Origin of the sequence: Ralstonia sp. SET104, assembly GCF_003851545.1 — a bacterium.
In the GTDB taxonomy this organism is placed as follows: domain Bacteria; phylum Pseudomonadota; class Gammaproteobacteria; order Burkholderiales; family Burkholderiaceae; genus Ralstonia.
On sequence record NZ_BHVX01000006.1, the window covers coordinates 171,258 to 286,600 of the forward strand.

Annotated in this window: 96 protein-coding genes, 1 pseudogene and 2 riboswitches (2 of these 99 cut by a window edge); of the genes and pseudogenes, 43 read left to right on the forward strand and 54 right to left on the reverse strand. The window is 62.3% G+C overall.

All coding sequences use genetic code 11. The features are described from left to right. Nucleotides 1-777, forward strand: partial view of an APC family permease gene (locus PSUB009319_RS10035; protein WP_124382081.1) — the 3' portion only. It extends 606 nt beyond the left edge of the window; the window shows 777 of its 1,383 coding nt (coding positions 607-1,383); its start codon lies beyond the left edge, outside the window; the stop codon is at nucleotides 775-777. On the opposite strand, the gene PSUB009319_RS10040 is transcribed toward PSUB009319_RS10035, so the two are convergent. The 13 genes from PSUB009319_RS10040 to PSUB009319_RS10100 all read right to left on the reverse strand — a co-directional run bounded on the left by PSUB009319_RS10040 (nucleotide 760) and on the right by PSUB009319_RS10100 (nucleotide 12,544). Then, nucleotides 760-1,173, reverse strand: a complete 414-nt coding sequence (locus PSUB009319_RS10040) for an Hpt domain-containing protein (RefSeq protein WP_124382082.1) — start codon at nucleotides 1,171-1,173, stop codon at nucleotides 760-762. The genes PSUB009319_RS10035 and PSUB009319_RS10040 overlap by 18 nt on opposite strands. A 154-nt stretch (nucleotides 1,174-1,327) precedes the next feature. Further along, a complete protein-coding gene (locus tag PSUB009319_RS10045) occupies nucleotides 1,328-4,423 on the reverse strand; it encodes an efflux RND transporter permease subunit (protein WP_124382083.1) in 3,096 nt (1,031 codons plus the stop codon). A 2-nt stretch (nucleotides 4,424-4,425) separates the two neighbouring features. Beyond that, on the reverse strand, nucleotides 4,426-5,583 hold the full coding sequence (locus PSUB009319_RS10050) for an efflux RND transporter periplasmic adaptor subunit (RefSeq protein WP_124382084.1): 1,158 nt from the start codon (nucleotides 5,581-5,583) through the stop codon (nucleotides 4,426-4,428). A 4-nt stretch (nucleotides 5,584-5,587) separates the two neighbouring features. Continuing rightward, the gene (locus PSUB009319_RS10055) at nucleotides 5,588-6,964 is read right to left on the reverse strand and encodes a TolC family protein (protein ID WP_185453439.1); all 1,377 of its coding nucleotides are present in this window, start codon (nucleotides 6,962-6,964) and stop codon (nucleotides 5,588-5,590) included. A gap of 169 nt (nucleotides 6,965-7,133) precedes the next feature. After that, nucleotides 7,134-7,385 carry a MerR family DNA-binding protein gene (locus PSUB009319_RS10060; protein ID WP_260392933.1) on the reverse strand — a complete coding sequence of 84 codons (252 nt, stop codon included), beginning with the start codon at nucleotides 7,383-7,385 and terminating at the stop codon, nucleotides 7,134-7,136. A 72-nt stretch (nucleotides 7,386-7,457) separates the two neighbouring features. Beyond that, entirely contained in the window at nucleotides 7,458-7,874 is a 417-nt protein-coding gene (locus tag PSUB009319_RS10065; RefSeq protein WP_124382085.1) for a BON domain-containing protein, read from the reverse strand. 86 nt (nucleotides 7,875-7,960) lie between these two features. Next, on the reverse strand, nucleotides 7,961-8,431 hold the full coding sequence (locus tag PSUB009319_RS10070) for a DoxX family protein (protein ID WP_124382086.1): 471 nt from the start codon (nucleotides 8,429-8,431) through the stop codon (nucleotides 7,961-7,963). Continuing rightward, nucleotides 8,428-9,186, reverse strand: a complete 759-nt coding sequence (locus tag PSUB009319_RS10075; RefSeq protein WP_124382087.1) for a DNA-binding domain-containing protein — start codon at nucleotides 9,184-9,186, stop codon at nucleotides 8,428-8,430. The genes PSUB009319_RS10070 and PSUB009319_RS10075 overlap by 4 nt, the downstream gene beginning before the upstream one ends. Then, on the reverse strand, nucleotides 9,173-10,042 hold the full coding sequence (locus tag PSUB009319_RS10080) for a DUF692 domain-containing protein (RefSeq protein ID WP_124382088.1): 870 nt from the start codon (nucleotides 10,040-10,042) through the stop codon (nucleotides 9,173-9,175). Before PSUB009319_RS10080 ends, PSUB009319_RS10075 begins: the two co-directional genes overlap by 14 nt. A 23-nt stretch (nucleotides 10,043-10,065) precedes the next feature. After that, nucleotides 10,066-10,332, reverse strand: a complete 267-nt coding sequence (locus PSUB009319_RS10085; RefSeq protein WP_124382089.1) for a DUF2282 domain-containing protein — start codon at nucleotides 10,330-10,332, stop codon at nucleotides 10,066-10,068. A gap of 239 nt (nucleotides 10,333-10,571) precedes the next feature. Next, on the reverse strand, nucleotides 10,572-11,090 hold the full coding sequence (locus PSUB009319_RS10090; RefSeq protein WP_124382090.1) for a DNA-binding protein: 519 nt from the start codon (nucleotides 11,088-11,090) through the stop codon (nucleotides 10,572-10,574). Nucleotides 11,091-11,210: 120 nt separating this feature from the next. Next, the gene (locus PSUB009319_RS10095) at nucleotides 11,211-11,480 is read right to left on the reverse strand and encodes an H-NS family nucleoid-associated regulatory protein (RefSeq protein WP_124382091.1); all 270 of its coding nucleotides are present in this window, start codon (nucleotides 11,478-11,480) and stop codon (nucleotides 11,211-11,213) included. Nucleotides 11,481-11,638: 158 nt separating this feature from the next. Continuing rightward, nucleotides 11,639-12,544 carry a DMT family transporter gene (locus tag PSUB009319_RS10100; protein WP_124382185.1) on the reverse strand — a complete coding sequence of 302 codons (906 nt, stop codon included), beginning with the start codon at nucleotides 12,542-12,544 and terminating at the stop codon, nucleotides 11,639-11,641. Between the two features lie 134 nt (nucleotides 12,545-12,678). Between PSUB009319_RS10100 and PSUB009319_RS10105 the strand changes: the two genes are divergently transcribed. Both PSUB009319_RS10105 and ggt read left to right on the forward strand, forming a co-directional pair. Next, complete coding sequence (locus PSUB009319_RS10105) at nucleotides 12,679-13,128, forward strand: Lrp/AsnC family transcriptional regulator (protein ID WP_124382186.1); 450 nt, start codon at nucleotides 12,679-12,681, stop codon at nucleotides 13,126-13,128. Nucleotides 13,129-13,423: 295 nt separating this feature from the next. Further along, nucleotides 13,424-15,154 carry a gamma-glutamyltransferase gene (gene ggt, locus PSUB009319_RS10110; RefSeq protein WP_185453440.1) on the forward strand — a complete coding sequence of 577 codons (1,731 nt, stop codon included), beginning with the start codon at nucleotides 13,424-13,426 and terminating at the stop codon, nucleotides 15,152-15,154. Nucleotides 15,155-15,229: 75 nt separating this feature from the next. Here ggt and PSUB009319_RS10115 read toward each other — a convergent pair whose 3' ends face one another. The 5 genes from PSUB009319_RS10115 to PSUB009319_RS10135 all read right to left on the reverse strand — a co-directional run bounded on the left by PSUB009319_RS10115 (nucleotide 15,230) and on the right by PSUB009319_RS10135 (nucleotide 20,868). Beyond that, complete coding sequence (locus tag PSUB009319_RS10115) at nucleotides 15,230-16,303, reverse strand: 4-hydroxyphenylpyruvate dioxygenase family protein (RefSeq protein ID WP_124382092.1); 1,074 nt, start codon at nucleotides 16,301-16,303, stop codon at nucleotides 15,230-15,232. 81 nt (nucleotides 16,304-16,384) lie between these two features. Then, a complete protein-coding gene (locus PSUB009319_RS10120) occupies nucleotides 16,385-17,575 on the reverse strand; it encodes an MFS transporter (RefSeq protein ID WP_124382093.1) in 1,191 nt (396 codons plus the stop codon). A 4-nt stretch (nucleotides 17,576-17,579) separates the two neighbouring features. Beyond that, nucleotides 17,580-18,413 carry a shikimate dehydrogenase gene (locus tag PSUB009319_RS10125; protein WP_124382094.1) on the reverse strand — a complete coding sequence of 278 codons (834 nt, stop codon included), beginning with the start codon at nucleotides 18,411-18,413 and terminating at the stop codon, nucleotides 17,580-17,582. A 19-nt stretch (nucleotides 18,414-18,432) separates the two neighbouring features. Beyond that, nucleotides 18,433-19,815: an MFS transporter gene (locus tag PSUB009319_RS10130; RefSeq protein ID WP_124382095.1), complete on the reverse strand. Its 1,383-nt coding sequence runs from the start codon at nucleotides 19,813-19,815 to the stop codon at nucleotides 18,433-18,435. A 285-nt stretch (nucleotides 19,816-20,100) separates the two neighbouring features. After that, the gene (locus tag PSUB009319_RS10135) at nucleotides 20,101-20,868 is read right to left on the reverse strand and encodes an IclR family transcriptional regulator C-terminal domain-containing protein (RefSeq protein ID WP_124382096.1); all 768 of its coding nucleotides are present in this window, start codon (nucleotides 20,866-20,868) and stop codon (nucleotides 20,101-20,103) included. A 131-nt stretch (nucleotides 20,869-20,999) separates the two neighbouring features. On the opposite strand from PSUB009319_RS10135, the gene PSUB009319_RS10140 reads away from it, so the two are divergent. Next, nucleotides 21,000-22,883, forward strand: a complete 1,884-nt coding sequence (locus PSUB009319_RS10140) for a bifunctional sugar phosphate isomerase/epimerase/4-hydroxyphenylpyruvate dioxygenase family protein (protein ID WP_124382097.1) — start codon at nucleotides 21,000-21,002, stop codon at nucleotides 22,881-22,883. A 124-nt stretch (nucleotides 22,884-23,007) separates the two neighbouring features. Then, entirely contained in the window at nucleotides 23,008-24,072 is a 1,065-nt protein-coding gene (locus tag PSUB009319_RS10145) for a porin (RefSeq protein ID WP_124382098.1), read from the forward strand. A 70-nt stretch (nucleotides 24,073-24,142) separates the two neighbouring features. Here the strand turns inward: PSUB009319_RS10145 and PSUB009319_RS10150 are convergent, their stop codons facing one another. Continuing rightward, on the reverse strand, nucleotides 24,143-25,396 hold the full coding sequence (locus PSUB009319_RS10150; protein ID WP_124382099.1) for a D-amino acid dehydrogenase: 1,254 nt from the start codon (nucleotides 25,394-25,396) through the stop codon (nucleotides 24,143-24,145). A 146-nt stretch (nucleotides 25,397-25,542) separates the two neighbouring features. Then, nucleotides 25,543-25,646, reverse strand: a riboswitch (glycine riboswitch). A 193-nt stretch (nucleotides 25,647-25,839) separates the two neighbouring features. Here PSUB009319_RS10150 and chrA point away from each other — a divergent pair. Further along, on the forward strand, nucleotides 25,840-27,087 hold the full coding sequence (chrA, locus tag PSUB009319_RS10155) for a chromate efflux transporter (protein WP_124382188.1): 1,248 nt from the start codon (nucleotides 25,840-25,842) through the stop codon (nucleotides 27,085-27,087). Nucleotides 27,088-27,161: 74 nt separating this feature from the next. Beyond that, on the forward strand, nucleotides 27,162-28,943 hold the full coding sequence (locus PSUB009319_RS10160) for a response regulator (RefSeq protein WP_185453441.1): 1,782 nt from the start codon (nucleotides 27,162-27,164) through the stop codon (nucleotides 28,941-28,943). Nucleotides 28,944-28,960: 17 nt separating this feature from the next. Here the strand turns inward: PSUB009319_RS10160 and PSUB009319_RS10165 are convergent, their stop codons facing one another. Both PSUB009319_RS10165 and PSUB009319_RS10170 read right to left on the reverse strand, forming a co-directional pair. Continuing rightward, nucleotides 28,961-30,247, reverse strand: a complete 1,287-nt coding sequence (locus PSUB009319_RS10165) for a tetratricopeptide repeat protein (RefSeq protein WP_124382101.1) — start codon at nucleotides 30,245-30,247, stop codon at nucleotides 28,961-28,963. 123 nt (nucleotides 30,248-30,370) lie between these two features. Next, nucleotides 30,371-31,114 (reverse strand): response regulator transcription factor, encoded by a 744-nt coding sequence (locus PSUB009319_RS10170; protein ID WP_124382102.1) that lies wholly within the window; start codon nucleotides 31,112-31,114, stop codon nucleotides 30,371-30,373. A 556-nt stretch (nucleotides 31,115-31,670) separates the two neighbouring features. On the opposite strand from PSUB009319_RS10170, the gene PSUB009319_RS10175 reads away from it, so the two are divergent. The 7 genes from PSUB009319_RS10175 to PSUB009319_RS10215 all read left to right on the forward strand — a co-directional run bounded on the left by PSUB009319_RS10175 (nucleotide 31,671) and on the right by PSUB009319_RS10215 (nucleotide 46,486). Next, nucleotides 31,671-34,097, forward strand: coding sequence for a type I secretion system permease/ATPase (locus tag PSUB009319_RS10175; RefSeq protein WP_260392934.1), 2,427 nt, complete (start codon nucleotides 31,671-31,673; stop codon nucleotides 34,095-34,097). Further along, nucleotides 34,094-35,341 carry an HlyD family type I secretion periplasmic adaptor subunit gene (locus PSUB009319_RS10180; RefSeq protein ID WP_124382103.1) on the forward strand — a complete coding sequence of 416 codons (1,248 nt, stop codon included), beginning with the start codon at nucleotides 34,094-34,096 and terminating at the stop codon, nucleotides 35,339-35,341. The genes PSUB009319_RS10175 and PSUB009319_RS10180 overlap by 4 nt, the downstream gene beginning before the upstream one ends. 2 nt (nucleotides 35,342-35,343) lie before the next feature. Beyond that, the gene (locus tag PSUB009319_RS23235; RefSeq protein WP_260392935.1) at nucleotides 35,344-37,551 is read left to right on the forward strand and encodes a TolC family protein; all 2,208 of its coding nucleotides are present in this window, start codon (nucleotides 35,344-35,346) and stop codon (nucleotides 37,549-37,551) included. Nucleotides 37,552-37,880: 329 nt separating this feature from the next. Then, nucleotides 37,881-42,875, forward strand: a complete 4,995-nt coding sequence (locus PSUB009319_RS10200) for an Ig-like domain-containing protein (protein WP_185453442.1) — start codon at nucleotides 37,881-37,883, stop codon at nucleotides 42,873-42,875. A 126-nt stretch (nucleotides 42,876-43,001) separates the two neighbouring features. Then, nucleotides 43,002-43,982 (forward strand): OmpA family protein, encoded by a 981-nt coding sequence (locus PSUB009319_RS10205; protein WP_185453443.1) that lies wholly within the window; start codon nucleotides 43,002-43,004, stop codon nucleotides 43,980-43,982. 832 nt (nucleotides 43,983-44,814) lie between these two features. Next, a complete protein-coding gene (locus PSUB009319_RS10210) occupies nucleotides 44,815-45,078 on the forward strand; it encodes a hypothetical protein (protein WP_124382108.1) in 264 nt (87 codons plus the stop codon). A gap of 379 nt (nucleotides 45,079-45,457) precedes the next feature. Next, a complete protein-coding gene (locus PSUB009319_RS10215; RefSeq protein WP_124382109.1) occupies nucleotides 45,458-46,486 on the forward strand; it encodes a TerC/Alx family metal homeostasis membrane protein in 1,029 nt (342 codons plus the stop codon). Between the two features lie 59 nt (nucleotides 46,487-46,545). On the opposite strand, the gene PSUB009319_RS10220 is transcribed toward PSUB009319_RS10215, so the two are convergent. After that, a complete protein-coding gene (locus tag PSUB009319_RS10220; RefSeq protein ID WP_124382110.1) occupies nucleotides 46,546-46,920 on the reverse strand; it encodes a hypothetical protein in 375 nt (124 codons plus the stop codon). A 553-nt stretch (nucleotides 46,921-47,473) separates the two neighbouring features. Between PSUB009319_RS10220 and PSUB009319_RS10225 the strand changes: the two genes are divergently transcribed. From PSUB009319_RS10225 to PSUB009319_RS10255, 7 genes are all read left to right on the forward strand, one after another. After that, nucleotides 47,474-48,460, forward strand: a complete 987-nt coding sequence (locus tag PSUB009319_RS10225) for a MerR family transcriptional regulator (RefSeq protein ID WP_124382111.1) — start codon at nucleotides 47,474-47,476, stop codon at nucleotides 48,458-48,460. Between the two features lie 75 nt (nucleotides 48,461-48,535). Then, nucleotides 48,536-49,264, forward strand: a complete 729-nt coding sequence (gene folE / locus PSUB009319_RS10230; RefSeq protein WP_124382112.1) for a GTP cyclohydrolase I — start codon at nucleotides 48,536-48,538, stop codon at nucleotides 49,262-49,264. A gap of 28 nt (nucleotides 49,265-49,292) precedes the next feature. Next, nucleotides 49,293-50,588 (forward strand): NAD(P)/FAD-dependent oxidoreductase, encoded by a 1,296-nt coding sequence (locus PSUB009319_RS10235; RefSeq protein ID WP_124382113.1) that lies wholly within the window; start codon nucleotides 49,293-49,295, stop codon nucleotides 50,586-50,588. Next, nucleotides 50,585-51,355, forward strand: a complete 771-nt coding sequence (locus tag PSUB009319_RS10240; protein ID WP_124382114.1) for a DUF1365 domain-containing protein — start codon at nucleotides 50,585-50,587, stop codon at nucleotides 51,353-51,355. The genes PSUB009319_RS10235 and PSUB009319_RS10240 overlap by 4 nt, the downstream gene beginning before the upstream one ends. Further along, entirely contained in the window at nucleotides 51,352-52,551 is a 1,200-nt protein-coding gene (locus PSUB009319_RS10245; RefSeq protein WP_124382115.1) for a cyclopropane-fatty-acyl-phospholipid synthase family protein, read from the forward strand. Before PSUB009319_RS10240 ends, PSUB009319_RS10245 begins: the two co-directional genes overlap by 4 nt. Nucleotides 52,552-52,553: 2 nt before the next feature. Beyond that, nucleotides 52,554-53,330: a DUF1295 domain-containing protein gene (locus PSUB009319_RS10250; RefSeq protein ID WP_124382116.1), complete on the forward strand. Its 777-nt coding sequence runs from the start codon at nucleotides 52,554-52,556 to the stop codon at nucleotides 53,328-53,330. A 25-nt stretch (nucleotides 53,331-53,355) separates the two neighbouring features. Beyond that, nucleotides 53,356-54,456, forward strand: a complete 1,101-nt coding sequence (locus PSUB009319_RS10255; protein WP_124382117.1) for a cyclopropane-fatty-acyl-phospholipid synthase family protein — start codon at nucleotides 53,356-53,358, stop codon at nucleotides 54,454-54,456. Nucleotides 54,457-54,460: 4 nt separating this feature from the next. Here the strand turns inward: PSUB009319_RS10255 and PSUB009319_RS10260 are convergent, their stop codons facing one another. Next, nucleotides 54,461-54,991, reverse strand: coding sequence for a DUF2878 domain-containing protein (locus PSUB009319_RS10260; protein WP_124382118.1), 531 nt, complete (start codon nucleotides 54,989-54,991; stop codon nucleotides 54,461-54,463). On the opposite strand from PSUB009319_RS10260, the gene PSUB009319_RS10265 reads away from it, so the two are divergent. Continuing rightward, nucleotides 54,980-55,612, forward strand: a complete 633-nt coding sequence (locus tag PSUB009319_RS10265) for a lipocalin family protein (RefSeq protein WP_260392936.1) — start codon at nucleotides 54,980-54,982, stop codon at nucleotides 55,610-55,612. The two genes, PSUB009319_RS10260 and PSUB009319_RS10265, sit on opposite strands and share 12 nt — an antisense overlap. An 11-nt stretch (nucleotides 55,613-55,623) precedes the next feature. Here the strand turns inward: PSUB009319_RS10265 and PSUB009319_RS10270 are convergent, their stop codons facing one another. Beyond that, entirely contained in the window at nucleotides 55,624-56,160 is a 537-nt protein-coding gene (locus PSUB009319_RS10270; RefSeq protein ID WP_124382120.1) for a chalcone isomerase family protein, read from the reverse strand. Between the two features lie 287 nt (nucleotides 56,161-56,447). Here PSUB009319_RS10270 and PSUB009319_RS10275 point away from each other — a divergent pair, with 287 nt between their 5' ends. The 6 genes from PSUB009319_RS10275 (at nucleotide 56,448) to PSUB009319_RS10300 (ending at nucleotide 61,639) form a co-directional block, all read left to right on the forward strand. Continuing rightward, complete coding sequence (locus PSUB009319_RS10275; RefSeq protein ID WP_124382121.1) at nucleotides 56,448-57,032, forward strand: fasciclin domain-containing protein; 585 nt, start codon at nucleotides 56,448-56,450, stop codon at nucleotides 57,030-57,032. Nucleotides 57,033-57,121: 89 nt separating this feature from the next. Next, a complete protein-coding gene (locus PSUB009319_RS10280) occupies nucleotides 57,122-57,832 on the forward strand; it encodes a sigma-70 family RNA polymerase sigma factor (protein ID WP_124382122.1) in 711 nt (236 codons plus the stop codon). Continuing rightward, a complete protein-coding gene (locus tag PSUB009319_RS10285) occupies nucleotides 57,829-58,551 on the forward strand; it encodes an anti-sigma factor domain-containing protein (protein ID WP_124382123.1) in 723 nt (240 codons plus the stop codon). Before PSUB009319_RS10280 ends, PSUB009319_RS10285 begins: the two co-directional genes overlap by 4 nt. A gap of 432 nt (nucleotides 58,552-58,983) precedes the next feature. Then, nucleotides 58,984-59,844 (forward strand): alpha/beta hydrolase, encoded by an 861-nt coding sequence (locus tag PSUB009319_RS10290; protein ID WP_124382124.1) that lies wholly within the window; start codon nucleotides 58,984-58,986, stop codon nucleotides 59,842-59,844. Nucleotides 59,845-60,206: 362 nt separating this feature from the next. Further along, the gene (locus tag PSUB009319_RS10295; RefSeq protein WP_124382125.1) at nucleotides 60,207-60,851 is read left to right on the forward strand and encodes a DUF1326 domain-containing protein; all 645 of its coding nucleotides are present in this window, start codon (nucleotides 60,207-60,209) and stop codon (nucleotides 60,849-60,851) included. After that, nucleotides 60,848-61,639 (forward strand): DUF2182 domain-containing protein, encoded by a 792-nt coding sequence (locus PSUB009319_RS10300; RefSeq protein ID WP_124382126.1) that lies wholly within the window; start codon nucleotides 60,848-60,850, stop codon nucleotides 61,637-61,639. The genes PSUB009319_RS10295 and PSUB009319_RS10300 overlap by 4 nt, the downstream gene beginning before the upstream one ends. A 199-nt stretch (nucleotides 61,640-61,838) precedes the next feature. Here PSUB009319_RS10300 and PSUB009319_RS10305 read toward each other — a convergent pair whose 3' ends face one another. Both PSUB009319_RS10305 and gstA read right to left on the reverse strand, forming a co-directional pair. Then, a complete protein-coding gene (locus PSUB009319_RS10305; RefSeq protein WP_124382127.1) occupies nucleotides 61,839-62,630 on the reverse strand; it encodes an SDR family oxidoreductase in 792 nt (263 codons plus the stop codon). 31 nt (nucleotides 62,631-62,661) lie between these two features. After that, nucleotides 62,662-63,273, reverse strand: coding sequence for a glutathione transferase GstA (gene gstA / locus PSUB009319_RS10310; protein WP_124382128.1), 612 nt, complete (start codon nucleotides 63,271-63,273; stop codon nucleotides 62,662-62,664). A gap of 219 nt (nucleotides 63,274-63,492) precedes the next feature. Between gstA and PSUB009319_RS10315 the strand changes: the two genes are divergently transcribed. Both PSUB009319_RS10315 and PSUB009319_RS10320 read left to right on the forward strand, forming a co-directional pair. After that, nucleotides 63,493-64,362, forward strand: coding sequence for an SDR family oxidoreductase (locus PSUB009319_RS10315; protein WP_124382129.1), 870 nt, complete (start codon nucleotides 63,493-63,495; stop codon nucleotides 64,360-64,362). Between the two features lie 14 nt (nucleotides 64,363-64,376). Further along, nucleotides 64,377-65,456, forward strand: a complete 1,080-nt coding sequence (locus tag PSUB009319_RS10320; protein WP_124382130.1) for an RNA polymerase subunit sigma-70 — start codon at nucleotides 64,377-64,379, stop codon at nucleotides 65,454-65,456. Nucleotides 65,457-65,570: 114 nt separating this feature from the next. Here the strand turns inward: PSUB009319_RS10320 and PSUB009319_RS10325 are convergent, their stop codons facing one another. Both PSUB009319_RS10325 and PSUB009319_RS10330 read right to left on the reverse strand, forming a co-directional pair. Further along, nucleotides 65,571-66,269 carry an AraC family transcriptional regulator gene (locus tag PSUB009319_RS10325; protein ID WP_124382131.1) on the reverse strand — a complete coding sequence of 233 codons (699 nt, stop codon included), beginning with the start codon at nucleotides 66,267-66,269 and terminating at the stop codon, nucleotides 65,571-65,573. A gap of 95 nt (nucleotides 66,270-66,364) precedes the next feature. Further along, a complete protein-coding gene (locus PSUB009319_RS10330; protein ID WP_124382132.1) occupies nucleotides 66,365-67,063 on the reverse strand; it encodes a Crp/Fnr family transcriptional regulator in 699 nt (232 codons plus the stop codon). A 198-nt stretch (nucleotides 67,064-67,261) separates the two neighbouring features. Between PSUB009319_RS10330 and PSUB009319_RS10335 the strand changes: the two genes are divergently transcribed. Further along, nucleotides 67,262-68,896, forward strand: a complete 1,635-nt coding sequence (locus PSUB009319_RS10335; RefSeq protein WP_124382133.1) for an acyl-CoA synthetase — start codon at nucleotides 67,262-67,264, stop codon at nucleotides 68,894-68,896. A 267-nt stretch (nucleotides 68,897-69,163) separates the two neighbouring features. On the opposite strand, the pseudogene PSUB009319_RS10340 reads toward PSUB009319_RS10335, so the two are convergent. Further along, a pseudogene (locus PSUB009319_RS10340) lies at nucleotides 69,164-69,355 on the reverse strand (IS3 family transposase); the annotation flags it as partial. 611 nt (nucleotides 69,356-69,966) lie between these two features. Between PSUB009319_RS10340 and PSUB009319_RS10345 the strand changes: the two are divergent. The 3 genes from PSUB009319_RS10345 to PSUB009319_RS10355 all read left to right on the forward strand — a co-directional run bounded on the left by PSUB009319_RS10345 (nucleotide 69,967) and on the right by PSUB009319_RS10355 (nucleotide 73,627). Beyond that, nucleotides 69,967-70,608 (forward strand): hypothetical protein, encoded by a 642-nt coding sequence (locus PSUB009319_RS10345; RefSeq protein ID WP_124382134.1) that lies wholly within the window; start codon nucleotides 69,967-69,969, stop codon nucleotides 70,606-70,608. A 353-nt stretch (nucleotides 70,609-70,961) separates the two neighbouring features. Beyond that, on the forward strand, nucleotides 70,962-72,599 hold the full coding sequence (locus tag PSUB009319_RS10350) for a hypothetical protein (protein WP_124382135.1): 1,638 nt from the start codon (nucleotides 70,962-70,964) through the stop codon (nucleotides 72,597-72,599). Further along, nucleotides 72,596-73,627, forward strand: coding sequence for a hypothetical protein (locus tag PSUB009319_RS10355; protein WP_124382136.1), 1,032 nt, complete (start codon nucleotides 72,596-72,598; stop codon nucleotides 73,625-73,627). Before PSUB009319_RS10350 ends, PSUB009319_RS10355 begins: the two co-directional genes overlap by 4 nt. Before the next feature lie 1,292 nt (nucleotides 73,628-74,919). Here PSUB009319_RS10355 and bluB read toward each other — a convergent pair. Genes bluB through PSUB009319_RS10440 form a run of 16 tightly spaced genes read right to left on the reverse strand, consistent with a single transcriptional unit; the run spans nucleotide 74,920 to nucleotide 94,123 of the window. Then, a complete protein-coding gene (bluB, locus tag PSUB009319_RS10365) occupies nucleotides 74,920-75,582 on the reverse strand; it encodes a 5,6-dimethylbenzimidazole synthase (protein ID WP_124382138.1) in 663 nt (220 codons plus the stop codon). Then, the gene (locus tag PSUB009319_RS10370; protein WP_124382139.1) at nucleotides 75,579-76,883 is read right to left on the reverse strand and encodes a cobyrinate a,c-diamide synthase; all 1,305 of its coding nucleotides are present in this window, start codon (nucleotides 76,881-76,883) and stop codon (nucleotides 75,579-75,581) included. The genes bluB and PSUB009319_RS10370 overlap by 4 nt, the downstream gene beginning before the upstream one ends. 3 nt (nucleotides 76,884-76,886) lie before the next feature. Beyond that, complete coding sequence (gene cobO / locus PSUB009319_RS10375; protein WP_124382140.1) at nucleotides 76,887-77,489, reverse strand: cob(I)yrinic acid a,c-diamide adenosyltransferase; 603 nt, start codon at nucleotides 77,487-77,489, stop codon at nucleotides 76,887-76,889. 26 nt (nucleotides 77,490-77,515) lie between these two features. Further along, nucleotides 77,516-78,628, reverse strand: coding sequence for a GTP-binding protein (locus PSUB009319_RS10380; RefSeq protein WP_124382141.1), 1,113 nt, complete (start codon nucleotides 78,626-78,628; stop codon nucleotides 77,516-77,518). After that, a complete protein-coding gene (cobJ, locus tag PSUB009319_RS10385; RefSeq protein ID WP_124382142.1) occupies nucleotides 78,625-80,175 on the reverse strand; it encodes a precorrin-3B C(17)-methyltransferase in 1,551 nt (516 codons plus the stop codon). Before cobJ ends, PSUB009319_RS10380 begins: the two co-directional genes overlap by 4 nt. A gap of 7 nt (nucleotides 80,176-80,182) precedes the next feature. Further along, nucleotides 80,183-80,953: a cobalamin biosynthesis protein gene (locus tag PSUB009319_RS10390; RefSeq protein WP_124382143.1), complete on the reverse strand. Its 771-nt coding sequence runs from the start codon at nucleotides 80,951-80,953 to the stop codon at nucleotides 80,183-80,185. Next, nucleotides 80,950-81,759: a precorrin-4 C(11)-methyltransferase gene (cobM, locus tag PSUB009319_RS10395; RefSeq protein WP_124382144.1), complete on the reverse strand. Its 810-nt coding sequence runs from the start codon at nucleotides 81,757-81,759 to the stop codon at nucleotides 80,950-80,952. Before cobM ends, PSUB009319_RS10390 begins: the two co-directional genes overlap by 4 nt. Next, nucleotides 81,756-82,487 (reverse strand): precorrin-2 C(20)-methyltransferase, encoded by a 732-nt coding sequence (gene cobI, locus PSUB009319_RS10400; RefSeq protein ID WP_124382145.1) that lies wholly within the window; start codon nucleotides 82,485-82,487, stop codon nucleotides 81,756-81,758. Before cobI ends, cobM begins: the two co-directional genes overlap by 4 nt. Then, entirely contained in the window at nucleotides 82,484-83,623 is a 1,140-nt protein-coding gene (cbiD, locus tag PSUB009319_RS10405; RefSeq protein WP_260392937.1) for a cobalt-precorrin-5B (C(1))-methyltransferase CbiD, read from the reverse strand. The genes cobI and cbiD overlap by 4 nt, the downstream gene beginning before the upstream one ends. After that, entirely contained in the window at nucleotides 83,620-85,200 is a 1,581-nt protein-coding gene (locus PSUB009319_RS10410; RefSeq protein WP_124382147.1) for a precorrin-8X methylmutase, read from the reverse strand. Before PSUB009319_RS10410 ends, cbiD begins: the two co-directional genes overlap by 4 nt. Further along, on the reverse strand, nucleotides 85,197-85,904 hold the full coding sequence (locus PSUB009319_RS10415) for a cobalt-precorrin-7 (C(5))-methyltransferase (protein WP_124382148.1): 708 nt from the start codon (nucleotides 85,902-85,904) through the stop codon (nucleotides 85,197-85,199). The genes PSUB009319_RS10410 and PSUB009319_RS10415 overlap by 4 nt, the downstream gene beginning before the upstream one ends. Nucleotides 85,905-85,913: 9 nt before the next feature. Then, on the reverse strand, nucleotides 85,914-86,669 hold the full coding sequence (gene cobA, locus PSUB009319_RS10420) for a uroporphyrinogen-III C-methyltransferase (RefSeq protein WP_124382149.1): 756 nt from the start codon (nucleotides 86,667-86,669) through the stop codon (nucleotides 85,914-85,916). Beyond that, nucleotides 86,666-88,615 carry a putative cobaltochelatase gene (locus tag PSUB009319_RS10425; protein WP_124382150.1) on the reverse strand — a complete coding sequence of 650 codons (1,950 nt, stop codon included), beginning with the start codon at nucleotides 88,613-88,615 and terminating at the stop codon, nucleotides 86,666-86,668. Before PSUB009319_RS10425 ends, cobA begins: the two co-directional genes overlap by 4 nt. Continuing rightward, nucleotides 88,612-92,739, reverse strand: a complete 4,128-nt coding sequence (locus PSUB009319_RS10430; protein WP_124382151.1) for a cobaltochelatase subunit CobN — start codon at nucleotides 92,737-92,739, stop codon at nucleotides 88,612-88,614. The genes PSUB009319_RS10425 and PSUB009319_RS10430 overlap by 4 nt, the downstream gene beginning before the upstream one ends. Continuing rightward, nucleotides 92,736-93,065 (reverse strand): ferredoxin, encoded by a 330-nt coding sequence (locus PSUB009319_RS10435; protein WP_124382152.1) that lies wholly within the window; start codon nucleotides 93,063-93,065, stop codon nucleotides 92,736-92,738. The genes PSUB009319_RS10430 and PSUB009319_RS10435 overlap by 4 nt, the downstream gene beginning before the upstream one ends. Beyond that, nucleotides 93,062-94,123: a HoxN/HupN/NixA family nickel/cobalt transporter gene (locus tag PSUB009319_RS10440; protein ID WP_124382153.1), complete on the reverse strand. Its 1,062-nt coding sequence runs from the start codon at nucleotides 94,121-94,123 to the stop codon at nucleotides 93,062-93,064. The genes PSUB009319_RS10435 and PSUB009319_RS10440 overlap by 4 nt, the downstream gene beginning before the upstream one ends. A gap of 96 nt (nucleotides 94,124-94,219) precedes the next feature. After that, a riboswitch (cobalamin riboswitch) is annotated at nucleotides 94,220-94,401 on the reverse strand. A gap of 379 nt (nucleotides 94,402-94,780) precedes the next feature. Here PSUB009319_RS10440 and PSUB009319_RS10445 point away from each other — a divergent pair. Together PSUB009319_RS10445 and PSUB009319_RS22880 are read left to right on the forward strand one after the other, a co-directional pair. Continuing rightward, nucleotides 94,781-95,953 (forward strand): DUF4382 domain-containing protein, encoded by a 1,173-nt coding sequence (locus PSUB009319_RS10445; RefSeq protein WP_124382154.1) that lies wholly within the window; start codon nucleotides 94,781-94,783, stop codon nucleotides 95,951-95,953. A 30-nt stretch (nucleotides 95,954-95,983) separates the two neighbouring features. Beyond that, on the forward strand, nucleotides 95,984-96,136 hold the full coding sequence (locus PSUB009319_RS22880) for a hypothetical protein (protein WP_185453444.1): 153 nt from the start codon (nucleotides 95,984-95,986) through the stop codon (nucleotides 96,134-96,136). Nucleotides 96,137-96,209: 73 nt separating this feature from the next. On the opposite strand, the gene PSUB009319_RS10450 is transcribed toward PSUB009319_RS22880, so the two are convergent. After that, nucleotides 96,210-96,452 carry a hypothetical protein gene (locus PSUB009319_RS10450; RefSeq protein ID WP_124382155.1) on the reverse strand — a complete coding sequence of 81 codons (243 nt, stop codon included), beginning with the start codon at nucleotides 96,450-96,452 and terminating at the stop codon, nucleotides 96,210-96,212. 209 nt (nucleotides 96,453-96,661) lie between these two features. Between PSUB009319_RS10450 and mprA the strand changes: the two genes are divergently transcribed. The 4 genes from mprA to PSUB009319_RS10470 all read left to right on the forward strand — a co-directional run bounded on the left by mprA (nucleotide 96,662) and on the right by PSUB009319_RS10470 (nucleotide 103,922). After that, complete coding sequence (gene mprA, locus PSUB009319_RS10455) at nucleotides 96,662-98,602, forward strand: MprA protease, GlyGly-CTERM protein-sorting domain-containing form (protein WP_124382156.1); 1,941 nt, start codon at nucleotides 96,662-96,664, stop codon at nucleotides 98,600-98,602. Between the two features lie 402 nt (nucleotides 98,603-99,004). After that, complete coding sequence (locus PSUB009319_RS10460; protein ID WP_124382157.1) at nucleotides 99,005-100,705, forward strand: phage integrase family protein; 1,701 nt, start codon at nucleotides 99,005-99,007, stop codon at nucleotides 100,703-100,705. Between the two features lie 177 nt (nucleotides 100,706-100,882). Beyond that, nucleotides 100,883-103,234 (forward strand): P-loop ATPase, Sll1717 family, encoded by a 2,352-nt coding sequence (locus PSUB009319_RS10465; RefSeq protein ID WP_124382158.1) that lies wholly within the window; start codon nucleotides 100,883-100,885, stop codon nucleotides 103,232-103,234. Between the two features lie 214 nt (nucleotides 103,235-103,448). Further along, nucleotides 103,449-103,922 (forward strand): hypothetical protein, encoded by a 474-nt coding sequence (locus PSUB009319_RS10470; protein ID WP_124382159.1) that lies wholly within the window; start codon nucleotides 103,449-103,451, stop codon nucleotides 103,920-103,922. 780 nt (nucleotides 103,923-104,702) lie between these two features. Here PSUB009319_RS10470 and PSUB009319_RS10480 read toward each other — a convergent pair. Beyond that, a complete protein-coding gene (locus PSUB009319_RS10480) occupies nucleotides 104,703-104,927 on the reverse strand; it encodes a hypothetical protein (RefSeq protein WP_124382161.1) in 225 nt (74 codons plus the stop codon). A gap of 996 nt (nucleotides 104,928-105,923) precedes the next feature. On the opposite strand from PSUB009319_RS10480, the gene PSUB009319_RS10485 reads away from it, so the two are divergent. Continuing rightward, nucleotides 105,924-106,583 (forward strand): carbonic anhydrase, encoded by a 660-nt coding sequence (locus PSUB009319_RS10485; RefSeq protein WP_124382162.1) that lies wholly within the window; start codon nucleotides 105,924-105,926, stop codon nucleotides 106,581-106,583. On the opposite strand, the gene PSUB009319_RS10490 is transcribed toward PSUB009319_RS10485, so the two are convergent. The 7 genes from PSUB009319_RS10490 to PSUB009319_RS10520 form a co-directional block, all read right to left on the reverse strand. Beyond that, nucleotides 106,555-107,502, reverse strand: a complete 948-nt coding sequence (locus PSUB009319_RS10490) for a TIGR01777 family oxidoreductase (RefSeq protein ID WP_124382163.1) — start codon at nucleotides 107,500-107,502, stop codon at nucleotides 106,555-106,557. The genes PSUB009319_RS10485 and PSUB009319_RS10490 overlap by 29 nt on opposite strands. Nucleotides 107,503-107,598: 96 nt before the next feature. Beyond that, the gene (locus PSUB009319_RS10495; RefSeq protein WP_124382164.1) at nucleotides 107,599-109,140 is read right to left on the reverse strand and encodes a cryptochrome/photolyase family protein; all 1,542 of its coding nucleotides are present in this window, start codon (nucleotides 109,138-109,140) and stop codon (nucleotides 107,599-107,601) included. Continuing rightward, nucleotides 109,137-110,438, reverse strand: coding sequence for a DASH family cryptochrome (locus tag PSUB009319_RS10500; RefSeq protein WP_124382165.1), 1,302 nt, complete (start codon nucleotides 110,436-110,438; stop codon nucleotides 109,137-109,139). Before PSUB009319_RS10500 ends, PSUB009319_RS10495 begins: the two co-directional genes overlap by 4 nt. Continuing rightward, a complete protein-coding gene (locus PSUB009319_RS23470) occupies nucleotides 110,435-110,596 on the reverse strand; it encodes a DUF2256 domain-containing protein (RefSeq protein WP_124382166.1) in 162 nt (53 codons plus the stop codon). Before PSUB009319_RS23470 ends, PSUB009319_RS10500 begins: the two co-directional genes overlap by 4 nt. A gap of 8 nt (nucleotides 110,597-110,604) precedes the next feature. Then, nucleotides 110,605-112,155, reverse strand: coding sequence for a cryptochrome/deoxyribodipyrimidine photo-lyase family protein (locus tag PSUB009319_RS10510; RefSeq protein ID WP_124382167.1), 1,551 nt, complete (start codon nucleotides 112,153-112,155; stop codon nucleotides 110,605-110,607). A 13-nt stretch (nucleotides 112,156-112,168) separates the two neighbouring features. Then, on the reverse strand, nucleotides 112,169-112,756 hold the full coding sequence (locus tag PSUB009319_RS10515; RefSeq protein ID WP_260392944.1) for a lipocalin family protein: 588 nt from the start codon (nucleotides 112,754-112,756) through the stop codon (nucleotides 112,169-112,171). Between the two features lie 104 nt (nucleotides 112,757-112,860). Further along, entirely contained in the window at nucleotides 112,861-113,952 is a 1,092-nt protein-coding gene (locus PSUB009319_RS10520; protein ID WP_124382169.1) for an NAD(P)/FAD-dependent oxidoreductase, read from the reverse strand. A gap of 184 nt (nucleotides 113,953-114,136) precedes the next feature. Here PSUB009319_RS10520 and PSUB009319_RS10525 point away from each other — a divergent pair, with 184 nt between their 5' ends. Continuing rightward, nucleotides 114,137-115,111, forward strand: coding sequence for a MerR family transcriptional regulator (locus PSUB009319_RS10525; RefSeq protein WP_260392938.1), 975 nt, complete (start codon nucleotides 114,137-114,139; stop codon nucleotides 115,109-115,111). A 73-nt stretch (nucleotides 115,112-115,184) separates the two neighbouring features. After that, nucleotides 115,185-115,343 carry the start of an SDR family NAD(P)-dependent oxidoreductase gene (locus PSUB009319_RS10530; protein WP_124382170.1) on the forward strand. 594 nt of this gene lie beyond the right edge of the window, so only the first 159 of its 753 coding nucleotides appear in the window; the start codon lies at nucleotides 115,185-115,187; its stop codon lies beyond the right edge, outside the window.

Here is a 115,343-nt window from a genome sequence, read left to right on the forward strand (position 1 = left end):
GCCACGGGCGCGCTCACGGCGCTGTTTTTCTTCTGGGGCTGGGACGTGACCGTGAACCTGACGGAAGAAACACGCGACGCCAATCACGCACCGGGCCGTGGCGCACTGTGGGCCATGGTGATCGTGCTGGCGCTGTTCATGGGCTTTGCCGCCGTGATTCTGCTTGTGCTGAGCGACGCTGAGATCGAGCAGTCCAGCACCAACGTCATCTTTGCAGTGGCCGAAAAGCTGCTGCCGCGCCCGTGGAGCTACGTGGCCGTGGTGGCCGTCATGCTGAGTACGATCGGCACGCTTGAAACCTCCATCCTGCAATTCACCCGCACGCTCTACGCCAAGGGGCGCGATGGCATGCTGCACACGCGCTACGCCAAGTTGCATCCAAGATGGCGCACGCCGTGGGTGGCCACGGTCGTCATCTCAGCGATTGGGTTGGTGCTGCTTTTTGGCGCGTCGTTTTTTCCGAGCATCAACGCCATCATCAAGGTTTCGGTCAATGCGATCGGGTTTCAGGTGGCGTTCTACTACGGCCTGGCTGGCTTTGCCTGCGCGTGGCACTACCGGCATGAAGCGCTGCGCTCTGTGTTCAACGCGGTGTTTCTGGCGGGCTGGCCGTTGGGCAGCGCACTGTTCTTGTGGTTTATCGCGGCGTACAGCGTGCCGACCTTTGATATGACGACAAACCTGGTAGGGCTGGGCGGCATCGCCGTGGGTGTGGTGCCGCTGCTGCTCAATCGCTGGTCTGCGCAGCGGGTCGCCCGGTTAGCCCGCAACCGTTGAGTCTGGCCACGGGAGCGCGCGGGCCAGTTGGCGAAACTCGTCAGCAAGGGCGCGCAGGCAGGTGATGGAGGATTGCATCTCCGCCGCGCGTTCGTGATAGGGCCGTGCGCTGTGCGCGGAGCGCTCGATGATGCGGGCGGTATCGCCGATCGGCTGATGCCCCAGCATGCGCGCTGAGCCGACAATGCGGTGCGCGGCTTCGACGATCTGTACGACTTCACTGCCACGGATGGCTTTCTCAAGGCTGACGAGATCCTGTTCCACCGTCTCGGAAAACAGGTCAATGATGAAGCGCCATTGTTGGAGGTCGTCGCCAAACAGTTCGGCAAGCGTGGCGACCACTTGCGCGGGGAACTGCGCGGTGATGTTGGCGTATACGTTGGACGTGGAGTGCATGATGGCGCGCGTGCGATGAAGAGCTGATAGGCACTTTGCACGCCGTGCGCGCACGCAACCATGAGATTGGTCCGATTCTGGCGCTGGCCAACATGAAACGGGCGCACCGCTCTTGCAGGCGGTGCGCCCGATGTCCTTCCTGTGCAGACACGCCTCAGGGCAGCATCGCCGCAGTCGGGCTAACGTCCGAATCGCGTGACGGCGGGCGGCGATGGCGGTGCGCCCACGTAAACACCACCGGCAGCACCAGCAGCGTGAGGATGGTGGTGGTGACCATGCCGCCGACGATCACCAGCGCCAGCGGGCGCTGCGCTTCCGAGCCGATGCTGTGCGACAGTGCCGCAGGCAACAGGCCCAGGCCCGCCAGCATGGCCGTCATGATCACTGGCCGCAGGCGTAGCGCGGCGCCATCCACCGTGGCTTCGCGCAGGTTTTCAGATTGCGCCAGACGATTCACATACGAGATCAGGATGACCCCGTCCTGGATGGCGATGCCAAACAGCGACAGGAAGCCGATGCCCGCCGAGATCGACAGCGTCTCGTGCGCGATATGCAGCGCCAGCAACCCGCCAATGGCCGCAAACGGCACGTTCAGTACCACCATCAGCGCGTCCTTGAAGTTGCCGAACGTGCTGTACAGCAGGAGGAAGATGACGAGGATCGTCAACGGCACGATCACCATCAGCTTGCCCTGCGCGACCTTCATCTCGTTGAACTGCCCGTCCCACTTGACGGTGTAGCCCTCGGGCAGCTTCACGCTGTTGCCCACCACGCGCTGCGCCTCGTCCACCGCGCCGCCCAGGTCACGCTCACGCACGCCAAACTTGATGGCGATGTAGCGCTTGCCTTCTTCGCGGTAGATGAAGAACGGGCCGTCAGTCATTTCCACCTTGGCGATCATCGATAGCGGAATGTGCTGACCGTCAGGCGTGTCGATCAGCAACTCGCGAATCGCGTCGTACGACGCACGCGCCTGCTGATTCAGGCGCACGGCCAGCCCGAACGATTTCTCGCCTTCCAGAATCTGCGTGACTGGCGCGCCGCCAATGGCGTATTGCACGAGGCTCTGCACATCGCTCACGTTGATGTTGAAGCGCGCGGCGGCCTGGCGGTCGATGGATACGTTCAGCGTTGGCTGGCCCAGCTCGCGGAAGATGCCCACATCCACCAGCCCTTGCACCTTCTTGAGCTGCGCCTGGATTTCATTGGCCTTGGCTTCCAGCACGTTGAGATCGTTGCCGAACAGCTTGACGGAGTTCTCGCCCTTCACGCCCGAGAGTGCTTCGTCCACGTTGTCCTGGATGTACTGCGAGAAGTTGTATTCGATGCCCGGAATTTTCTCCAGATGCTTGGACAGACGCTCGACCAGTTGCGCCTTGGTCATGCCCTTGGCCCATTGATCAGGCGGGGCGAAGTACAGGCCGTATTCCTGGTTGAACACGCCGGTGGAATCGGTGCCGTCATCCGGGCGGCCGATCTGTACCGAGACCTTCTGGATCTCGGGCTGCTTGGTGAAGTACGTGCGCAGGTCGTTGGCCACCGACGCCGAGTAGTCCAGGTCCACCGTATTGGGCAACGTAATGCGCAGCCACAGGTTGTTCTCTTCCAGCGTTGGCAAGAACTCCGTGCCGAGGAATGTCGCGCTGTACAGCGTGAGCACGAGCGCGGTGATGGCGGTGGCAAACACGGCCATCGGTCGCGCAATCAACTTGCGCAGCAACGGCTTGTACCAGCGCAGAATGGCCGTGATGAACGCCGGCGAATGCGGATGCAGTGACTTGCCGAACACGAAGGACGTGGTGGCCGGCACGAAGGTCAGGCTCAGCACGATCGAGGCCATCAGCGCGAAGCCCATCGTGAAGGCCATCGGCTTGAAGATGATGCCTTCCACACCGCCGATGAAGAACAGCGGCGAGTACGCCACGATGATGATGCCTGTGGAGAAGATCATCGCGCGCTGCACTTCGCTGGTGGCCTTGATGATGGCGTCGTCCAGCTTTTCGGCGCCTTCTTCCAGGTGCCGCATGATGTTCTCCATCACGATCACGGCCGCATCGACAATCACCCCAAAGTCGATCGCCCCGAGCGAGATCAAATTGGCCGGCACATGGAAGTGCTCCATGCTGATGAACGAGACGCACAGCGCCAGCGGAATCACCGCGGCCACCACAGCGGCCGCGCGCAGGTTGCCCAGGAAGACGAACAACACCGCCAGCACCAGCGAGATACCGACCACCAGCGTGTGTTCGACCGTGCCCATGGTGATGTCAAGCAGCACCTGGCGATCATAGAATGGCTTGACCTGGATCGACTTGGGCAGGATGCCGTCGTTCAGCTCGGCAACCTTCTCGCGCACCTTGGCCAGCACTTCGGTGGCGTTGGCGTCGCGCTTGAGCAGCACGATGCCTTCCACCACGTCGGGCTGGTCGTTGTATTGCACCTGGCCCAGGCGCTGCACGTTTCCGACTTCTACCTCGGCAATATCGCGCACGCGTACCGGTACGCCGTTGTTGGCGTTGACCACCACGTTGCGGATGTCTTCCACCGTTTGCAGCAAGCCCACGCCGCGCACCACGAATTGCTGTTCGCCGTCGCGCAGCAGGTTGCCGCCGGTATTGTTATTGGCATTGCCAATGGCTGTGATGAGCTGAGACAGCGTGATGCCGTACGACTGCAGCTTCGCCGGCGACGGCACGATGTGGTACTCCTTCACCTTGCCGCCGAAGGAGCTGACATCCGCCACACCCTGCACGTGCTTGAGCTCTTTGGTGATGTCGTAGGCCTGGTAACTCTTGAGCGTGGTGAGATCCACGCCATCCCCCACGAGGCGGAAGCGCATGATCTCGCCCGTGGCATCTGAGTCCGGGCTCAGCGAGGATTGCACCCCGGTCGGCAGATTGGCCGACGCCAGATACTGCGAGAAGTTCTGCCGCGCCTTGAAGCTGTCGGTGCCCTCCTTGAACTTGAGCGTCACCACCGACAGGCCAAACAGTGATACCGAACGGAATGACTGCACATCTGGCACGCCGGCCAGCGCGTTTTCAATCGGGATGGTGATCTGCTGTTCGACTTCGGTCGTGCTGCGGCCGGGCCACTGCGTGATGGCCTGCACCGACAGCGGCGCCACACCCGGATACGCCTGCAGCGGCAACTCCCGGAACGACAGCACGCCCGCCGCCAGCAGCGCAACCGCCAGGAAGACAATCAGCAGACGCCGCTTGAGAATGCCCGCGATGGGGTTGAAGCCCATACCTACGCTCCCGCCTTCACGATCATTTCGTTAAGCAGAGCGGCCCCGCGCACCACCACTTGCGACGAGGCGTTGAGCCCGGCCGTGACGGCAAAATTGCCATCGGCGCCCGTGTCCTTGCCGCGCACTTCGACGCGCTTGAAGTGCGTGGCGTCGCTTTGCACGATCACGTAGTAGCTGCCGTGGTCTTTCACCAGGGCGGACTTCGGCACCACGGTGGCTTCACCGCTGCCGGTCTGGATGCGCGCCGTGGCGTACATCTCGGGGCGCAGCAGGCCGTCGGGGTTGGGCACGTCACAGCGCACGGTGAGCGTGTGCGTGGCCGGATCGATGTTCGGCGCAATAAAGCTCACGCGGCCCGTGAACTCGCGCTGCGGATACGACGACGTATGCAGCGAGATCGGCTGGCCGATGCGCACGCTGGCGATGTCGTTCTCATACACATTGCCCGTGAACCACAGCACACGCGTATCGACGATGCTCATGAACGAGTCGCCCACGTTCAGGAAGGCGCCCGGGTCCATGTTGCGGCGGACGATGGTGCCCGAGATGGGCGCGCGCAGCGTCAGGTGCTCAGCCGGCGTGCCGCGCTTGGCGATCTGCGCGACATCGGCGTCGGACATGCCCAGTACGTGCAGGCGGCCGGCGGCGGATTGCACGGTGGCGTCTGCGTCTTCCTGCAGATCCTTCATGTTGGAACTCTTGAGCTGGCGGGCGGTATTGAGTGCCAGCAGGTATTCCTTCTGCGCGGAGATGAAGTCTGGCGCATACAGCTCGGCAATCGGCTGCCCTTCGCGCACCAGTGCACCTTCGAACTGGAGGATGTGATCCAGCCGGCCAGCCACGCGTGCCGAAGCCAGCTTGGTGCGCTCAGCGTTGTAGGCGAGCTTGCCCGGCGCGGACAGCTCTACCGGCACCGCAAGCTGGCTGACTTGCGCAACCTGCACCTGCTGCGGGTCGAAGCCGCCGGCGGGAATCTCAACGGAATCAGGTTTCGGGCGGGCCGGGGCAGTGGCCGCAACGGCAGAGGCGGCCGCCGGTTTGGCTGCCTCAGCCGGGGCAGCGGCAGGCCACTTGCGGCCGACCACCACGCCAACAGCAACAGCCGCCGCCAAGGCGATCACCGAAGTTACGGTGGCGATAGGAGAGAACTTCTTCATGGTTTTATTGAGCTTGAACCGGCGAGCGGCCGGTGGCCGCGAGCAGCGCGTGATAGGCCTGCAAGGCCGTGGCCTGTGCCTGGGCGACCGACAGTTCGGCGTTCTTGAGCGCGCCCTGGGCGGTCAGCAGGTCGTTGAAGTCGGCGTTGTTGCTGGCGTAGTTGGTCATCGTCACGCGATAGGCCGCCAGCGCCTGCGGCAGTTGCCGCTGCTTGTTGAAGTCGAGCTGCGCGAGCGTCTGGCGCAGCGTGTTGTAGGCGGTATCCACGGCCAGCAGCGTCTGCTGACGCACTGACACATCGTTGGCTTCCATAGCGATCTGGCTTTCCACTGCCTGGTTCACGCCGTACTTCTCTTTGAACAAGAACCAGAACGGGATGATCACGTCCAGCTCGATCTGGTAGCTGTTCGGGTGTACGCCATACGGCGGGTTTTCCGTTGTGACGGTGGCAATGACCTGGAAGTCGGGCAGGTAAGCCTTGCGCGCCAGCGTCACGCTCTTGCGTGCGGCGTCCATCAGCTCGGCCGATGCCTTGATCGACGGGTGCTCACGCAGTGCCTGGTTTTCCAGCTCGGGCAGGGGCTCGGACGGCAGGTGCACCGCTTCGTCATCGGCGCGCAGTTCCAGCGGGAAGCTCGGCGCTTTGCCGATGAGTGTGTTGAGCGTCTGCAGCGTACTGTCGTACTGGCGCTGCGCGGCAAACAGGTCGTTCTGCGCGCTGCTTTGCATGACCTGCGCGTTGAGGAAGTCGGCGTAGGCAGCGGCGTTGTTGGCGTAGCGCACACGCGTGATCTGCTTGACCTGCTCCAGGCGCGTGATGGTCAGCTTTTGTACGTCGATCTGTTTTTGCAGCGCGACCGCCTGGTAGTAGGTGGTGGAAAGCTGCGCGTAGAGCTGCAGATACAGCGCGTCGTTCTGCGAATTGAGTGATTCAGCCTGCCGGTCTGCAATTTCCGCCGCCAGCGCCTTCTTGCCCGGAAACGGAATCTGCTGCGTCAGGTTGTACTGGCTGCCGACAGCGCGGTTGACCGCCAGCGGGAACCCCTTGGGGATGTTGTTCCAGATGTAGCCGATCTGCGGGTTATTGGGCGCGGCAAGCTGCGGTGGTATCGACTTGGCCGACAGATAGGCGTGCCGCCCTTGAATGAGCTGCGGGTTGTTGCTTTTCAGCTCCTGCAGCAATTCGACCAGATTAAAGCCGGGCCCGGTGACGCCCGGCACGGACGTCTTGACGGGCGGCATGGTTGCCACCGGCAGACTGGCCGCAGCCGTGGCCGGCGTTGGCGCCGGTGTGGCTGCCCAGGCAGCGGAAAATGGCAGGCAGGCCACCGCGCAAAGCACGGCCCTCGCCCGTGGATGAAATGCACCCCGATGTTTCACTGCTGCAGACTCCCCTTGAGACGGGAGCGTTTTTACCGGCGCGAACTTTCAAGCGCCTTTCACGACTCAGCAAGCCGTCAGCAAGCCGTCTGGGCGTTGGAAAAACGCGCAAAAACCGCCCCCACGGCGGCAGTCTGCGACAGTTATATGACAAGATATGGCGAGTGTCTCAGGCCGTTGCAAGCGGGCATGGCATGCTGACGCGGGCGGCAAGTGCGTCGCGCATGGCTTGCAAACTGGCGATGCGCGCATCGATGGTGGCCAATTTTTCCCGCAGCAGCGCGGTGACGTCGGCGTCGGTGTCGGGTTGCTGCCACACCTGCGTCATACCTTCGCCTATCTCGGCCAGCGTAAAACCCAGTTGCTGTGCCCCTCTCTTTCGAAACCGCAGTGTTGCGTAATTGGCTTCGGGCTGCTGCAATTGGCGCCTGTGGCCTGCGGGCCAGCGCGAACGGGCACGCAGGCGGCTTAAGCGCTTAAGTGCCTAAGCGATTTAGCGTGCGGCTGGGGCGCTGGCCGGCGCGGCGGGCGGCAAGCCAGCCGGGATGAGGGGGCCGCCGCCCAGCACCTGCATGCGCGAGAGCACGCGCAACTGGTTGTCGAGCTTGGCGGGGTCAACAAAGCGTTTGACGTCCTCGCCGGCGCGGCGGGCCATTTCAGGGGTATCGACCCAGCCCGTCAGCGTAACGTTGCCGTCAGGGGTAGAGCGGATGCGGATCTGGCGCGTGTTGAGTGCCGTGTCCTGATCCAGCGCTGCCTTGACCTGATATGACAGCAACGAGTCGTCGATCATGCGAGCGCCGACGGTGTTCGGGCTTTCGCCCCACGCGCAGGCTGTGAGGAGCGCTGCGGCACCGATTGCCGCCAACACACCGGCCGGGGCTGCGAAGGACAACTGAGGGAAGCGCATCGATGCTCCTGAATAGAGGGCTGACGAGGGGGCTGACAAGAAGAGCTGCAACTCCACATCATAAGCCCGCTGCGCTCGCAATCGGCTTAACGCGCGCGGCGTTGCCACATGGTCTGCAACGCCAGCCAACCCGGCCCCACCGTCGCCACAAGCGCAATCAGCACGCCCCACACAAAATGGAACTCGATGGCCGACGCCGACAGGTTGGCCCAGTACGACAGCGCCGCGACTACGTTGACGAAGAACAGCCCCGCCGCAGCCAGCCGCGGCACGATGCCAGCCAGCATCAGCGAGGGGAAGATCAGCTCGCCAAACGTGCCGAGCCCCGCCGCCAGCGCTGGAGGCAGTAGCGGCACTTTGTATTCCTCGGTAAAAAGCAGCAAGGTTGTGTTCCAGTCGTGCAGCTTGGTCAGGCCCGAACGGAAGAACACGTAGAAGAGATACGCGCGTGCGATCAGCAGGATGAGCGAGCAGAGGGCACTCTGCGGGCCGGCAAGCCGGTCAAGCGATGCGCGGATGCGCGTGAGCGGGGCAACGGTTGTGGTGAGGGCGTTCATGGCATGTCTCCGGTAGACGTTGCTGTTGGGCAGGCGGACAGCGCGAGCAGCCCCGCGCGATAAAGGCCAGACAGGCATGTGGTGAGATCAAAATCCGCCCGCTCCGCCAACGTGGTTTCGAGCGCGGCCTGGAGCGACGGCGTGGCGGCGCAAGCCGCAAGGAACGTGGCAGTGGCGGCATCAACATCGAGCACAGCAACGCGATTCCCACGCGCCGTGATTGCCGCCGCTTCGCCCACACCCAGGTCAATCTCATTGAGCGGGATGCCCGCGTCAGGCTGATGCGCGCGCCAGATCGAAACCACTGGCCACTGTGAGGCCACCCACCGAACGCCGTTCGCAAGCTCTGCGCGAATGGTGTCCGCCGGCCGCGCGAGCAAGGTGACATCCACCGCCTTCTCATGCGCATCCGGCGCGTAGTACGCCCAGTGCACGCACCACTCCAGCCGTGCCACATCAGCCAGATACGGCACGCTGCCGGCCAACGGCGATTGCGCGATGACGTTTGGCAACGCATCTCCATAGCGATGCAGATTCGGCGATGCGCATGCCTGCGCGGCCAGCGTGTCGCGCACGAGCGCATCAAAACACTCGTTGCCAACGAGTGCGCGACAGACCGGGTATGCCCCTGCGAGCGCGTTGCGCAGAATCGCCAAGCGCGCGTTGCGGTAGATGGCTACGCCACGCGTTTCTTCGTTGCTTGCGCGGTTGGTGAGCACGCCGATCAGGTGAGACTCCCACTCAGGCAATCGCATGGTTTGCCTCCCGCATCGGTGCGTTGGCATGACGATCGAGCACCGCTTGCGCGCGTGCTGCCTCCTCCAGCAGCACCTGCACCGGCGGAAGATCGGCATCCCATTCAATGAGCGTTGGGCGTGCCCCGTGTTTGGCGATCCACGCGTCATACAGCGCCCAGACGGGGGCATGCACCGGCGCGCTGTGGGTGTCGATCAGCATGCCGTCTTCCACGCTGAAACCCGCCAGGTGAATCTCGCCGACGAGCGCAGGGTCAATATCGGCAAGCACCGATTCCACGGTCACACCATGGTTGACGCTGTTCACGTACAGATTGTTCAGGTCCAGCAGGATGCCGCAGCCGGTGCGCCGCGCGAGGTCAGTCAGGAATGCGCCCTCAGAGATGGCCTCGTCGGCATCGACCAGGGCACGGCAGTCGATATATGCCGCGATGTTCTCGACCAGCAGCGACCGCTTGAGGATGTCCTGCGCCCGCATGACGTTGGCGCAGACAATATCCAGCGATTCGCGGGAATAGGGCAGGGGCAGCAGATCGTTGACGACCTGCGCGCCGCTGCGGTTGAAGCACAGGTGCTCGGAGATGGCGGCGGGGGCAACGGCGTCGGTCAATGCTGCGATGGCGTGCATGTGTTCGATGTCGAGCCCTTCTGCATTGCCGAGCCCCATGCCCACGCCGTGCAGGCTCACGGGCTGGTGTTCTCGCGCGGCCAGCAGCGCGGCGCGGGCGGGGCCGCCATACAGATAGTTCTCGCTGTGCACCTCCACCCACGGGAAGTGGGCCACCCCCCGGAGCAAGGCGGGAAAGTGCGGTGCGCGCAGGCCTGCGCCGGCGCAGGTTGGCAGAGCGGTCTGCATGGCGGTCACCCGGCTGGCCTGCGTTACTTGGCCGGTGCCTGCATCGTGCCGCCCATCTGCGCGCAGGTGCCGGCGGGCACGTACTTCCACGACATCGGGTCTTTATCGATCTTCGACTGGCCGGCGCAGGCGTGGGCGCTGCCCGGGCTGGCGCAATCGTTCTGGCCAGCCTTGGCCACGCCGTAGCACTTTTCCTTGGCCATTGCGTCGGCGGCCTGCACCGGCGTCGACAGTGCGCCCAGCGCGAGCAGGCTACCCAGAGCGGCGGCAATCATGGCGTGTTGTTTCATTTGCGTTCTCCTTGAATGAGCAGGTGTCGTTCAACGGCAGACAGGGCGGAATCCCTTGCCGTACGGTGCACTGCGGCATCGCGCAGATGTGTTCCGTGCACCTTTGTCGACACAGGCGCGCGTTCCTGACACGGAGAACAGAAATTTTTTGGATTTTTTTTTGAGAGCCAAACCGGCAATGAAAAAAGGCGACCCGGATGGGCCGCCGTTCTAGGCAACTTCGGCTGAGCAGGAAAGATTTACCTGACGTGCGCAGCGCGGGTGCGTGCCGCCTTCTTGGCAGCCGCGGATCTGCCAGCCGCGCCCTTGGTGGCCGCGCCCTTCTTGGCCGCCGCCGAGCGCTCGCTGCTCGAACGCTTGGAGGCCGCGCTATGCGCCTGCTTGGATAGCGACGATTTGGAAGCCGCCGAATGATCTTCTTTCTTCAGCGTGCGGGTTGTGGTCTTGCTGCGCTTGGCGGTGGATTCCTTGCTGGCACTGGCGTGGCTGCTCTTCTTGCTGCCAGCTTTGACGTCGTGTTCCGCCTTCTTGCGCGTGGCTGCCGACGCCCTGCCTTCCCCCGGTGGCTTGACGGCAACGCCTGCGCGGCGAGCCTTGGACAGCCCGATCGCGATGGCTTGCTTGGTGTTTTTCGCACCGTGCTTGCCCTCGCGGATGTGATCCATCTCTTCCTTCACGAAGTTGCCCGCCTGGGTCGAGGCGGCCTTGCCGTGGCGCTTGTCGGCGCGCGCACGTTCTACGGTTTTGCGTTCCGGCATGATGACGTCCTCCGTTGGGTTAGGGCGCTGGCCGGCAATGCGATGAATCAGATCACCGATCCACCACCGGCAGCGCTTGCCCCACAACCACGCAACCGGCGTACCTGCGCGGCGCCGGACTCAACCCACGCGGAAATGCTCGATGCTCTGTCCAGCATTGACGGCGCGTTGCAGCCAGTCGGGCATGTCGCCCAGGCCGTCCCAGTGTTGGCCGTCGGCGCTCATGTAAACCGGGCCGATAGGTGTTGGGGGGGGCGGTGGAGGCGGCGGCGCGTCAAAGCAGCCGTGCGCCTGCAAATCTTCGACAGACAGATCGTAGGTTTGCATTTGTTCCAGGATCCAGGCGACCGCGGTTTCGCGGCCCGGCTCCGGCGGGTGACCTTCCTTCATCTTGTACGTAGGTTTGGAGTTTCTGTCCGCCGGCTGCCTACCCGAGAGAGAAGCGGGGAGAGGGCAGGCGCAGGGCGCGCCGGGCGCCAGCGGAAAACGCACAAGAATACCAGCAGTTGAGCCGCCGATTCGTGTTGCAAATGCGGCAACCTATTGTGTTATCTGGCGGCAGGCGAATCGGGCCGTGCCCGCCGCCACCGATATGGCGACCACCCCAGGTTCATGCCCGCCGCCGCCAGCAGGATCGCTCCGGCGCCCAAGAACTGCGCAAACTGCAGCCGATGCCCGAACGCAACGATGTCTACCACGATGGCGACGATCGGATAAATGAAAGACAACGACCCCGTCAGATGCGTCGGCAGCCGTTGGATGGCGCCATAGAGCAGGATGTACACCAACCCCGTATGCGCCACGCCCAGCGTGATCAGTATTCCCCACGTGTGCGCATCGGCCGGCAGATGCTGCAGGTTGGCCAGCGGCGCCAGCATCAGCACCCCCACGCATACCTGGATGAGGGCAATCAGATGCGGCGGCGTGCCGGCCAGCTTTTTGATGAGGAAGGCTGCCACGGCATAGGCAAACGCCGCGCCCAGCGCCATGGCAATGCCCGTCAGGTAATCGGTGCCCGTGCCGCTGGCTGCCGGCCCCACCTGCACGATCAGCACGACGCCAATAAAGGCGAGGGCCAGCCATGTGAGTTTGGCGGCGGTCAGCTTTTCCGACAAAAACAGCGCGCCCAGCCCGACCAACATGAAAGGCTGCGTGTTGTAGACCGCCGTGGCAATCGAGATGGACGCCCGCGGATACGCCGCAAACAGCAGCAGCCAGTTGATGACAATGGCAACGCCGCCCAGCGCCGCAATGCCGGCGCGCTGCCACGTGATCGCGCCGCGCAGCAGCCCCAGGCCCGCGCATACCGCCAGCAGCGTCAGCGCGCCGAACACGCAGCGCCAGAACACCACGTCGGTCACGGGCTGGCCGGAGCGAATGACGAACCAACCGATCGTCCCGGAAATCATCATGGCGGTGGTCATCTCGACCGTGCCGCGCGTCTTGTCGTTCATGTGAACCACCTTGAGCGTTGAATGCAAGAAGGATCGCATGCGGATCGGCTGACTTCCATCGCTTTTCTGAGGCAAAATGCGCGCTCTTTCTAATGAAGTAAGGCGAAATGCCAGAACGGCAGCTCGGAGGCATGATGAGCACGATTGACGCGCTGGACCAACGGATTCTGGATGTCCTGCTGACCGATTCCCGCATCTCGCTCAAACAACTGGCCGAGCAGGTGGGGCTGTCGTCCCCCAGCGTGTCGGAGCGCCTGCGCCGTCTGGAAGCGCGCGGCGTGATCCGCCATTACACCGTTGATATCGATCCCAAGGCGCTGGGCTACGCGCTGCAGGCCATCGTGCGGGTGCGGCCCATGCCGGGCAAGCTGCATATCGTGCAGAAGCTGATCGAGGAGATTCCGCAGATTGGCGAATGCGACAAGGTCACGGGCGAGGACTGCTTCATTGCGCGGCTGTACGTGCGCTCGATTGACCAGCTCGACCACATTCTCGACCGCCTGGCCGATCACGCCGAAACCAATACCGCCATCGTCAAGACGCAGCCCGTGAAGCGGCGTGCGCCGCCGTTTGCAGACAGTTGAGCACGTGCTGGTCATCGTCGAGGTGCAGGCCGGGCGCACCAATATTGCGGCATTGGCTGCGCTCAAAGCAGCAACGACAACATCAAGTGCTACCGCACGTCGGTGGCGCTCAGCTGCTTGACGGGTGGGGCTCGAAGTGCGGGTGGGCAGGCGTTGCGCGCTCTTCCACTGGCGGCGCAATGCGTCAATACGGGGATGAGGCTATAGTGCCCCGGCGCACCGCCTGATAAGGTTCGCGCGCCATAACACGTACGCTGGCACGACCGGCGTCCATGAGGGTATCAAAGGAGCTCCTATGCAGAATCCAAGAACAGGCATGCGGTGGATCGCCGCTGCAATCGCATCGATCAGCATCACGACCGTCGCACACGCGGCATCCGTCGCACCCGTGGCCGCAGAGAACGGCATGGTCGTCGCGGCACAGCATCTTGCAGCCAAGGTTGGTGTAGACGTGCTCAAGCGCGGCGGCAATGCGGTGGACGCTGCAGTGGCCGTGGGCTACGCGCTGGCGGTGGTTTATCCGGCTGCCGGCAACCTGGGCGGCGGCGGTTTCATGACCATCCAATTGGCCGATGGCCGCAAGACCTTCCTCGACTTCCGTGAAGTCGCGCCGAAGGGTGCCACCGCCAACATGTATCTCGACAAGGACGGCAACGTCATCAAGGGCGCGTCCACCAAGGGCCATCTGGCCGTGGGCGTGCCGGGCACCGTGTCGGGCATGGAATATGCGCGCCAGAAATACGGCACCATGCAACGCGCTGCGTTGATCGCGCCCGCCATCACGCTGGCCGACAAGGGCTTCGTGCTCGACCAGGGCGATGTCGACATGCTGCACACCTCCACCAAGGATTTCCAGGAAGACGCTGCCTCGGGCGCGGTCTTCCTCAACAAAGGCCAGCCGTTCCAGGTGGGTGAGAAGCTGGTGCAGCACGATCTGGCCAAGACGCTGCGCGAGATCAGCAACAAGGGCACCGACGGCTTCTACAAGGGCTGGGTCGGGCAGGCCATTGCTGCATCCAGCAAGGCCGGTGGTGGCCTGATTACGCAGGAAGACCTGGTCGGCTACAAGACGCGCGAGCTGGCGCCGGTCGAGTGTGATTACCGCGGCTACCACGTGGTTTCTGCACCGCCCCCGAGTTCGGGCGGCGTGATCATCTGCGAAATGCTCAACATCCTGGAGGGCTATCCGCTCAAGGAGCTGGGCTGGCATTCCGCGCAGGCCACGCACTATCAGATCGAAGCCATGCGCCACGCCTATGTGGACCGCAACAGCTACCTGGGCGACCCGGACTTCGTGAAGAACCCGCTGGACCGCCTGCTGAGCAAAGACTACGCGGCCAAGATCCGCGCCGTGATCGACCCGAAGAAAGCCGGTGTGTCGAAAGACATCAAGCCCGGCGTCGAGCCGCATGAAGGCAGCAACACGACGCACTACTCGATTGCTGACAAGTTCGGCAACGCGGTGTCTGTCACGTACACGCTTAACGACTGGTTTGGTGCGAAGGTCACGGCCGCCAAGACGGGCGTGATCCTGAACGATGAGATGGATGACTTCACCGCCAAGGTTGGCGTGCCCAACCTGTACGGTCTGGTGCAGGGCGAGGCCAATTCGATCGCCCCGGGCAAGCGTCCGTTGTCGTCGATGAGCCCGACCATCGTCACCAAGGACGGCAAGCCCGTTATGGTGGTGGGCACGCCGGGTGGCAGCCGCATCATCACGGCCGTCATGCTGACCATGATCAACGCCATCGATTACGGCATGAACGTGCAGGAAGCCGTCGACATGCCGCGCTTCCACCAGCAATGGCTGCCGGACGTGACCAACGTCGAGCCGTATGCGTTGTCGGAAGATACGCGCAAGATCCTGACGTCGATGGGCCACAACCTGGGTGCGCCGCAGCCGGCCAACCACCTGGCAGCCATCATCGTTGGTGCGCCGTCGCTGGGCGGCAAGCCGATCGGCAACAACCGCTTCTACGGCGCGAATGATCCGCGTCGGAACACGGGCCTGGCAGCTGGCTATTGATTGACATTGAAGCACCCGCTGTATGAAAAAACCCGCCGAGTTTCGGCGGGTTTTTTCTTGGTGACGTTTTGCGGGTTAGGCCGCCGCCGTCAATACCGGCAGATTGCCCTCGCCGAAGCCGTGGTGCCCGCGCCGCTGCACGATCTCGAAAAAGATCTCGCCTGGGTGCCGCTTGACGAAGGTTTGCAGGAACAGCTTGGGCACGCCGTTGACGATCTCGCCGTCGATCAGGATGCCGTACTGGCGCAATGCGCCCAGATCCAATCCGTGACCGGGCAGGCGTGCGTCGACGGTGTCGTAGTAGTGTGCCGGGGGCTCGACAAAGGTGAGGCCGTTGGCGGCCAATGCGGCGGCTGTGCGCAGGATGTCGTCGGTGGCCAGCGCGATGTGCTGCACGCCTTCGCCGGGATGGTCGGGCAGATAAGCGTGCATCAGGTGGGCGCGGTGCGTGCCTTCTTCATACAGCGGAATGCGGATCATGCCGCACGAAGACACCATCACGCGGGAATCCCCTGCGACGTGCCAGTTGGCGTGCAGCTCATGGATTTCGCTAAAGCCGAGCTGGTTGCGGTAGAAATCGATCCAGTCTTGCAGGCGGCCGGGGCCGACGGTCTGCGTCAGGTGATCAACCCGCGCCAGCCCGACGCCGGTGTGGTGCCAGTCTTCGTGCGCGGTGGCGGCGTCCAGCGGGCGGAAGTCGATGTCGTAGATAGAGATGTCGCCCAAGCCGCCTTTGGCGCCGTGCTTGCCGCGCCAGCGGTCGACAAAGTACAGGTGCGTATCGCCCACGCCCTGAATGGCGGGAATTACCAGTTCTGCCGGCCCGATCGGCTCGGCTTCGGCCGGCCAGGCGCCCAGCTCGACGGCGCGGTCGTAAGCGCGCTGGGCATCGTCGACGCGGATGCCGATGGCGCAGATACCCACGCCATATTCCTCGGCCCAGCGGTGCGCGAACGAGTCCGCTTCAGCATTGACGAGGAAGTTCATGTCGCCTTGCCGGTACAGCGTGACATCTTTGCTCACGTGCCGCGCGATGGCCTTGAACCCGAGCGATGCGAACACCTGGCCGAGCGCGGCTGGCGCTTGTGTGGCGAACTCGATGAACTCCAAGCCGGCGGTCTTGAATGGCAGGTCGGCGTTGCGGCTCATGGTGAAACTCCTGTGGCGGAAGCAAAGAATGAGGACTCCGCATTGTGTACCACGCGCGTGGCAATGCGTAGCCAACAGTCGCTATGCGGCAGCGCCTTGCGGATTCGCCTGATTCTGCAACTTCGGCAGCCAGAGGAAGGCGATGGACGCCAGTACTGCGCCGGCCATCATCATCGGCACCACCATGGGCCAGGCGCCGAGGCTGTGCGATGCGTCATCGAAGGCGGCCGCAGTCTGCCCCAGGCAGAAGGCGGCCAGCATCATGATGAAGCCCGACCATGACACCGCGCGCCCTGCAAGATGCGGTAACTCGCCCACCGCACCCGCCTGGCCACAGGGCTGATGAATGCCGTGGCCCATGCAATAGACGCCGTGCCCGAGCAGCAGCGGCCATGCTTGACCAGGAAGAAGCCAGCAGCCCAGCCCCTGGATGCTGGCGCCGAGCAGGCTGAGCGTTGCACCTTGCTGGACCGTCCGTACGAGGCTTTGGCGACGCAGCAGGCGCCTGCAGCCAGTCGTGCTCACGATGTAGACGAGCGAACCGCCGGCCGGGATCCAGCCATAAAGCTCCGGCGACAGGCCAAGGTAAGCGATATAGACCATCGGCGAGAGCAGCAGGAAGCAGAAGATGCCCGCGTAGGTCGTGGCCGCCAGCAGCCCCCAGACGCGAAAATCCGCGCTGGCAAAAATTTCACGCACGCCGCCTGCCTGGGCGTGCGTTTCCTGGCGGGTCTCGGCAAATCCGTACCAGCACATCGCCCATAGCACGAGCGCATAGAAGCTCATGCCGGCGAGCACCCAGCGCCAACCGGCATGTTGCGCGACAAAGGCGCCAAGAATCGGCGCCATCAACGCTACGAAGCCAAGGCCCGTGAGGCCGCGCGCCATGACGTGTGGGCCGTCGCGCGCAGGGTGCAGATCGCGCACGGCAGCACGTGCGCACACCAGGATGGCGGCCATCGAGAAACCCTGCAGGGCGCGCGCTGCCGTCAGCATGGGGGCCGTCGCCGCCAGGGCACCGGCCAGCGCCGCAATGGCATAGCACGCCAGCCCGATCAGCAGCACCTGCCGGCGGCCAAAGCGATCGGCCAGGCTGCCCATCGGCAGTTGCCCAATGCCAAAGGCCAGCGCGAAGACCGTGAGGCTCGTGCTGGCCGAGCCCAACGCTTGGGCAATGGCAGGCAGAGCGGGAAGGTAGCTGTCAGTCGCAACCGGTTGGGCCGATAGCAACAGCGGCAGCAGCAGGGCAAAGCTCAGTGGGCGACGTGTCATCGGCTCAATACGCGATGGCTGCGCTGCGCCGCAGTTCGTCTGCGGTGGCGGTGCCAAAGCCGAAGAACTCCAGATACGCAGGAATCATTTCGAACAGCATGTCGGTGCCGACCTGGACGCCGCAGCCCTTGTCGAGCGCCGCGCGCAGCAGCGGCGTGTACTCGGCTTTCATGACCACCTCGCCAACGAAGCAGCCGGGCGCGATGCGAGCCACGTCAAAGGGCAGCGGATCGTCTTCTTTCATACCCACCGGCGTGGCGTTGACGACCACATCAAAGCCGTCCGGATCATTCGAGCCGGTGCGCACCACCAACGTTGGATAGTGCTCCCGCAGGCGCTGGGCCAGCGACTCTGCCGATGCCGCGCGGGTGTCGTACAGCGCCAGTTCACCCACGCCAGCCGCCGCCAGCGACGCTGCGATGGCCGAGCCGACACCGCCGGCACCCGAGAGCAGCACGCGCGCGCCCTCAAGCTGACGCCCCTTGCGCAGCACGCCGCGCACGAAGCCGGCACCGTCAAACTGGTCGCCAAGCAACGTGCCGTCTTCGCGCTTGAGCACCGCATTGCACGCACCGGCAATACGCACGGCGGGCGTCACCTCGTCCACCAAGTCCACCGTCGTGACCTTGTGCGGCATGGTGATCAGCGCGCCGCGCAGGTTGGTGAAGCGCAAGATCGATTCGAAGCTCTGCGCGTAGTCCTCCGCCTTGACCCCCATGGGCACCACAACGGCGTCGATGCCTTTTTTCTCGAACCAGGGGTTGTAGATCATCGGCGACTTGAACGTCTCGGTGGGGTAGCCGATGTGGGCGATGAGGGTGGTTTTTCCAGAAATCATGGTTCAGCAGATACGTGTTTCAGGCGGCCAAGGCTCCGGCCCGCTGGCGGGCATATTCGACCTTGTCGACGGGTTGGGCGGCGGGCTGGCCCAGGTCGTCCATGTGGATGCGGTAGGTCTCGCGGGCGCTCATGGCTGCCACGGCGGCAACGATGGTCACACCGAAGGCGATGGCGCCCACGGTCAGCCAGATGTTGGCGGCACCTGGGGGCGCCACGGCGGTGAAGAGTGCCGGCAGCATGGCGGTGATGGCGGTGCCGACGTTTTGCGAGATCGCCATCGCCGAGACACGGGTGCGCGTCGGGAACAGCTCCGGATAGAAACTCGGGAACACCGCGTTGTAGCCCTGATAGACCACGCCCCACATCAGGATCGACATGGCGAACGCAAGCGGCACGTTTTTGATGCTGATGGCGTACAGGTAGGCAAACGCAAGCACCCCAGCGAGCAGCGAGCCGAGCACGATCGGCGGCTTGCGGCCAATGCGGTCAGACAGATCGCCGACATACGGAATCACCAGCACCGCGACGATGTTGCCCACCACCGGAATCCACAGGTAGATGTCTTTGGCAAAGCCGATGCCGTAAGCCGGCTGCACCGCGTAGGCCGCGCCAAAGATGGTCGCTACCACGGGAATCACGTTCATCAGCGCCATGCAGACCACGCGCAGCATGTCGGGCGTGCTGTACTTAAAGGCATCGATGACTGGTGAGCGGGGGCGGCCCTGTTGTTGCTCAGCGGTAAATGCGGGCGTCTCATGCACCTCGCGGCGGATGACATAGCCCGCGATGATGACAACGAAGCTCAGCAGGAACGGAATGCGCCAGCCCCAGGCGTTGAACTGGTCAGCAGGCATGTAGTGCGCGAGCGGCAGAAACACGGCGGCCGCCAGAATCTGCCCCGCCTGCACGCCTTGCAGCGTAAAGCTCGCGTAGAAGCCGCGCCGGCCAAACGGTGCGTGCTCCAGGATCATCGAACTGGCGCCGGAAATTTCACCGGCCACGGCAAAGCCCTGGATCAGACGCATGATGACCAGCAGCGTCGGCGCCCACAGGCCAACCTGGTCGTAAGTCGGCAGCAGGCCCACGCCGATGGTCGAAAAGCCCATCAGGAACATGCACCACAGCAGTACGTTCTTGCGCCCGTGCGTGTCGCCAAGGTGGCCCAGCACGAAGGCGCCAATCGGCCGCGCCACATAGCCCACGCCGTAGGTGGCCAGCGAAGCGATGATGGCCGTCTTCGGATCGCCCTTGGGAAAGAAGATTTGCGGGAAGATCAGCGCCGCTGCGGTGGCGTAGATGAAGAAGTCGTAGTACTCGAGCGCCGAGCCGATCCAGCCGCTGGCGGCGGCTTTCTTCGACTGGTGCTTGCCCAGGGGCTCGTGGGCAGGGGCTGCTGTCATGGTGGTCTCCGGTTTTATCTGTGCGGCCCGTCTTCCGATGAAAGGCCGTCTCTACACGCACCGCAGCGTAGTCCGCTGTAGCGGTGGGGCACAAGCGAAGAACGCCTGAGAATGATCGATGATCGCACGGACTTGTGCGAAAAACGCACGGCACAAGGGTTTTTCCGGGGGCGCTGTCCTGGCGGCGCGGCTACAACGGTCTGGGTGCTATGCGCCTGCTGCTTCACCATCATCGTGGGCCTGATGGCGCTGCGCCTGCCTCGCCGTAAATTCAATGCGCGGTGTCTACAGCACCCGCATGATCGACAGCGCGGTGTCCTGCAAGACCTGCAACACGCGCTGCAGCGCACGTTCGGTGGTCTCTTCACCCACCTGCATGTTCACGCTCAGCGCGGCAATAACGTTGCCATGGCGATCGCGCAGCGGCACCGCCACGCCGCGCACACCGATCTGCAATTGCTGCTCGACCACGGCATAGTCCTGCCGGCTGGCCATGCGGATTTCATCGAGCAGCCGTTCGCGCTGCAGAATCGTGTAAGGCGTATAGGGCGTCAGCACGCAGGTTTCCAGCCATGCCTGGACAGTCTGCTCGGGCAGCGCAGCCAGCATCATCACCCCTGCTGATGCGAGCGGCGCCGGCACGCGCGCACCGAGCACGAAACCCGTGCTCATGACGCGGCTCGTGCTGGTGCGCGAGATGAATACCAGTTCCCACTTGTCGAGCACGCTGAGGTAGGCCACTTCGCCAACGGCGGCCGTCACCTGTTGCAGGAACGGCTGCACCGTGCGCGGCAGGCGCGCCGAATCGAAGTACGACCAGCCCACCTTCAGCACGCGCGGCGTCAGGCTGAACAGCGTGCCTTCGCTGCTGAGGTAGCCGAGGTGCTCCAGCGTCAGCAGGTAGCGGCGCGCGGCTGTGCGGGTGAGGCCGGTCAGCTCTGCCGCCTGCGTGGGGGTCAGCCGCGGGTGGTCATGGTCGAACGCCTCCAGGATGGCGAGCCCTTTCTCCAGCCCGGCAATCCAATCGCGCCGGTCGAGCGGTTCTTTCTTCATGGCGATAACCCTAAAAACGAGCGATATGTGCGCGCGATTGTACGATCATCGCACGCTGTTGCGCGAATGACGCTTGTGGATGCATGGCTTGCGCACCTACGCTGCGAGCATCGTCAGATCAACGCATCGCCATGAATTCGCTCCGCGCAGGGCGCCGTCCCAAATGCATTGCCACCGTGTGCCTGTCCGGCACGCTGCCTGAAAAGCTGGAAGCGGCGGCCGCTGCCGGTTTTGACGGCATTGAGATTTTCGAAAACGACCTGCTGAACTTTGACGGCTCGCCGGCCCGTGTGCGCCAGATGGCGGCGGACCTTGGGCTGGCGATCATGCTGTACCAGCCGTTCCGCGATTTCGAGGCAATGCCGCACGAACTGTTTGCGCGAAACCTGGCGCGCGCCGAGCGCAAGTTCGACGTGATGGCCGAGTTGGGCGTAGAGACGGTGCTGGTATGCAGCAACGTGCAAGACATCGCCGTCGACGACCCGGCGCGTGCGGCAGGCGATCTGCGTCTGATGGCAGAAGCAGCGGCCCGGCGCGGGCTGCGCGTGGGCTATGAAGCGCTGGCCTGGGGCCGGCACACGCGGACCTGGCGCCAGGCGTGGCAGATCGTGCAACAGGCCGACCATCCGGCGTTCGGGCTGATTCTCGACAGTTTCCATACGCTGTCGCTGGGCGACACGCTGGATGGCATCCGCGACGTGCCAGCAGACAAGCTCTTCTTCGTGCAGTTTGCGGATGCGCCCAAGCTGTCGATGGATGTGCTGTCTTGGAGCCGGCATCATCGTAACTTCCCAGGGCAGGGGGATCTGCCGGTGACGGACTTTGCGCGCGAGTTGCTTGCCGCTGGCTATGCCGGGCCGTTGTCACTGGAGGTCTTTAACGACGAATTCCGTTCCGCTCCCGCGCGGTTGACCGCGCTCGACGGCATGCGTTCGCTGCTCTGGCTGGAGTCGGAAGCCGGTGGCGCTGAACTACCGGCGCCGGCGCAATTTGAAGGCGTGGATTTCCTTGAGTTTGCGGTGGATGCCGTAGCAGGGCGAGAGCTGCAAACGCGCCTGCGCGCGCTGGGTTTTGCCTTTGCGGGGCACCACCGTTCCAAGGCTGTCGATTTGTATCGGCAGGGCCGCGTCAACGTGATCCTGAACATGGAGCAAGACAGCGCGGCGTCTGAACATTTTGAATTGCATGGGCCGTCTGTCTGCGCGATCGGCCTCAAGGTGGACGATGCCGAACGTGCGATGGCACGTGCACGTGCGTTATGCGGCCAGGAGTGGCGTGGGCCAGTCGGGCCGGCCGAACGCAGCATTCCTGCGCTGCGCGCGCCGGATGGCACATTGCTGTATCTGATCGATGACCGCCAGGCCGATCGCAGCATCTATGAGAGCGATTTCGTTCTGCAACCTGGCGTGCAAGCCGGCACAGCAGGATTGGCATCGATTGACCACGTTGCGCAGGCGCTGCCCGCGCATCGGCTCGACAGTTTCGTGCTGTTCTACCGCGCCATCTTCGGCATGCAGGCCGAGGCCGTGCAGGAGATTGCCGACCCCTACGGCCTTGTCAAAAGCCGTGCGATGGTGAGCCCAGACCGCAACGTGCGGATTCCGCTCAACGTGTCGGAAAGCGGGCGTACGGCAACCGGCCGGTTCATTGCCGCCTATGCGGGCTCGGGTGTGCACCATATTGCCTTTCGCTCCGATCGGCTGTTCGAAACCATCGAAGCCATCGACCGCGTTTCGGCGCATATGCAGCACGTGCCCGAGAACTACTACGGCGACGTCGCCGCCCGGCTGGGGCTGGATGACACGCTGCTCACACGTCTGCACGACGACGGGTTGCTTTATGACCGCGACCCGCACGGCGATTTTCTGCACACCTATACCGAGCCCTTCCGCGAGCGCTTTTTCTTCGAGCTTGTCCAGCGCAACGGCTACGTGGGCTATGGCGCAGCAAACGCCGCCGTGCGCATGGCCGTGCAAGCGCAACTGAGCCGGCCAGACACCAACCCGGGCGGCTGAACTCACGCCACAATTTGCACCCCCATGGCCAGTGCAGTCGTGGGCGGTTTTTACGTAGCAACGGCCGCGCGGGCGGCCATCGCACATCCACACCCGCCATATCGAAAAAGGAGACAAGGGAGCCATGAACAAAACCGTGATCGCCGCACTGGTGCTAGGTGCCACGAGCCTGCCGGTGGCAGCGCAAACTGCCGGCGGCGTCACCCTCTATGGGTTGATCGACACGACCATCCGCTACAGCACGCACGAGAACGCCGCAGGCAACCACAACCTGCAGATGACTGACGGCGTGCTGACCGGCAGCCGCTGGGGCCTGCGCGGCACCGAAGACCTGGGCGGCGGCACCAAGGCGATGTTCATTCTGGAATCGGGCTTCTCGCCGGACACCGGTGCCAGCCAGCAGGGCGGGCGCCTGTTCGGGCGCACAGCCGTGGTCGGCCTGGAGAGTGACTACGGCAAGCTCTATCTTGGCCGCCAGTACACGCTGGCGCACGAGATTCTGTCTTCGTACGAGGCGATGGCGTTTGCCAACAATTCCATCGTCGGCTACCAGGGCGGCAACTACACGGGCCTGCGCTACGACAACACGGTCAAATACATCAAGTCGTTCGGTGGTCTGCAACTTGCCGGTGCATGGACCTTTGGGGAAGCCGCCGGCAGCTTCAGCAAGAGTTCGGCTGGCGCAGGGTCGATCGTCTACAGCATGGGGTCGGCTGAAGTGGGCGCGGTGTACCAGGTCACGCACGATGTGTCCTCGGCGTTCTTTGGCGCCGTGCCAGCAGCGCTGGCCAGCAAGCAGACGGTGTGGGGCTTTGGCGGCAAGCTGGAGACCGCCATCGCAACGTGGTACCTGGGCTACACAAACAGCCGCCTCGACGTAGCCGACTACAAGAACCAGGCCGCCTACGCAGGCGCCAAGGTGCCGCTATCCGGCGCACTGAGCCTTATCGGCACCGTGCAGTACGACTGGATGAAGCACCTTGATGCCAGCGGCAAGCGCCTCACCACCGCCGGCATGCTCGACTACGCCTTCAGCAAGCGCACGGATGTGTATGCCGAAATTGACTACACGCACTTGCAAGGCGCGTGGGTTGCACTGAACAGCGCTGCCGCCTTCAGCAATTCAGGCAACACGTATGGCAATAACTCGCGGTTGGGTGTGATGCTGGGCGTGCGACACAAGTTCTGAAGGCCGGCCCCGCCCGCGCCACGGAAAAGCCCGCCAGAAGTCTCGGCGGGCTTTTTTTCCTTTGCTGCGATCAATGCAACGGGCAATCGCGCGCGATCACGTCGCCGATCATCGCGGCGGTGGCACCGGACAGCGTCCAGCCCAAATGCCCGTGGCCCGTGTTGTAGAACACGCGTGCATGCCGGCCCCGGCCGACGCGCGGCATCATGTCGGGCATCATCGGGCGCAAGCCGGCCCATGGCACCACACGTGAAGTGCCGATCGCAAAGTTGCGGCGCGTCCAGGCCACCAAGGGTTCGATGCGATCCGCGCGGATATCGCGGTTGTAGCCGTTGAACTCGGCCGTGCCCGCCACGCGGAAGCGGCCTTCGCCCAGGCGGCTCGTCACGATCTTGGCGCTTTCATCCAGCAGGCTGACCCACGGCGCGCCCTGCACGCTGGCTTCGTCGTCCAGGTGCACGGTGATCGAGTAGCCCTTGACCGGATACACGTTGATGCGGTCCCCCACCATTTGCGCGACATGCCGGCTGCCCACGCCCGCGCACACGACCAGCGCATCGGCGGTGAGGTCTTGCACGACATTCGCCGCGCTGGCGGAAAGGCGGTCGTCCAACGTGGTTTGCAGCAGAAGCCGAACGCCGCTTCCGGTGATCTCCACATCACGCACGTCCACGCCTTGCATGAAGCGTACGCCGCGCTTTTCGCATGCCTGCGCAAGGCCGCGGGTGAATTTGTGGATGTCGCCCGTCGCATCGGATTCGGTGAAGTAGCCGCCGTAGTAGGTGCCGCGCAGCGTCGGCTCGATGGTGGCGATGTCTTGGGGGCTCACCGCGTGACGCTCAAGCCCGCCAGCGACGAGCAGGGCGTTGGCTTTGCCCGCTGCGGTAAAGCTCGCCTTGTCGTGATAGACGTGCAGGATGCCGCGTCGCTGCAGGTCGAAATCGATCTGCTCGCGTTCGGCCATCGCAAACAGGTGCTTGCGCGCCTCGATGGCCATGCGTGTGGTTTCGATCGTGTTGCGGCGGTAGTGCGCGATGCTGGCCACGAACTCGCCAATCCACGCGTACTTGTGCCACGACGGCTTGGGGTTGAGCAGCAGCGGGGCATCGTTGCGCAGCATCCATTTGATGCCCTTGAGCAGCGTGCCGGTGCTGTTCCAAACCTCGGCGTTGCTGGCGGAGAGCTGTCCGCCGTTGGCAAACGACGTTTCCATGGCCGGATACAGATGCCGGTCGAGCACCGTGACCTGATAGCCGAGTTGCGAGAGCGTGTAAGCGGTGGTGACGCCGGATATACCGGCGCCGACGATGACGATGTGCGTCATGGCAGTCCCTACGGAGTGGCGGTATGACCGGACGATCCGGTCGGCTCACCCCATCTGTCTCGGGACCTGAGAGCTTGGGCATCAGCAGTGCTGGCGCCTTCCCCTTCGGTGGGCGTGCGCGCGGCACGCCTCTCTCCAGATTCGCAGTCGACGCCACAGTCCTTTTGCCTGAGAGTTTCCGGGGTGGTTGCTCCATCGGCGCCGGGCGTTGCGCGTGTGCGTTGGGCCCGGTCTCTCCTGCGGCGTGTTGCAGCTGTCGTTGGTGCGTCAGCCGCGCCTGCGTACTGCCCAGGTGGGCAGCGGGACCGAGTGTGTCACGAGTTGTGACGTTCGGCAAGTCGGGCGATTGTGAATGCCAGATCCCTTGATCGGCATGGTCAGGGCATACTGCGCTCTGCATCGCTTCGCATCAGGCGGAGCGCATGGGCGCAATCTTTGAATTCATGGAAACAGGCATGTCCTCCTCGCGCCCCACGCGCGCCTTTAAACGAGCGATTGAGCCCCTTGAGGTTCTCGCGGTCTTTCTTAAGCTCGGGCTGACATCGTTCGGCGGGCCAATCGCCCATATTGGCTATTTCCGGCGTGAGTTCGTTGAACGCAGACACTGGCTGGACGATGCCACCTTCACCGATCTCGTCGCCCTGTGCCAGTTCCTGCCGGGGCCGGCCAGCAGCCAGGTCGGCTTCTCAATTGGTCTGCTGCGCGCAGGCTGGCTTGGCGGACTGGCGGCATGGCTTGGCTTTACGCTGCCCTCGGTCTTGCTGCTGATTGCGTTTGCCATGGCCACACCGGCGCTGGATGCCCCCATTGGTGCCGGATTGATTCACGGGCTGAAACTGGTTGCCGTTGCTGTTGTCGCGCAAGCGGTGTGGGACATGGCGCGGCGGCTCTGCCCGGATCATCGCCGCGCGGGTATCGCGCTGGCGGTGATGGGCCTGCTGGCTCTGGTGACTTCCGTCTACGCGCAGCTCATGGCCATTGTGTTGGGTGCCGCACTGGGTCTGGTGCTATGTCGCAATCTGCCAGGATCCGCAGAGACCGATACCGTTGCGCATGGCAACGCGTTCCATGTTTCCCGCAGCACCGGCGCGATTGCACTGGCGCTGTTCTGCGCCTTGCTGTTTGGTTTGCCGGCGCTGGCGCAAGCGCGCTTCAGTGATGCCGCGTACGTGTTCGATGCGTTCTACCGTTCTGGCGCACTTGTGTTTGGCGGCGGCCACGTTGTTCTTCCGCTTCTGCAGGATCAGACCGTCGTGACAGGGTGGGTGACATCCAACGATTTTCTCGCCGGGTACGGTGCGGCACAGGCCGTTCCGGGGCCGCTGTTCACGTTTGCCGCGTTTCTTGGCTGGATAAAGGCCGGCGTACCCAATCATCTGGCAGGGGCGCTGCTTGCCACGACCGGCATCTTCCTTCCCGGCCTGCTGCTCGTGATTGCGGCGTTGCCTTACTGGCAGGCGCTGCGTGCGCAGTGCTCCATGGCTGCGCTGCTGGCTGGGGTGAATGCAGCAGTCGTGGGCTTGCTGGCAACGGCACTGTACGCGCCGGTCTGGACCAGCGCTGTTCGCTCGCCGCTTGACTTTGCGGTGGCGGCCACCGGGTTCCTCTTGCTTGCGCGGTGGAAATTTCCGCCACTTGCCGTTGTGGTGTTCTGCGCCGTTTTGGGCATCGTTCAGGCGCATCTGCGCTAAGCGGCCGGTGCAGTAGCGAGCATCGCCTTTGCGCTACCATGCGCCCACAACGATCCCGTTACCTCGATCCGACCATGGACGCTCCAGCGAACCGGACAACGTACACGCAATCGCCGGCACGAGGTTCTGAAGCGCTGGTGGGGGCGTCTAGCGAAACGTACCGGCGGCAACGCAGGACGCTGTTTGGCGTGGGCATCAGCGCGTCGGGGGCGCTTGGCGCATGTGCCGTCATCTCGGTGATGGCGCATGCGCGGACGATCGCGCTTGCCGGATGTCTGGGCGCGATTGTCGTCGTCTGGATTGCGTTGCTGGCCGTGCATCGGCGTGTCCTGCAACCTGCTCCTGAGCCTGCGCTGGAAGATGGGGAATCCAGCACTGCAAGCAACGCAGCAAACCGCGCAGAAACGATGTTGCTTGCGACGATGGGCCGCGAGATCCGCGCGCCACTCTGGGCAATGCTCGGCAACCTTGAGTTGCTCGACCGCACGCCATTGGATGATGCGCAGCGCCATCATTTGCAGATGGCCAGGGCCTCCGGCGAGGCATTGCGCGGCCTCATCAACGACATCCAGGACGTATCGCAGATGGAAGCTGGCCGGCTGTCGATCGCGCACATGTCTTTCGACTTGGCATCGCTGGCGCGCAGCGTTGGCGCCCGGTGCGCCCCGGCCGCACAGGCAAAGCAGCTCGATTTCAATTGCATGGTCGCTCCCGATCTGGCGCCGCGCTATGTCGGCGATCCGGCTCGGTTGCAGCAAGTCATGACCCATCTGGTCAGGAATGCGATTGAGTCCACCGAGCGCGGCGAGGTTGTTCTCGAGGTGTACCTGGAGGACGCGCGGCGGCGCGATCGGATTTCCATCGGTGTGATTGACTCCGGTGCGGGCTTGACCGAGGAACAGCAGCGGAACACCCTCACGCCATTTGCGCAGGAAGGCGCATCGAATGCCTTGATTTCTGGCAGCGCGCGCCTGAGGCTTGCCCTCTGCAAGGGCCTTGTTCGCCTGATGGGCGGCAACATAGCGTGCACGTCGACGCCCGGGGTGGGCAGCACGTTCGTTATGCAACTGGAGCTTGAGGTCGATGCCGATGCCAATGTGCAAGGCATTGAGGATGCCTTGGGTGCCGCAGTTCATGATGGCGAAGGCGCCACCGCCATTGATGTGCTCGTGGTCGATGATCACTCCGCCAACCGTGATCTCCTGCGTGATCAGCTCACCGCGTTGGGTTATGCGGCCGATGTCGCGCAAGGTGGCATGTCGGCTCTTCGCATGCTGAGCAGAAAGCGTTACCACATGCTGCTGACCGCGCTGAACATGCCAGGCATGGATGGCTACGCGCTCGCACGGTTCGTTCGTGACCGCTACGCTGGCATGCCCATCATTGGCCTGACTGCGCACGTCACCGAACACGAACGGGCCATGTGCCGGGACGTGGGCATCGACGATGTGCTGCTCAATCCGGCATCGCTCGAAGCCATCGGCAGCGCTGTTCGGCGCTTCGCTGATCGCGCTGAAAAGATGAAGCTCGGGGCATCTGCCGTGGACCCAACCATGGGGCCGTTGCCGGCATCGCTTCGGCAAACGCTGATGACAACGCTCGAAGCATCGGTGCGCAAGATCGAAGCCGCGATCAGGCAGCAGAACAACGCGCTGGTTAGCGGAGAGCTTCACTCAATCAAAGGGGCGTTTGCGATGGTGCATGAAGCTGCCGTCGTTGAGCTTTGCAAGCGCCTCGAAACGCTGGCGAAGGCGGGCGACCTGGAAGCCGCAGCAGCAGATGTCGGCAAGATCGTGCCGATGGCGCGCGACGCACTCGCGCGCCGTGCTCAATCACCTGCGGATACGGGCGAGTAAGCCCACTCAGTCCGTGCTCAGCGGGCCACGACGCGGGTCTTGCCCGATTCGATCGCATCGGCCACAAAGAACGGTACGTTCAGCCTCCATTGCCCCTGCTTGACTGGCGCCTCGTATTGGATTGCCGGGCTTTCCGCCTCCACCAGTTCAATCACCTGGTGCGCACCGTCCGGCCGTGTCGATTGTCCGGCAATGGCCGAATAGCCTGCATTGCTGCCGACGTGAAAATGATCGGTCTTCCAGCGCACCGGCGGGTGAACGGGAAAAGGGCGGGCACCGTGGAATCCGAATAGCGCGTCATGGTTGAGGATGCTTTGCCGCACCGTTGGCCAAAGCACGACGCGCAGGAATTGCTGATCCGTGAAGCGTGCCGTTCCTTGATAGTTGGCGACAAATGTCTTGATGCGCGGCGTAATCGGGGGCGTCACGCCAGCGCAGCCGCCCCACAAGCCAGCCAGTAACAACTCGGTGTGGGTGAAGTAATCGCGCATGTGATGGAAGACGCAATCGCTGGCGAGCCATTCGTCCACCGCCGTGACTTCACGCTCCGACAGCAGCGAATCCGCGTCACGGACCAGGAAGCGGTCGACACCTGGGTCATCCATCACAAAAAACCGCCACAGTGTGGCGGGAATGGCGCGCCGTTCGTCCTGGTCCATCGTCAAGATTTCTGCACCGGCATCGCGCAGCCTGCGCTGCACGTGTTCCGGCACGCTGCTGTCCAGATAGAAGCGGCATGTCCATGCGGGATACAGATCGTGCGCGACCCGCGCATTCATGACGGCGGTCTCGCAATAGCGCGGTTGCGCGCCAAACAGGCTGAACGCAATGATGTTGCGGCCGCGCGCGTTCGGGTCGAAGCGCGGCGGCGTGGCCGGTAAAGGCCAGTGCTCACCCGTGCGGCACAGAGCGTCTGCCTGCGCCAGCGAGCGATGACCGTATTGGCGTAGCTCATCCTCCTTGCCGAGCCAGCCGCAGACTTCCGCAAGGCCGTCCAACCAGGTGCGGGAGGCGCGTGCGCGCTGAGCTGCTGGCGCTGCTTCAATCTGCCGATAGATGCGATAGGCGTCTTCGTACTTGCCCGTTCGCATCAGACACAGCGCGTAGTCGCCCAGGATGGTCATGTTGCCGGGCGTGTATTCAAGCGCGCGTTGAGCGAGGGCGAGGGCCGTAGCGTGGTCGGCCGCCGCCATTGCGGCAACAAACTGTGTGGCCAGCGCCTGGAGCTGCGCCTGTGCCACATTGCGGCTCGCGTTGGCGGCAGGGCGTCTGGGTGCAGGAGGAAGTCGTCGGAGTTTGGACATGGCGTGACAGAGATCCGAGGGCTGCGGACAATGTCGGCCGCGAGCAGGCGCGCGCTGCCAACGGAGCAGCGAACACCTCTGATGAAATAACGATCGAACGCCCGAACATCGGGCAATAGGCGGTCAGGCCGGCTTTACACTGCGCGGCATTTTCCTGGCGGCTGGCGCCGGGTCCGGAGCGTTCAGACTTGCCGGGGCTGACTCGGGCGTGCCTCGTGACGCGGCAAGAGAAACCCCCATCGAATACTTAACGAGATCCGTGTCGTTATCGATGCCGAGCTTCTTCATGGCGTTCGACTTCTGCGAGCTGATCGTCTGTTTGCTACGCCGCAGTTGTGCCGCAATTTCATTCACGCTCAGCCCCGACACAAACAACCGGACGACTTCCTCTTCACGCGTCGTCAGCGCGTTGCTGGTCGTGCTGGCAGATTCCACGTGAACCTGCCACGCGATCTCGGAAATCGACGGCGAAAAATAGCGGCCCGAAGCGTAGGCGCCGTGGATGGCCGTCAAGACGTGGTCCGTGCTATCCGACTTGCTCAGGATGCATTGAATGCCGAGCTTCAGAAGCGCGCGGATCACGCCGGGGTTGTCCATCATCGTCAGCACGACGATGCGGGTGTCGGGGTAGCGTCTGCGCAGGAATGAGAACAGCGTGATGCCATCACCGAATTCCCCACCGGGCATTGCGTAATCCGACACGAGCACATCGCACGGGTGTTCATCGAGCGCGGCGATGAGCTTGGTTGAGTTCAGGGCGGTTGCGACCACCTTGACGCTTTTGTGATTGGCCAGGAACGCCTGAATGCCGTTGATAACGGTCGGGTGGTCGTCCGCAATGATGACCTGAATCGAGAATTGATCCATTTGAGTATGTGTCCAATGTTCAGGCATTCCAACCACAACCCCCGGGGCAATGCCTCCCTTCGGTTCCGGCCCCTTGATTGAAAGGGCGGCGTCAGAAGCGGTTGTAGACGTCTTCGTTCCCGTCTGCCAATAGAAGGCACTTTAGTTCCATCACGCGTCGTACGCCATGGATCTCAAATGGAATGGGATCGTACTGGTACGAAATTTCTCCATGATAGCGACCCGCTTTGTGGCGGGTAGGGCCTTTATTCGCCCCTGGACGGCAGCGCTACGTTGCATCGATTGATTTTCATCGATCTGTCCGCGCACTTCGCATCGTTTTTAGTACTTGTCTGGTGCTGAATGCCTAGGGGTCGCATATCCCGTATCTGGCGATTTTCAGAAAATCACAACCGTTTCGTAGCTCATCAGATGGCCTGAGTTGCTGGCTTGATTCCAAACGGTTCGTACTCAATCAGGCAGCAGCGTTTCGTGGCCATCTGCCTACATCAATCTTTTGCCTGTCGCGCACCACCGCACCTCAACGCCATACGCGATCGGCCCATTGGTTCAGATCATGACTCTCGACACGACTCAAACTGTGGATGCCCAAGAGGCGACGTGGCAAGAGCCGCCCAAATCCACGACCAACCACGACGGCCTGCTCGACGCCGTCATGTGGATGTGTGAGCGCTATGGTGTCGGCAAAACGCCCGAGGCGCTGCTGGCCGGTCTGCCCAAGGGCGGCGTACTGTCGCCTTCGCTGGCGCTCGGCGCGCTGGGCAATGCCGGGCTCACGGCCGGCCTTGTTGATCGTCACCTGCAACAACTGCCCGAGCACGTCATGCCGATGATCCTCGTGCACAAGCAGATGGGCGGCTGCATCCTGCTCGCGCGCCGGCGCAATCCTGACAAGGAGGCGAAGGGCGGGCTCCTCTATCAAGTGGTGATGCCCGACATCGGCCCCGAGCCGGTCGAATACACGCAAGAAGAGATGGACGCGGTTTACTCGGGCTACGCCATCCTCGTCAAGCCAACAGCCAAGGTCGATACGCGTGCGGGCGAACAGGAACCCGAGCCCGCCGGCCACTGGCTGCTGCGCACGCTTTGGCGCTATCGCCGTTATTACGCGAGCGCGGCACTCGGCGCATTGCTGATCAACGTGCTGGGCCTGGCCAGCATCTTCTTCACCATGAACGTCTACGACCGCGTCGTGCCCAATCAGGCGTTCGTGACGCTGTGGTCGCTGGCCATCGGCGTGGCAATTGCGATGACGTTCGAGGCGATCTCGCGTCAGGTTCGCGCGCATCTGCTTGATGTGGCCGGAAAAAAGGCCGATCTCGTCATGGGCACGCTGTTGTTCCGGCAGGCGCTGTCGATCCGGATGGAGAACAAGCCCGCCTCGGCCGGCTCGTTTGCGAATCAGCTTCGCGAGTATGAATCCGTGCGCGATTTCGCAACGTCCGCCACGCTGGCGGCCGTCTCCGATCTGCCGTTTGTGCTGCTGTTCGTGGGCGTGGTGTTCATGATTGGCGGCAGCCTGGGCTGGGTGCCCGCCATGATGGTGCCGCTCATCGTTGGTATCAGCGTGGTGGTGCAGTGGCCGCTCGCCAAGATCATGAAAGAGAACCTGCGCGAAGCGTCGCTCAAGCAGGGCGTGCTGATCGAATCGGTCGAAGGGCTGGAAACACTGAAGGCCGTGGGCGGCGAAGGGCACATGCAACGCCGCTGGGAGCGCTACAGCGCCTTGTCGGCGGCGTCCTCCATGAAGTCCCGCAAGATCTCGAGCAAGGCGACGAGCGTCGTCACGTTCCTGCAGCAACTGCAGACCGTCGTGCTGGTTGTATTGGGCGTGTACCTGATCGATGCGGGCCAACTGACGCAAGGCGCGCTGATCGGTACGGTCATGCTCGCAGGCCGGATCACAGCGCCGCTGAGCCAGGTGATGGGCCTCGCGCTGCGTTTCCAGCAAGCCAAGGCGGCGCTGGCTTCGCTCAACAACCTGATGACCATGCCGGTCGACCGCGATCCGGCACGTGAATACCTGCCCAAGCCGCCGCTGTCGGGCCAGATTTCGCTCAAGGATGTCCAGTTCGCCTATCCGGCCCCGCCGATGCAGCCGAACCCGGCCATCCTCAAGGGCGTCAGCCTGGCCGTCCAGCCGGGCGAACGCGTGGCGATTCTCGGCCGCATCGGCAGCGGCAAGTCAACGCTGCTGCGTGTGATGGCGCGCCTGTACGCGCCCACCGCAGGCCAGATGTTTACCGACGGGCTCGACGTTGAGCAGATCGACCCGGCGGACTGGCGCAAGACGGTTGGCTACGTTGGCCAGGACGCGCGCCTCTTCCACGGCACGCTGCGCGAAAACGTGATGATCGGCCGCCCCGAAGCGTCTGCCGAGGCGTTTCTGCGCGTGCTGAAACTGACCGGTCTTGATCAGGTAGCGGCCAAGCACCCGAAGGGCATCAACTTGCCGATCGGTGAAGGCGGGCAGGGCGTCTCCGGCGGTCAGCGTCAGCTTGTGTCGCTTGCGCGCAGCCTGCTGGCTCGCCCGCAACTGCTGCTGCTCGATGAGCCGACCAGCGCAATGGACAACCAGACCGAAACCGCGTTTCTCGGCCACCTCGCCCGCGCGACACAAGGCCAGACGCTTGTGATTGTCACGCACCGCCCGTCGATCCTCGCGCTGGTCGATCGAATTATCGTGGTTGAAGACGGCAAGGTCGTTGCCGACGGCCCAAAGGAGAGGGTTCTGGCCGCGCTGTCCGGCGAAGCCCAAACCGCGCCCGGCACTGCCCGGCGACCCGCAGCGAACAGCGCAACGTCGGCTGCATCAACGGACGCGCAACCGGCTACGCCGAAGCCCGTGGCAATCACCGCGAAACGTTCGGCGCGACCTGCCCCCGATGGCGCGGCCCATTCGACGGCCCAGTCGACGGCACCGTCGCCGTCCCTCGGCCAACCCGCTGCCACGCAGCAGCCCAACCGGGAGTCGATTCGATGAGCTTCAATATCTTCAGGAAATGGCTGCCGCGAAAAGCCAAATTGTCGGCGGGTGACGCCGCGTTCATGAACGACGTGCAGGAGTCGCTGCTCACGCAGTCGACGCCCGGCTCGATGCTGGTGATGTACGTGATTGGCGCGCTCCTCGTGGTTGGCCTCGGCTGGGCAAATTTCGCCCGTGTTGAAGAGGTGACCAACGGCGAAGGCACGATCATCTCGAAGAGCCGCGAGCAGGTCATCCAAAGCCTGGAGGGCGGGATTCTCGAGCAGCTTGACGTGCGCGAGGGCGACATCGTCAAGAAAGGGCAGGTGCTCGCCAAGATCGACCCGACCCGCGCCGAGACGAGCTACCGCGAGGCATGGTCCAAGCAGATCGGCCTGAAAGCGACCATCGCGCGCCTGCGTGCCGAAGCGTACAGTCAGCCGCTCGTTTTTCCTGACGACGTCAAGGGCGTGCCCGAGGTGGTCAAGCAGGAAACGCTGGCCTACAACGCGCGCCGCCGGGCGCTGGAAGACAGCGTTGCCGCGCTGGAGAAGAGCCACGCGCTGTCGATGCGCGAGATTGGCATGGCAGAGCCGCTGTCGGCCAAGGGGTTGATCTCCGAGGTCGAGTTGCTGCGCATGCGCCGTCAAGCCAACGAACTGCGTTCGCAGATCGTCGATCGCCGCAACCGCTATCAGGCCGATGCCAACTCCGAGCTGATCAAGCTGGAACTGGAACTGGCGCAGACCAGCGAAACGGTCGTCGGACGCGCAGATGTGCTGCAACGTACGACCGTCGTCGCGCCTGTGTATGGCACCGTGAAGAATATCCGCGTGAACACAATCGGCGGTGTGATCCAGCCGGGCGAGCACATCATGGAAATCGTGCCGCTGGAAGACCAACTGCTGGTCGAGGCCCGCATCAAGCCGTCGGACGTGGCATTCCTGCACCCCGGCCAGCCAGCCACCGTCAAGGTCACCGCGTACGACTTCGGCATTTATGGCGGTCTCAAAGGCAAGGTCGAGCACATCAGCCCGGATACGCTGAAGGACGACCAAAAGGCCGCTGCCGGGCGCCCTGACGCGACGTACTACCGCGTCCTGGTGTTGACCGAATCGAGCGCTTTGCAGGCCGGCGGCAAAACGCTGCCGATCTTGCCGGGCATGGTGGCAACCGTCGATATCCGCACGGGCGAGAAGACGATTCTCGACTACCTGCTCAAGCCGATCTTCAAGGCGCGTGAAGCGTTCCGGGAGCGTTGATCATGACCGACCGGAACCGAATCCCACCATCTGCGATACCGGTGCCCAAGTCGGCATTTCGGCCGATCGCCTGGGTTGTCTCATCGCTGTTTGCGCTCGCGCCGCTGGCGTTTGCAGAAGAGGCGCGCGCGCAGGGCGCGGTCGGCCTGCGTTCGCATGTGCCGTTTACCGAATGGGCTGGTCAGACGTCGGCTGCTGCGGCGCAAGTCAAGGCGGACGAGCAGAAGCGCGCGATCGAGACTGACACAACTGAAGGCCAGGCGCGCCTGGCGGCGCAGGCCACGCGTGCTGAAGCGGCGCGGCAGCTCCAGCGCGCCGAAGAACAGGCCAGGCTGGTGCGTGAAGCGCAGGCGCGGGAGGTCTCGCGTATGGCTGAGGAAGCTGCACGGCTGGAGGCCGCGCGCGCAGAAGCGCAGGCAAAACAACGGGCAGACGAAGAGCGTGCCGCAGCCGAGAAGCGCCGTCAGCAAGAGCAGGCACGTGTCGCTGAAGCAGCACGCGCTGAGGCCATCGCGAAACAGCAGGCGGAAGCGGAACGCGTAGCCGCTGCTGAAGCGCGCGCGCAGGAGGCCGACGCGCAACGCCGCGAGACGGAGGCTCGCGCGGCGGCAGCGCGCGAATTCCAGGCGCGCGCCGAAGCTGAGCGCACCGCCGAAGCCAGGGCCGAAGCGGCACGCCAGAACCAACGCGAGCATCTGCCAGCACGGCGTTCGGACGATGGTTTGGTCGAATTCAAGGCCGTCGTTCCCCCGGGCACGGTGCCCGCCGCACCGGAAGATGCGCCTGCCGTCGCGCCGTCGGCCAAACCGCAACCTTCACCGGCGTCTGTGGCGCGTCTGCCCGAGATGCCTGCACCATCCGCCGCAAGCGAAGGCCCCAAAGCGCGCCACGGCAAAGCGAGCGCGGTGCCCGCCAAGGGCACGCCTGGGCAGTTCGCACGGTGGCTGGAGGCGCAATCTGATGACTACGGCTCGGGCCCGACGCCATCGCCTGAAAAGCTGCGCGAGATCTTCTGGCGGGCGGTTCAAATGGCCGCCGAACGCAGCCCCGAAGTGCGACAGGCTTACGCCAGCTACCAGGCCGCCAATGCGGATGTGGCAGAAGCCAAGGGCCAGCGCTGGCCCCAGGTGGATATCGGCTCTCAATCGCCAGGACTCAACTTCGGCCCCGGCGGCAATGGTGACGGTAGCGGCTCGGGCAACCCCCTGTCGGTCAACGTCACGACCAATCTCTTCGATTGGGGGCGCACGAAGAACACGATCGGTAGCCGCGAGCACCTTTCCACTGCAGCCAATCGGGCCTATGACGCTGCCATGGAAAAGGTCGGCTTCGATGTTTCCTCAACGCTGATCGAGTTGGGCAAGCAACGCAACATCGTCGATCTGAGCCAGCAGTTTGTCGACCGCATGGCAACGCTGGTCAAGATGCTGAGCGAGATCGTGGAGGTTGACCGCGGCCGTGGCAGTGAGCTGACGCAGGCAAAAACGCGGCTACTGCAGGCAGAAGCCTCGCGGGACACGGCCGAAGCCCGCGCGCGCGACGCAGAACTCACGCTGCGCAAACTGGTGGGCGACGAGGCGGTGATGATTCCGCGCACGCGGGCGTGGTCTGTCGAGCCTGGCAACTTGGAAAAACTGTTGTCGCTGGTGGGCGCGCATCCGAGTCTGCAGCAAGCGAAGGCCGAGGCGGACGCTGCGGACATGAGCGCCAAGGCGGTCAAGGCATCGGCTCTGCCGCAGGTCAACTGGGTGGTGAGCGCGGGCATGAGCAAAGACGCGCTAGGCCGCCGGCAACCATGGCAAACCATGCTGAACCTGAATTGGGGGGCATTCCGCGGCGGTTCCGCCAAGGCTGCGACCGAAGCCGCAGGCGCGCGCGCCGAAGCGAGCTGGCAGCGCTTGGAACAGCAACGCCGCGATCTCGAATATGCGGTGCGCACGGCCGACCAGGATGCGAACACCATGCTGCAACGTGCCGATCTGTACCAAGGCTTGTCGGCTGAGACCGACCAGGTGCGCAAAGCGTTTTTCGAGCAGTGGCACCACCTTGGCCGGCGCACGCTGCTTGATGTGCTGACCGCGGAAAACGAGCACTACGGCAACCGCGTCGCAGAAGTCACCAACCGCTTCGACGCCTACCTCGCTGTGTTCCGCGAGCACTACTCGGCGGGCGCTTTGGCCCAATGGCTGAGAAACGAACACGGTCAGTGATCGTTCAACCTGCAGGGTTCAAACGAAGCCGTGGCGCATGCGTTGTGCCACGGCTTTTTTCTTGTCGGGGCGGGAAAAAACGCCGTTTCGGGAAGGGAGTGCGAATAGGAACTGCCTGAAAAAGTACATGCGCATTAGATGGCGTGACGCCCATAAGAGCAAATCGTACTGGTCCTACGCATATCTAAATCCGTCTGGTTTTGATTGCCAGAGCAGACCGCGAGAATTGCCCTCAATCAGAGGTCCATAGCGGGCCAACGATGTTTGAAACCTCTCTTCCATTTCCGCTGGCCCCACGGCCGGCATATTGTCAAAGGACAGCGTTGAACATGAGCACTGTGAAGCTGGCCGTCGTGGACGGCAAGACCATTACTCAGGCGGCCGACCTGCAGGGCGGCAAGGCTGCCGGGGCGGTGAAAGTCCGCTCCATCAAGGGCGGTAAATTCATTCTTTCTGACGTCAAGACCGGGCACGCGCCTGAAAACATCACGATCAAGCGTGTCGGCAAGAACCTGCTGGTGAGTCTGGAGGGTGACGATCTCGAGCACCCCTCGCTCATCATTGAAGAGTTCTACGGTAACGAAGCCCAGCTCGTTGGCATGGGCGAAGACGGCGCATACCACGAATATGTAGCGACCGATGCGCAGGACGACCACGAGGCTTCTGAGCTTTCTGATGGCTCGGATTCTCCGCTCGTCCTGGGCGCCCAGCAGATGACCGGCTTCAGTGGTAGCGACCTGATCGCCGGATCCGGCGCAGGCGCTGCAGGGGCAGCAGGCGCGGCCGGCGCGGCCGGTCTGGGTGCCGCCGGCTGGGCGGCTCTGGGTGCGTTTGGTCTGGCGGCCGCTGGCATGATCGGCGCCGGCATCGCTGACAGCCGCCGCGGCAATGGTGGCGGCAATGGTGGTGGCAACGGCGGCGGTAACGGCGGCGGCCTCGATCCCGCCGATGGCGACCACCTCGTGCCGACCATCGGACAAGTCATCGATAACTTCGGCCCCAAGACCGGTCCGATCCCGCAAGGCGGCTTCACCGACGACCTCACGCCGACGTTCATCGGCACCGGCACCGCACCGGGCAACAAGATCGAAATCTACGACAACGGGCAGAAGATTGGCGAGGCGATCGTCAAGGCCGACGGTACGTGGGAATTTCCGGTGACGGTGGAGCTGGGCAATGGCGCGCACAACGTCTACGTAGTCGAGCATGACAGCGCGACGGGCGCCGTGGGCAAGCCCTCAGCCGAATTCAACTTTACGGTTGATACGGTGGCGCCCGCGCTGCCTGCGTTCGAGGTTGTTGACCAGAACGGCGATCCGGTTGGCAGCCCGACCAATGAAACGAACCCGATCTTCCTTGGCGACCATGTCGAGCCGGGCCACACCGTGATCGTGCGAGACAAAGATACCGGCGAGATCATCGGCACGGTTGTGGTTGGTGAGGACGGTTCTTGGGCAATCTCGCCCGAGACAGCACTGACCGAAGGCGACCGCCATTTTGAAGTGATCGTTGAAGATCAGGCCGGCAATCGCTCGGCGGCCGACTACGACCTGACCGTCGACACCACGCCCCCGACCAATCCGGTGTTTGAAGTGGTGGACGAACATGGCAACCCGATCGACTCGGGCGACCCGACCGGCGAGAAGAATCCGGTGTTCCGTGGCTCGGACGGCGAAGAGGGCGCCACGGTCATCATCCGTGACCCGGATACCGGCACCGTCATTGGCACCGACATTGTCGATGAGCACGGCAACTGGGAAATCCCGGTTGACACCGGTGGCGACGGTGATCACCACTATGAAGTCGTGATCGAAGACCCGGCCGGCAACAAAAGCGACCCGATTGATTTCGAAATCATTGTCGACACCACGCTTCCGGCATCCCCGGTGTTCGATGTGGTGGACCACGGCGGCAATCTGATCGGTGCGGGCGGCTCAACCAACGACAGCACCCCGGTGTTCCGTGGACGCGACGCCGACGAAGGCAATACTGTCATCATCCGTAACCCGGATACCGGCGCCATCATTGGCACGGCTATTGTTGATGAGCACGGCAACTGGGAAATCCCGGTTGACAACGGCGGCATTGAAGGCGATTACCACTACGAAGTCGTGGTTGAAAACCCGCACGGCAATCACAGCACGCCGGTTCGGCACGACCTGATCATCGACACCACGCCTCCGGCGGACCCGGTGTTCGAGGTGGTGGACCAGGACGGCAACCCGATCGGCTCCGGCGACTCGACCAACGAGACGGACCCGGTGTTCCGTGGCTCGGGTGGTGACGAGGGCGACAAGGTCATCATCCGTGATCCGGATACGGGCACCGTCATTGGCACGGGCATCGTTGATGAGCACGGCAACTGGGAAATCCCGGTTGACACCGGCGGCGTCGAAGGCGATCACCACTACGAAGTCGTGATCGAAGACCCGGCTGGCAACGTGAGTGATCCCGTCGAGTACGACTTGATTGTCGACACCACCGCCCCGGCTGACCCGGTGTTTGAAGTGGTGGATCAGGCCGGCAACCCGATTGGTGATGGTGGAAACACGCGTGAGACGGAACCGGTGTTCCGCGGTACCGGCGGCGATGCGGGCGACAAGGTGATCGTGCGCGACGAAGACGGCAACGTCATCGGCACGGGCACGGTCAAGGACGACGGCACGTGGGAAATCCCCACCGAAACGCCGCTCGACGAAGGCAGCCACCACTTCGACGTGGTGATCCAGGACCCCGCGGGCAACGAGTCGGGTTCGGTGGGCTACGACATGAATGTGGACCTGACGACCCCGCTGGCGACGGCCGTGATCGACGACATGGGCAAAGACGTTGGCTTTAACGACTCCGACTGGCTGACCAACGATGGCTCAGCCGGCCGCCTCATTCGCGGCCATGTGGAAAACGTGCTGGCGGCTGGTGAGAAGGTGCAGATCTCGACCGATGGCGGTGCGAACTGGTTCGATGCAGTGGTGCGCACCGACGGCACGTGGTTCGCAGTGGACCCCAACGTCCATAGCGGCGATTGGGAAATCCAGGCACGTGTCGTTGGCAGTGGCGGTACGCCGAGTACGGTTGCGCAGCAGACTGTGGCGCTGGATATGGATGTGCCACAGGCACCGGCAAGCGTTGACGTGCACGCCGATTCGATTACGGTTGATCTGACGGGAACAAAAGCGCAAGCCGGAGACATGCTTCATATTGCGCACGGTGCCCCAAACCTCACGTACGCCGCCACGCATGGCAGTTTCAACTACACGTTGACCGATGCTGATATTCGGCGCGGTTGGGTTGAGGTGCCGGTATCGGCGTCGGACAGGGTCTCCATGCCTGTGTCAGCCGCGATCATCGATCAGGCGGGTAATGTGTCGGATTACCGCACCATTGGTGGTCCTGTTCGACTGGACTTTGATGGTCCCAACCAGGCATTTAATGTTCATGGTCCAGGAGATCTCGGCGTACTTACCCTCTATGCACCTGCCAACGACTTCGTTTCTGTTGGAAATGGTCGCCTCCAAATGCGGTCCTTCCTGGGAGGCGTGGCGAAGGCAGCTCTGAACGACGGGAAGACCGCGACGCATCTGGAGGCTGTTATCGCCTTTGATGGCTTGGACAGCTATCCCGGCGACCCAGGCTACGGCTATGGCTATCTCACCTTCTACGACGCCAGCGGCAATGCGATTCACAGCGTTTCCCTTCCCTTCGGCTCGCATCTCTACTCGATTGACATGCCCGATGGCAAGGAATTTGCATCATTCACCTACCATGCGACTCATAATGATGCTGCTAACACCCGAGTAGCGTGGTTCGACTACATCCTTGTCTCGGGGGGGGATTTCGCGCCGCATGCAATGGGGGTCACTGCACCACCGGATGAACAAGCGGTGAGCGCACACACCGAAAGCCTCTACGGCGGCAGCGGCAATAACGTGTTCACGGTTGCCGACGTGGCCGATTTCGCCCATGTCACGCAAATCGCCGGCAACGGCGGCATGGACACGCTCAAGCTGACCGGCGCGGGCCAGGTGCTGGACGTCACGGCGCTCAACAGCGGCTCGACCGACAAGATCACCGGCATTGAGGTGTTCGACATTGGCGGCACGGGCGACAACACGCTCAAGCTGTCGATGGACGACGTTCTGAACCTCGGCGCGAAGGACCAGTTCACGACCGATGGCCATTACCAGGTCATGGTCAAGGGTGACGTGGGTGATCGCGTTGAGCTGTCGAACCTGATTGGCGCCGGCGGCTGGCAGCACAATGGCACCGTGACCATGGGGCGGGATAAGTATCACGTCTACCGAAATGACACCACCCGTGCGGAAGTGCTGGTGCAGGACGGTGTCACAGTTATTCTTCCCCCTGACGGGCGGCTGGCGCCTCCGGGAACTGTCTTTTCGGAAGACTTTAACGGTATCGCTCCGGGAACTTATGCCGAGATCGATAACGGCTGGATGAAAATTACCAGCGCTCCGGGCACTTGGCAGTTGAGCCTTCGTACTGAAGGTAACTGGAGCCTCTCCAATGCGCTGACCCGCAACGGGAGTGACGGTGCCGTGGATGTGACGTTTGCGTTGAAGGCCGGCGTGACAGCAGATGGCTTCACCTACAGGCTGCCCAACTACGAACCATGGGCGTATGGAAGCGACATCCGATTCGAGTTCTACAAGGACGGGGTGCTTGTACATACGGCATCGGCAGTTGCAGATGCGAGCACGCACCTGACGGGGCTGCCATTGTTCGACGCAGTTCGAATGATGGACCACAACAATCCCGATGCCTACGCGCTTGACGATATCTCGTTCGATATCGTCACGCTGGGCGCCCCCGTGACTGCGCTTGGTCTGCCATCGGACGTCGGTGATAGCGTCTTCACGGGCGAAACGTTCGAGATCAGCGCCGTGGCCGAACTCGACGCGACGGACGCCATCGTCGGCAACGACAGCATCGACACGCTCAAACTGACCGGCGCTGACGAGGTGCTGGACCTGTCCAGGCTGGCGGGCAAGCTGTCGTCGGTGGAGGTGATCGACATCACCGGTTCTGGCGACAACACGCTCAAGCTTTCATTGGGCGATGTGCTGGAGCAGGGTGGCAAGGACTTGTTCGTGGCCGATGGCAAGACGCAGATGATGGTCAAGGGCGATGCCGGCGACACGGTTGAGCTCTCCGACCTGCTGGCGGACGGCTCGGACGTGGGCGACTGGGCCCAGCAGAGCGGTACGGTTACCGTGGAAGGCACGCAGTACAACGTGTTCATCCACGAGGGCCTGAACACCGAGTTGCTGGTTCAGATCGGCGTCCAGACCAACCTGGATAACCACTGATGCGCCGGGCGCGGCGGCCCCATACCGGTCGCCGCGCTTACCGCCCCGTCAATCCCAATGCTTTATGTCCGGCTCAGGTTGCCACGCAGGCCACGCTATGGCCGGACACTTTTCACGAGTTCAAAGATGCAAGCGAAAACAATCATGACGCGCATCGCCTTTGCAGGTGCGCTGTTCGCAGCCATGACCGCAATCGGCCATGCTCAGCAATACATCCCGCCGATGGACGCAGCCCAAGCGCAGGAGAAGCAAGTCTTCGGCGCAACCTATGCGCCGGTCGGCCAGGTTGCCCAAGACCAGGTGCAGATCGTCTATTACCGCGCACCGCTGCGGGCAGGCCAGGGCAAGCCGACGGCGGCCAACGTGTATCTGGATGACCATTTCCAGAGCGCGCTGCTGCCGAATGCCTACACCGTGTTCTGCGTCAAGCCCGGCCAGCACACGCTGGGCGCATATGTGAACGACGCGCCGGAATACAAAGGCAAAACCATCAACCGCTTTGCCGCCAATCTGAAAGCCGGTTCAACGTATTTCCTGAAGGTGCAGGAAGACGGCAACGGCGCGCCGCAAGCGCTGCCGCGCAATCAGGCCGAGCAAGAGCTGCGCGGTGCGCGCGCGCAGGTTCATGCGCTGTCGCGTGCCAACAGCACCGTGGCTTGCCAGGTTTCGCAAGCACAGGTGCAACCGGTGAGCGCCGTACCCGCAGCCGCAACGCAGTACAAGGACTACACGCTCAAGAGCGATATGCTGTTCGCGTTCGGCAAGTCCGGCTACCGTGACATCAGCCCCGCAGGCCGTGAAGAGATCGGCAATCTGGTGGCGCAAATGCGCCGCGAAAACACTGCCGCGAAGAAGATCATCGTTGTAGGCCACGCAGACCAGATCGGCAGCGATGAAGCCGCGCTCAAGCTCGGCATGCAACGTGCGCAAACCGTGCGCCGCATGTTGGTCGAGCGCGGCATTCCGGCTTCGCGCATTGACGCGGAAAGTGCTGGCAATACCGAGCCGGTGGTTGACGATTGCACAGGCTCGCGCCAACAGGTGATCCAGTGCTACGCGCCCAACCGCCGCGTGGTGGTGCGTGCGGACATGTCCAGCCCGGCCTGAGCATTGTCGCTCTGCCAAGCAGCCGAGGAAGACCGCCGGTGCGTCCGGCGTCTTCCAGTCGCAATGGCGGGCTGGCGCATACGTGCCCGCCACGCGTTGAACGAGAGTGTGCTACGCAATGCGAGATCCCAACCGAGAACTGCCGCCTGATGTGATGGAGGTACTGTGCGCGTTTGTTTGCCTGAGCGATCAACGGCAGCAGGCGTTCAATGGCGCGATGAATGCGTACCTTCTTGCGTCGCCGGCACAGCGGCGCCATCTGCACAAATCCTGGCAAGACAGCCTGGAGGCCAGCAGCCACACGTGAGGTGCTGAGAACATCGCCGTGCGGATCGGCCAACCCGCCGCAAGCAGCAAAATGGAAAGCCGTGGTGCAGATTGCGCCACGGCTTTTTCATTGGAGGGCTGGGTCAGGCCGCTGCCCTCGTTTGTAGGACAGACTACGCCGATTCCGATAGCGGCCTACCAACCACCGTCGCTATAATCACTGCACTGTCGCCTTTGCGATAGTGCGGGTTTCGCAGCCCATTCCTCCCTTTTCCAGACGGACAGCCGCTTCTGAGCGGCATTTTTATGTCCGGTGCTTGCACACGTCTATGCTTCTCATGGCGGGTCGGGCAGGGAGACCTTCGGGTCTGCCGGTGAGCTGGATAGGGGCCGGTCTGCGAACCCTGCTGTCGGGCCCGCCACCCTCGTTTCGCAGCGAGCGGCGAGCCTCCTCAATCCCTATCCTAGGAGGCAACATGCCTACCGAAAATTGCGGGCATCGCCCCGCGTCTTATCCTTCCCCTCCCGTCATCGCCACTAAGCGATTCACGCGCGGAGGCGGCCAATGAAAAATCGGCATCTCTATTTTTCGGGGGCGCTCGAGGCGCAAGCCTTTCTGCGCTGGATACAAGCCGATGCCTGCGTGCACCAACAATTTGAGCCGACGCGGCTGCGGTCGCAAATCAACTCGGTCACGCTTGCGCAGCCGCCGGCATTTCGCGCGGGCTTCATTGATGCCATCGGCGCGTTCTTGATGCTCACGCTGGAAGGCGTGCCACCCAATCCGCAGCAATGGGATGTGCGCAAGGTGGTGGACCCGCGCTCGTGAATCGTTGATCGTCAACCGTTAAGCGTCAGCCGCCCACGACAGCAACGGGATCACGCGCTTCCTCGTGTATGGGGGCGGGGATTCTCTGAGCGACCGGTGTGCCGATGACCCGACACCGATCACCACCGACGCACTGACTGCAGCCACCGGCGCCAGCGGTTGGCTTCTGCGCTTTTACCAACGAAACCCGCATTGCGCCACGCCATGCGGGTTTTATTTTTGTGTGGCGATGCGCCACCAGAAATTCGTACCAATACTAGAAAATTCCGGCATGGTACGAAATTCATGCCTGAAAGATGCACAGATAATGCATTGCGTTAATAACAGAAAAGCCGCTGATGCGTGATTGGCAACGGCTTTAAACCGTGAGAAGGCTGTCATGTCAAATACGTATTTGGGCTTTCCGCCCGCCACGGTTGCGGTATTCCTGGCGCTGACGGTGGCCGCTATCGCTGTCGATCTATTAAGCCATCGCAATAACACGCCCATTACGTTACGCAACGCGGCGCTGTGGTCGGTCTTTTGGGTACTGGTTTCGTTGGGCTTTGCTGGTTACCTGTATGCAGCGCACGGCGCCGAGGTGGCGAGCCTGTTCGTGACCGGCTACGCGCTGGAGAAAGTGCTCAGCGTCGACAACCTGTTCGTGTTCATGGCCATCTTCGCGTGGTTCAAGGTGCCCGACAGCCTGCGGCACCGGGTGCTGTATTGGGGCATTGGTGGCGCAATCGTGTTCCGTCTGGTGTTTGTTGCCATCGGCACCGGCCTGCTGGCGCTGGGGCCGTGGGTAGAAGTCGCGTTCGCAATCATCGTTGCGTGGACGGCGGTCATGATGCTCAAGGGCGGCGATCAAGGCGAGGCGGGTAACGATTACTCGCGCCACATGGCCTATCGCACTGCGCACAAGCTGTTGCCGGTGTGGCCCAAACTGCATGGCAACCGCTTCTTCGTGCGCCGCGCCACGTTGGAACGCGCTGGCCTGGCATTGGCGGGGAAGGGCGCATGGTTTGCGACGCCGCTGTTCCTGTGCCTTGTTGTGGTTGAGGTGTCAGACGTGCTGTTTGCGTTCGATTCTGTGCCGGTCGTGATCGCGGTCAGCCGGGAGCCGCTGATCGTCTATTCGGCCATGCTGTTCGCCATTCTCGGCCTGCGGACCATGTACTTTGTGCTCGAGGCGCTCAAGCGCTACCTCGTGCATCTGGAGAAGGCGGTGGTCGCGTTGCTGTTCTTCATTGCGATCAAGCTGGCGCTGAACGCGACGGACCACTTCCTGGGGCACGGTTACATCATCGAGCCGGATGTCAGCCTGATGGTGGTGCTGGTTGTGCTGGCGATCGGGATGATGGCCAGCCTGCTGTTTCCGGCGCAACCGGATCAAGCAAAGCGTGTTGACCCCCATACAAACGCCTGACAACTTGAACCCGGCTGCGTGCCGACCTCAAGGCACAGGCAACTCGGCCATGTGTGGCCTCAGGCAAATGCCGATCGCTCCGCCGGAATACGTTGGTAAGTCGCGGCGCCATCGTGCATCACGGTGAACGACAAATCGCTCTGTAGAAACACTGCAGGGGCAACGCCGCCAAACCCGGTATCGATCAAATAGGCAAGCAACACAACCTCGGTGGTTGCTTGGTCAACCTCCGTTTGGGCTTGGCACGCCTGCATGACGTCAATGAAGCGTGCGCAAAACTCGGGCAGCATATCGACAAGCCAGGTAATGCCTCGTCTTTTAAATGGCGCGCCATTCGTAAAGATGGCGTTCATTATTTTTTTATCGTCAACCTCTGTTTTTCCGCAGAATTCAACCGCGCCAGATTCGCTCAATACACGGGCCTTGATCAACATGTTAATTCCGCTCCAAACGTGATGAGATGCATTTGCTCACAGGGTTGAGGGGGCTCGGCTATTTTGTATGCGTTCAGGCGCTGAAAGAATTGGAGGGAGTCTTAATAAGGGTGGCCCCGGCCAGCGCATTGCAACGTATGGTAACGATTGACGGGCCAACCGGTTCCTCATCCGGCCGGATGGTGCAGAAAACTAACTTGTCAAACGAGGGATTAGTACGGGAACGAGGTTTTTGGAGCGGAAATCGGACAGGTGCGCTTGCGTGGGATAACGGTATCGGCGGTGATCCGCTCAACATGCACGAGCCTTAACGCGTTGACGTCGAGGAGGCAGTGGTGGCCGGCAGGGTGGCAGCGTGACCCTGAGTGAGGGTAAACCATGATGACTGGGTGCTCCGGGGGCTGCCGCAGACGCGCGATTGCGTTTTCGTTTGCGTTTGCCCGGTAAAAAGCAACTCAATTCGTATTCATTTGCGGACGGGCACAGCATTTCGGCTTCATTTCATTGACGATATCGGCAGCAACGCGTTTCATGTGAGTAACGCCGCTCTTGCATGGAGACGCATGTGCAACCCGAAGACAACGCAGCCCCCCGGTACCGAAGCGGTACGGCCGCCCGCATGGCCAAAATGCCCGTCTCCACGCTTCGGGTGTGGGAACAGCGCTATGGCGTGATCTCGCCAACCAAGTCGAAGTCTGGCCAGCGCCTGTATTCCGGTGAAGACGTCAAGCGCCTCATGCTCCTCCGATCTCTGGTGAACCAGGGGCACGCCATCGGCGCCATCGCAAACGCCGACAGTGGCGCGCTTGAGCAACTGCTCCAGACGTCCAGTGCCGCGCAAGAGGCTGGTCCGCTTCCAGCGCATGCGGCCATTTCGGTCGCCGTCTGCGGCGCGCTGCTGGCTGAGCGTGTACGACGCAGAAAGAGCACGCTGATGTCGCTTGGCATCGAGCCGGTCACGGAATTGCCGGCAATTGAAGAGCAGGCGTTCCTGGAATTGCCTCCGAGCATCGACGTCTTGATTGTCGAGGCTGCCTCGCTGCAACCTGAAACGGCGCAGAGCATCCTGGCCGCGGCGCGTAGCACGGGCACCAGCGCCATCGGCGTGATTTACAGCTTTGGCACGGTTCGCGCCACCGATATGTTGCGCGCGGCGGGTGTGCGGCTGTATCGGGAGCCCAACGCGCACGGCGAGCTTGATCAGGTCTTGCAAGAGTTGACGCAGCTCGTGCGCGTGGATGCGGTCTACGGAAAACTCGAGCCGCTGCGCCGCAACGCGCGCCGGTTCACCGATCGCCAACTGGAAATCTTTGCCAACGCATCGCAGACGATTGCCTGCGAATGTCCGCGCCATCTGGTTGGCCTCATTCGGCAACTGGATGCGTTTGAGCGGTTCAGCGATAGCTGCGCGGTGCGCTCCACGCTCGATGAGCAACTTCACCGGCACCTTGGTGATGTGGCAAACCGGGCCCGGCTGATGCTTGAAGACGCGATGGAATTTGCAATTCGCGCCGAGACGCTGCATCCGCCCGCAAGTTAGGTCCGTATACGTTCAGGAATTCCCCTGAGCCAGCATGGGCGGTGAGTGCACCGCTGACTTTCGGAGGCAACTTCAATGAAGCTCACTTTGGATCCGCCCGGACTTGCCGGGGCGGCTGGCAGCGTGCCGCTTTCTGTTCGGATTCGGGAACGGTTGATGAGCGCTGGCCACCGCTTTCATGCCAACGACAACATCGCCGCCTACCTGCGTGACGGTGAACTGGATGTTCTGCAGGCCGAAGTGGAAGAGCGCCTGCAAGCCGTACTGCGCGCGCTGGTGATCGATGTGGAGCAAGACCACAACAGCCGTGAAACCGCGCGCCGCGTGGCCAAGATGTTTGTGCGCGAAGTGTTTGCGGGGCGCTATGTTGAAGCCCCCGAGGTAACGGCGTTTCCGAATGTGGAACGGCTCAATGAACTGATGGTGGTGGGGCCGCTGCGGGTGCGCAGCGCCTGCTCGCATCATCTGTGTCCGGTAATGGGGCGCGCGTGGGTGGGTGTCATGCCCAGCCAGGACTCGCAACTGATCGGGTTGTCCAAGTACGCGCGCCTGATCGACTGGGTCATGAGCCGACCGCAGATCCAGGAGGAGGCTATCAAGCAGATTGCCGATTTGCTGGAAGACCGGATGGCGCCAGATGGCCTGGCGGTCGTGCTGGAGGCGGAGCACTACTGCATGCATTGGCGTGGCACGAAGGACGACGGGTCGAGCATGGTGAGCAGCGTGATGCGCGGGGTGTTTCTGACAGATCCGAGCTTGCGGCGCGAGTTTCTTGCGCTGCTGCCCGGCCGCCACGGCGGATGAACGTCAAACAACACGAAGAGGCATCGGGTTGAAAATTCTCCAGTCCCCTGCAAAGCGCATCGCGGTGGTCGGCTCTGGCATTTCAGGGCTGGCGGCTGCGCATTTCCTCGCAAAGCGCCACGCCGTAACGCTGTTCGAAGCGGCGCCCCGGCTTGGCGGGCATACCAATACGGTTGATATTGAAGAGGGCGGGCAGGTTTTTGGCGTCGATACGGGCTTTCTCGTATTCAATGCGCGCACGTATCCGAATTTGATCGCGCTGTTTGATGAACTGGGCGTGGCGCATTGCGAGAGCGACATGTCGTTCAGCGTGTCGGTGGATGGCGGCGCGCTGGAGTGGGCCGGCACCAGCCTGCGCACGGTGTTCGCTCAGCCGCGCAACCTGGTGTCGGCGCGGTTCCTATCAATGCTGGGCGACATCCTGCGCTTTAACCGGCAGGCGCACGCCAACCTGGTGGCGGCTCGCAGTGAACGCCATAGCCTCGGCGCGTTGTTGGATGCCGGGGGCTATGGCGAACCGTTCTGTGCCCACTATCTGTTGCCGATGGCAGCGGCGATCTGGTCGACGCCGAGCCGTGACATTCTCTCGTTTCCGGCGGAGACGTTCCTGCGTTTCTGTCTCAACCACGGTTTGCTGCAGGTGTTCAACCGGCCGCGCTGGCGCACCGTCAAGGGTGGCGCCCGCAGCTATGTTCAGGCGATTGCTCAGCGGTTGGCGGACGTGCGTGTCGCCACGCCGGTACGCGGCATCCGCCGCACGGCCAACTATGTCGATGTGCAGACCGATTCGGGCAGCACGCGCTACGACGCCGTGGTGCTCGCCACGCACGCGCCTCAGACGCTGCGGTTGCTCGATGACGCAACGGACGACGAACGCGCCGTGCTTGGTGCATTCCGCTACCAGCCCAACACCGCTTTTCTGCATCGGGATACCCGGCTGCTGCCGCGTCGGCGTCGTGTGTGGTCGGCGTGGAATTATCTCGACGCGCCGCAAGCGGCGGCAGCGGATGGCGCGCCGTGCGTCAGTTATCTGCTGAACCAACTGCAACCGCTGCCTGTGTCGACTCCCGTGGTCGTTACGCTGAATCCTCCGGCACCGCCAGCGCCCGAACTGGAGTACCAGCGCTTCGCCTATGAGCACCCGGTGTTCGACCAGTCCGCCATTGATGCGCAGGCCAGGCTGCCCGCATTGCAAGGGCGCAGCGGCACCTGGTTCGCCGGGGCGTGGACGGGCTACGGATTTCATGAAGACGGGCTGAAATCTGCGCTGCGCGTGGCGGCTGACTTCGGCTGCGCGCCGGCATGGGCACAGGTGGCGTCATGAACGGTGACGCACAGCTTCTTGTCGGGCAAGTCATGCACCGTCGCTTGCGGCCGGTGGCCAATCGCTTTGTCTACCCGGTGTTTGCCGTGCGCGTGAAGCTCTCGGCGCTCGGCAGGCTGACGGGCGCGTGGTTTGGCGTGGATTGCCTGCGGCCGCTGTCGCTGCGCACGCGCGACTACGGCCCGCGCGATGGCACCGATCTGCTTGCGTGGATACGCGGCGTACTGCGCGATGCCGGCTTGAGCGCTGAGGGTGAGGTCTGGCTGCAGACTTTTCCGCGCGTTGTCGGCTGGATGTTCAACCCCGTCTCGTTCTGGTATTGCCACGACGCGGCTGGCACGCTGCGCGCGGTGCTGGCCGAGGTCAACAACACCTTTGGGCAGCACCACAGCTATCTGCTCTGTGCGCAGGACGGAGGGCCCATAGGGGCCCATACGGTGCTGACCTGCCGCAAGCAACTCCATGTTTCACCCTTCTGCGCGGTTGTGGGCAGCTATCAGTTTCGCTTTACCGAGACCCCGGCGACGGCTCTGGTGCGCATTGATTACCGCGACAGTGACGGCCCGTTGCTGCACACCGCCATTGGCGGACGGCTGCAGCCTTTTGATGCCGCACACCTGCGCCGCGTGTTGTTTCGGCAGCCGCTGCTGGCGGTGCAGGTCATCGGCCGTATTCATTGGCAAGCGTTTCGCCTGTGGATAAAGGGTGTGCCGTTCCTTGGCCGCCACCCGCGCAACCCATCGTCTTCTATGGAGCCGCCTCGATGACTGCCACGTATTCTCAGGCGTGGGTACCGCCCCACGTTCCCGCCGGTGGCCGCCTGTTTGTGGCGCTGGCAGCCCGGATGCGTCACGGCTTGCTGCACCTCATCACCCCAGATGGAGACGTGCAGATCGGCGATGCCGCCTCGGCGCTGTCTGCCGATCTGCGCATTGTCGACTGGCGCGCCTGCGCCCGCATTCTGCGCAGCGGTGATGTTGGCTTTGCCGAGGCGTATCGGGACGGATGGGTCGAGACAAGCAATCTCGCCAACTTGCTCCGTCTTGCCATCATGAACGCCGCCACACTGGAGCAGGCGATTTTCGGGAACGCGCTGGCACGTTCTGTCTTGCGGCTGCGGCACTTGCTGCGCCGGAACAGCCGCAAAGGCAGTCGGCGCAATATCCATTTGCACTATGACCTGGGCAACGATTTCTATCGGCTTTGGCTGGACGAGGGCATGGCTTATTCGTCAGCGTGGTTCAACGGCCGTCTTCAAGATGGCCTGGCCAATGCACAGGCAGCCAAGTATCGGCGTGTGTGCGATCTGTTGGGGCTGGGGCCGGGCATGGAATTGCTTGAAATCGGCTGTGGCTGGGGCGGCCTGATGGAAATGGCATGTGCACGCGGCACCCGGGTACACGGCATTACCCTGTCGGAAGAGCAGCGCCGTTACACGGCCGAGCGCCTCGCAGGCGAGCCACGCGCCCAGGTGGAACTGCGCGACTACCGCGATCTGGATACGTCGTACGACGCCATTGCATCCATCGAGATGTTCGAGGCGGTGGGCGAAGCGTACTGGCCAACGTACTTCAAGACGCTGGTGCGCTGCCTGCGCCACGGAGGCCGTGCACTCGTACAGAGCATCACCATTGACGAAGCCCACTTCGAGCGCTATCGCACCGGCACCGATTTCATTCAGCAGTTCATCTTCCCCGGTGGCATGCTGCCCAGCCGCGAGCGCTTTATCCGCCTGGCAGAGCAACATGGCCTGCGGGTGTTAGACCGCCTCGACTTCGGCCGCGATTACGCAGAGACATTGCGCCGCTGGAGCCAGCGTTTCGAGGCGCGGCTGGACGCCGTGCGCGCACTCGGCTTTGATGAACCCTTCATCCGCATCTGGCGTTTGTACTTCGCCTATTGCGAAGCCGGCTTCGATGAAGGGAGGATCGGCGTGTCGCAGTTTCTGCTCGAACGGGGGTGATCATGCCGGTCTGGAGTGTCGCGCTTGTTGCGCTGTTAGTGCTCGTGGCGGTGTTCAGTGCCGTGTGGGCTTGGCAACTGACCAATGAAAACGCCGGCATGGTCGACCCGGTGTGGGCATTTTCACTCGGGCTGGTGGCGCTCATCTATGCATGGCTGGGCACTGGTTCGGTACACGCGCGCGTGCTGGTGGGCGTGGGCGGCGCAGTGTGGGGGGGTCGTCTTGGCTGGCACCTGTGGCGCCGCAATGCCGGCAAGCCCGAAGATGCGCGCTACAGAAAACTGCGCCAGGAATGGGGCGCGGCGGCACCGCGCAACATGTTCGGTTTCTTCCAGTTGCAGGCGGCGGTATCGATGTTGCTGTCGATTGCGTTTGCCGTGCCGAGCTATCGGCCCGATGCGCCGAGCACCTTTGCGGTGGCGGCCGCCGTCACGCTTTGGCTGGTGTCGGTGGGTGGGGAAGCGCTGGCGGATCGGCAATTGCGCAAGTTTGCGGCTGACCCGGCCAACCGTGGAAAGACCTGCCGCACAGGACTGTGGCGGTATTCGCGGCATCCGAACTATTTTTTCGAGTGCGTGCATTGGTTGGCCTATGTGCCGCTCGCGGTGGGTGCACCGTGGGCATGGCTCACGGTGCTGCCGCCAATCGCGATGGCGTGGTTGCTTGTGAAGGTCTCCGGCATTCCCATGCTGGAAGCGCACATGCAAGCCACGCGCCATGACTACGCCGAATACGCACGCACCACCAGCATCCTGATCCCCTGGCCACCGCGCCACTGATCTACCGCGCTTGAGGAGACCTCTTATGACTGCGTTATCCACGTCCACGATGCCCCCCGAGCGTGCTGCAGAGCCGCGCGACGGTTGGCTCATTCAATGCTGTGAGCGCGGCTGGCTGCCGGATGGGCTCGTTCGTGCAGGCATGCGCAGCCTCATGCGCCAGCGTCTGTGCGATGAGGGCATCAACAACGGCGAACTGCGTTCGCGGCGCACCAATGCGTTGCTCGATGAATTGCGTGCCAGCCCCATCGCCATTGAGACCGATGCCGCGAACACCCAGCACTACGAATTGCCGCCGGCATTTTTTGAGGCCCATCTCGGCCCTCAATTGAAGTATTCATGCGCGCTGTACCCAACCGGTACGGAAACCCTGGCCCAGGCCGAGGAAGCCATGTTTGAGTGCTATGCCGAACGCGCCGGTCTGGCCGATGGCCAATGCATTCTCGACTTGGGGTGCGGCTGGGGTTCGCTCTCGCTGTGGATGGCCAAGCGCTATCCCAAGGCACGCATCGTGGCATTGTCCAACGCGCAGGGGCAGCGTCGCTGGATCGAGTCACGTGCCGCAGAGCGGGGCCTGACCAACCTGAGCGTGCACACGGGAAACATCGTCGATTTCGAGTTTGCAGAGATGCCAGAAGGCGGGCGCTTTGACCGCGTCGTGTCGATTGAGATGTTCGAGCACATGAAGAACTACGGCCTGTTGCTCGCCAAGATTGCGCGGTGGATGCGCCCCGATGCGGTGCTGTTCGTACACATTTTTGCGCACCGCACGCTGGCGTATCACTTCGAGGTGCAGGACGGTACTGACTGGATGTCGAAGTACTTCTTCACGGGCGGGACCATGCCGTCGGAGGCGCTGTTGCTGCACTTCCAGAGCGACTTGCGTGTGACCAGGCAATGGTGGGTCAGCGGCACGCACTATGCGCGCACGGCCGACCATTGGTTGGCCAACCTTGATGACGCCCGCAGCCGGTTGATGCCAGTGTTTGCCCAGACCTATGGCGCCCGTAACGCCGCGGTGTGGTTCCAGCGCTGGCGCATGTTTTACCTGGCAGTGTCGACGTTGTTTGGCTATGCCGGCGGCAACGAGTGGGGCGTGGCGCATTACCGGTTTGTAAAGCGCTAGAAGTCTAGGGCAGCGTGCGCGTTCCATCGCTGCGCTGCCCGGTCCACACGAGCATCGGCAGCCACAGCGCCCACCCGGCGGCCAGCACGGCCATCGTCACTGGCACATCCGGGATCTGCGCCGCGCCGAGCGCCGCGCCCGCGCGGAATGACAACGGGCCAGCCACGGCCCCCAGCGTCATCGCTAGCAGCCAGCGGCCGCGCAGCCAACGGAAGAGGATATTCACTTGGATTGCGAACAGCACCCAAAGCGCAAGCAGCCACGGCGGCGCAAAGCCTGCCCAAAGCGTGCCATGTGGATAGGCGATCAGGCCAGCGCGTATCAAAAGCGTTTCCCATGGCGCCGCAGCCGCGACCACCTGCAGCACCAGCCACAGCTCCTTCCTGGGCTGGCGGGCTTGTTGCAGATGAAGCCCCAGCAGGATCGCAACGAAGGCGATGCCCACCGAGGCAACATCGCGTGCTGCGCTGAGCACGCAGATAAACCAGCCGGCTTGTCCGGCCACCGCATAGAAGAGGGTGCGATGAAAACGCATGAAAGAAGCCACAGTTCGCTTACCCCGTCACGTTGGGCGCGCTGCCTTGTGTTGGCCGGACTGGTCTTCGCAGGAGCGTCGTGCTCCGGCCCGCCGCCCAATCCGAATCCCAGGGCAGCGGTGCCGTTGCATACGGTGCCGGTTGATCTCCCGCGCTACATGGGCCGGTGGTATGTCATCGCGAATATTCCGTACTTTGGCGAGCGGGGCAATGTCGGCAGCTACGCCGAATGGACCCTGCGCCCCGACGGCCGTATCGACGATGCCTACGTCTACCGGCCTGGCGGTTTCGACGCAGCCTTCAAGCGCATGCAGTTTGTCGATTCGGTCGTGCCGGGCAGCGGCGGCGGCGAATGGCGCGTGCGCCTGTTTTGGCCCATCTACGTCTCGCAGCTCACGCTGTATGTTGATCCGGATTACCGGGTCACGCTTCTGGGCTACCCCGACAAGAGCCTGGGCTGGGTGTTCTCGCGCGACCCCGACATGAGCGATGCCGACTACCGCGCGGCGCTTGGCCGCCTTGAAGCTATGGGCTACGACACATCGCGCCTGCGCCGCGTGCCGCAATTTCCCAGCCAACTGGGGCAACCGGGCTTCCAATCGCCGGGAGACGCCGATTAGCCGCGTGTGCATCAACGTGACTCGCCCAACAGATGGCGGCGCAGCGCCGGTGCCCGAGTGCCGGGTGCAAGCCAGATATCGAAGAAGGCACGTGCGAAGGCGGTGTCGTCCACCTCGGTCGTCAGGCGCCCATTGGCATAGAAGCGTGCACCGCGGTCTGGCAGGTAGACGCCGCACAACGTGTCGCCGGACTTGACGTCGGGAAAGGCCGGCACCATCGCGCGTTGCCACTGTGACAGCGTTGCGTCTGACGGCACGGGCGACTGCAGCCGCCGGATTTCATCAATGGCCGTATCGACGAGGCGGGTGCCTGTGATGGCACGGCGATATGTGATCTCCAGCGCAAAAGGGGCGTCGTAGCCTGGCGGGACCTTGGCGCTCCATAACTGCGCGTCGTACAGACAGAATCCGAAGAGACACAACGCGCCCTTGCCCGACAACTCGGCGGGCGTCAGCGTGTCGTGGCAAGCAGCAAGGGTATGAAAGCTCGCGGCCGCGCCGAGTGCTGCGGCCACTGCGCGGAGGGTCTGGAGGCGCTTGGCAAACATATGACAAAGGTTCGTGCTGCGGAGTGGGTGGGTCGTCAAGCCCGCGATGCCCAAAGGCATGCATAACGCCATCGCCGTTGAACCGGGTGCGCGGCGGTTGTCTTGCACTGTACTCAGTGTTCACCGCGCGCGGCAAATCTGCGCGGGATTTTTTCTGACGCAAGCCTGGTTCAACTCAGCGCAATCGGCTGCTGCGTTGTTGCACGACCTGCCAGTGCATCCGCCCGCGACTGCCGTTCGTATATCGGTTGCTTCCACGTTGCGAAGTGCCACGATTGAGGTCAACAATGAAAAAGTATCAACTGGCTGGGCTGTCTGGTGTTGTGCTTTCCCTCGCAGTGATTTCTGGCAGCTACGCCTCTGTTGCGGCGGCCGCCATGAGCGACAGCGAAGCGACCGTCATGGTGGGCGGCGCGCCGATGTATCCGTCCAAGAACATCATTCAGAACGCCGTCAATTCGAAGGACCACACCACGCTCGTGGCTGCTGTGAAGGCGGGCGGTCTGGTCGATACGCTGTCCGGGAAGGGGCCGTTCACCGTGTTTGCACCAACCAACGAGGCCTTTGCCGCGTTGCCCGCCGGCACGGTCGATAACCTGCTGAAGCCGGAGAGCAAGCCGACCCTGGTCAAGGTGTTGACCTATCACGTGGTGCCTGGCCGGCTCACTGCCCAGGACCTCATGAAAGCCGTGTCAGATGGCGGCGGCAAGGCGTCCCTCAAGACCGTCGAGGGTGATGCGCTTACGGTCATGCAGAAGGGTGATCATCTGACCGTCACCGATGACAAGGGCGGCGTCGCCACCGTGACGATCGGCAACGTGTACCAGTCCAACGGCGTGATTCACGTCGTGGACAAGGTACTGCTGCCGTAATCGGTCACGTAAGCGGCCGCGTAGTCGATCACGTGCAGCGCGGGGGCATATGCCCTCGCGCGTGCTTGAACGGTGATGAGAGAAACGGCATGCCATCCAAACTTCGCTTCGCCCCGGACGCTCGTTGCGCGAACGACGCCGTTGGTATACCTTTGCCGCATCCCGTTGCGGGCAACCGAGGCACGCGAAATCATATGCACGTTGTCGGAGCATCTTTGCTCGAGTCCGAGGACTCAACATCAGCGCGCCAGGAAGGTGGCCGGGAACATTTGGTTCAGCTCCTCAAAGACACGGCAGAAGGCAGCCGCGCATCCTTCGCCGAACTCTACGCCCTCACTTCTCCCAAGCTCTACTCGCTGGCATACGGCATCCTCCGCAGCTCAGGTGAGGCGGAAGATGTGCTCCAGGAAATCTATGTCGCCGTCTGGCAGCGCGCCGATCAGTTTGATCCTGGCCGAGGAACTGCCATGACGTGGCTGATTTCGCTGGCGAGAAACAAATCAATCGATCGCCTTCGTCAGATGCGCGAGACAGCGGGAGAAGAGACTGACTGGACGCACATCGTCGACGAGCAAGCGACGCCACCGGAGGCGGCTGGCATGAGTCAGGAGCGGCGACGTCTCGACGGCTGCATTCAAAAGCTTGAAGCGCGACAGCGTGGCGTGATCGTCGAAGCGTTTTTTACGGGTGCGAGCTACCCGGAACTCGCAGCGCGCCTGAGCGTGCCCATCGGTACGATGAAAAGTTGGGTGCGGCGCAGTCTGCTGCAGTTGAAGACGTGCCTGGAGCAACAGCCATGACGCCCGATCGCGATCTGGACTGCGCCGAATACGTTCTTGGACTGTTGGAGAGCCGGGAGCGCAAGGCGCTTGAGCGTGCGCTGGATCAGGACGCTGCCCTGAGGAATGCCGTCAGCGCCTGGGAGGCGCGCCTGTCGCCCCTCGGGGAAGACGCCGAAGCGCTGCAGCCGCCCGCGCGTGTGTGGAGGCGGATCCAGGCCGACCTGGGCCACGTTGATCACGCAACAGCGCCTGCGCGTGAGTCAACAGTGCGGCGGATCTGGAACAGTATTGGCCTCTGGCGCACTTTTGCGCTCGCAACGACCTTTGCGATGGTTGCGGTTGTTGCGTTGAATCTCTCCCTGTTTGCACCGACGGCGACACCGCCTGGTGCGAAGCCTGCCTACATAGCAGCGGCCATCACCGGCGAGAATGGCTTGCCGCATTGGACAATGACGATCGACACGGCAAAGCGGGAGATTGTCGTGGTGCCGGCCGTTGCGTTGCAGGTTGCCGAGAGCGCCTCGACCGAACTCTGGCTGATTCCCGAAAATAGCAAGCCAATATCATTGGGCGTGTTCTCGTCCAATCGATCGACCTCGATCGCGCTATCCAAGGAAAATGCAGCCAAGGTCAATGCCCGTGCGGTTCTTGCCGTTTCACTGGAGCCCAAAGGGGGCTCTCCAACGGGACAACCGACAGGTCCCGTCGTAGGCAAGGGCGCAATGCATGAGACGTAGCGGCGGCTGGCACGCGCTGCAGGTGCATTAGAGGACGCAGAGATTGCACAAGCCTGGCAGATGCTGAGTTGTGTAAGTGAGGGCCGGCGAATTTGCCGGCCTTTGCGTTATCAGCGGCAGTAAAAAAACCATGGCCCCCCCCGGCTGAAAGGGACTGTGGCATCAAAGGCATGGTGGCGGATTCGAGCCCGGACGCAAGATGAACCGCGATCTGACGAAACTCCGGTGTGGGTGAGGGCTCTTGTGCAGGCACGGCTGCATCCACTCGCGCCGACGGGCCGTATATGCCAGCACACATAACGGCTCCTCTTTTATATCCATGGTGATCCGGCTCAATTGCTGCCGTGCTGGCTGGCTTCAGACTCATTCCGGTGTGCGCCTCTGTGCGTGCGAAACGCGCCGACATGCCCCGGCACTGGATTGAGTATGTCGATGACGCGCTTGACTCGTCGAGCCTGGCTGGCCGCAGCGCTATCGACCGTGGCTGGCTGTTCCGCCCTGGATGTTCTGAACGCCGTGTCCAGGTCCGGCGCCAATATCCTCACGCCGGGGTTGGCATATGGCGACAACCCACGGCAGAAGCTGGACGTTTATCGACCTGTCCGGCCCATGGCGGGGCCCGCACGCGCCGTCCTGTTCTTTTACGGAGGCTCTTGGCGAGAGGGCGCACGCGCGGACTACGCCTTCGTCGGTGAGGCACTGGCAGCGGTTGGTGCGATTGCCATGGTGGTCGACTACCGGCTCTATCCGGAAGTGAGTTATCCGGGTTTTCTGGAGGACTGTGCTGCCGCCACGGCCTTTGCGCAGCGCTGGCTCGCACGGCAGGGATACGCAGATGCGCGACTGTTCGTTGCCGGCCATAGCGCGGGCGCCTACAACGCAGCCATGCTGGCCACGGACTCGCGCTGGCTGGGGGCGTACGGGCTGAGTACCGAGTCGCTTTCGGGTTGGATCGGAATGGCAGGGCCGTATAACTTCCTGCCGATCCAGACGGCTGACATACTGCCCGTGTTCAATCATCCGCACGAGACGCAAGACAGTCAGCCGTTGTTTCATGTCGATCAACGTTGGCAGCCACCCGCGCTTTTGCTCACCGGAGAGCACGATGCCTATGTCGACGTGCGCCGCAACACGCTATCGCTGGCCGAGCGTTTGACGGCGTATCGACATCCGGTTGAACTCAAGGTCTACCCGCGCCTGGATCATAAGACGCTGGTCGCAGCACTTGCTCCGCCGCTGCAATTTCTTGGGCCGGTGCTATCTGATATGGCCGATTTCGTCGCCAAGACATAGCGCCTCGTACAGGCATCCGTGCTTGCCCCGCACGGCGCACGCTCCGTCCGGTGCGGTGCGGTGCGGTGCGGTGCGGTGCGGTGCGGGATGCGGTGTGCGTTACACGCGTTCAGTTCAGCCTTTCCAGACTCGCGCGATGGGTGTCGGCGTGCCGCTATGCCTGCGTATCGGAACTGAAACGCTTTTGGCAGTCCGGCATTCAGGCAAACCTTTTAGTAGAAGAATTTCCATTGAAAATCAACGGCTTACGCTGTTGGCATCATTGTTGCGGCATTTGGTTCCATGGTCGATGCGTTCCCGCATAGGCCTGCCAACGCCTGCTAGATTCCAGCCCCGCATCGTGGGGCACGAGGAGAACGGCAATGATTTCCTGGGAAATTCAAGGCACCGAGTTGATCAACTGCAATTGCGCATACGGTTGCCCTTGTCAATTCAATGCGCTGCCGACCCACGGCTTTTGCGAAGCAATGGGCGCCATATCGATCAGTCGCGGTTACTACGGAGACGTGCGGCTCGATGGCGTCAACATGGCGGTGGTGTTTCAGTGGCCAGGGCCGATTCATGAAGGCAAGGGCAAGTGCCAGCCGATCGTTGACGAACGGGCCAGCCCCGAACAACGCGAAGCGATCCTGAAGATCATGACGGGACAGGACACTGAGCCATTCGCGACGATGTTCTCGGTCTTTGCATCGACGCTTGAGCAGGCATTCGATCCGATCTTTACGAAGATCGATTACGACGTCGATGTCGACGCCAGACGCGGCCAGATTCATGTCGACGGCGTATTCGATGTGGCCGGGGAACCGATCCATAATCCGGTGACGGGCGCCGAGCATCGGGCGCGGATTCACTTGCCACACGGTTTCGAATACGAACTTGCCGAGGTCGGCTCCGGCACCAGCCGCTCGCAGGGAAACATCGCACTGGATCTCAAGGGGACTTACGCGCAATTCGCGCGGCTGCACCTGAATAACAAAGGACCGATCCGGCATCTCGCTGCCATATGAGGCGCGTCGAAAGTATCCTTGGGCGTGAACGTGTCATCGCGGCGGTCGGCATGATCGCTGCCGTTGCGTTGTCGTGGCGCTACCTATGGACAGGCGCGGGAATGGGCATGTCCGCGCTTGACATGACAACCATTGCGCTGTTTCCGCATCGGCTTGCAGATGACGGCGGCGGCATGGATCCTTCGCTGCCGACCGTGATCTTCATGTGGTGGGTGATGATGGTCGCGATGATGACGCCCAGCGCTGCGCCGCTCGTCTTGCTGTATCGACGCGTGTTGCACCACCACGGCACGGCCGGCGCCCAGTCAGTCACCTTGTCGATGTCTCTTCTGGCTGGCTATCTGGGCGCTTGGCTGCTTTTCTCGATCTGCGCGGCAGCTTTGCAGAAAGCACTGCAGCCGACGGGCGTCATGTCGGAAATGATGCTGTGGTCGAAGAGCGCGTACCTCTCTGCGCTCGTGCTGGCCGCGGCCGGCGCCTATCAATTCTCGCCGCTCAAGCGCGCCTGCCTGACGCAGTGCCGTTCACCGGTGAGTTTCCTCACTGCGCATTGGCGTCCGGGCCCCGTGGGAAGTTTCCTGCTCGGGGTGCGCCATGGCAGTTACTGCGTTGGCTGTTGCTGGCTGCTGATGGCGCTGTTGTTCGTCGGCGGCATCATGAATCTTGTCTGGATTGCCGCACTGTCGCTGCTTGTCTTTGTGGAAAAAGTCCTGCCCGGCGGTGAACGCGTCGGTCACGTGCTGGGGGCCGCGTTGATTGTGTGGGCAGTTGCCACCCTGCTGGTGTGATCGGCAGAGCAGGTGAGCCTGCGCAACCGCAGCGCGTTGGAGACACCCGAAACCGGGCTTAGGCGCATCACCAGAGCCGAACCGCAGTCAACGCACCGATCGGCGTTGGAATTCAACGCGCTGCGCCCCCTCAGTTCAAAGTGATCAAGTCGAGAAACTACCAGGAGAACGGGATCAAGCCGCTCTTCAGTTCATATCGTTAGCTGAGCTTCTGCAAGCCGTCTCCCGTCAACAAGTAAGCAGGAGCTATTTCCGAGGCTTCTGTACAGGCGAGGCCGACTATTGCGCAGCCGGCACTCTCGGGCGTGACGAGCGCTCCGAAGGCGCGCTGAAACGTCTGGAGGTATTCATCGACGTCGACACCCGCACGTTCGGCGTATGCGCGTACCGCAAGCGTGCCAACGCCAGTCGCCGGCGCGAAACGCGGCAGCACGGTCGAGATTGCAATGTCCAGGCCGGCGCGCAATGCCTCGTCCTGCGCGTACTGTGCGATGAAGCGCTGAGTTGCCTTGGCGCCCGCGTAGCCCCCGCTTAGTGGTGAGCCGGCGATCGCTGCGCCGCTGCTGATCACGACCACTCGCGCTCCTGGCTTCAGCGGTTTCGACAAGACCGCTTGCAACCAATGGAAGGCTATTCTCACATCGGTGTCCCAGTTGAGGGAGAACGTCTCCCAAGACTGTTCTCGGATTGTCCCCATGGGTGGAATGGCACCGGCGACCAGGACCAGGATGTCTGGGTCATGCTTCGTCAGCAGCGTGGCGGCAGTTGTGTCAGTGCGGGCATCAGCAATCTCAGTGTGTGTGGCGCCATCTCCTGGCGCATCTGCGGGCACTGGCGTGCGTGATACGGCCACAACCTTGGCGCCTGCATCGGCAAACGCCTTGGCGATGCCTTTCCCCAAGCCGCGGCTTGCTCCCACAATCATCGCGATCCTGCCCTGCAAATCGGTGCGTGCGGCAGGCGCGGGCACTGCTGTATTCGGTGAATGCATGGTGTCCTCTCGGGCCAAAAGTATTAGGGCGTCACGCGTCAACCAAACCTTGAGCCTTCATTGCGGCGACCACTGCTGGACGAGCAGCAACACGCGCTTGGAAGCTTTGCAGGTGGCCGAATTGGGAAAGATCCAATTGGATGAGCTTCGCCCAGCGCGTCAAGGTAAAGAGATACGCGTCGGCAACGCTAAATTGGTGGCCGAGAAGAAACTGCGCGCGCGACAGCAGGGTATCGAGAACTGCATAGTGGCGCCGGAGGCTGGTCTGTCTCTCTTCCCGGGTCTGAGCCGGAGTTTCCCTCCGAAATAGCGGGCTGTAGCCGCGGTGAATGTCGGTGCCGAGGTAGTGCAGCATCTCGTGGAGACGGGAGCGCTCGAACGTTCCGTTGGCGGGCGCCAATCCAACGCCGGGCGCCTGATCGGCGAGAAACTGCAGGATTGCAGCGTTCTCGGTTAGAACCTGACCATCGGAGAGTTCAAGTGCCGGAACGAAGCCCTTTGGATTGATAGTCAGGTAGTCGATGCCCGCATCGGTTTTGAGAGTGGGAATGTCGACAGGGATAGCGGTGATCGGGATGCCGGCTTCGACGGCGACGATGTGCGGTGCGAGAGCGCAGCTTTGGGGCGCGTAGTAGAGCTTCATGATTGGTCCATGGGTGGATGGGGCAATCGCCCCTGTCGGCTGTGCTGGGGCTTACTGATATGACTGGGCACGCGATTGAAATTCATCGGGGCGCCAGAAAAAATTTCGCTCACCGTCAGAACGGCCGATGAGAACGGCGGGGCAGATCAGTCTTGTTCAGTGAGGGATCGCACTGTTGGTCCCTGCAGAAACCACGACTGACTACCCGGAGATACAAATATGCTGTTGCTGACTGGCGCTACAGGGCGCACCGGCTCATACATTGCACAGGAATTCATCAAGCACGGTGTTCCCGTGAGGCTCCTTGTGCGAGACAAACTGAAGGCCGATTGGTACCGCGGTATCCCCACGATCGAGGTTGTCGAAGGGGATATGGCGGTACCCCTAACGCTTGGCAACGCGCTGCGCGGGGTGACCCGAGTGTTGATGATTTCGTCGCCTGCATTGGACATGTTCCGTACGCAAGTCACCTTCATCGACGCCTGTAAAGCGGCCGGTGTTCAGCACCTGATCAAGTTATCCGGTCTGAACGCGGGGCGAGAAACGACGTTCGTGTTCAGTAACATGCACAAGCGGATCGAAGCGCACCTGCGGGGTAGCGGCATGGCCTGGACGAGCCTCAGGCCCACCGGTTTCATGCAGGAATACATTTTTGAAGCACCGAGCGTCATTAACGATGGCTCGCTGTATCTGGCGCTCGACAACGTTAGGCTGAGTCCGGTGGATTTGATCGACGTTGGAAAGGTCGGTTTTCAGTTGCTTCGGGATGGCGGCTACCATGGGGAAGTGCTGCCAATGACGGGGCCTGAGCTTTTGAGCATGGCGGACATTGCGCAGCATTTGTCCGCGGCAACCGGCCGCAAGATCAGGTATGTACCCATCAGTCCGCTCGAGCGTTGGCGTGCCCTGGTTGCGGCGGGCATTCCTACAGAGGTTGCCGACGCGCTGGACAAGCAAGTCCACGAACGGCTCCAGGGCGGGTCTGAGTCGACCATTGATCTATCGACGCACAAGCGCTTCAATGTATCGCCGACGTTCTTTGGCAGATTTGCCGAGCGGCATGCCATAGACTTTGGCGCAAGCCGGTAAAGGGGAGACCACGCATGAAGCCTCTGGGCAGCAGGTCGGGAGTTGCCCCCCACAGCGACGAACTTGGTGACAGGGATATCAATCGACTTCTCGGCGCGGCGCGGCGGGAAATCAAGGTTCACTGTTACCGCATGCTCGGGTCACTGCATGAGGCCGAGGATGCCGTTCAGGATGCGTTCGTTCGTGCATGGCGCAGTTACGACACGTTCGATGGCCGCGGTTCGTTTCGGGCATGGCTCTATCGGATCGCGACAAACGTCTGTCTTGACGCGTTGAGCAAACGGAAAAATCTGGCGCGCATCCTCCCAGATCAGCTCGACGGCCCCACCACCGACATGCCAGACGGGCGACCCGCGCCAGATGTTGCTTGGCTGGAGCCTTACCCACAATCGGAACTCGATGCCGTCACTGATCCAGGCCCGACTCCCGAGGCACGTATCAGCATGCGAGAAGCCACGGGCCTGGCGTTCATGGCCGCCATCCAGCAACTCGCCCCACGACAACGGGCTGCGCTTTTGCTGTGTGATGTACTCGGGTGGTCGGTAGCGGAGACGGCAGGCTTGCTGGGAGCAACTGTCGCCTCAATCAACAGCGCCTTGCAACGCGCCCGCCTGAAATTGGCCACTGGTTACAGCACCGGAGAGACCTCCCACGTAAGCGAGACAACTCCAAGCGAAAGGAGCCTTCTTCAAGGCTACGTGCAAGCGTGGGAAGAGCGCGATGCCGATCGGTTAGCCACACTGCTCAAGCAAGATGCGATTTACACGATGCCACCGCTAGCGCAGTGGTACGCCGGACGAGAATCGATACGCGCTTTCTTCGCATGGGCGTGGCCGTCATACTTGGACATACATATGAAAGCAATTCGGGCAAATGGCGCCCCTGGATTTGCAGCGTATTTCCGTTCGCACTCCGCTCCAATGGCGCCGCTGGCTGCGCATTCGCTGCATGTCCTGTCGGTTGATGCAGACGAAATCTCACGGATAACGCTCTTTGTTGGGGGAAATGTGACGCGCCTGTTTGATGCGTTCGGCTTGCCCAGGACTATCACCGCCGCCGCTCCTGCGACTATCGACTGGAGTGCGGCGATGTAAATCTGGATGCAATGTTCCAGTCAAAAAAATGGCTGTACTGCGCCATGCGTAAGAAATTGCATGCACTTTTACTGGTTCGGGAGCGTCCCATCTCGAAGTGGTGATGGACGGTACCTAGGCCCTCAACGCCAGTGGCTGGTCCCAGCCGGTCCAGGTTGCAGAGCCAGCATGCTCGGTGGTGTCCGAGGTCGCTGCGTATGCAGGCATCAACTGTTCGAGTTCGATACCAAACAGGTTGGCGCAGGTTGCGTTCAATGCGTTGATGGATTGCAAACCGCTTTGCCGAGCAAGCGTCTTCAACGTCTCAGTGATCTCCAGCGTGTCTGCTAACGGCACGGTACTGCCTTCCAGCGAGGCCAGCGAGGCCAGCGCGTAGAGCGCCTGCGCGGCGCGTTGTTCGCGCACGAGTGCATTGAACGCTTCACCTTCTGCAAACAGGCGCGCGCGCATCTGTCGCGTGCCTGTCCGCCAAAGCTCGCTCAGAGTCGCTGCGTTCCATACCCCCGCCGGGTGCTCGAACACCAGGTTGGCCAAGGTGCGTGACCATGGCTTGTCGTGATGGATGGCTGCCATGCGTGGGCAACTGGCATCGGGCACTGCCGCGAGCGTAATGGTGATCGGCTGCCAAGGCGTTCCCGGCAAGTCGCAGCCGAAATGGGCGAAAGCGGGCACGATAAATGGGTCCCCGGGGCGTACCTCGCGTCGGCCGTTCGCATCACGCAGGCAGGCGCTACCTTGCTCAGCCTGAACGCGTACCGCAAACGGAAAGCGCAGGCGTGACAGTCGAACGTAGGTGCTGCTAGTGAGCGGCATGGGTGACGAGGTGAGGGCAGGCGGCAGCTGTCGCAGGATTCTATGTCTACCCGCACGCGGGACAATGTCGCTTCGGTGACAGTATTTGGGGCGGCCTATAGCTCCGAGAGCCCGAACAGGCGCAACCGCTCCAGATCGGTTACGCGGATGGTCTGGTACGACAGTGTGATCATGCCGCCATCGGCGAGCCGCCGTAGCGCCAGGTTCACACGTTGGCGCGACAACCCCGTCAGCAACCCGATCTCTTCCTGTGACAGTTCCAGCACCGTGCTTGTGCGGGGGTACAGGGCAGGATGGAACAACTGGGCAATCGCTTGCGCCACCCGTGCATCGGCGCTCAGCAGACGGTCGTTCTGCACGGTGGCAATGAACTGGCCCATGCGCTCGTTGAGCTGGCGCACCACAAAGCTGGCAAACGGCAGGCTCTGTGCAAGCAGCGTGTTGAACACGGGCTCGGGCACCAGCAGCACGTGCGAGCTACGGATGGCAATCACATCGTAGCGGCGATCTTCGCGTTTGATGACGCTACCTTCACCACACCAGCCACCTGCAGGTACACCTGAGAACGTGCAGCCACGCCCATCAGATGTGTACACGGCCAACTTGATGAGGCCACTGTCCACCCCAATCCAGTAACGCGAGGGTTCGCCGCGCCGTGCGATAAAGGCGCCGGGCTCGAACGCCTGCAGCACGGTTTCGCGTGCGGCGAGCGCCTGGTGTTCGGGGGCCAGCGCGGTAAACCACGCGTGGCCCTCCAATTGGGATGCAGGCGACAGAACGCGAGGTGCGGTCATGGTGAGGGCGTGCATAACATCAGTGAAATGGAGGCCGGCGCGTGGGGAGGGCGTTCGTTTTGTAAGAACCCTGTCAGCCTTGGGTTGACGCCGGTTTTCGGGCAGTTTGTCATCCGGATGACAGAGTACGGAAGCTGGCCGATGATAGCGTTGCCCATCAAAAAGCAACAGCGCCCGCCACGCAATGGAGACACGGTAATGCCCACAGATTTTGATAGCGGTCTGGCCCGTAACGCAGCCAACTTTGTACCGCTCACCCCGATCGAGTTTCTCGCGCGCGCAGCAGAGGTGTATGGCGACCGCCTGGCCATCGTGCACGGCCCGGTGCGCCAGAACTGGCGCGACACCTACGCGCGGGCACGCCGTATGGCCAGCGCGCTGACTCTTGCCGGCGTCGGCCGGGGCGAGACAGTGGCCGCGCTGTTGCCCAACACCCCGGCCATGGTTGAGGCCCATTTTGGCGTGCCCATGGCGGGTGCGGTACTCAACGCACTCAATATCCGCCTGGATGCCGCCAATCTGCTCTTCATGCTGCGCCATGGTGAGGCGCGCGTGCTGCTGGCCGACTCCGAGTTTGCCGACTTGGCGCGGCAGATGGCGCTGGAGATCCCTGGACTCAAGGTGATTGCCGTGCACGACGCGCTGGGTCCACAGGCCGAGCCGTTCGGTGAAACGGATTACGAGTCGTTCCTCGCCTCGGGCGATCCGCTCTACGCGTGGCAACTGCCGGCCGACGAGTGGGATGCCATTGCGCTCAACTACACCTCTGGCACCACGGGCGACCCGAAGGGCGTGGTCTATCACCATCGCGGCGCCACCATCAACGCGGTGTCCAATATTTTGGAGTGGGATCTGCCCAAGCACCCCGTTTATCTGTGGACGCTGCCGATGTTCCACTGCAACGGCTGGTGTTTCCCTTGGACGATTGCGGCGCGTGCGGGTGTCAACGTTTGCCTGCGCAAGTTCGAGCCCAAGGTGGTATTCGATTTGATGCGCGACGAAGGTGTGACGCACTACTGCGCCGCGCCTATCGTGCACACGGCGCTGGTCAACGCGCCACCATCCTGGCGTGAAGGGCTGCGCGGGCCGGTGCGTGGCATGGTAGCGGGTGCACCGCCGCCGGCCGCTGTACTGGCGCAGATGGAAGCGATGGGTTTCGAGCTCACCCACGTCTATGGCCTCACAGAGGTCTACGGCCCCGCAGCGGTCTGCGCAGAGCAGGATGCCTGGCGCGCACTGCCCGAGCACGACCGCGCGACCATGAAGGCGCGTCAAGGCGTGCGCTATCACCTGCAGTCGCAGGTGGTGGTGCTCGATCCAGACACCATGCAGCCTGTGCCCGCCGATGGCGAAACCATTGGCGAGATCATGTTCCGCGGCAACATTTGCATGAAGGGCTACCTGAAGAACGAGAAGGCCACACGCGAGGCCTTTGCTGGCGGCTGGTTCCACACCGGTGACCTGGGCGTCTGCATGCCCGATGGCTACATCAAGATCAAGGACCGCAGCAAAGACATCATCATCTCGGGGGGCGAGAATATCTCCAGCGTCGAGGTGGAAGACGCGCTGTATCGTCACCCGGCAGTGCTGGCTGCCGCCGTGGTCGCTCAGCCCGATGTCAAGTGGGGCGAGACGCCCTGCGCCTTTGTTGAACTCAAGGACGGCGCTACCGCCACCGCCGAAGAACTGATCGCGCACTGCAAGACGCTGCTGGCGAGCTTCAAGGTGCCGAAGGCGGTGTTCTTTGGTCCGCTGCCCAAGACGTCGACGGGCAAGATCCAGAAGTACGAACTGCGCCGCAAGGTGAATTCGACGTCAGCCATCGACGTTTGAGAGTGCTCCGACGTAATTCCCTTCCCCAAGGAGCGAGGGTATGTTTGACTGCGCACGGCCAGTTCCGGAAACCTCAGGAACGTTGAGAACGAATTTATGCCCTTAGGGGCGGCGGGAAAATAGCTTCCGCCGTGCTGAAGAGACTTAAAGATGTGCATAGAATCCGGTGCGACGCACATGGGAAGAACACTGTGCACAATTTGACAAGCCGCTGATTGTAGTAGTAGTCCAGATCTCGAGCGGTGACATCTTGGGTGGATTCCCGACAATGTAGCCCGAACCGCTGTCCGTCATCCATTCGATTTCCGATGGGGCTTTCGGAACATTGCCGAAACGCCGCTCGACGGCTGCCAGCATCACGTCGCGCACGACATCGCCCCTGTAGCCACCGGTCGTCGCTACCCAGCTCGTCGCCTCGCGGTCGCAGCAGTCCACAGCGAACGTCGCTCGCAGCGGCTCGTCCCGTGGCAACGATGGCGAGCGCGCAATCAACTTTTTTGCCCGGCCGTACCCGTAGTTTAAGTGGGTGACTGCGTCCGGTGATTCAGGGGGATGTTCCACTGGGCGCGTCTTCCGACGGCGGATCAGCGTGCCGCGTCCACCAGTTTCCTTACGCCCATCACTTGGTATTCGTTCTCAAATCGCCATAGCTAATGGTGATATATTTTTTTGTTCTTTAATTAAATAACTCCAATGTGATATGGATTTGTGTGCAATAAATATTGCACAATAGCTCGCCAAAAAATTATATCGACTTGGGTAGTCTAGCCCGCAAAGCTGATTTATCAAGGCGACCTTGAAATGCCGGGGATTTATATTAACGTCAAGGGGTTGCTTGCTCAAAAGAAAAGGCGACCTTGCTCGGTCGCCTTGTTCCATGCGTGGAGGATGCTGCTAAGACAGTAAATCACTTTCAGGAAGAGGCCTTGTTACAGCAAGACATCTTCGTCCCTCCTTAGCGTACAGTCTGATTTTGGTCGTTTTCCCGCCGAAGTCAAGGGTTCTGTGCGCAGTGAATTTGGGAGTCGATCATGCGCACTCAACCATCCCCGCGAGGCTGGCGGGATAGTGTGAATTCGAGCAAGCTGCGCAGGCACAACTACGCAGCTAATCTTTGGATTTTCTTTTCCAATAAGAACCAGGCGCTGTATCGCATCGAGGGTGACGTGCCCTTCATGCATTGCGTTCTTCTTGAGGGAAACCCCAATTTTGTGCGTTATCGGCCTCCAGCTCTTCCGAACCCAGGGGAAGCGCCTGGCAATGTTTCCGGTATTAGCTTTTCGATTGCCGAAGACGTGGAGGCTAGGCAGACGTGGTTCTGCTACCGTCGGAACGAACCTCCCTGGGGTGAGCAATGGTCAGCGGCCTTCAGCGAGCTCAATCAGCGAGCAAGCGAACGCCAAGCTGCATGCTGCATTGTGACGGTTCGTGAGTTGGAGCAGCAGCGCTATTTGTTCGACAACTGGCTGGTGCTGTCCCGTGCTATGACGGCCGCGCGGTCTTTGTCACGTGAGACCGAGGCGGAGTCGCTGGCGGCACTCCTCTCCCGCACACGCTCGTTCGAGTTGACCATCGCGTTGCATCAACCTGGCTGTGATCCCGCCATCATGCTGGCGGTGATTGCCCGCGAGCTGCAGCTAGGCCGACTAACGGCTGATCTGACAACCACGTTGCTGAGCGATGCATCGATCCTGCATGCGGAGGGCTTATGAGCCGAGGCTGCACGCGTACACGCATCCCCGCGACCTTCGGCCGACCGGAAAGCTGGCCACGGCCCGCAATCCTTCAACTGAGCGAGCAGGATCAGGAGATCTATCGACGTCGAGAACGCGCGCTACGGATGTACGCCGAGCGGCGTGATTTCCCGACGATCCAATCCGAGGTGGGCCTGGGGCGCAGGGAGGTTTTCCGGTTGCTGCAACGGTTCACCGCTCCCAGTCCCACCGGCGGCATCTACGGTTTGTTCGGTCTGCTTCCAAGGCTGAGGATTCGGGTATATCAACGTAGGAAACCTCTTCGCCTGACTCCTGGCTCTTCTTCCGGTTACGCCGGCGCCATGGGGAGCTTGCTGGAACAGCACGCAGAGGTGGAGGACATCTTGTACAGGCTGCTTCTCGGAACTGACGAGCGCGCCTTGGAGCGCCGCCCGACGTTTCGGACGGTGCATGCTGGTTGGCTTGAAGAGCTTCGTCGGCTCGGCCTAGACGAAACAGACTGGCCGTTTTGCTGCGGCGATCAGGGCTACTGCACGCTGATTCGCTACTGCAAGCAGCTGATTGCGCAGAACGCCGATCGTGGCGTAAAGATGCGATACGGGAAGGCTGCGGCCGACCGCCTAGCGAAAGTAGGGAGGGGCATCCCCCCTTTGATTCAGCCGCTACGTCCGGGCACCTTTGCGATCTTGGATTACGGCAAAGCCGATACGGCGTCCTGCTTTACGTTCAAGACCCCGGAGGGCAAGGAGTTAGCGCAAGTTTTGCCGCGTTGGTACATTGCCGTGTTGGTGGACGAATACACCTCCGGCACCTGGAGCGCGTTCAACACCATGGAGGTCGACCCTAGTGCGGACAGTGTATTGGAGGCGTTGGATCGCGCAATTAGGCCTGAGACCTATTCCGAGAAGGCGACACAAAGCGGAGCGGCTGAGCTTCCAACGCATATCCATGAGTTGCTGCCGTCGTTTGGGTTCTCCGGCGTCTCCGTTCTAAAGCTCGACAACGCACGATGCAATAGAGCGTTCGAGGTTGTTGATCGCATCATCTTCACCTTGGGATGTGCGGTGAACTTTGGACCGTATCGAACGTGGGTGCGCCGCGACGTTGTAGAACATGTCATTGGACGCCTTTCCGCGACCGGAGCCAAGCGCCTTCGGTCTAGCTACGGTACAGGACCGATGGATCCCCTCCGAGGGGACGCCGCCAAAGAAGCGATCAGCCTACATCTGGACTACCGCGAAGTAGAGCGACTACTGCGCAATTGCTGCAGAGCGCACAACCGGAATGCCAGTGAGCGCCTTCACTGGTCTTCGCCTACCGAATACATTTCACGCGCACTGGCCGATCCCGCCTCTGGCGTCTTCCCCAATCCACTGCCGCAGATCGCCATAAAGAATTCGGACCTTCTCGACCACATTGTCGAATGTACCGTACGCGGTAGTTTGAAGAAGGGTGAGCGACCCTATGTGCGATGGGGGCGATGCCGATACACCAATCCTGTACTTGCTAGCTCCTGGCAGTTGCTCGGGAAATCGATACTGCTATACATCAAGAGATACGACGCACGACTGGCAACCGCCATATTGCCGAAGACTGGAGAAAGCCTCGGCTTGCTTATCCCTGAGCGAGCGTGGCGCGAGTATGCCATTTCATTGCGCATGCGGCAGTTGATCAACCGAGCAGGGCTGCGGCTCGCGGCACACGAGCGCGAAGACCCACTGGAAGTATGGCAAAAGGAATGGGCGGCAACTCGCCAGACGAGAACAGGAGCAAGATCGCGGAAGCGCTCATCCAGAGACGCGATATGGTTCGCCCGCGAGCAACGCTTGCGGGAAGCTCATGCCGGCACCGGCCCACACGATTCCGAGGCTGGAGATGGTTATCAGGAGCCAAATGGCGTTGACGTTGGTGAATTGCGGGGCGGCTCAGGGCTTGACCCCTTCGGTCTGGACGAGGTTCCTGACCTCACCAAGCGAGGCAGGCCATGATGGTCGAACCCCTGGTAATCGAGCAGGCGACCATCGCCGGTTGGCAAGGGGTATCAAAGAGTGTGCTCGTGGGAGATACGCCTCTTCGGCGCGAGCTGTTCTTTGAACACCCAGCGATGAGGTATCAAACTCAAGTCGTCACACCAATGGCGAAGGAGATGTATCGAAACTTTAAAGCAGCCATCCTGCTTGGCGAACAAGGACTTTACATCTCCGGGGAGCGGAAAGATGGTCGCTCCTGCGCCCTCCGTATATGCATGAAATTGCTGGAGTCAGAGTATCCACAGATCGGAGCCTACTACCATTGCGCGAGCGCGTCAGGTGTGCCCAATCAGAAGGCTGCCTGGCAGGCCATGCTTAGCAGCACGGAGCATGCTTTCCTATCTGGTGATGTCATTCCATTGCGCGAACGCCTCGTAACGAAAATCGTCGACGATCTCCGTAGGCGTGGCACGGGCTACACCGCCATCTGGTGCGTAGACAACGCGCAAGAAATTCAAGAGCGAGAACTCGAAGCCCTCTTCGATCTTCAGGATCGCCTGTGGGCTAGAGGCGTTGTTCTGCTAACAGCAATGGTTGCGGACAATCAGCGGGACATACGTACCTTTGAGGCCCCCCCGTACGATCGATCGCTGCTCCGGCACTTCTTCTGCAAGCACTTTGGGCTAAGGGGGGTAACTACCGCACATGACATCGAGGTGATTCTCGAAGCGTTCGACGCATCGGAGTTCCCCGAAGGGAGCGATGTTCGTTGGACCGAATTCTTCTTCCCGCAAGCGTATGCGAATGGCTTTCGACTGGCAGAACAAACGTTGCATGTGTTCGAAACGCTCTCACAGTGCTTTCCTAATGCAGGGCAAAGTAAGCCCACGCTAGGCGTGATATTCAACGCCATTCGCTGGACGCTGCTGCGCAGTGCCCAGCTGGACGCGCCCGAGTTCAATTTGCAGCCGGAAGATTGGAAGAGAGCCGTTCAGTATGCAGTGCTTCGTGGAAACTATACGCCGCCGCGGCTGCTGATGAAATGACCATTCTTTCCGTGGTTGCAGGCGCGGATCTCGCTCCGCTGCCTTTCGAGTCAACCGAGTCGGTGCTCTTGAGGTTGGCCCATATGAATGCATTGAATGCGCGTGATGCTCGTGCGGAAGGTTTATGCACCACGTACTGGTCGCCGATTGTGCTGACGGAGGCAGGGCAATCCAGGCTTGCCCAACTAACCAACTGGCAACTCGATAAGCGAGAGGAGCACCTGTACTTCCAGTTGCAGCAAACGGGACTACTGTCCACGAAGCTTCGTTTCTGCGCGCGATGTGCCTCACACGGCTACCACTCTTACCTATTCCAGCTCTCACCCATAGCGGCTTGCCCTCTACATGGGGAGCCACTAGTGCAGTCGTGCCCATGCTGCGGTGTCTCAGTGGGAGAATGTGCGATAACCGAATGGCTCTTCAAAACGCCCTATCGTTGCGCGTATTGCCGTCGTCCGCTGGGACTTCAGGTTCCCACACCGGCAACGTACTATCAGCTAGAAGCGCAGCGATCTATGCTTCTAGAGGCGTTCGCCCCTTACTGGAATTGGGCAAAGCGGCTTATGGCCGAACGTCGAACCATTCCTCAGTTATTTCAGGCGAACTGTGGGCGCGCTCTGCGAGGTGAGCTGGCGAGCCGCCGTGCCAGTGTGTTCTGCACCCTGGTTCCGGCCCCGTTCCTTGAGGCTTCCCCGGTGTTGACAGTGCTGACGTGGCGACAAAAAGTATCGCTGTACCAGTTAACATCAAGAAAAGTTGAACGGCGGGTCATTGGCGTCTATCAAGCAACGCTTCGCTTGCTGCAACGCTGGATTCTGGCGCACTGCCAGCATTCACCGAGGGAAGACTATCTGAGGGAGTGTCTGATGGAACCCAAGCCGCTCAACTACGGTGACATTGACTGTCGTGGGGTTCCTCGTGAGGAGTGCGCCTATAAACTGCTGCGATACGCAATCGAGCGAGACTACCGCGACTGTTCAGTTCATGCTGATGTCCGGACCGCGATGCCGTGGGGATTCTTCCGAATTACAGAACCTTCCCTTCAAAGCCTGCCTCGGCTACCGCTTCGGGCGATTTTCCTTGCGATGTATGCGGAAGGCTATCTTCGGCTAAACGGGCGAGACTCCTTTTCTCTTGCTCTGGAAGGTGTGCGCTCGGATGCGGAGCTTCTAATGTTTGCCGGCGAAGCCCGCACATGCCGTTGGGGGTTCGTGGCGTTCCCGCCTGTTCCTGGGATGCCAACGACTCCCTTTCATCGGCGTGGATATTGAGAGCCACGACGCGTGCATCATCTAAGAGCGCGCGGTGCCGTGATCACTCCAGCTGTTTTCGAACAGCATTTCGTTGAGTGATCGCCGTTTTTCCCAGCCCTTCTGTTCCAACATCGGCTTCTCGTAAAAGCTGTCGACATGACCGAGGCAGAGGACGGCAACTGGCCGGGCGCCGGGCGGCAGTCGTAGCAGTCGGCCGAGCTGTTCAGGGTCGAATAAGGAAACCCAACCCATACCGACCCCTTCCGCACGCGCGGCAAGCCAGATGTTCTGGATGGCACAGGCCACCGAGGCGAGATCCATCTCCGGCATGGTGCGTCGGCCAAAGATATGCCGCTCGCGTCCATCCATGAGGGCGGCCACCAGAACTTCCCCGCAGTCCAGGATGCCCTCGACCTTGAGTCGCATGAACTCGTCCTGGCGCTCGCCCAGTGCAGCCGCGGTGCGCTCGCGTTCGGCTTCGACCAGCGCATGGACTTGCGCTCTCAGGCACCTGTCAGTGATGCGAATGAAGCGCCAGGGCTGCATGAAGCCGACGCTGGGGGCGAGATGCGCCGCGTGCAGCAAGCGTTCGAGCAATGCCGGGTCGAGCGGGTCTGACCGGAAGTGGCGCATGTCGCGGCGCTCCCGGATGGCGCGATAGACGGCGGCAATTTCATCTTCGCTGTATCGATACGGGTTCATGGCTTGAATAGCCTGGCAGCGGCGCACGGGTTGGAGGGAAAGTAGCAATGCAGGTAGCTCGCGAGCATGCTGCCGTGGCGATAGACCGCTTCGCCCTGTGCTGTGCCGCTGGCGCGGCGGGCGTGGGTATGCGGGGCGAGCGGAGTCTGCAGGCTTGAATAGTGGAAAGCATGGCCACGCAGCGTTGCGCCGTCGAGTTCAACCGATTGCAGGCCGAGCCCGGCAAGCCGGCTCTGCAGCGTTGCATGGCCGGGCAGGAGATCGAGCATCGCGCCGGTTCTACCAGCGTTGTCGGTGAGTGAGTCCAGCAGGTAAAGCATGCCACCACACTCAGCATAGAGAGGCTTGCCCGCTGCAACGTGCGCGCACAGCGTCGCCTTGGTCACGCTGTTGGCGGCGAGTGTGTCGAGGTGCAGTTCCGGGTAGCCGCCCGGCAGGTAGACTGCGTCAGCCGACGGCAGCGGTTCATTGGCCAGTGGCGAGAAGAACGCGATGTCGGCTCCCATCGCGGTGAGCAGTTCTAGATTGGCCGGGTAGATGAAGGAGAAGGCCTGGTCTCGCGCAACGGCGATTTTTGTTCCCGTCAGGAGCCTCGGTACTGGAGTATCCGCGACAGGCGTGAACGAGACCGACGGAGGTAATTCCGACAGCCCTGTTCCGGCGATGCGTGCCGCGGCGGTCTCGATGCGCTGCTCGAGATCGACGATCTCCTGTGCCTGAACCAGGCCAAGATGGCGCTCAGGCAAGGTCATCGCATCGTCACGCATCACGGTGCCGACGCAGCGCAGCGATGGCGGCAGCATCTCACTCAGCATCTCGGCATGGCGGGCACTGGCAACGCGGTTGGCCACGACACCATGGAACGGCAGCCCAGGTCGAAAATTCGACAGGCCGTAGGCCACTGCTGCAAAGGTCTGTGCCATGCCGTTTGCGTCAATGACGGGCAGGACTGGCACGCTGAACGTAGCCGCGAGGTCCGCACTCGAAGGCGTGCCATCGAACAAGCCCATGCTGCCTTCAATCAGGATTAGGTCGGCGTCTGCTGCCGCAGCGTAAAGCCGGTGGCGACAGTCGGCTTCTCCGGTCATCCACAAGTCGAGCGAATACACCGGGTTGCCCGACGCGCGCTCCAGAATGTAGGGGTCGAGAAAATCGGGCCCAGTCTTGAACACGCGAACCGTGCGCCCGAGGTTGCGGTGATGACGAGCGAGGCCGGCCGTCAGCGTGGTTTTGCCCTGATGCGAGGCCGGTGCGGTGAGAAACAGCGCCGGGCACGAGCGAGGCTTGGCTTGCTCAGACATGCGCTAGTACTCCACGCCTTGCTGCGCCTTCACCCCTTGCTCGCGATACGGGTGCTTGACCAGACGCATTTCGGTGACGAGATCGGCTGCCTCGATGAGCGCCTCTGGCGCATGCCGGCCGGTGACCACCACGTGCAGGGCAGGTGGGCGCGCCGCGAAGACGGCCAGCACTTCTGCCAGCGGGAGGTAGTCATACTTGAGCACAATGTTCAGCTCGTCCAGGATCACCATGTCGTACGCGCCGCTGCCAATCATGCGGCATGCCTCGGCCCAGCCCTTGCGGGCCGTTGCGATATCCGCGTCACGATCCTGGGTGTTCCAGGTGTAGCCGTCGCCCATCGTCAGGAAGTCGCAGTTGGGAAAACCGCCCAGGAGATCGCGCTCGGCGGTATGCAATGCGCCCTTGATGAACTGAACGACACCGAGTCGCATGCCATGACCAACCACGCGCAGCCCCATGCCAAAGGCTGCGCTGCTCTTGCCTTTGCCGGTGCCGGTGTTGACGATCAGCAGGCCCTTCTCCAGGGTGGCGGCGGCCTTCTTCTTTTCGAAGCCGGCCTTGCGCCGTTCTGTCATCCGCTGGTGTGCGGCCGGGTCCGTTTGCATGATGGACGTCTTCCCTTGTCGTTCACTCAACGCCATGTCGTGCGCGTCAATTGGCTCAACTGCTCGACGACGCGCGTGCGGCTCGGGTGATACCCGATGAAGACGAGTTGCGCGTGCCGCGCCGGTGCAGCGTCAGGTTCCGTTCGCAATTCGATCCGGCTACGCACGCCCTGGATGATGAGCCTGCCGCCGCCGTCACGCGGCGACGCGAAGCCCTTGATGCGCAGAAGCGGTTCGCTGCACGCGATAGCGGCGATGGCTTCGCGCAGCGTCTGCGGGTCCTGCGCGTCTGTGCTGCGGATCATGAACGACAACCAGCCCGGATCCTGCTCATGGAAATGCTTGTGCGTGGCCAGGCCATGGCTGTGTGCGCCCAGGCTGCCGTGGCTGTGTCCATCGAGCAGGCGTTGGTTCGCGAGCGGACGCATCTTCAGCCCCGGCATGCTGGCGACAGGTCCGAAGTGACGGTGCCCGGCATTGGCCGGCTCGTGCAGGTGCAGGCCCAGCGTCAGACGTGTGTCGAGCTTTGCCTTGTAGGCCAGTTCGATAAAGCGGATCGAGGGCGCGAGTTCGCGCACGCGCGCTTCGGCTTCCAACAAGGTGTCATCACCGAGGGTATCGATCTTGTTGAGCACGACGATATCGGCGTTGGCCAGTTGCTGCTCGAACAGGCTCGCGACCGATTGCCCAAGGGCCTGGTCCGCACTTGCGGTGGCCTGGCCGAAACCGCCTGCCAGCAGAAGCGGGGCGTCGACAACCGCCAGCGTCGCGTCGAGCACGAAATAGGGCGCGAGCGCCTCTCCCTGCAACTGCGCCATCACGGCGCTCGGCAGCGCCAGGCCGGAGGTTTCAATCAGCACATGGTCGATCAGGCCGCGGCGTTGCCATAGCGCCTGCATCGTCGGCAAGAAGTCTTCGTCGTCGTCATAGGCGACCAGGCCGTTGGAGAGGTCGTGGATTTCGACCTCGCCACCTTCGCCGCGCAGCAGTGCGCCGTCGATCGAGACCTCGCCAAACTCGTTGACCAGGATCGCGAGGCGGCGTTGCCTGCTGTCGCGCATCAGGTTCGACAGCAGCGTGGTCTTGCCGGCCCCAAGAAATCCGGTGATGACGGTCACCGGAATGCGTGGCTGGCTCATGCTGGCAACCTCCGCAACGCGTCCAGAACGCCGGCAAAATCGGAGTTGATGGCCGGATAGTCGATGGCGGGGCGATCGACAACGATCAGCGGGATGCCAAGCGCAGCAGCGGCAGCAGCCTTGGCCTGGTAGCCGCTGGCGTCGCCCGAATCCTTGGTGACCACGCAGTCGATTTGCCAGTCGCGCCACAAGGTCTCATTGGCCATCTGCGAGAACGGCCCCTGCATGGCGACCAGGTGCGAGCGCGGGAGGCCGGCGTCGATCGCGCGTTGCAGGTGCTGTGGGTCCGGCGCCAGACGCGCGAACCACTGGTGCGCTGACGCCCCATCCGCGTCATCCGCCTGGACGAAGCTCGCAAGGTCCTTGGAGCCCGTGGCGAGGAAGATTCTCTGGCCGAGCTGCATGGCTAGTTGCGCGGCATCCTCCATCGAAGCCACATGCCGGGCTGGCAGCTCGCCCATGGCGCGCGGGCGTTCGTAGCGCAGGTAGGGCAGGGCGAGTTCCCGAGCAAGTGCGATCAGCTGCGGTGAGATCTCGGTGGCGTACGGGTGAGTGGCGTCGACAATGGCAGATGCTTGGCTCTCACGCAGCAATTCGCGCCGGCGTTCGATGCCGAGGCGGCCGGCGATGACTGCGGCCCCCGGGCAATGTTTGCCGGCCAGCTCGGCTCCGTACTCGCTGGCGCTCGAGACAACAATGGCGTGGCCCGCCGCGCCGATCTCGCGCGCCAGCGCATTGCCGTCGCTGGTGCCGGAGAACACCCAGACCGCCCCGGCGGGCAGGCTGGCTGCGGTGACGGTGTCCGGCGCGTCATCCCAGTTTCCGTAACCGCGCGGGGTATAGATCCAGCCGCGTTTGCGCCGGGTGAAGCGGTTGCCGATCACCAGGGTGGTCAGCATGTCGAAGCGGCGCGCGCGCAGCTCCGCCAGCGTCAGGATGTCGACGGTCTGGTCATCGCGGTAAGCATTGCGTACGATGCCGCATAGCGTCTCGCCGCGCTTGTGCTCGAGCATGATGTCGAGAATGCGGTAGACGCCATCCTGGCGCTGCTTGCTCTGCACGTTGTAGAACACGGCGGCCAGATCGGCCTGCGCGATGTGGCGCGCGCGCGATTCGATCCACTCCCACGGGCAGAGCAAATCAGACAGGCTCAGCGTGGCAAAGTCGTGCGACAGCGGCGAGCCGAGCAGGGACGCGCAGGCATTGGCCGAGGTAATCCCCGGGATCAGTTGCACCGCGTAGTGGTCGTCTTCGGCCATGTCCTCGAATGCCAGCGCAGCCATGGCGTAAATGCCGATGTCGCCGCTGGAGATGAGTGCCACGGTCTTGCCGGCCCGGGCCTGCGCGATGGCGAGCTGGGCGCGGTCGCGCTCCTGTGTCAGCGGCAGCGTGTGGATCTCCTTGCCGGTAATCCAGGGTTGGATCCAGGTCAGGTAAAGGTCGTAGGCGACGATCACCTCGCTGGCTTCCAGCGCGGCTTTCGCCATCGGCGGGATCAGCTCGTGAGTGCCCGGGCCGACGGAGACCAGATAGAGTTTGCCGGTCATGGTTGGGTCAGTCTTGTTCATTCTGTTCAATGCGTGTCATCCGGTCTTCGACGATGGCGACGGTGACGCCATCGAGCACGGTCTTGGGCACGATCATCCGGCCGCGCGGGCTGGCAATAAGCGCGCACGGCTCGCACACCCCGTCGACGCCAACCTGCTCGCGCACCCAGGCGGACGGCAGACCCACCCACGCACGCGCGGCGATGTCGGCTCGCGCGATCACGCGCAAGGGCAGTTGATGGCGGGCGCAGAATTCCAGCAGGCCTGGTTCGTCGGCCTTGATGTCGACCGTCACAACCTCGCGCACTTCGGCCATTGCGCGTAGGCCCAGCGCATGCATCACCGCCTGCTCAATCGCATTGGTGGACTTGCCGCGCCGGCAGCCGATGCCGAGCGTCAGGGGCCGGAGCGCCTCTGTTGCCGTGGTGACTGCCGGCGTGGCGCCGGTCAGCCTGGCAACCGCGTAGGCAAGCGCGTTGGCGCCGCCCTCGTGCCCGCTCAATAGCGGGATGGCAAAGCGGGCGGCCTCGTCGAGCACGACCACAGCTGGGTCGTGGTACTTACTCTCTGGCAAGCCGTCGAGGTAGCGCACGGCAATGCCGCTTGCCATCACCACGACCCACTGGCGGTGCAGCCGGAACTGGCGGCGGAACTGGTCGCGGGGTGTCTCGTCCGCATTCAGCCACGGCTGGTACAGGTCCGCATCCAGCGCGGCGGCCAGCTTTTGCCCAAGCGGCAACGCGTCGCAGCGTATCGGCCAGACCGCAATCGGTTTCATGCGGGAGCCTTCACCGTTGCGCGCTTGCGCGGGCGCCGTGTCTTGCGGTCGTTGCCATCGCGGAAGATGTGCGTGAAGTTTGCCGCGTAGAGGCTGGATTCCACCCCACCTTCACGCGAGAGCGCCTGACCGACCAGCAGCAGCGTGGTGAGCAACCAGTCCTTGTTCTCCACTTCGCCCATCAGCGCACCCAGTGTGCTGCGGTGGATGGCCTGATCCGGCCAGCTCGCGCGCCGCACCAGCGCCACCGGGGTATCGGCCGGGTAATGCACCAGCAGATCGGCAACGGCCTGCTTCAGGCGCTGACCTGACAGGAAGATGCACATGGTTGCCTGATGCTCCGCAAAGCGCAGGACCGATTCGAGCTCCGGCACCGCCGACGCGCGGCCTGATACGCGTGTCAGGATGACCGACTGCGATACCAACGGCCGCGTCAATTCACTGCCGAGGGCAGCGGCGGCGGCCGTGAACGACGATACGCCGGGGATGATCTCGTAAGCGATGCCGAGCTTCTCAAGCCGGCGCATCTGCTCCGCGGTGGCACCGTAGATGGACGGGTCGCCGGAATGAAGCCGCGCGACGTCCTTGTCCTCAAGCTGGGCGCGGCGATAGAGCGCTTCCTGCTCGTCCAGCGACAATTCCGCGGTATCGAACTTTTCGGCTTCTGGCCGGCAGTGCTGCAGCATCTCGGCTGGCACCAGCGAACCCGCGTAGAGCACCATCGGCACGCTGCCGAGGATGCGGCTGCCGCGCAGCGTGATCAAGTCGGCCGCGCCGGGGCCGGCGCCGATGAAATAGACCTTCATACGTGACGTTTCTCTCTGGCGGTGCGGCGGATCAGCATGGTTGCGAGGTAGCCGCTCGCGTCGGCGTCCAGGTGCGACACATCGCTGCACAGCACCTCACCCGGCAGGCCGATGCGGCGCGCGAAAGCACAGTGCCTGGCAATGTCGAGCGTGTTCAGGAGTTGCAGCACGGCCGGCAGGCGCGCACCGATCTTCATCAGGATGACGATGTCGTGGGTCTCGATGTCGGCGCGCAGGGCGGCCATGTCATCGGGGCACGGCAAGATCAGAATCCGTTCCTTGCCCTCGCCGAGCGGCCACGACAGCGCCGACGCGGTCGCCGCAAAGCTGGTGACGCCGGGGACCGTGGTGTGGCGCACGCCAGGCAGCCGGTCGCGCAGCGCGGCGAGCAGATAGCCATAGGTCGAATACGTCATCGTGTCGCCAATGGTCAGGTACGCGACATTGCGCCCTTGACGCAGTTCGGCAGCGACCGCTTCGGCCAGATCGCCATAGTGTTCAGACAGCACGCTGCGGTCCGGATCCATCTGGAACTCGATCTCGCGGAACTTGGTCTCCGGAATCTCCAGGCCGGCCAGGCATTGGCGCGCGACCGAGGTCTCGCTGCCGCGTGCGCGCGGTAAATAGATGAGGTCCGCGCTGTGCAGCGCGGCCAGTGCGGCGACCGGAATCAGCCCTGCAGGGCCCGGGCCGACACCCACGCCGACGAAATGGCCGGGCGGGCTCACGCAGCCTCTCCCAGCGGCGTGCCATCCATGGCGAAGAGCCGCACTGCCACGCAGTCGACACTGGGCACCTTAGGCTGCATCAACGCGGCCAGCCGTCGTTCAATGTCTGTCCAGAACGCCTGGGCGCCCGGCTTGTCTCGCAAGATCTCTACGATGTTTTCCACGGTGTTGGCTTTCTCTATCAATTCAACGAGCCCACTGGCGAAGCCGAGTTCGACCGCCACGGCAGCGACGGAGCGCATCGCCATGCCGCTCTTGCTCGAGTGCGTGTCCCACACGCCCTCCAGCAGTTTGGCGAGCTTGCCGGGATGCCCGAGCACCCACAGGGTCCCCAGGCGCGTTTGTGCCTCGTCCAGCGCCGCCTGGGTGTAGTCGAGGGAGGCGCCAATGAAGTTGGCGATTTGCACCACTTGTTTCTTCGGCAGCGCCAGGGTGTCGGTGGCAAATTCACGGCCGATCTTGCCGGGGGTGAAGGCGATGGCCTGCGGCTGCTCGCCCAGGGCGACGCGGATGTAGACCTCGATCGATGCCATCCAGGCCGCGAGCGACATGGGCTCGACGATGCCGCTGGTGCCGAGGATCGAGATGCCGCCGACGATTCCGAGCACCGGGTTGAAGGTGCGTTTGGCAATCTTCTCGCCATTGACGCAACCGATGGCCAGATCGAATCCGGGATTGGCCGCGCCGTTCAGGACTTCACTGACCGCCATCCGCATCATTTGCCGCGGCACGGGGTTGATTGCCGCTTCCCCTGGCGGTACGCGCAGACCGGGCTGGGTCACGGTACCGACGCCTTCGGCCGCGAGAAAGCGGATCTCGCCGCCGTGATTGACCGTCACCTCGGCAAAGATCGTCGCGCCGTCGGTGTTGTCGGGGTCGTCGCCGCCGTCCTTTTTGACCTCGGCGCGTACTGCGCCGCTCGCCAGTCGTTCCACGTTCATCACCGGCACCACCAGGTAGTAGTCCGGATCCGGCAGGCTGACCTCGACCTCGCTGACCACCTCGCCGCGCAGCATCAGCATCAGCGCAGCCTTGACCGCGGCCGTGGCACAACTTCCGGTCGTGCGCCCACGGCGCAGGCCATTGGGGGCCAACGTCGCGAGGTCGAAGGGGCGGCGGAGCGGATCCCTGGTCACTGCATCTGGTTCTGGCGATAGACCTGATCGATGGCGGCGATCATGAGCGCGTTGACGGCCGACGCCGCCCATGGCGAGCCACCGCGCGTGCCGCGGTTGGTGATGCGCGGCACTTGCAGCAACCGGCGCAATTCATCCTTGCATTCGCGCGTGCCGACGAATCCGACCGGCAGACCGACCACCAACTGCGGGCGCCAGCCGTGTTCGCGCACCAGCCGCACCAGCTCCATGATCGCAGTCGGCGCATCGCCGATCGCGACAACGACGTCATTGCCGAATTTCTGCCACGCGCGCCGGATGCCGGCGGCGGAACGCGTGATGCCGTGCGCCTCGGCCAGCAATCGGGTTTCCTCGTCATGCACACCGCACCACGTCTGCACGCCCAGTTGATCGAGCACCGCGCGTTTGAGCCCGGTCTGCACCATGGTCACATCGGCAACGATGCGGCGGCAGCGCAATAGCGCCCGAATACCCGTCTCCACTGCGCCGGGCGAGAAGTACAAGTCGTCGACGATATCGAAGTCACCGCTCGTATGCACCAGGCGCTTGAGCACGATCTGGTGATCGGCAGGCACGCCGCTCCAGTCACGCCCTTCGTCGATGATGCGCATGCTTTCGGCTTCGATCGGGTGTGGCACGTAGGCCGGCCATTCGGCAACTTGCGGTGCAGCGGCCCCATCGCGGGCATCCTCGCGGCCCAGCAGACCACGCACCAGGCCGTGGTGGGCCTGCTGCGGCGTGCCGACCTGCTCCTCGAAGCCAATGATCTGCACCCGGTACTTGCACAGCGCGCAATTCATGGTGGCACGGCCTTCAACGCCTTCGGCCGCGCGCTCCAGAAACACATCGGCCACGTGCGGGTGCGCGCCGAGGTAGCCGGCCTTGAGCACCTCGATGCCGGGGTTGCGCGCGGCCAGATCGTCCGCCGCGGCGTAGATGCGCTTGACCAGCACGCCGTCAAACAGAAAGTAGGGCAGCACGACAATTCGCTTGTGGCCCAGCAGTGCCGCCGCCTTCAGGCCGTCGGCCACCAGCGGCCGGGCGGTGCCGGAATAGCAGACGAACGAGGTGCCGAAGCCGAGGCCTTCCTCCAGCATGCGCGTCAGCTTGGCGATCTCGGAGTTGGCGTCGGGGTCCGAGGTACCGCGCCCGACGACAACCAGGCAGGTGTCGTCGCGTGCCACCGTCTTGTCGGAACGCCCTTCGGCCTGGATGACGCGCTCGCGGCACAGCTGCAGCAGCTTGGGGTGCAGATCCATCGCCGCACCAAAATGGAAGTCGATGCCGGGATGCGCCTGATGAAGCGCGAGCAATTCGCTCGGCATGTCGTTCTTGGCATGGGTGGCGGCAAGCAGCACGCCAGGCACCATCACCACACGCCGTGCGCCATCGGCAATGACGGCGTTGACCGCCTGGTCGAGCGTTGGCGTGGCGAACTCCAGGAAGCCGTGCGCAACGGTGCGGCCGCCGGCGCGCTCGCGCAGCAGCTCGACCAGCGCCGTGAATTCATTGACGCCGTCCGGATCGCGGCTGCCATGTCCGGCCAGGACGATGGCGTAATCGGCCGCGGGGCTCATCGCCCCTCCGGTGGCGGTTCGATCTGGCTCGGGATCGGGTTCAGCGTGCGGATCAGCATGATGCTCATGTCGGAAAAACGCTGATCCACGCACTCGGCCAGGGTTCCGCGCCATTGCGCATCGCCTCGCGTGAGGTGTTCCCACACCTCCACCGGCTGCCCGGCCGGGATGCCGTTTTCCAGCAGATAGGCGGCGATATGCCAGGGCATGAAAGAGCGCGCTTCGTCCCACGGACAGGGGATCACGATGGCGTTGCGTTGGTCTTCGAGCACGTGCACGAGGTGGCGCTTGAACGGTGTCAGGTCGCCGCGGCGGTGGAAGGTGATGAAGGTGGTTTCGTCAAAGCATACCTTGGCGCGCGAGGCCAGGATTTGCGCGGAAGAAATGCCGGGGATGGTATCGACCGGATGCCCGCAGGCCCGTTCGACCCGTTCCAGATACTGGAAGCCGCTGAAGTGGATGTCGCCCATGAACACGACCACGCACTTCTTTCCGGCGTGGTGCAGCTTTGCCACTTTGTCGAGCTGGGCGACCTGGTCGCGGTAGCCCATCTGGACGACTTCTGCGGTTGCGGGGATCAGGGTCTGGACAACGTTGACCACGGCATTGAAGCCGGCAACAACGTCGGCGTTGCGGATCAACTCGGCCGAGCGTTGCGGCAGGTAGCCGATGTCGCCGGGGCCGGCACCGATGCAGATGATCATGGGGCGTCCTTATGTTTGCGTGTAATCGAGCGAGGCGCCCGACAAGGGTCTGGCAAGACCGACAGTTGGGCCGATCACCAGCAGCGCCGGGCTGCCCAGGCCGGCTGCCGCCACATCGTCGGCCAGGCGTGCGAGCGTGCTCAAGACCTGCCGCTGTTCAGGCCGGGTGCCATGCTGGATGGCTGCCGCCGGCGTGTCAGGCGGTAGCGCCTGTTGCAATTGCGTGCTGATGTGAGAAAGGTGAGCCATGCCCATGTAGATCACCAGCGTCATGCCGCTGCGGGCAAGCAGGTGCCAGTCGGGCCCATCGCCCTTGTGGGAGTGACCGGAGACAAAGATCGCGCCATGGACATGATCGCGGTGCGTGAGCGGGATACCGAGCGTTGCCGGCACCGCGAGGCCGGCGGTGATGCCGTTGACCACTTCCACCTCGATGCCGGCGGCAAGCAGGGTCTGCATCTCTTCACCGCCGCGGCCGAAGACGAACGGGTCGCCGCCTTTGACGCGGGCCACGCAGCGGCCAGCCAGCGCTTCGTCAAGCATACGGCGCTCGATGTCAGCTTGCGCGGTGGACGCACAACCGCCGCGCTTCCCGACATGGATCACCTGGGCATCCTTCGGCACGAACTGCAGCACCTCCGGGTTGGCGAGGTCGTCAATCAGTACCACGTCGGCACGCTCCAGCCGGCGTACAGCCTTCAGCGTCAACAGCTCCACATCGCCTGGGCCCGCGCCGATGAGGTATACCTTGCCTGGGGCGCTCATTGCGGCAGCCTTTCGCGAATGGTGAGTCTCAATTGCTCGCCACTCAGTTGGTCCATCGGCAGGTAATCTGCGTGCAGCGCCTTGGCAAGTTCACGGGCGCGGCCAAGCCGTACGAAATCCTGTTCCGTGTCGAGAACCAGTGCCGGTATGCCGCTCGTGGCCAGGCCTTCTGCAACCTGCAGCGATTCCTTCCATGGGTCGGCGCCCTCGTTCAGCGCAATGTTGGCGCGCCCGTCGCTGAGCACCACCAACAGAGGCGTAGGCCCATCCTGCCGCGCCAGCGTGGACGCCGCCAGTTGCAGCGCATGCGCAAGCGGCGTGCGGCCACCGGTTGGCAACTCGCGCAAGGCAGCCTCGGCCTGCTCGACCTGCCGGGTTGGCGGCAGCACCAGCTCGGCGTGTTCGCCACGAAAGCAAATGACCGCGATCTGATCACGGCGCTGGTAGGCATCCTGCAACAGGCCAAGCACGCAGGACTTGACCGTCTCCATGCGGCGGTGCGCCGCCATCGAGCCAGAGGCGTCCACCACCAGCAGGATCAGGTTGGCCTGGTGGCCCACTCGCACTTTGTCATGCAGATCGGCGCGGGTGACCGCGAAATCCGTCGGGTTGCGCAGCAGCGCGTGACGCAGTGTGGCGTCCACTGCGAGCTGGCTGGGTGCTTCACTCGGCACGGCGCTGACATACTGGCCGCGCCGCGTGCCGGCCACATGGCTGCGCCGGCCGCTGGCTTCGCGCGCCCGCAGTGCGGCCACATCGATGCGGCCGATCTCGCCCGCCGCAACAGACGCGAACAACTGCTCCGGCGCGCCGCCGATTGGCATCGCTTCGTCATCGCAATCGTCGTCATCGTCGTCCGTGGCGCCGCTGTCGACAGGCGCAGGTTCCGTTGTGCTGTTGTCTGGCCCACTACCCGCATCCGATTGGGGAGGAATGGCGGCTTGCTGCTGCGTCAGGGCATCCAGACGCTCCCGATCCAAGCCGCTCTGCTCGAACGGCTTGCGGCGGCGGCGGTGCGGCAGCACCAGTTCGGCCGCGTCGCGCACGTCTTCAGCGCTGACCACGGACCGGCCGCTGAGCGCGGCAAGCGCACGTGCCGCCTTGTGCATCACGATATCTGCGCGCAGGCTGGCGACTTCGAACTCGCAGCAGAGTTGGCTGATGAAGGCGAGCAGCGAGTCGGGAAGCACGACGCTGGCAACCTGCTGCTGGGCGGCCTGAATTGTCGCCCGCAGGGCATCGGTCTCTGGCTGCCAAGCGGCGATGAAGTCCACCGGATCGGCTTCGAAGGCAAGGCGGCGGCGCACCACTTCGGCACGGACAGCAGGGTCGCGCGGCGCGCTCACCTCGACCATCATGCCAAAGCGGTCCAGCAGTTGCGGGCGCAGTTCGCCCTCCTCCAGGTTCATGGTGCCCAGCAGGGTAATGCGCGCCGGATGACTGATCGCGAGGCCCTCGCGCTCCACCGTGTTGCGGCCCATGGCCGACACGTCGAGCAGCACGTCGACCAGATGGTCGGCCAGGAGGTTGACCTCATCGACATACAACAGGCCACGGTGCGCGGCGGCAAGCAGGCCGGGCTGGAATGCCTTTTTTCCATCCTTCAGCGCGCGCTCAAAGTCGAGGCTGCCGAGCACCCGGTCCTCCGTGGCACCGAGCGGCAGGTTGACGAAGGGGACCGGCGCGCTGGCGGCGTGGCGGTCCTTGCTTTGGCAGGCGTCACATTCGGCCAGCGGTGCCTCGGGTTCGCAGTTGAACGCGCAGCCTGCCACGCGGGTGATCGGTGGCAGCACGTCGGTGAGGCCGCGTGCGGCGGTGCTTTTGGCGGTGCCCTTGTCGCCACGGACCAGCGCACCGCCCAGGGTCGGGTCGATCGCACACAGCAGCAGCGCGCGCTTCAGTTGTTCTTGGCCGACGATGGCGGCGAACGGGTAGTGGACTCTCATCGCTTCTGCGTCTCCCCGCGTGCTTCCAGCATGGCTTCGCTGCTCAGATGCAGCGCTTGCAGTGCCGACAGGGTTTCCGGCCTGGGCTCGGCCCACAGCCCGCGCTGTGCTGCTTCGAGCAGCCGTTCGGTGATGGCCTTGAGCGCCCACGGATTGCTTTCGGCAAAAAACTGCTGCATTGCCGGGGCAAAGGCATAGGTTTCGGCCAGTTGCTCGTACACCCAGTCGTCCACGACATGGGCGGTGGCATCGTAGCCGAACAGGTAATCCACCGTGGCGGTCAGCTCCAGGCCGCCCTTGTAACCGTGCTTCTGGATGCCGGCAATCCATTTGGGATTGGCAACCCGCGAGCGGAAGACGCGCAGGACTTCCTCCTTGAGTCCACGCACCGCCGGATTGTCCGGGTTATGGGTGTCGCCGAAGTAGTGGCGCGGCTGGCGGCCGGTCAGGCTGCGGATGGTGGCGATCATGCCGCCGTGGTACTGCAGGTAGTCGTCGCTGTCGAAGATATCGTGCTCTCGGTTGTCCTGGTTGTGCAGGGCTACTTCGACACTGGACAGACGGTGTCCGAAGTCGGCACGGGCATCGGTTCCATGGTCGCTGCGGCCATAGGCGTAGCCGCCCCAGTTGATGTAGGCGGTGGCGAAGTCGGCGTCCTCCTGCCAGTTCTGCTCGTTGATCAGCGGCAGAATGCCGGCGCCATAGGTGCCAGGCTTGGAACCGAACACGCGGTACAGCGCACGCTGCCCAGCGACCGCTGGCGGCAGGCGGCTGAACAACTGGTTCTCGAGATCGGCCAGATAGTGCTTGCGCAGGAAGTTCTGCTCAGGCGGCTCGTCCAGCCTGGCCACTGTGTGCACCGCTTCATCCAGCAGTTGGATCAGATGCGGGAAGGCATCGCGGAAAAATCCGCTGATGCGCACCGTCACGTCGATCCGCGGCCGGCCAAGCTCAGCCAGCGAGATCACCTCAACGCCGACCACGCGTCGGCTCTCGGCTTGCCAGCGCGGGCGCACCCCCAGCAGCGCGAGAACCTGCGCAATGTCATCGCCGTGGGTGCGCATGGCGCTGGTGCCCCACACGCTGATACTGACCGACTCGGGCAACTTGCCGGTTTCCTTGTGATGACGGGCCAGTACCTCGTTGGCCAGTCCGGTGCCGATCCGCCAGGCCGCTTGCGAGGGCAGGCTGCGCGGGTCGACTGAATAGAAGTTGCGCCCGGTCGGCAGCACGTGCGCCATGCCGCGTGTCGGTGCTCCGCTTGGTCCGGCAGGCACATAGCAGCCGGCAAGACCCTTGATCAGGTTGTCGATTTCTTCCGAGGTGCGCGCAAGGTTCGGCACCAGTTCGCGGCAGACATAGGCAAGGGTGTCTCGAATGCCTTCGGTGCCGGCCAAGCCGGGCAGCGCCTGGGCCAGTACTGTGTCAACCGAGGCCGCATCGAAGTTGCAGTCAGCCAGTCCGGCCACCAGCCGGCGGCCGATGGCGGTAATTGCATCGACTGCGTCAGCGCGGGTGACGAGAGCGCGATCAGCGAACCGCTGGAGCGCGGCCGGTACCGTGTCTAGCCGCCGGCCTTTTTCATCCTGCAGCGTGGTCCAGCCGATGCCGAGCGCGGCGGCCACGCCCGCCGGCAGGCCGGGGATTGCCAGGTTAGGCAGGCGCACCAGCGCGCACACCATGTCGATCAGTGCGGCATCCGCCGGTATCTTGCCGAGAACATGCAGTCCGTCACGTATCTGCGCCGCGCCCAGTTCGCACAGATAGCCGTCGATGTCCTCGATCAAGTGAGCGACGTCAACGCCTTCCATCCTGGCTAGCGATCGCGGCACGCCATCCTGGTTCAGTGTGGCATCCCACTCGTGGTGGTGGTCCTCATGATGGGGATGGCCGACACCATGACCATGGTCGTGAGCATGATGACCGTGCCCATGATGGTGATGGTCATGACTGCCGTGGCGGTGCCCCTTATTCCCGGGCGATATCGGCCGGTAGGTCGAAGCGGTGGCCTTCTTAGCAGTCTGCAGCGGGCGGTAACCGGTGGCAGTGGTTTGTTGCGCACGGACAGGCGCGTGATGGTGATGGTGATGGTGCTCGTGACCGTGGGCGTGCCCCTCATGAACCTGGTGGTCATGATCGCCATGATGGTCGTGACCCAGCATCGCCGCGAGATCGGTATCGAGGCGCGCTTCCTTGATCAGATCCCAGATCTGTTGTTGCAACAGGGGAAGTTTCGCGGGGTCCAGCATTTCGACCTGGTAGTACTCGTCAACCAGTTGCGTCAACTGCGCCAGCGGTCCGTAGGTGTCAGCGGTGGTCATCGGCGGGGTGAGGTGGTCGACGATGACCGAGTGGGCACGGCGCTTAGCCTGGGAGCCCTCGCCCGGATCATTCAGGATGAACGGGTAGAGCATCGGCAGGTCGCCCAGCAGCGCATCCGGAAAGCACTGTTCCGATACGCCGATGCCTTTGCCTGGCAGCCATTCCAGCGTGCCATGCTTGCCGACATGGACGAGGGCGTCGGCTTGCCAGTCGTCGCGCAGCCAGCGATACAACGCATAGTAGTGATGCGTGGGCGGCAGGTCTGGCGTGTGATAGATCGCGTCCGGGTCCATGCCGTAACCACGCGGTGGCTGCAGCGCGACAAAGGCATTGCCGAACTCGAGCCCGGCGAACACCAGATTGCCCTCGTGCACGTAGGCGCTGCCCGGGGGCTCGCCCCAGCGCTCCCGCATCTTGTGCTGAAGCGCGGCTGGCAGTTGTTCAAACCATTCTGCGTAGCGCGCCGCCGGAACGGCGGCCACGGCGCGTCGAAGCTGATCCGTTCTCAGATAGCTCTCGTCGTACGCGCCACGATCGATCAGGTCGTGGATGAGCGCATCGCTGGATTCCGGTAGGCCCTCGATGTTGTAACCCTGGGCCCGCATGGCGTGCAGCAGCGCGAACAACGATGCCGGCGCATCGAGTCCGACTGCGTTGCCAATCTGCGAGGCCTTGCTGTTGGAATTGGTGAAGATGAAGGCGACACGCTTGTGTGCCGCCGGTGTACGGCGCAATGCCACCTGACGTGCGGCGATGCCGGCCACGCGCCGCATCCGGTCGGGCAGCGGCTCGTAATGTGTTTCGTCCTGTTCGCTCTTGAATGACACCGGCACGCTGATGATCCGTCCGTCGAACTCCGGCAGGGCCACGTTCATTGCGGTATCGAGCGGGTTGAGGCCTCGTTCGGATGCCTCCCACTGCGCCCGGGTCATGCTGCTGGTGATGGCCTGGATCACCGGGATATCGAAATGCCCGAGCGCAGATACCGACCAGCCGGGCAGGGTGGGGCCATCCGCGTTGACATCACCCATGGCGAACGACGTGGTATTGATCAGCGCGTCGATGCTGCAGGCAGCATCGGCAACAAACAGCGCCAGTGCGGCTGGCAAGCCGGATGCATCCAGCGTACGCAGGGAGGCGGTGTAGACCGGCAGCGCGTTCAGGCCCCGTTGGGCCAGCATGTCGACCAGCACATCAATGAAGCGGGTGTTGCCGCTCAGCCAGTGCGCCCGGTAGAAGGTGATGCCGACGGTCGGCCACTGCGGGTTGCGGATCGTTGCCCAATCGCTCAGGGTCGCGTGTGCCGACAGTGCGGGGTGGTAGATCCCGTGTTCGGGAAGGGCGGCCGGCGATTGGTAGCCAAAACCGGTCATCAACAGACGGTCAGACAAGTAGCGCAATAGCTGCGCCATATTGCCGACGCCGCCGGCCTGGAGGTAGGCGGTGACCTCATGCTGCAAGGCCGGAGACACGTTGCAGAGCGCTGCCAGTTCGGGGTCCGGTTCTCCTGTGCCGCTGACAACGATCAGCGCCTGGCTGCGTATCCGCGCGGCCTTGCATAGCGCGTCAAAGCCCGGCACGTCATGCGCACGGCCGAGCAGCCGCACCACCACGACGCGCGCTTCGGGCAAAGTGGACGCGATTAGCGCGTCCATGCGTTCGGCGCTGTCGATGGTCTGCAGGTTCACTGCATCCACCGCGACAAAGTCATCGGGAAGCGTGGCACGGGCACGAGCCAGCGCGGTCAGGTCGGTGCCGGCATGGCTGAGCAATACGATGCGAGGCGCGGTGATGCCGGTCACGACGCGGCCTCCGGCTCGATGTCACCAACGCCCAGGCGATGAAAGACCAGCGGCTCTACGGGGCAGCCGCCCGACAGGTGCTCGCTGACGATGCGGCGGATGGCTGTGGCATCCACATTGCGATACCAGACGCCGTCCGGATACACCGCCATGATCGGCCCCTGTTTGCAGACAGCAAAGCAGTGGGTGCGGGTTCGCTTGGCCCGCAGCCCGTCACACGCGTCGATGGCCTGGCCAAGTAGCCTGAACATCTCCTCAGCCGTGGCACCGTTCTCTGTGCAGCGCGGGCCAGTGCACATCAGTACGTGTTTGTCGTGGCATCTCATTGCGGGCTACCCTCTAGCGTTGACGCGGGCAGGCTATCGTAGCCCTTCCATTTGTAGATGCCGGCCGAGACGGCCCAACTCAGGACGAGCAGACCGATCGCCACATAGCCAAACTCCGCCAGCCTCTCGTTGAGGCGGGACACCCACACCCAAGGCCCTTCGGTCAGATTCAGGCGGCTGGCCAGCAGACCCAGTGCCTCGATGGTGCCGATCACGAGTGCCATCAGTGCTGATGTCAACGTGATCGTGAAGTTGTACCAGATCTTGCGCATCGGGTTGATGAAGGCCCAGCCGTAGGCGCCAACCATCAGGATGCTGTCGACCGTGTCCACCAGGGCCATGCCGGCGGTGAACAGGGCCGGGAATACCATCACGGACAAGAACGGCACACCCTGGTGTGGCTGGGCTGCCGAGAGCGAAAACAATCCGATCTCGGTTGCGGTGTCGAACCCGAGGCCGAACAGGAAACCCAGCGGGAACATGTGCCAGCTCTTGGTCACCAGTCGGAACATCGGACGGAATAGCCGCGCCAGTACGCCATTGCCGGCCATCAGCATGTCCATGTCTTCAGCGCAGACGGGTTCGCCATTCCTGATGCGGACGAATTGCTTCCAGACGCCGCTAAGGATGAAGAGGTTGGTCATCGCAATCGCGAGCAGGAAGAGGGCCGAGATGGCCGTCGAGAATCCCGCGCCGGCTTCCTTGAACACGCCCAGGCGGCTTTCCATGGCGGAGCTGGATGCGACAAGGACGAACACAGCCAGTGCGATCAGCGTCGAATGGCCGGTCGAGAAGAAGAAGCCAACCGAGAACGGGCGCTGGCCCTGCTGCACCAGCTTGCGTACCACGTTGTCGATCGCGGCGATGTGGTCGGCGTCGACCGCGTGGCGCAGGCCGAACAGATAGGCGAGCAGAGCGGTACCGAGCAGGGCGGGCTGCCCAGCAAACGCGACGATTGCCCAAGCCCAGACAAGCACATTGATTGCGATCAGCGCGAGAAGCAGGCTGACCGGCGTCCGGCGCGGTGCGGCGGGACGGTGCGCGAGCGGCGATGCCATCAAGAGGCCCTTTGCAAAGTGCATCGCCGCGAGTCAGGACAAAACAGCCAGGCTGCTTTTACGTATCCCCCGGTACACCCCGCCCGGCTTCAACCCACGTCGACAAGAGATGATGGCCGGTCTCCTGGCTCGCGCGTCATCGCCTTGCATCGCCTTCCCGGGAAGTTTCCGGTGGCATTTGATGCGGGCTCGTCACCTACAGTTGCGGGGGCAGCCACGGCTTCATACCGTGTTCCCGTTTCACCCTCTAATTGGGCACCATCATTCGTCGCCCGGATCATACGCGATGAGACTGGGCATGTGAACATTGACGTGGCGCATAGCGAGCGCAGTGCTTGGTAGCGTCGCCTGCTTCCAACCCAGCGTTGATCATCCGAGTGCGGAGGGGGTGATCAGCGCCCGCGAGTGCGGGATGTGGGATGCGGGCAACGTCGGCGACTAGTTTGCAATCCCAAACGTTGTCGTCAGAAATTACTAGAAATGAGGTAGTGACGGACTCGCCACTGCATCGCATAACCAAGCTTGCATACGGTCTTTAGCAACAAATGCCGCGACGCATGACTGCTCGATGGGGTTACATGTAGTTGCAATTTGTGCAGAGTGCGGTTATTTGGCGGCGTTAAGCTGCCGGCACCTTCCCTATCCAGGAGACACCTCGTGAATCCATCTCTTAAAGGCTTGCTGCTGGCCGTTCCGGCTTCCTTGCTTACCGTCGCGTGTGGTGGTGGCGATGGCGGCAGCGCCAGCACCAGCAATGGCACTCTCCAGGTTTCGATGACCGATGCACCGTCGTGCGGTTACGACCACGTCTACGTCACCGTCAACAAAGTGCGCGTCAACGCCAGTTCGACTGCGGCGGATGCCGATGGCGGCTGGACGGACATCACGCTGCAGACACCGCAGAAGATCGATCTTCTCTCCCTGACCAACGGTGTTCTGAGCGATTTGGGCAGCGCGCCGCTGCCGGCTGGGCAGTACCAGCAGATTCGGCTGGTGCTTGCCGCGAACCAAGGCAATACGCTGGCCAATTCGGTCGTGCCCACTGGCGGCACCGAGCAACCGCTGTCCACCCCCAGCGCTACACAGAGCGGCTACAAAATCATCCAGCCCTTCACGGTGCAAGCCAACACGCTGGTGGATCTGGTGCTGGACTTCAACGCCTGCAAGTCGATCGTCACCCAGGGCAACGGCAACTACCTGCTCAAACCGGTGGTCACCGCGACCACGGCCGTGGTGAGTGGCGCAATCACCGGCTTTGTCGCGCCCGGCCAGACTGGCGCCACCGTCTATGCGGAGCAGAACGGCGTCGTGATCAAGGGCACCGTGGCAGATTCGACCGGGAAGTTCACCCTGTCGCCGCTCGTGCAGAGTTCGACCAACGGTAACTACGATGTTGTGATCGTCGACAACAACCCGGCGGGCGGACACGCTACGGGCGTCATCCGCGCGGTGCCCGTGACCGCGAGTGCGACCACCACGGTTTCCACCTCGACCCAGCCGATTACGCTGTCGGCATCGGTGACCCGTACGGCCTCCGGCACGGCCACCGCCGCGGCACAGGCGTCGCTGGTCGCGCTGCAGACGGTCGGCTCGGCGTCGTACGAAATCACCTCGGCCAATGCCGATCTCACGACGGGCGCCTACAGCATGAATCTGCCGGCCGCCACGCCGGTGGCCGGAACGTACAGCACCACGCTGCCGATTGCACTGGCGCCAGCAGGCACCGCCGGCGCTTACACGATTCAGGCCACCAGTTCGACAGGCGCCGTCCAAACCGCACCGGCTAATGTTGCGGCCGGCAATCAGACTGGCATCAACTTCAGTTTCTGACCACGAACGCCGCATCGGCATCTCATAGCCATGAAGAACCTTCTGTTGATCTTTTCTTTGGGCATGTCACTGCTGGGCGGGTGTGCGGTCTACGTTCCGGATGCGGGCGTGGTCGCGGTACCGCAAGGCGGTCCGGGCAATGGCTTCTGCCCACCGGGCCAGGCCAAGAAAGGCAATTGCTGACGGTATAGTTGCGCGCAGAAAGAAAAAGGCCGGTCGCGAGGACCGGCCTTTTTTTCAGTGATTCAGCCAGCCGTTACTTTGACTTGCCCGAATGCATGTGCTTCTGCGACTTTCCATGCTCGTGCGCGCGATCTTCCGCACGGGCGCGGCCCTTGTCCCGATCAGCCGAGTCGGGGCCGTTGGAGTTGGTGATGCCCTGGCTGCTGATGTGTCCCATCGATGCGCCACCGGCGCCACCGCCCTTGGCAAACGCCGGAACCGAGGTCGCGCAAAGCGCGGCCATGACACCTGCTACGAGCCACTGGGTTTTGGTCATACACGCCTCCTGTGTTTGGTAATGGCAAGTCGATTTTATGGAGCATGCGTGACGCAAGTGAAGCGCCAGTGCAACAAAACGTAACGTCGTCTCGCAGAGGTGCGCACATGTACGCGTGTGGGCAACGAACGTCGGTGTATCGGCTGTCAAGTTTCGTTCGAAGTCGCCGAAATGAAGATTCTGGATGTCCTCGTTTCTCAATATCGACCATGAAACATAAACAACTCAGTTTTGTAGTACTGACCGCATGTGCTTTGTTGCCTGTGTTATCCGCGCGGGCAACGGATCAATCACAAGCTGCGGTGGAACCGCAGTGGGTTTCACAGTTGATCGTTAAGGAGCGTGGAGCGAATGCGGCCGGCACCCTGGACGTGGCGGCTGCAACCCAACGTTGGGCGAGCGCTGCGCAGCTGCCTCTTGGATACAAGCGGCCGATGTCAACCGGTGCGCATGTGGTCGTGCTGCCCAAAGCGATGTTGCTTGACGATGCGCTGGTCGTCGCCAGCCGCATGGAGGCAAGCGGACAGTTCGAATATGTTTCGCCCGACCGCAAGATGCGCCCCGCGGCCGTGGTTACGGATCCACTCTTCAGCCAGCAATGGAACTTGATGCCGGCGAGTACTTCGGCCGGTGGGGCCAACATCGCTGGTGCCTGGAGTACCACCAAGGGCTCGGGCCTAGTGACGGTGGGGATAGTCGATACTGGCCTGATTGCGACCCATGTGGATCTCTCTGGAGCTGCCATCCGCACTGGCTACGACTTTGTCAGCAGCACCGCCATGACTGGCACGCCGGATCCGCAAACCGGATTGTCGATTCCTCTCCATTTCGTCGAGAACGACCCGAGCGAACCGGGGCGTGACCCGGACCCTTCCGATCCGGGCAACTGGGTCAGCAGTTCCGACGCTGCAAACTATCCCACGTTTTGCGGCACGGCCGTCAACAGCGACTGGCACGGGACGTTCGTCACAGGCCTGATTGCCGCGCAGCAGAACACGATTGGTATCGCGGGGATCGCACCTGCAACCGGGGTGCTAATGGCGCGCGCACTGGGCAAGTGCGGGGGCGTCAGCTCCGACATCATCGATGCGATGACTTGGGCCGCCGGTGGTGTAGTGCAGAACGTTCCGGTCAACACGAATCCGGCCAAGGTTCTCAATCTGAGCTTGGGCGGCGGGGGAAGTTGCACGTCCGCTGAACAGGCCGGGGTCAACACAGTGCGGGCGTTGGGTGCAAGCGTGATCGTGGCGACGGGCAACGAAGCTGGCCCGGTAGACTCTCCGGCAAACTGCGCGGGCGTGATTGCCGTGACGGCGCACACCATCGACGGGGATAGAGCATCCTATGCCAACGTCGGGGCGGAGACGACACTCAGCGCGCCGGGTGGCGGGCACGGCATCGTGTTGTCCGGCATTGGCAACTTGATTCCGTCGCTGTTTAATAACGGAACGCAGGGGCCGACCACCGATGCCTATGCACTCGGCGCGGGCACGTCGTTCGCGACGCCGCATGTCTCGGGCGTGGCCGCCTTGATGCTGTCGCTTGTGCCGACCCTCACGCCGGACCAAGTGTCGACGCTGCTCAAGCAATCGTCCAGACCGTTTCCTGCCAGCACCTATTGCGCAACGCACGCGGGTACGTGCGGCAGTGGCATGCTGGACGGCGTCTCCGCGCTGTTGCAGACACAAGGCCAACCGACCTTGCATGCTGCGACCCCTGCCGCTGGCGCGACCGCGAATGCCGCAGTGACGATGTCGGCGGTTGGTGGACCAGGCCTCGGCAATACCGTCACCAGCGTCACCTGGAAGCAAACCGCCGGCGTGACGGTGGCAGTGACCTCGAGTGGCCCCGACGCCAACGGGGCCATCAACGGTGTATTTACGCCGCCGAGCCAAGGGACTTACAGCTTCAACGTCACGCTCACGAACAGCGCCGGGACATCCGCCACAGACAGCGTGAGCTTAAACGTGGCAGCAGCCGTTGCTACGCCAACAACTCCCCCCTCGACGGGGACTTCAACCGGAACCACAGCAAGCCCCTCTACGAGCACCGGCGGGGGTGGCATGGTAAATCCACTGGTCTCCATGCTGCTCGTCGTGGTGGGCGCGGCAGCATTCACGCAGCGCCGACGGGGTGTTGCAAAGGCGTAATAGCCAGGTATCGCCGAGCAGGCGCGCAGTGCGGTAGTGCCTTGGGAGCCTACCGCACGAAACCTGTATCCCCACCGCTGCAACGGCCATGAGGCAATGCGGGCATGGCTCTCCTTGCATGAACCGCCTACCGCCAGGCGTGCCGCAGGGAGGTGAGGCGGCTGATTATGTGAGTGATCATCAAATGGGCGCGACCGCTATCTGATGAAACGCGGGCAGCCGGCCTCAGGAGCATGCCCGTGTCACTGCACTACTTGAGACGCAAACTTGCTCCAGTCGTTCGAGTGCGGGATCTCCGCAGCTAATCTTGATTGGAACACCGGCCATGGTGACGTTACTGTAATGCTATTGCGATAAGTATGCTTATCGCAATAGCTTCATTAAGGCACTAAACTGCCTTCCATGAAAACGCGTCTGCTTCCCGTCGATCCGTCCATCGACACCCCGTCCGGTTTTCCGCACGCCGCCGAACTGGCGGCGCTGCGCGGCTGGCATGCCGGCTTGTCCACCCGCGAGGCTGTCGAGCGCTACCTGGGCGAGCGCCTGTCGCCGGGGCAGTCCTCGCGCGGCGTGCTCGGCCGCATCCGGCGCCAACTCGCGGCCTTTGCACGCCGACGCCAGCGCGACGATCTGGCCGCGCTGTTTGAGATGCCGGCGACCGGACGCGCCAAACAGGGCAGGGTGGCCGACCAGGCGATCGAGTTGCTCCGCACGCTGCCATTGCCAGAACCAGCCATCAGCGATGACGTGGCGCTATGGCTGAATGCGAGCACCGCCGCCGTGCTGCGGGCCGCTGGCATCGATACCTTGGCGGATCTGACTGTCCGCGTGCCGCGCCGGCGCCGGTGGTGGACGGTCATTCCCGGGTTGGGGCAGGCTAGTGCACGGCGTATCGAGGCGTTCTTTGCCGAACACCCGCAATTGACCGAGCGTGCCCGGGCACTGATCGCTGAGCAGGTCCGTGGCGTGGTGGTGCCGTGGGAGCAAATACGCCTGCCAAACGAAGTTGACGGCTCACAGGGGCAATTCCGTGCGCCGCGCGAGACTTGCGTGCTCACTGCCGATAACGACTACGAGGCCGTTCAGGCATGGCTTTCCCTGCACGAATCGCCCGCCACCCAGCGGGCGTACCGCAAGGAGGCGGAGCGGCTGATCTTGTGGGCGATTGTCGAGCGCGGTCGGGCGCTTTCCTCACTGACTACCGAGGATGCGATTGCCTACCGGGGCTTCTTGCGCCGGCCGACACCGCGCGAGCGCTGGATCGGTCCGGCGCGCCCACGCACCTCCATCGAATGGCGACCGTTCACGGACGGGCTCTCGGCGCGCTCGATTGCCTATGCCTTGTCGGTGCTGGGCGCCATGTTCCGCTGGCTAATTCAGCAGCGCTACGTGCTGGCCAACCCGTTCGCGGGCGTCAAGGTGCGCGGCGGCGGACGGACTGCCGCCTTGGATGCCTCGCGCGCCTTTACGGAGGGCGAATGGGCGCTGGCCCGCACCATTGCCGATGGCCTGGAGTGGTCGTATGGCTGGGAGGCGCCGGCCGCGCAGCGGCTGCGCTTTGTGCTGGATTTCGGGTATGCGACCGGTCTGCGCGCGAGCGAACTCGTTTCTGCGAAGCTCGGTGATATCGAAATCGACCGGCATGGTGATCACTGGCTGAATTTGATAGGGAAGGGCAGTCGCGCCGGCAAAGTCGCGCTGCCGCCGCTGGCGCGTACCGCGCTCGATCGCTACCTGGTAGAGCGCGGGCTGCCAGTCACGCGAGCACGGTGGAATCCGAAGATGCCGCTGATTGGTGGGTTGGGATTAGATCCTGACGGCGGGATTACCGGAACCCGGCTGTGGAGTCTGGTAAGGCGCTTTTTTGAGACGGCTGCTGACACCATCGAGAACGACCATGCGGTGTTAGCCGAGAAGCTGCGCAAAGCGAGTTCGCACTGGATGCGACATACGCACGCCACCCACGCCCTCGCGCGCGGCGCGGAACTGACCACTGTGCGCGACAATCTGCGCCACGCCTCGGTCTCGACCACGTCAATCTATCTGCACGGCGACGACGTGAAGCGGGCCAGGCAAATCGGTACCGCTTTTCGTCGCCATTAGCGGTATCTCATCTGGCTCGGGGAGTCCAAATGGTGGCTGCCTCCCTGAGAATGCACGGGGAATAAGTACATCCAAACTGGTGGCGAAATATTACCATACCAAAGTTGGGGAAGGAGCGGCGCCGTACATTTTTTAGCGCTCTGTCGAGTAATATGTGCGAAATGCGTTAGCGAGACGATGATGGAAAATCCCGTGGGGCCTCAACAAGCCTTCGTTGCATACTCATCCCGCGATGCCCGTTTAGCGCAACTCATTGCTCTAGGTGTTGCCAAGGCCAATCGCAAGGTCGGAAAGCGTATCCAGTACACTCCGTGGGAGTTCAACGATATCGCCGGCAATCCCCTCATTTCCCCCATTTTGGAGGGGATCGACGCCTCGAAGTATGTTGTTGCCGATATCACATACCTGAACCCCAATGTCGTCTATGAGGTAGGTTATACGATCGGTCGTTCGCGGCGTTGCTATCTCGTACGACACGCAACTACGGAAGGGGATCAGAAGATTGCTCGCGAAGCGGGGATTTTCGATACCCTCGGTTATGACACCTATGTGGACGACGAGGCCCTAGGAAACTCGTTGTCGGCCTATGTAGATCCTAACCCACTCCCGCTCCCAGCTTCACTCGATCGCCTCGCCCCAGTGTACGTTGTCGAGCCACCCGCAAAAGGTGGTATTGCTACCCTGATGACGTCACGCTTGAAAAAAGCAAGATACAAATACAGAAGCTTCAATCCTGCCGAGGACGCACGATTGTCTGCGACCGATGCGATTCGGCAAGTCGGCGCCTCAGCCGGTGTTCTCCTATCCCTGCTGGACGGCGATCAAGACACGAACATCGTTCACGATATTCGAACATTGTTTGTTGCTGGACTTGCACACGGGATGGACAAGCCAACATTGATCCTCACACACGCCAATGCGAAGGTTCCATTGGATGTGCGTGATGCAGTCAAAACGTACTCGCGTGCGGAAGATATCGTTCAGCACATTGCGACATTTTCGCTTGAGATCACCGATTATCTGCAGCACGGTGATCCGACACCGCTGAAGAACCTAACGCAACTACAGTCCCTTCAGATTGGCGATCCGACCGCCGAGAACGAGATGACTACACTGGGAAGTTATTTCCTGGCGACCGATCAATTCAGCAAAGCTCTAAGAGGCGAAGTTAATCTCGTGGTCGGCCGTAAAGGGGCCGGAAAGACCGCATTGTTTATTCAAGCTAGAGACAAGATTCGCTCCGATAAGCGCAATGTCGTTTTGGATTTGAAACCGGAGGGCTATCAACTTCTAAAACTGAAGGAAGATATTCTTTCACACTTGACGCAGGGCGCCAGCCACCATTTGGTTACCGCGTTCTGGGAGTACCTCATCCTCCTTGAGATCACTTACAAATTGCTGGAGAAAGATCAGGCTACGCACAAATTTAACCATGAGATTCGAGACTTATACCTCGAACTTGAGCGCACGTATCGGACGGAGGGGTATTCGGTCGAGGGGGACTTCTCCGAGCGTCTTCTGACGCTGTCGCAGCGGATTGCGCAGGACTACGTCCAACGATATGGGGCTGCGGATGGCACCAAGCTCTCGACAGACCAAGTCACTCAGCTTGTCTATTCGCACGACGTTAAGACGCTGCGTTCGCAGGTTAGCGCCTATTTGGAACACAAGCAAGGCATATGGGTTCTCTTTGACAACCTTGACAAGGGGTGGAGCACACAAGGCGTCGACGTGGTTGACGCGATGGTCTTGCGCTGCTTGATTGATGCGGGCCGCAAAGTCGAACGCGACATGCGCAAGGCAGGACATACAGTTCACTGTATCGTGTTTATCCGAAATGATGTCTATGAGCATTTGATGCGACAGAGTGCTGACTATGGGAAGGAGATGCGAGCAACGCTAGACTGGACAGACGCGGACATGCTCAGAGAGCTTCTCAGACTAAGGCTGGTCGCCTCGCTGCCAGAGGAGTCAAGTGAGCTTACGTTTGATCAGATTTGGCCAAAGCTATGTGTCTCACATTACAAGGGAGAGGAAACGTCCTCATACATCATTGAGCGATCACTGATGCGGCCGAGAAACATCATCAAGATCTTTGCTCATTCAAAGGGCTTTGCCGCCAATCTCTCGCATTCCAAGATCGACGAAACGGATTTGGAGAAGGGTGTGCGTGCCTATTCGCAGGACTTGCTAGTCGAACTCGATCATGAGCTAACCGATGTTTTTCCTGCGGCCAAAGATTTGCTGTATCAATTCATCGACGCACCATCACTGATGGCGCGACATGCGCTTGAGACATTGATTCGGAGTGCGGGAATTGACGAGGTGGATGTCGATAAAGTTATCGACTTTCTTCTCTACTATGGAATTCTGGGTGTCCGACTGCAGGACGAACAGGTTCACTATATTTATCATGTGAACTATGACCTCAAAGTGCTTCAGGTGCGAGCCTCGCGGGCGATTAATGATGGTGTCTATGTCATGAACCCGGCATTTAGGCCCGCTCTCGGCATCAGTGAGTCAGAGTAATTTTCGAGATAGTTCGAAAGATTTTGCTTTGTTGTGATGAGCTCTGACGTCGGCGCCGACAGTTTGGTACGGATCGAGGTTGGGAAAGACGCGAAGGCGTTCGCGACAAACGCCGTGACGCGGGGAAAGATGTCCAAGACATTGACAGGTTTTTCCTGACCAAGGGTGACTTTGAAAAAGTGGAGTTTTATTAGGGGCTATGGAGGATGGGAGTGTGTTAATAGGATTCTTATTGGGCGTGCTCGGTGGGCTTATCGCCAACTATTTGTCGCCACCGTTTGCCAAGATCGTGTCTCAATCGCTTGGTTTCTTAGTAAATCTTGTGAATCCGGAGCGCTTTGATCTTGCGGGCGTATGGCAACAAACGTTTGATGAACCTGATCCCGCCAAGCCGTCGGTCCGCCGCACTGAGACCGAGCGAGTCCAGCTAAGCCACATCGGGTCCGTGTTGACCGGAGTAGGTAAGACCACGGTACAGCCGCGAGACTTTAGCTGCGACCTCCGCGTGTCCCACAGTATGGTTTTTGGTGCGTATAAGAAAGTCGGCCGCCAGGGGAGCTTGACCGGACAAGGAATGGTTCAATTGATAGTCAATGCAAGCCGCACTGAGATGATCGGATGTGCAACTTGGTACGACCAGGATACCGACAAGATCGAGTCTGCATCCGTCAAATGGCTTCGCGTTTGACGGAGATTTTCGTCGCTAGGATGCATCGGCTTAGCCAACACTGACTGAGATTCTCGATCCTTGTACCATGACCCTAAAGCAGGAATTCCAGCGTCTCATCAACGCGGGCTCTGTTGCCACGATGGCGCAATTGCGCTCCTTCGTGACAGAGCGGGGCCTGATTGTCACGAAGCACAGCGAGGATTCTGTTACGGTCGTGATGAGAGGGCACCGTAGGTTCAGGCTGTTTCCCGCCAATCACTACAAAGCCGGCAGAGCGGGGGTACTGACTGATTCGGGGATCGTCTTCGATTTCTGGATTTATGCGCTCGTAGCGCAGGGCTCAGTTGAAGCCGCTTGCTATATTGGGCAGACGCGAAGTGTTGCCAGGCGAATGCGTGAACACTGGACTCGACGCACCGGCGAACGCTGCTCCGGGCCGTTGCTTCACTGGGCTACAGAGCGAGGGCTGACCGTTCACGTAGTCCTTCTGCAGGCACTCTCAGTTATCCAGAGTGAGGCCGATCGTGCAGAGGCCGAGTGGCTCGCATGTGCCACCGCAGCGGGGTATGACGTCCCAGGTGTCGAAATATGGGCACCGGCGCATCAACGATCTCGCCCAGGCCTGACATGGCCGTCAGCCGCAGTGCGGCGCAACTGCCGGCCGCTGGAGGAGGTTATTGCGGGGACCTCTCAAATTGTCCGACTCGAGAAGAGATCAACGCTAGTTGACCATCCTCCCGAAGAGTTCAACCTAGTGTGACGGGAAAGCGATGTGGGTTGAGCACCGCCGGGGGCTCTTCAACTCGGCTTCATGCCTCGCAACGCCATCAACAATGCGATTTTGCTGCCGGTAAGCGGCGCGACATCTCCCTCGCGCCAGTCTGGCATCGTCACGTCTACAGGCTGGACACCGAGATCCCTGAGGCGTGAGCCAAGCACAACGGGATCGCTAGCCGTTAATTCGTTGCCATTCTCAAACGTAGCTTTGAGCATGTCTTCGTATTGAGTCACAGAGACTTTCATAGAGACTTTCCCAGTAACAAGAATCGCAACGGATGGAGCTACCAGGCGATGTGCGCGTGCTAAGACTATCGCGCTGCACTCAAGATCAGCGCAAGTGAAATAGAAAGCATACCGTCGAGTAACCTTGGTCGATGCGGAGCGTGCGTGACAACAAAGTGTGCGCGAGGAGCGAATAAAATGCGGTTTGCGAGAAGGCGTGCACGGAATCGCAAAAGTGCTGGCTGCTCAACAAACTGCGAAATTCACGCCTTATCAGTGCACAGAATTACGTTGGAGCACTTTGAGCTCAGGTGAGCGGCGGAGTGGTTTGACGCGATGACCTCATCGGCCAATGCATGGTTGCTTCTTTTGATGAAGAGCCGGCAGCAGGTGTCTCACGTACGATAGCCGCGGCGGTAGCCGTAGAGTACATATCTGACGCCTTGAGTGACGACGAGCAGCGGTGATCGCAGTGCCAGTGCAGTAGGTCACTCGTACTTGGTCACGCGATTCTGCTCGAGCCACTGAAGCCGTCGGTCTACCGCAAGCGCTGGTGAAGCACTAGCGATCTATCTGGTCAAGCACGTTGGATAACCACAAGTGGTTCAGCGCAAACAGAAAGTCTATAAACAGGGCAAGAGATCATCAGCGCAAAAAGGGGGAGCAATCCAGGAAACCTTGCTGCGGCATCGTTTCAGTTCCGTGCAGTAAATTTTACATAACCTTAATTATGCGAGAAAAAGTGTTAGACCCAAGTTGTAATGTCCGGTTATAGCCAAGTTCAAATGTCCGAGTCATTGGGCGTAGTCTAGGCGGCTGCTTAGCCTTGCTTCTGGTCCGAGCGATGCCCTCCGGTGGCATGAGGCCACGCCACCGCTTGGCCTTCTACGATTGAGCGCAGCCAGTTGCGCTTCCAGCCACGAATCAATGAATATCAACGAAAATAGCGGCTGCCCCGGCGGCAGCGCAGTCTAGCGTTGCCACGCGGGGATCGACACATCTCAATCGGAGAACGCCATGCGCGACATCATTGACGGTTTCCTGCGCTTTCAGCGCGACATCTATCCACAGCGGATGGACCTATTCAAGCAGCTTGCAACGTCACAGAGCCCCAAGGCATTGTTCGTGACATGCTCGGACAGTCGCGTCGTGCCGGAGCTGCTGACACAACGCGAACCGGGTGAGCTGTTCGTGATCCGCAACGCCGGCAACATCGTGCCATCGTACGGCCCCGAGCCAGGCGGAGTTTCAGCCACGGTCGAGTACGCAGTCGCAGTGCTGGGTGTCCGCGACATCGTCATCTGCGGCCATTCGGACTGTGGCGCCATGGGTGCCATTTCACGCTGTACGTGCCTTGATCATTTGCCAGCAGTGGCCAACTGGCTGAGGCATTCGGACGCCGCGAAGGCGATCAACTCCATGCATGAATTTGACTCGCCGCGCGCCAAATTGGACGGGCTCGTTCGTGAAAACGTGATCGCACAACTCGCAAACCTGCGCACCCATCCTTCGGTGGCGCTTGCGCTTGAGCAAGGTCGAATGACCCTGCACGGCTGGGTGTATGACATTGAAAACGGGAGCATCGATGCACTCGACGGTGAAACACGCCGCTTTGTGCCGCTGGCCGATTCGCCGACAACGGTAGCGGTCACATCTCGGAAGTTGAGGCAGGTGTAATGGCATCGACCGGAGCGTTTGCTCCGGTCAGCAAATTTGCCAACGCGTCTTCCAAGCGCGAAAATCGAAACTGATAGCCGGCCTCCAAGGCGCGCCTGGGCTCAACATGCTGGCTTCCCAGCAACAAGATCGCCATTTCCCGGAGCGCCATGCGCAACGCCCATGCCGGAACTGAGAAGAGCATTGGGCGGTGAAGCTCCCGCGCAAGTGCCTGCGCAAATTCGCTATTGCACACGACATGGGGTGCGCACGCATTGAACACCCCTTCGCAGTCTTCGTGCTGCAACAGAAATTCGATCAGGCCAATCACGTCATCAAGATGAACCCACGGCATCCATTGCCGTCCACTCCCTAGACGGCCGCCAAGCCCCATGCTGAACGGCATCCGCAGCTTGGGCAGCATACCGCCATTACGGGCCAGCACCGGTGCTGTTCGCAGCAGGGCCACTCGGATGCCGAGCTGCTCGGCACGCTTTGCCTGTTCCTCCCACGCAACGCAAAGTCGACTACCAAAGTCCCCTTCGCCAGGGCGACTGCCCTCGTCGAGGCGCTCATTTCCGCGGTCTCCATACCAGCCGGTGGCGGAAGCTGAGAGCAACACGCGAGGACGCTGCACGCGTTCGCCGAGCCAATCCACGAGTCTGCAAGTCAGATCGACACGGCTGCGCCATAGGACATCGCGTCTGTGCGCGGTCCACGGGCGGTCGGCGATCGGGGCTCCCGCCAGATTCACCACTGCGTCCAGCGCAACTGAGTCGTCAAGCTCTTGCAGTGTGGCGATGCCGCGCGCGCCCGAGCACAACGTAGGCACCCTGTGCGGTGTACGGCTCCAGACAATGACGTCGTGGCCCTCGCCTTTCCAGCGGTGGCAAAGGACTCGCCCGATCAGGCCCGTGCCTCCAGTCAGCAAAATGCGCAAGATGATTTGTCCTCTGAATGGTTGACCCAAAAATGCCACTGGACGCGCCGGACTGACTGGCCGCCAACGTTCCCTGCGAGCTGCCAAATGTGCCCTTCACAGCTGATCAAGCCGGGCGCGCAGCCATGCAGCCTGCGTGCGCACGGCATCGCGTTCCTCCTTCTGCATTTTGGCTAGCTGGCGATAGACCATGCCCAGGCGAGGATTGCGGCTGCACACGTCGGCGTGGCGATCAAAAAAATCCCAGTACAACGCGTTATACGGACAAGCGCCCTCCCCGATTCGCTGCTTGCTGTCATAGTGGCAGCCCTTGCAGTAGTCGCTCATGCGGCCGAGATAGGCGGCGCTGCTGACGTAGGGTTTCGTTGCGATGACGCCGCCGTCCGCCCATTGGCTCATGCCAAGGGTGTTGGGCAGCTCCACCCACTCGAAGGCGTCAATGTATACACCGAGGTACCAGCGATGGACCTCTCCCGGTGCGATTCCGGCCAATAGCGCGAAGTTGCCGATCACCATGAGCCGCTGGATGTGGTGCGCGTGGGCCGTTTCCAGAGACTGTCCGATAGCGTGCTGCAGGCAGCGCATTTGGGTTTTTCCATTCCAGAACCACGAAGGCAGTGGCGCGTGATGATCGAGCGCGTTGCGTGATTCATATCCGGGCATGTGCGCCCAATAGATGCCTCGGACGTACTCGCGCCAGCCAAGGATTTGGCGGATGAAGCCCTCGACGGCAGGCAGCGGTGCCTTACCCTTCCGATAAGCCGCTTCTACCCGACTGATGACCTCGCGCGGGTGGAGCATCTTCACGTTCAACGCGAACGACAGGAGCGAATGGAACAACCTCGGGCTGGCGCTGCTCATCGCGTCTTCAAAATCACCAAAGTGCGGCAGCGCCTGATGGACAAACGCCTCAAGGCAAGCCAGTGCCTCCGTACGATTCAAAGGCCAGCGGAACCGGTCGGCTTGCGGGTCGCCGAAGCTCTTTACGCCACTGCGTTCCACCGTGGCCCACAGATCCCGGTGGTCATGGACTGGTCTCGCGTCAGCGGGTTCGCGCGGCGTACCGCGCCAAGGCTTGCGATTGTCGTGATCGAAGTTCCATTGCCCCCCTTCCGGATCGCCCTTGCCGTCCAGCAAGACATGATGGCGTCGGCGCATGTCCCGATAGAACCGCTCCATCAGCCACTGTTTGCGGCCCGCAAACATGGTCGCCAAATCAGGCCGGCCAGTCATGAAGTGTTCGGTGTCGGCCTCGTGCGTGATCAGCTTCTGGGTTGCAGCCCACGCACGCAGTTGCGTGTCAAGCCTCCACTCGTCCGGGGATTGCCATTCCACATGCTCTGCGCCGTACCCTTGCGCCAGCGCGGCGAGATTCTCCGTCACCGACTGGGTGTTGTCCGCGTCATCGATACAGAGATAGCGCACTCGGTGCCCCTGGGCCCGAAGGTGGCGCGCAAAGTCGCGCATGGCCGCAAAGATGGCGAGTATCTTTTGCGCATGGTGCAGCACGTAGTCGGTTTCCTGACGGACCTCCATGAGCACGTAGACCACATGGCGATCCACGTTTGCAAACCACGAGTGCATCGGGTTGAGCTGGTCACCCAGCACCAGCCGCACAGTTTTGGCACGCTCCGTCACGGCATTCCCCAGAGGCGAAGGTACTGACCTTCAGCGTCATATTGCGAAAGCTGCTTCTGTATATTGAAGCGCCGCCCGCCTTGCGGATCTGTCCCCTGCCCCGCGATGTACAGCCAGTTGCCTTGGTTGCTGTAGACGTCGTAGTCCACCAGTTGCGCTTCGAACCAGGCCGCACCCGCGCGCCAGTCGCCGCCCAGCTCGTACACCAAATAGCTGGCCACCACCTGCCGCAGCCGGTTGCTGAAGTATCCGGTGGCCTGCAGTTCGCGCATGGCGGCATCCACCAGCGGTTCGCTCGTGCGCGCCTCGCACCAACGCTCGAACCCCTGCGTGTTGTGTCGCATCGGCAGGTGCTGAGCGAGCCCCTGGGCTCGGTACAGCCGGCGCCCGTGCTGCAGGTGCAGAAAACGGAAGTAGTCACGCCACAGCAGTTCGAACCACAACCAGTAGCTGCCTTCGTTGGCCCCGTACATGGTCTCGAACTGCTGGAGCTCGGCCATGATCCTGCGCGCGGACAATGCGCCCGTGGCGAGCCACGGTGACCATTTGCTCGAGTAGTCCACCCCAGATAGACCGTTCCGGGTGCGCTTGTAGCTGTGTGGCAGCTTGCGCGCCAGGTACTGCGTCAGATGAGCCAGGCCCGCTGTCTCGCCGCCATCGAACGCGGGCTTGTCATAGGGAAACGATGCACGCGCATCCGGGCTGCCGCCCTCGACACGATCCGATGCCGGCGCAAAACGCAGGTCGGAAGGGATATGGATACCGGCAGGCCACGGCGGCACCCTTGCCGGTGCTTTGAGAGGGACTGGCGGCTTGACGTTCGCGCGTTCGATGGTCTGGCGGAAGGGCGTGAATGTGGGAGGCAAGGCGTGCACCGCCCACGGCAAGTCGCCGGGCTCAAGCAGGCTGCTCTGCCACACGGTATGGACCTGCAGGCCAGCGTTGCGCAATGCCTCGACCTCGGCCTGTTCCTGTGGCGCGGCGATCTCCTCGCACACCACGGCGGTGGCACCTACAGCGCGTGCCAGCGCAGGAAGCGTCATGGCGGCCGGCCCGCGACATTCGAGCAAGCGGCTTCCCAAGCCAGCAAGCTGGCGATCAACATCGCGCAGGGCCGCCGCCAATACCGTGCGGCGGTGACGGCCGACACGGGCAAAACCCCATGGGGTCAGCTCGTCATAGTCTGCGTGGCAGTACACCGGTACAACGTATCGGGCCCCACTTGCGCATGCTGCGCGCAATGCCGCCTGATCGTGCAGGCGCAGGTCGTTACGAAACCAGAACAGCACCGTACTCAAGTGCCCCCCTTATCTCCGGTGGCGTGCCTGCGCGCTTGGCGACAGCGCTCAGAGCAATACTTGACCTCGCCCCAGGTCTTTGCCCATTTCCTCCGCCAGACGAAGGGCAAACCACATTGACGGCACTGTTTGCTCGGCAGGTTCGGTTTCTTGTGCATGGATGGCGTCAGAAATCCAAACTTTGCTGCTGGGGCATGACCGCTCCTTGGGGAGATCGGTCAACCCTGTCGCGCCGCAAGCGGGAGCCGTGCTTTTGCACGATGGCGGCGTTGGCGTTTCGTACATCGGCGCGTGCGCGCAGGGCGTGGATGCGCGCCTTGGCTTGGCGGGTTGCCGCCTCCAGGTCGACGACCGGCTCGGGGATGTCCACGCCCACGCGCACGCCGCAGCGCGCCTGTACCTCGGCCGGCATACGCCACGGCTGCAGCAGCCACGTGTCTGGTACACGACACAGCGCCGGCAGCCAGTGCCTCACGAAGCTGCCTTGCGGGTCGTGATCTTGCGCCTGCTTGATCGGGTTGTAGACGCGCGTGGTGTTGATTCCGGTGGTACCGGCCTGCATCTGCATCTGGCTCCAGTGGATCCCCGGTTCGTAGTCGATGAACTGCCTTGCCAGCCACAGACCCACGGGCCGCCAATGCAGCCACAGCGGGTAGGAGGCCACCGAAACCAGCATGGCCCGCATGCGGAAGTTGATCCAGCCGGTCTCGCGCAGCATGGCCACGCAGGCATCCACCATCGGCCAACCGGTGCAGCCGTTCACGAGGGCGTCAAAGTGGGCCTCGTTCCACTCACGCTCGCGCAGGTCGTCGTAGCCACGGTGCAGATTCCGAAACTCCAGTGCGGGCTCGGATTCGAGCTTCTGGATAAAGTGGCAGTGCCAATGCAGGCGGCTGACGAATGCCGCCAGCCCCTTGCGCTGCCAAGCTGCACCCGGATCAGTGCAATCCTTCAATTGCAACAAGCGCTGCTCCGTGGCCTGCATCACCTCGCGCATGCTCAGGCAACCCATGGCAAGGTATGGCGACAGACGCGAACATGCGCTGGGAGCCGTAATCGGTGAGGAGATGCCGCCGCGATAGCGTCGGCTGCGTTCGAGCAGGAAGTCCTGCAACCATGCACAGCCGATGGCACGGCCGCCTCGCTGACGCCGCGGTGGCGCACTGGCTGCCAGTCCGAGGCCAAGGCCGGTGGGCAACACCTGTGCACTCCACGGCAATGCAACGCCGCGCAGGCTGCCGCGCGGTGGTGCGGGCAGACAACGCGCGTGCATATGAGCGTGCCAGCGCGCGTGCCATCCATCTCGTGTAGAGAGTCGCCGCATCACCCCATGCTGGGGCCATTCCTGCCAAGTCACGCCGTGGTCGCGGCACCATCGGGCAACGGCCCGATCTCGATCGAAGGTATGTCCATTGCCGGTTTCTTCGTGCGATACCAGCTGAGTAAAGGGCGCCGAGGCTTGCAACCGCGCGAGCACCTCCGTCACCTCGCCGACCGCAACCTGCAACGTCGCGCCACATGCGCGCAGTTGCTCATCGAGGTCGTGCAGGCACTCCTGCAAAAACAGGTAATGCTGCAGCGCTGCGTCCGGTTGCGCCCAGTAACTTGGCTCGACGATGTAAAGGCATAACACTGCCCCTTGCCTGGCGGCGTGAAACAGGGGGGCATGGTCATGCACCCTCAGATCGCGCTTGAACCAGACCACAGTGAACGTCATCGGCGTACACCACTTACCGGGCAGGCGCCACAGCCGGGTCCTGCCGCTCCTGCGACACCCAGATCAGCGCTGCGGTATCGATGCCGAGCATGCGTGCCCTTGCAACGATCGACTGGCGCTGCGCTGGGTCGAGGTGCTTGTCGCGCGCCAGGATCCAGCAGTAGCTGCGATCTGGCCCTACCACGAGCGCCCAGCGGTAACCAGGATCGAGTGCCGCCACGTGATAGCCACCGTAGAACGGCCCAAAGAATGACACCTTCAACGATCCGGTACCGTGGTCGCCAATGAACGAGGCCTTGCCGATGGCCACTCGCCACATTCCCGTGGCGGGATCAAAGCCGCGGTTCACGACGCGGACACTCCCATCCGGCTGTGGCTCGTACGTCGCCGAAACATTTGTCAGGCCGCGCTCGAACGCGTGATCCAGCCGCGCCTGTTCGTACCATCGGCCCTGGTAACGCTGGAGATCGAACGGCGCAACAGGGGAGATGCCTTGTGGCGGACTTGTCGGAGCGCAGCCGGCCATCAAGGTGCCACCCGCAACCACAAGCGCCAGCAATTGCAGCCGCCGGCGGCGTGCTTGCGTGGCCTTTCTGGGCATCAGGGAGCGCTTCAGCAGCCGCAACGCATTCAACATGCGCTTGAGCATCTGGTGTCTCCATGAAGCGGCGCATTCGTCGAGCATCGTTCTCACCTGTTGTGTTGTCAGCTTGATTGCGCTGCCACGTGTGCCGCGGCGCGAGGGCCGCATGCTTGGCTCGTACGGGAACGTCGGATCGCCTCTCCCAGGCGGTTGCCACTCAGCCATGCCCCCTCGACACCGCCACCAGCGAGCCAATCGCCGCAGATGCCGATGCCGTCCTGCATGCGCCACATATAACCCGGCGCGTCGTCACCCTTCGGCTCCAGGGGTTCCGCATAACGCCAGCGATGCGCTGTCGCGGCACGCACTGCGGGCCCGCCCAGTTCACGAAATGCAGCAACCAAGGTGCGCGCGACATCTTCCGGCGCGTCCTCCAAATGCGCGTCGGTCCAGGCGGACGAGGCGTGCAGTGCCCAGGTGCAATAGCCGGTGCGGCCGGGCTTGCTGGTGTCGTTTGCAATCCAGGCCAACGGCGCTCCGTTGACGACTGCCGCATCGAAGCTCAGGTCTGCATTGGTTTCGCACTGCGCCATCACAACCCAAATCGGTCGCATCCGGGCACGCGATGCAGCAAGCGCGAAATCAGAAGCCGTGCCTTCAAGCAACGGTACAGCCTGCGGCGACGGAACACCCACGACGACGATGTCGAACTGGTCACCAATGAGACCGCCTTCGGCAGACGACAGCTGCCAAGAACCGGCCTCGCGGAACAGTGCGTCGACGGTCGTGGCTGTAACCGTCTTTGCACCCATAGACAGCAGCCGAGCCGGCATCGTCATGGTCGGCACGCCGACGTATCGCGTCATGGGAGGGGCGGCCATGGGAGGTACGTCCGGAGCCATCGACACGACCCGCGCGTGCCATGGTGCGACCGCGCCCGCTGCCATCCAGCGCGCCACTTCCGACACAAATTCCGAATCGCGCGCAAGAAAGTACGGCACGCCATGGTCGCATTGCCAGCCATCGCCTCGGCGGGTGCTCATGCGGCCGCCGACACCGCGGCTTTTGTCGAACACAGTGACTCGATATCCACCTCGCGACAACGCGCCAGCGCACGCGAGCCCGGCGATGCCGCCGCCCACAATCGCTACGCTGACTGACTCATATTCTCGATTCATGAAACAAAATTGGCCGGCGAAAACGACATTCGGCATGGCTGTGAAGTTGGCTCTGAGTATAGGGACGTAAGGCCATTTAATGTGCTCTTCGACTGCGACTTCGGCCACAAATATCAACACATTCTCGACTCATGTACCGACGAGACGTTTCACCAGCGTAAAAAAGTTTTGTCTTCTGATGCAGTCAGTCGCTAGTCTGATGCTGTGATCAGGAGAGACCGTGGGAAAGCACTTCACCTCAACGGAGGCCCGCCGCTACCGAAGCGGCGAAGCGGCGCGTCTGGCGCGGATGCCCGCTGCCACGTTGCGAATCTGGGAACGTCGGTATGCCGTGGTCTCCCCCCCAAAGACGCCCTCAGGGCAGCGGCTCTATTCAGATGACGATGTGGGACGACTGCGGTTGATCAGGATCCTCGTGGATCAAGGCCACCCGATCAGCGCGATCGCCGGTATGGACTGGGAGGCCTTGAAGGCGCTGATGCTGTCGCCGGAGGACATGCAAGCCGAACTGCCCGAGGCGCTCTCTCTGCTGGTGGTCGGCCCGGTCGATATGCCGGGCGCCGGCTCGACGTTTGGCAGCATGCGCATTTGCGCGTACGCGAGCTCCCTCGAAGACGCTTTTCAACACGCCCATGCCGGAATAACGGCGGATGCGTTGCTGGTCTCCGTCTCCTCGCTGCATGACGAGACCGTCGCACGCATCGTGTCGTTATCAGAAGCTGTGCATGCCAAGGCGGTCAGCGTGATTTACGCATTTGGCAGCAGCCGCGCGACCGAATTGGCGGGGCTCGCAGGCATACGCGTCGTTCGCCGCGCCGACACGCAGGCCAGACCTGCGCACCTAATCGCAGAACTGGCCGACTGGGCGACAGCGCACCGTCAGGCAGACAGACTGAATGTCGGCACAGCGCCGCGCGCAATGCGCCGGTTCGACGAGAAAGCGCTTGCCTCGCTCGCGGGCATCGCCTCGGCCATCCAATGCGAATGCCCTCGGCACCTTGCCGAACTTGTGCTGCAGCTCAGTGCGTTTCAACGCTACAGCGATGAATGCATATCGCGGTCACCGAGTGATGCCCTGTTGCACCGCCGTCTTGGCAACGTCGCGAATCGCGCCGCCCAACTGCTCGAAACCGCGCTTGCGGAAATCGTGCGTCAGGAAGGATTGATGAACCGCGAGCTGGCGCGTGCCGGTTGACGCCGCCAGAGGTCGCCATGCATCAGCGCCGGTTGCTCGTTGCTTCTAGGCCAAAACACGTTAGGACGTAACAATGGGATTTGTTTGGATTACCGGTGCCAGCGGCGCCGTCGGCAGCGCGCTCACGCGGCGATTGAACCGCGCGGGCATTCCGCTGGTCCTGACGGCGCGAGATCGGGACAGGTTGGAAACGCTCGCTGAATCGCTTGCATCACCTGAGGTATTGGTCTGC

Bases quoted from the DNA above. Each gene is read 5' to 3' on its own strand.
- PSUB009319_RS10115 (WP_124382092.1), bottom strand. From the start codon at position 16,303: ATGAGCCGCAACGCCGACCTGCCATTCAAGACCGCCGGCTTGGAGTTC.
- folE (WP_124382112.1), top strand. From the start codon at position 48,536: ATGAAGCTCACTTTGGATCCGCCCGGACTTGCCGGGGCGGCTGGCAGC.
- PSUB009319_RS10480 (WP_124382161.1), bottom strand. From the start codon at position 104,927: ATGAAAGTCTCTGTGACTCAATACGAAGACATGCTCAAAGCTACGTTT.
- cobJ (WP_124382142.1), bottom strand. From the start codon at position 80,175: ATGACCGGCAAACTCTATCTGGTCTCCGTCGGCCCGGGCACTCACGAG.
- PSUB009319_RS10130 (WP_124382095.1), bottom strand. From the start codon at position 19,815: ATGACAGCAGCCCCTGCCCACGAGCCCCTGGGCAAGCACCAGTCGAAG.
- gstA (WP_124382128.1), bottom strand. From the start codon at position 63,273: ATGAAGCTCTACTACGCGCCCCAAAGCTGCGCTCTCGCACCGCACATC.
- PSUB009319_RS10180 (WP_124382103.1), top strand. From the start codon at position 34,094: ATGAGCTTCAATATCTTCAGGAAATGGCTGCCGCGAAAAGCCAAATTG.
- PSUB009319_RS10435 (WP_124382152.1), bottom strand. From the start codon at position 93,065: ATGAGATGCCACGACAAACACGTACTGATGTGCACTGGCCCGCGCTGC.
- PSUB009319_RS10200 (WP_185453442.1), top strand. From the start codon at position 37,881: ATGAGCACTGTGAAGCTGGCCGTCGTGGACGGCAAGACCATTACTCAG.
- PSUB009319_RS10160 (WP_185453441.1), top strand. From the start codon at position 27,162: ATGGACGCTCCAGCGAACCGGACAACGTACACGCAATCGCCGGCACGA.
- PSUB009319_RS10390 (WP_124382143.1), bottom strand. From the start codon at position 80,953: ATGAAACCGATTGCGGTCTGGCCGATACGCTGCGACGCGTTGCCGCTT.
- PSUB009319_RS10265 (WP_260392936.1), top strand. From the start codon at position 54,980: ATGAAAACGCATGAAAGAAGCCACAGTTCGCTTACCCCGTCACGTTGG.
- PSUB009319_RS10175 (WP_260392934.1), top strand. From the start codon at position 31,671: ATGACTCTCGACACGACTCAAACTGTGGATGCCCAAGAGGCGACGTGG.
- PSUB009319_RS10450 (WP_124382155.1), bottom strand. From the start codon at position 96,452: ATGACCAAAACCCAGTGGCTCGTAGCAGGTGTCATGGCCGCGCTTTGC.
- PSUB009319_RS10040 (WP_124382082.1), bottom strand. From the start codon at position 1,173: ATGCACTCCACGTCCAACGTATACGCCAACATCACCGCGCAGTTCCCC.
- PSUB009319_RS10290 (WP_124382124.1), top strand. From the start codon at position 58,984: ATGACGCGCTTGACTCGTCGAGCCTGGCTGGCCGCAGCGCTATCGACC.
- PSUB009319_RS10105 (WP_124382186.1), top strand. From the start codon at position 12,679: ATGAGCACGATTGACGCGCTGGACCAACGGATTCTGGATGTCCTGCTG.
- PSUB009319_RS10140 (WP_124382097.1), top strand. From the start codon at position 21,000: ATGAATTCGCTCCGCGCAGGGCGCCGTCCCAAATGCATTGCCACCGTG.
- PSUB009319_RS10050 (WP_124382084.1), bottom strand. From the start codon at position 5,583: ATGAAGAAGTTCTCTCCTATCGCCACCGTAACTTCGGTGATCGCCTTG.
- PSUB009319_RS10245 (WP_124382115.1), top strand. From the start codon at position 51,352: ATGACTGCCACGTATTCTCAGGCGTGGGTACCGCCCCACGTTCCCGCC.
- PSUB009319_RS10205 (WP_185453443.1), top strand. From the start codon at position 43,002: ATGCAAGCGAAAACAATCATGACGCGCATCGCCTTTGCAGGTGCGCTG.
- PSUB009319_RS10120 (WP_124382093.1), bottom strand. From the start codon at position 17,575: ATGACACGTCGCCCACTGAGCTTTGCCCTGCTGCTGCCGCTGTTGCTA.
- PSUB009319_RS10355 (WP_124382136.1), top strand. From the start codon at position 72,596: ATGATGGTCGAACCCCTGGTAATCGAGCAGGCGACCATCGCCGGTTGG.
- PSUB009319_RS10335 (WP_124382133.1), top strand. From the start codon at position 67,262: ATGCCCACAGATTTTGATAGCGGTCTGGCCCGTAACGCAGCCAACTTT.
- PSUB009319_RS10240 (WP_124382114.1), top strand. From the start codon at position 50,585: ATGAACGGTGACGCACAGCTTCTTGTCGGGCAAGTCATGCACCGTCGC.
- PSUB009319_RS10440 (WP_124382153.1), bottom strand. From the start codon at position 94,123: ATGGCATCGCCGCTCGCGCACCGTCCCGCCGCACCGCGCCGGACGCCG.
- PSUB009319_RS10075 (WP_124382087.1), bottom strand. From the start codon at position 9,186: ATGCGATTGCCTGAGTGGGAGTCTCACCTGATCGGCGTGCTCACCAAC.
- PSUB009319_RS10070 (WP_124382086.1), bottom strand. From the start codon at position 8,431: ATGAACGCCCTCACCACAACCGTTGCCCCGCTCACGCGCATCCGCGCA.
- PSUB009319_RS10380 (WP_124382141.1), bottom strand. From the start codon at position 78,628: ATGAGCCAGCCACGCATTCCGGTGACCGTCATCACCGGATTTCTTGGG.
- PSUB009319_RS10305 (WP_124382127.1), bottom strand. From the start codon at position 62,630: ATGCATTCACCGAATACAGCAGTGCCCGCGCCTGCCGCACGCACCGAT.
- PSUB009319_RS10520 (WP_124382169.1), bottom strand. From the start codon at position 113,952: ATGCCGAATGTCGTTTTCGCCGGCCAATTTTGTTTCATGAATCGAGAA.
- PSUB009319_RS10085 (WP_124382089.1), bottom strand. From the start codon at position 10,332: ATGAAACAACACGCCATGATTGCCGCCGCTCTGGGTAGCCTGCTCGCG.
- PSUB009319_RS10100 (WP_124382185.1), bottom strand. From the start codon at position 12,544: ATGAACGACAAGACGCGCGGCACGGTCGAGATGACCACCGCCATGATG.
- PSUB009319_RS10125 (WP_124382094.1), bottom strand. From the start codon at position 18,413: ATGATTTCTGGAAAAACCACCCTCATCGCCCACATCGGCTACCCCACC.
- PSUB009319_RS10460 (WP_124382157.1), top strand. From the start codon at position 99,005: ATGAAAACGCGTCTGCTTCCCGTCGATCCGTCCATCGACACCCCGTCC.
- PSUB009319_RS23470 (WP_124382166.1), bottom strand. From the start codon at position 110,596: ATGCACAAGAAACCGAACCTGCCGAGCAAACAGTGCCGTCAATGTGGT.
- PSUB009319_RS10045 (WP_124382083.1), bottom strand. From the start codon at position 4,423: ATGGGCTTCAACCCCATCGCGGGCATTCTCAAGCGGCGTCTGCTGATT.
- PSUB009319_RS10255 (WP_124382117.1), top strand. From the start codon at position 53,356: ATGACTGCGTTATCCACGTCCACGATGCCCCCCGAGCGTGCTGCAGAG.
- PSUB009319_RS10280 (WP_124382122.1), top strand. From the start codon at position 57,122: ATGCCATCCAAACTTCGCTTCGCCCCGGACGCTCGTTGCGCGAACGAC.
- PSUB009319_RS10090 (WP_124382090.1), bottom strand. From the start codon at position 11,090: ATGCCGGAACGCAAAACCGTAGAACGTGCGCGCGCCGACAAGCGCCAC.
- PSUB009319_RS10250 (WP_124382116.1), top strand. From the start codon at position 52,554: ATGCCGGTCTGGAGTGTCGCGCTTGTTGCGCTGTTAGTGCTCGTGGCG.
- cobA (WP_124382149.1), bottom strand. From the start codon at position 86,669: ATGAGCGCCCCAGGCAAGGTATACCTCATCGGCGCGGGCCCAGGCGAT.
- PSUB009319_RS22880 (WP_185453444.1), top strand. From the start codon at position 95,984: ATGAAGAACCTTCTGTTGATCTTTTCTTTGGGCATGTCACTGCTGGGC.
- PSUB009319_RS10330 (WP_124382132.1), bottom strand. From the start codon at position 67,063: ATGACCGCACCTCGCGTTCTGTCGCCTGCATCCCAATTGGAGGGCCAC.
- PSUB009319_RS10510 (WP_124382167.1), bottom strand. From the start codon at position 112,155: ATGACGTTCACTGTGGTCTGGTTCAAGCGCGATCTGAGGGTGCATGAC.
- PSUB009319_RS10065 (WP_124382085.1), bottom strand. From the start codon at position 7,874: ATGCGCTTCCCTCAGTTGTCCTTCGCAGCCCCGGCCGGTGTGTTGGCG.
- PSUB009319_RS10135 (WP_124382096.1), bottom strand. From the start codon at position 20,868: ATGAAGAAAGAACCGCTCGACCGGCGCGATTGGATTGCCGGGCTGGAG.
- bluB (WP_124382138.1), bottom strand. From the start codon at position 75,582: ATGAACCCGTATCGATACAGCGAAGATGAAATTGCCGCCGTCTATCGC.
- PSUB009319_RS10410 (WP_124382147.1), bottom strand. From the start codon at position 85,200: ATGAGCCCCGCGGCCGATTACGCCATCGTCCTGGCCGGACATGGCAGC.
- PSUB009319_RS10165 (WP_124382101.1), bottom strand. From the start codon at position 30,247: ATGTCCAAACTCCGACGACTTCCTCCTGCACCCAGACGCCCTGCCGCC.
- PSUB009319_RS10300 (WP_124382126.1), top strand. From the start codon at position 60,848: ATGAGGCGCGTCGAAAGTATCCTTGGGCGTGAACGTGTCATCGCGGCG.
- PSUB009319_RS10145 (WP_124382098.1), top strand. From the start codon at position 23,008: ATGAACAAAACCGTGATCGCCGCACTGGTGCTAGGTGCCACGAGCCTG.
- PSUB009319_RS10425 (WP_124382150.1), bottom strand. From the start codon at position 88,615: ATGAGAGTCCACTACCCGTTCGCCGCCATCGTCGGCCAAGAACAACTG.
- PSUB009319_RS10150 (WP_124382099.1), bottom strand. From the start codon at position 25,396: ATGACGCACATCGTCATCGTCGGCGCCGGTATATCCGGCGTCACCACC.
- PSUB009319_RS10225 (WP_124382111.1), top strand. From the start codon at position 47,474: ATGGAGACGCATGTGCAACCCGAAGACAACGCAGCCCCCCGGTACCGA.
- PSUB009319_RS10275 (WP_124382121.1), top strand. From the start codon at position 56,448: ATGAAAAAGTATCAACTGGCTGGGCTGTCTGGTGTTGTGCTTTCCCTC.
- PSUB009319_RS10370 (WP_124382139.1), bottom strand. From the start codon at position 76,883: ATGTCTGAGCAAGCCAAGCCTCGCTCGTGCCCGGCGCTGTTTCTCACC.
- PSUB009319_RS10415 (WP_124382148.1), bottom strand. From the start codon at position 85,904: ATGATCATCTGCATCGGTGCCGGCCCCGGCGACATCGGCTACCTGCCG.
- PSUB009319_RS10295 (WP_124382125.1), top strand. From the start codon at position 60,207: ATGATTTCCTGGGAAATTCAAGGCACCGAGTTGATCAACTGCAATTGC.
- PSUB009319_RS10095 (WP_124382091.1), bottom strand. From the start codon at position 11,480: ATGAAGGAAGGTCACCCGCCGGAGCCGGGCCGCGAAACCGCGGTCGCC.
- PSUB009319_RS10325 (WP_124382131.1), bottom strand. From the start codon at position 66,269: ATGCCGCTCACTAGCAGCACCTACGTTCGACTGTCACGCCTGCGCTTT.
- cobO (WP_124382140.1), bottom strand. From the start codon at position 77,489: ATGCAAACGGACCCGGCCGCACACCAGCGGATGACAGAACGGCGCAAG.
- PSUB009319_RS10080 (WP_124382088.1), bottom strand. From the start codon at position 10,042: ATGCAGACCGCTCTGCCAACCTGCGCCGGCGCAGGCCTGCGCGCACCG.
- PSUB009319_RS23235 (WP_260392935.1), top strand. From the start codon at position 35,344: ATGACCGACCGGAACCGAATCCCACCATCTGCGATACCGGTGCCCAAG.
- PSUB009319_RS10285 (WP_124382123.1), top strand. From the start codon at position 57,829: ATGACGCCCGATCGCGATCTGGACTGCGCCGAATACGTTCTTGGACTG.
- PSUB009319_RS10465 (WP_124382158.1), top strand. From the start codon at position 100,883: ATGATGGAAAATCCCGTGGGGCCTCAACAAGCCTTCGTTGCATACTCA.
- PSUB009319_RS10515 (WP_260392944.1), bottom strand. From the start codon at position 112,756: ATGCCCAGAAAGGCCACGCAAGCACGCCGCCGGCGGCTGCAATTGCTG.
- PSUB009319_RS10485 (WP_124382162.1), top strand. From the start codon at position 105,924: ATGCGCGACATCATTGACGGTTTCCTGCGCTTTCAGCGCGACATCTAT.
- PSUB009319_RS10320 (WP_124382130.1), top strand. From the start codon at position 64,377: ATGAAGCCTCTGGGCAGCAGGTCGGGAGTTGCCCCCCACAGCGACGAA.
- PSUB009319_RS10210 (WP_124382108.1), top strand. From the start codon at position 44,815: ATGAAAAATCGGCATCTCTATTTTTCGGGGGCGCTCGAGGCGCAAGCC.
- PSUB009319_RS10315 (WP_124382129.1), top strand. From the start codon at position 63,493: ATGCTGTTGCTGACTGGCGCTACAGGGCGCACCGGCTCATACATTGCA.
- PSUB009319_RS10220 (WP_124382110.1), bottom strand. From the start codon at position 46,920: ATGTTGATCAAGGCCCGTGTATTGAGCGAATCTGGCGCGGTTGAATTC.
- PSUB009319_RS10215 (WP_124382109.1), top strand. From the start codon at position 45,458: ATGTCAAATACGTATTTGGGCTTTCCGCCCGCCACGGTTGCGGTATTC.
- PSUB009319_RS10170 (WP_124382102.1), bottom strand. From the start codon at position 31,114: ATGGATCAATTCTCGATTCAGGTCATCATTGCGGACGACCACCCGACC.
- ggt (WP_185453440.1), top strand. From the start codon at position 13,424: ATGCAGAATCCAAGAACAGGCATGCGGTGGATCGCCGCTGCAATCGCA.
- PSUB009319_RS10270 (WP_124382120.1), bottom strand. From the start codon at position 56,160: ATGTTTGCCAAGCGCCTCCAGACCCTCCGCGCAGTGGCCGCAGCACTC.
- mprA (WP_124382156.1), top strand. From the start codon at position 96,662: ATGAAACATAAACAACTCAGTTTTGTAGTACTGACCGCATGTGCTTTG.
- chrA (WP_124382188.1), top strand. From the start codon at position 25,840: ATGGAAACAGGCATGTCCTCCTCGCGCCCCACGCGCGCCTTTAAACGA.
- PSUB009319_RS10260 (WP_124382118.1), bottom strand. From the start codon at position 54,991: ATGCGTTTTCATCGCACCCTCTTCTATGCGGTGGCCGGACAAGCCGGC.
- cobM (WP_124382144.1), bottom strand. From the start codon at position 81,759: ATGAAGGTCTATTTCATCGGCGCCGGCCCCGGCGCGGCCGACTTGATC.